Below are 115,343 nucleotides of genomic sequence, written 5' to 3' on the forward strand. Positions count from 1 at the left end.
GCGGTCAATACCATGGTGGCGGCTGGACTATCCAAGGTGGAGTTCATCATTGCCAACACGGATATGCAGTCATTAAGTAAATCCCCGGCCTCGTACAAAATTCAATTAGGACCGGAGCGAACCAAAGGCCTGGGCGCTGGGGCCAAGCCAGAAATTGGTAAGGAATCTGCTATCGAAAGTGAGCAGCAAATTCGGGAAGCCCTTGAAGGTGCAGATATGGTGTTTGTCACTGCCGGGATGGGGGGCGGCACGGGGACCGGAGGTGCGCCGGTTGCGGCGAGTATTGCCCGGGAACTAGGAATCTTAACGGTGGGCGTGGTCACGAAACCTTTTCAATATGAAGGGCATCGACGAATGGGGTATGCAGAAGAAGGTCTTCGGGAACTCCGACGCCATGTGGACTCACTGCTGGTTATTCCCAACCAAAAATTGTTGAATTTGGTGGAAAAAAATACCCCGCTTCTTGAGGCATTTAAAGTCGCCGATGATGTGTTACGCCAAGCCATTAAAGGCATCACTGATGTGATTACTACGCCGGGTCTCGTCAATGTCGACTTTGCGGACGTCCAAACCATTATGAGCTATTCAGGCAGAGCAGTGATGGGTATGGGGATTGCGAAGGGAACGAACCGAGCATTGGAAGCTGCGAAACAGGCCATTTCCAGTCCGCTCCTTGAAGACGGGAGCGTAGAAGGAGCCAAAGGCCTGCTGTTGAACATTACGGGAGGAATGAATCTGTCCTTACATGAAGTGGATGAGGCCTCTCAGGTTGCCAAAGAGGCTGCCGATCCTCAAGCCAATATTATTGTCGGCCAAGTGATTGATCCAGATTTGGAGGATGAGGTGGTGGTAACAGTCATCGCGACCGGGTTTGAGCAACAAGAGCCGAAGGCCAAACCCCAACCGATCGTTAGTCCTGCCATCAAAGAGAGAGAAAACCCTTTTGTCCAGGCAGCTCCACAACCGGCCTTCGCGGCGGTGCGTTCGGCACCGGAGTCCGAAGACTCAGACCTGGATCGTCCGACGTTTATGCGACGAATGGAATCGGGGCGTCGTGGTCCCAATCAAGGAAACATTCTTGTTGATGAAGATTGGGATGTGCCGACTTTCTTGCGACGACGAGGAAATTAGTATTCATCGTGATTCTGTGCATGTTAAATTAAGGAAGGAGGGAACTACGGATGGTTCTCTTGGCGGAACGGTATGGCCCGGAGTTAAAGATGGCACCTCGGTTAACTTTATCGCGGTTTCAAGAGGGAACCCGATCGATTACGCATTTTTTTGGGACGCGCCGGGGTCCTCACTATGGTGGAAATCAGGGAGATGTTGGGACGGTCAAAGCCGCCGATCCGGATTTTCCTGTGGTAGTTTCAGTTCAACAAGTCCATGGCACGGATACTTTGATTTTGGATCGCCGGGTACGAGTCGGAGAGAAGTTTTCCGACGGGTGGGATGCCATTCTCACCAACCAACCCAAGGCCCTCGTAACGGTGAGAACCGCGGATTGCGTCCCGGTGTTGTTGGCCGATCCCAAACAGCGCATCGTTGGTGCGGTACATGCCGGATGGCGGGGCGCGGTGCATGGGATTGTACCGAAGACGGTGCAGCGAATGGTGGAGCACTTTGGGTGTGAGATAGAATCGATTCAAATGGCGATTGGTCCATCGGCTGGGCCTTGTTGTTATGAGGTCGATGGTCCGGTCATTGAACCGCTTCAATCAAATTTTGCAGATTGGGCTTCGGTGCTGACTTTACATGAAGAGCGTCTGGGAAAGATTGATCTTAAGGCCTTAGTTCGCCGACAGGCTCAGGCCCTAGGAATTCCCGAAGATCAGATTTATACCCTCAACATGTGTACGATCTGTCGTTCTGAACAGTTTTTCTCCTATCGGAGGGAGGGCGCAGTGCATGGGACCATGGTGAGTGGGATCATGTTGAGTTAGCAGAGAGCCAAGGTCGTGAAGTGTGATCCATAAGGAGTGAAGGGGAAAGAACCGATTCTCGTTTTACGCTTCATGATTTGTTCATGACCGATATTGCCGCTAACCTCCCATTGGTGTTGCAGACCATCCGACGTGCAGCCGAGGAAGTGGGTCGCAAACCCCAATCCGTTCAGCTCATAGGGGTAACCAAATATGTTGAGGCAGAGCGGGTTCGTCAAGCCCTGGATGCCGGTCTAGCTATTTGCGGGGAAAATCGTCTTCAAGAAGCTCAAGCCAAGATGGAGGCGATTGGCGTGCGACCTGGAGTCACGTGGCATTTCATTGGGCGTCTGCAGCGAAGAAAACTCAAGTCAGTCGTTGGTCAGTTTTCTTTAATTCATTCAATGGAGTCGATTGAACAAGTTGAAGAACTTGATCGTCGGGCCCAAGAACAATCCCTACGACAATCCATTTTATTGCAGGTAAATGTTGGGAACGAATCCACCAAAGGTGGTTTTTCTGCCCTTGAATTGCTGGAGGCCATGCCGGCGGTTGCCAAGTTCGTGCATATCAAGGTTTGCGGCTTGATGGCCATTCCTCCTTGGACCGAAAACCCAGAAGCGATGCGTCCTCATTTCCGTAAGCTCCATGCCCTCGCTCAAGAGGTAAAGACCCTTGGCCTTCCAGGAATTGAGATGACGGAGTTGTCCATGGGGATGTCGAATGATTATCCCATCGCGATCCAAGAAGGGGCGACGATGGTCAGGGTGGGAACGGCGCTATTTGGATCCCGTCCCCAATGAGGGAGTTCAAAAAAAGACGAAAGATTGGATGGAAACCTGCCGATAATAACAGAAACGGCACAGGACATTGTCAAATTATCTCGATCGATAGTGCAGATCGATTGAGATTTACCTAGGGGAATGTATGTTTGCGATTGGAAATATTTTGCAGGGTATTGCGTATGTACTGGACACCGTGCTGTTTCTGTACATGTGGCTCATCATCATTCGGGCCCTTCTTTCGTGGGTCAATCCTGACCCATTCAATCCGATCGTCCAATTTCTTGGGCGTGCGACAGACCCGGTGCTGTATACGATTCGACGTCGGGTTGGCGTATTGGGAGGGATTGATGTATCGCCTATTTTGGCTATTCTTTTGATTATGTTTTTGCAATACGCCGTGGTGGAAACGATACGGGATATAGGAATACGATTGAATTAGCCTCATTGACGTGATGGAGTTGTGATGCGCATTACCCCACTTGATATCCAGCAAAAAGAATTCCCTAAAAAATTTAGGGGGTACGATCCTGAACAAGTAAATGCCTTTCTCGAAACTGTTTCACAGACCGTAGAAAGTCTGGTTCGGGAAAATGCCTCCTACCGAGAAAAAATAGTGACTAGGGAACATGAACTTGCTGAACTTCGAAAGTCTGAGTCTACGCTGACCAACACACTGATCTCGACTCAAAATTTTGCAGATCAACTCAAAGTCAATGCTCAACAGGATGCCGATCGAATTATCAGGGAGGCCGAGTTGCAAGCGGAAGAGCGGTTGGCTGCAGCCCGGGAAGAGTTAGCGGATCTCCATCGGTCCATTGCCGATGTGCGGCGACAACGCATCGTGGCCGTTGAGCAAATCCGGTCCACCATTCATACCATTGAGCGATTGATCGACGTTGAGGTTCATGAGGCTGGTCCTCCCTTGGAACCTATGAATCTCCCTAGGGCTCATGAAGAAACTGCCCCCAGCTCTTACTAATCCATCCATTGTTTGAACCGCGCGACTATGGGACGGGTCAATCCCATTACCACATTACTTCACCAGGCTATCCGTGAAGGGGTCTTCCCCGGGGCCGTTGTGTTTGTCCGCGTGCATGGGGAGGTGGTGTATCATCAGGCCGTCGGACAAATGGGCCAAGCGCCTTTTAACCGTCCTGCCCACACCGAGACTATCTATGATCTGGCTTCCCTGACGAAACCGCTGGCGACCTCCACGGCCATTTTATGTCTTGTGAAAGATGGGACGCTTTCTCTGGATCAACCAGTCAAAGACTGGTTGAGTGAATGGGAATCTACCTCCTATCACGCGACTACCGTTCGCCATCTTCTTCATCACAGTTCAGGCCTTCCCGCATGGCGACGGTATTATGAAAAACTATCGACTACGGGCTTGCCGCCCAAAGATGAAGAAGAGCGACGTGCACGGATTGAGAGGTTGGTCCGCGTCATCTCTCAGGAGCCCATGGAATATGAGCCCGGCAGTCAAAGTGTGTACAGTGATTTGGGATTTATGGCGTTAGGAGTATTGATCGAACGATGTGTGGGTTCCTCCTTGGCTCACTATTGCCGACACCGAATCTATGGCGACCTTAATGTCAATCCATTGTTTTTTATCGATGAGGAAGGAAATCCCACTGGAGGGGATGGCGACCTTACGCAAGTGGCTCCGACGGAACAAGACCCTTGGCGGGGCCGGCTCATCCAGGCAGATGTTCATGATGAAAACGCCTATGCCTTGGGTGGGATTGCGGGGCATGCGGGATTATTTGGCACGGCGTTGAGCGTAAGTTGTTTGTCGGAGGCCTGGCTGCAGTCGGTATTAGGAGGGTCCTTGGTGTTTCCTCAGGATCTGGCCGGACAATTTGTGCGACGCCAGGATTCGTCAGGGAAATCGAGTTGGGCGTTGGGATGGGATACTCCATCTCCTCCGTCTTCATCCGGTCGGTATTTTTCTCCGGAATCGTTTGGGCACTTAGGGTATGCCGGCACATCTCTATGGATTGATCCTGTCCGGGAACTGGAGGTGGTTTTGTTATCAAACCGGGTGCATCCTACGCGCGAAAATAAACAGATCAAAATTTTTCGCCCAGAGTTGCACGACCTAGTGATAAAGGAATGTATTGGAGACCACTAAAATTTAAATAGAGTGGGCGAGGTGAGAGTATGGGAATTCGGCAGGCAGGTTAATTCGAGTATTCTACCCAGGTTTCTTTTTCCGCCAGATATTTTTGTCCTTTAAAATTTAACCGAGTTCGAATTTCGGTGAATCCCAAATCTTGAAATATTTTGACCAGTTCCTTAAGAGCTCCAGAGACTGTGGGATGCACTCCGCTCTCCCGTTCTAGGTCTTCATACATGACTTTGGCCGTATACCCTCGATCGACTCGTTTGACAGAAATAGACCGATTGAAATATCGATCGCTAGGGTCCATGGCCTCCATTTGGTGTCTTTCAACCACGGCATTTCTTAGACGAAACGATAAGGGTAATGTGCTCATGAAAATCAATCCTTCCTCAAAGGTCCTAGAAAACGGAATTATAGGGTAGCTTCCATGCCCCTGCAACTCAGGTTGGGAGATGAAGTGCCAAGGGTATTTTACTTCTTTCCCAGTCTTTGTGGCTTTACCGTTAAAAAATGTCATTTTTAAGCCATACTTCCAATATTGGGGGTGGCTAGAACAAAAATTAATCCCTCTTCTGGCTTTATTCTGAAGCGGAAAATACCGAATAGTTACAAATTCAGAGGATTTTCATCGGATTAATTGTCCACCAGAAAAACAAGGAAGCGCAATGGGTTCATCCGGATTCACAGTCCTGGCGGTTGATGACAAGCAAACTAATCTGGAAATTTTATCGGTGATTCTTCAGTCGGCTGGCCACCAGGTGGTGACCGCCGCGGGGGGTGCTGAGGCCTGGGAAATTCTTCAAACCCAAGGGCATCGCTTTCAAGTGGTATTGCTGGATCGGATCATGCCCAATATGAGTGGCCTGGAAGTGTTAGAAAAAATAAAAGGGGATCCAAGTCTGAAGGCCCTTCCGGTCATTATGCAAACCAGTGCAGACGCGACACATGAAATTTTAGAAGGGATTCAGGCCGGGGCGTATTACTATCTAACCAAGCCCTATGAGAAGAAAATTTTATTAGAGATCGTTCATGCCGCGATTCGAGACTACAATAATTACCAATCGTTGCAAAAAGAAGTGCAGGAAAATGCCCGGACGTGGGGTTTTCTGCAGTCGGGAATTTTTCGATTTCGTACCATGGTTGAGGCACGCGAACTCGCGCCTCTGTTGGCCAATGGTTGTCCCGAACCCGGTCGGGCCGTCTTAGGATTGGTAGAGTTGCTGGCCAATGCCGTTGAGCATGGAAATTTAGGGATTACATACGAAGAAAAATCCATGCTTGATGAGCAAGGTCAGGTTGATGCGGAAATCGAGCGTCGATTAGCCTTGCCAGAAAATTCGAATAAATATGTCGAAGTCGCCTTTTCACGCCGTGAAGGTTCTGTAGAAATTATCGTGACGGATCAGGGCGCTGGCTTTGATTGGGAGTCGTATCTCACGTTGGATGAAACCCGCGCATTCGATAGTCATGGACGTGGGATCGCCATGGCGAAAATCATGAGCTTCGATCGGCTTGAGTATCGAGGTTCAGGCAATCAAGTCGTGTGTACGATCCTTAATACACCACAACCGATCACTTCTCAGGAACTTGTCACCGCTCCCTGTGACAAATAAGTTTTCGTTATTCAATACCTCCTGTTAACCTTCCGGTTCGTTCGGATCTAACCATAGGGAGAGCTGCGCTCGTATTTCCGCCTTTCTGCCTATTCCTCCAATAAACCGTTGAAATTCTCCTTTTACAAAAAGTGCCAAGGCCGGGAGTGAGTGAATTTCCAGGTCTCCAGGGATAAGGTGATTTTCCTCAACATTCATTTTGAAAATCGCCAACCGGTTTCGTGTTTCCTCTTGTAGGCCTTCTAACTCTTTCAGCAATGACTGGCAGTGTGAACACCCGGGTTTCCAAAATTCGATAAGGATCGGAATCCCGAATTGTCCGATTTTATTGTCAAACTCTTTGTCAGAAATCTCGGGTATCATGTGCTGAACATTCTGAGGCGCGATTTGCCCTAATCCTAGGCCGATGATTGATGAGAAGGTACCAGAGTTAGGCAAAGAGATGGAAATTAATTAAAAAAAAGGGAGAAGGTTTTTGACCTCCTCCCCTGAACTCCTTCCTGTTTCTGGTTTGGTGAATAATGTGAATATTGTAAATGGTGTGTTCTTAGCTCCTTGTATGACTGGCTTGACCCTCACCACTTTCACCTCCCGCAATTTTTCCTCCTGAGCTAGGCAAGAAGTATTGCTTAGGGTGATTTTTGGGTTGATGAAGGACATAGGAGTCTTTTCCATTCTCAACCACGAGGGCTTCATTAATGCCTTTCTTAGATTCCTTTGTGGTCATCGTTGCAGGTTTTGCACCACTGTTGTTTGCGGTGTTATCAGCCAAAGCCAAGGTGTTACCAAAAACCAGACTTGCAACTATTGCGATTGCCAAAAGAGTGTTTTTCATGATTTGAATCTCCTTTCCGTTTGATGTTCAGAAACAGGAAGAAAAATCATCACATAATTTACCCTTGCTTAAGGGGCCACCACTCCGCAAGGTCGTATTATGCTGCCATTTTTTCCTTGAGAGCGTGAATGGCATGAGATCGTTCCGGTGAAATCGTTTCATGGCCTGCGGCCATTGGACCAGGCTGATCCAACAGTATGGCTAAGGCAAAAAACCCGGAAGCTAATCCCATGATCGCCAAGAAGGCTTCCATCAGATTTCCCATAGTCATTCACCTCCTTTCCTTGCAAAATTTAGAACGTGGCCTTTGCTCTCCTATTTTACGAGGCTTTGCGAAGTTGGCTAAAGAAGTTTAGGACCTCTTTAGGTTTTTCAATCATACGCGGGGGCACTATCTGTTCGATCAGGTAGGTCACAAAGGCAATGCCCATGCAGCCAGCCAACGTCCATGTTAAGAAATCCAGCCAATTGGTCTTGAAAATATCCATTATGTTCATAGTGACACCTCCTTAGATTAAATGGTGATGTACCATGGGTTAAATTTTCTAATATCCAGGATCCTAAAGCCTGGCCCATCTAAATAGAGGTCCGGCTTGGTTTGTCCACTCGTTAGGAATTTCCAACCTTCTTTTCGCCAGTTAAACCATGGCCGAACGTCGATGCTTGTAGCCGAGCAAGCTCACTGTTGTGCCAGACTATTTTTTCTCGGAGGCCTTTTACTTCTTGCTTCCAGGTTTCAATGAGCCTTGCCCATCCGTCGCGTCGATACCCTTTGGGGTCTCGATAGGGTTTCTGGTCATAGTCTTTAATCCGATTCTCCAATTTCTTGATTTTTTCCTCCAACATTTCAGCTGTTGATTGGTGTTGCTGTAGAGCTGCCATGTGAAAGTCGGCAGGGTATTGCGTTTCGGTATTTCCGAAGGTCCCATGAGGAGCAATCCCGCTCGATGTGCATCCTGCCAACAATAGGCCCAGCCCAAGAATGCCAACAGCCAAGAATACAGTAACTCTTTTCATGATTAACCTCCTTTCCAATTTCATACATCCTGAGCATGAATGAGGTCGCCATTGAATTTGGGTGACCTGCGATTCATGCAAATTTTTTTAAGCATTCTTTTTTTTTCGTCAAGACCCATTTTTATTAAAATTTTCTAATGTTGGTGCCCACAAGAAACCACAAAAAAGATGTGTGGAAAAATGCGGCTTGACTTTTACACGATAGGGATTAGCTCAAAAAGAGAGGAGGAATTTCGATATGCTCCTCCATGGCTTCCTAAATTTGTGATCAGAAAATTTACTTAAGTATTAAGTATGTTGCAAAAATCGGGTAATTCAGTTGATGGCAGGTTGTCTATTTTCACAGGGATATCCCTTAGGCGCGCTACGGGGAGAAAAAATGAATATATAGAAATTTGAATGAGAAGGAGTGAAGGACTGTGGGAGAGTTGTTAATCGTGGGAGTGATCGTTGGGTTGATTATCCTTATCTCGATCTTCATGGCATGGGTGTTTAGGCTTTTTGAATAAACCTCGGCCTTACCCCGTCATGGAAATTGAGGCGAGTGAAATAGAAACAACGAACACAATGTTGCCTTGGAAGAGGAGGAGCCATTATGGAACTGAAACAAATGTTGACACCGTGGAATTGGTTTAAAAAAGAGGAAGAAACGAAACCCGTTCCAGTTCATATCACAAAGGAAGGGAGGGATTATCCTATTGATCGGTTACATCATGAGATGAATCAGCTTTTCGATAGTTTTTTTCGTGGGTTTCCCCTTTCTCCCTTTTCAGGAGGCTTGAAGGAATCCTGGCAGGGTGTGATGCGGCCTAACGTAGACATATCCGAAGGGAGCAAGCACTATACGATCACCGTGGAAGTTCCAGGGGTTCAAGAGAAGGATATGGAACTGACGATTGCTGATGGCACGCTCACTGTTCGTGGAGAAAAGCGGCATGAGCAGGAAACTCATGAAAGCCAATACCATCGAGTCGAACGTTCGTATGGAGCGTTTCAACGAGTCATTTCCTTACCCGACAATGCCAATGAGCAGGAGGTGAAAGCTCAGTTCAAACAGGGAGTGTTGACGATTACCGTGGGGAAGACGAGTCAGGCTAAATCCGGAGGAAGGAAGATTGTCATCAATGAATAAGGAGCCGAGGTGAGAAGAGAGTGGAGTGGAACCCTAACCTATGGAGACACATTTTTCAGGAGCAGATGGAAATTCATTCAAGGTGTTGAACTTTGGGAAAAACCACATTCAAGTTGAGTGAGGAAAGGTCAATGCGAATTCAATCGTCTGTCGCACAAATCATAAAAAAGTTCTCTATTATTGGAATTGTCGGCGCGATTGGTGTCAGTCTAGGTCTGGGTATGAGTCCGATTTTATTCCCCCCAGCTGAAGCAACGCAGGCATCAGAAGTGCAAGCTGGTCCAGCGCCTTTGGTTAAGCCAGCCAGTTTCTCTTTTTCCTCTACAAGCGATAGCATTCTCAGTTTCAACAAGCATCTGATTTCGATTTCGAAAAAAGTGAAGCCGGCTGTTGTCAATATCTCTATCATTGGAACGAAGCCACAAGGTTTTCAGCAATTTCCCTCACCGTTTTTTGATGATCCCCTCTTTCGTCGGTTTTTTGGGGAAAGGTTTAAACAAGAACAACCCCAGGTGCCCAAACGACAACAGCAGGGTATGGGATCGGGTGTGATTGTGAGTCCTGATGGTTACATCGTAACGAACAACCACGTGGTCGAATCTGGTGATGAAATTCAAGTGCTTTTGGGTGATAAACGAAAGTTCGAAGCGAAATTGATTGGCACTGACCCCAAAACCGATCTCGCCATTTTAAAAATTGATGTGGACGATTTGCCTTTTCTCTCTTGGGGCGATTCCAGCAAACTTGAAGTAGGCGAAATGGTTGTGGCTGTGGGCAACCCGTTTGGTTTGAGCCAGACGGTCACGATGGGAATTATTAGTGCGGTGGGACGGGCCAATGTTGGGATCGTAGATTACGAAGATTTTATTCAAACCGATGCCGCCATCAACCCAGGAAATTCAGGGGGAGCTTTGGTGAATTTGCAGGGCGACCTTGTCGGAATCAATACCGCCATATTTAGTCGAAGTGGTGGGTACATGGGAATTGGGTTTGCCATCCCCAGCAACATGGCCAAAAGCGTGACACAAAGTTTGAAAGACCATGGGAAAGTCGTGCGTGGATGGCTGGGTGTGTCGATTCAAGACCTCACGCCGGAACTGGTGGAACAGTTTGAGGCCCCAGATACAAAAGGGGCATTGGTGGCCGATGTTGTTGAAGATGGTCCTGCCAATGAGGCGAAGTTTCAACGCGGAGATATTATTCGAAAATATGATGGAAGAATTGTTGAAAACTCAAATAAATTGCGAACGTTTGTCGCTGAGACCGCTCCAAATACAAAGGTGAAAATTGTTGTTTTCCGTGATGGCGAGGAAAAGACCTTGATCGTGAAAATTGGAGAGTTGCCTAAGGATTTAGCGAATCTTGAATCAGTAGAAACCATGGGCGAAGATCATGCGTTATCTGGATTGTCAGTGGAATCTGTGGGGACTGGACCATTTTCTCGGGAAGAGGGTGTACGTGTGATTAGGGTGGCTCGAGATAGCCGAGCGGCCTACGCTGGCATCCGAAAGGACGATATTATTTTGGAGATCAATCGAAAAATAATTGAAGATGTGGAAGATTTCAATCAAATGGTAAAACAGTTAAAGGGCGACGAGTCGGTCCTGGTGCTTTTGAAAAGAGGGAATGCGACCATCTTCTTGACCATAGGGAAGAGATAAGTTTGGGGCCTTGATGGGATTGATTTTTTCAATAAAAATAAAATTTTAGGCTTCCCAATCTTGACTTTTTTTCAGTGAAACTTATCTCTCATGGTAGGCGGACATGAGGCGCAGGGAAATGGAAAGCCTCATGCAACATTAAAAATCCTTGTATAAATCATAAAGGAGGTCAAATTATGACGACACGAATTTTAACCCCCTTTGAAACGCAAGTTGATCGGCTTTTTAGCGATGCGGTGCGGTCATTAGGTGCCCAGGCAAGAGAATATGCGCCAGCTTGCAATGTCTGGGAAGACATGGATCATTTTGGCGTCGAGCTTGCCCTGCCGGGTTGGAAATCCAATGAAGTCACGATTGAAGCTGAAAACGGCTTTGTGACGGTAGAAGGCAAGAAACAAGAACAGGTGGCGGAAGAAAATAAAGAGGAAAAATCTTACCATGTACGGGAGATACAGTCTGGGTCATTTTCCCGATCTTTTCGGTTGCCCACCAATTTGGAATGGGATCAGGCGAATGCTTCTTTTGCCGACGGAGTGTTGACGATCGCATTCCCCAAGAGAGCAGACGCGAAGCCCCGCCGAATCGCCATTCAATAATCCTGCACCACAGTGTCAGGGAGGCACTTCCAAGTGCCTCCCTCTTCCCTTCTGGTATCCTTCGTTTCTTATAGGGCTTTAGCCGTCCGGCATATTTTTCTCCAAGCTCGGTGAGTGTTTGTGGGAGCGGTTCCGGATAGATGTTCTAATTTCGCATTTAAGTTTCCCCCCTTTTTCAATAACATTTGATTGAAATTTTTTTATACCAATCTTGACAATCTCCGATTAAAGATTATCTCACCGTAATGACATATTTCTTGTGTGGAAGAATGGCGAAGAACCCAAACCCAAAGATTGTGGCGAAGCAATTATGATAATTCAAAATATTCAAGAATGGCCCTTGAACCAAGAAAGGGGAATGCCAATGCAAGTGGATCGCCTGTTGCGTGACTTACATCGTGTGCTCGAAAATTCTTCTGCAGGATCGCATGCCAATCAAACGGCAGGAGTCTATCCGCTCATGAATGTTTCCCAAGATGGAGAGAATTTTTATGTCCGATCTGAAATACCTGGAGTTAAACTAGAAAACTTGGACGTCTCTGTGACGGGACGAAGTTTGACGGTCGCGGGAGAGCGGAAATTCGAGGCAGAAACTTCCAATGCGCGCTTCCATCGGAGGGAAAGGCCGACAGGAAAATTTCGGCGGCAATTCAATCTTCCTACTGATTTGGATACTGAGAAAGTGCAAGCTCAATATCGACATGGAATTTTAATGCTCGTGCTTCCCAAAGCCGAGGGTGCGAAACCTAGAAAAGTATCTATTAGTGGATGAGTGGGTGTTTGAAGAAAACTAATATCTTGGAACCATAAAAGGAGGGAACCGCCGTGACTTTAGATACTCAAGAAATCCAGGCCCGTGAGAAGCAGGCCATCAAGACTCCGTCGGAACCAACCACCACAGGACCCGTTTTTTCCCCTTCCGTGGATATTTTTGAAGACGATCAGGTCCTGACGCTTGTCGCGGATATGCCTGGAGTCCCAAAAGAAAATTTAACCATTGATTTGCGAGATGATGTTTTGACTGTCACAGGGAGCCCTTCTGTCTCCATGCCAAATGAGGAAACTCTTATTTTACAAGAATTTGAAATAGGAAAATATTTTCGGCAATTTACCCTGTCCGAGGTGATTAATCAGGAAAAGATTGAAGCGAAGCTTTCTAATGGGGTGTTGCGGTTGATACTTCCAAAAGTGGGCCCTGCTCAACCCAAGAAAATTCAAGTTAAAGAAGGATAAGATTCAACCTCAAGTCTTTAAAGTTTGACGACGGTAAGGCATGGTGGATTCTAAAGTGGTTAATCCATTCAGGTAGGCCGATTTTTCCATCATTGATCTTAAAGTCCTGTTGAGTCAGAAAATGAAAGCCTGATACGTCTTAAATCAGAGGAACTAATTGAATCCTATCAGGTCCTAGAAATCTTATCCCAATCACCTTCTAGATTTTTCCAGCTGCTGTGTTGGCAAACTTGGATTGGAACCAGGCTAATTTACGACCTTCCCAACAGGAGGATTGGCCGTATCGTTAAATACTTTGGATCGAGACTACCTTTTGGTGGAGGGCGAGAAACGGCCAATGTCTTTAGTGCCGGTAGGGGGAGACATCCCAGCGGGCTTTCCCAACGAGTTCCTAATCCACGGTAAATTTCCCACATTCCTAGATTTGACCGATTCCCTGAAGGTGGCCTTTTTTTGCCTTCCTTCCCCACTTTTGAGTGTAGAATGAAATTGTTGTGGGAAAGGTTCAACATTGATATATAGAGGGCAGCGATGATCGAGCCCGAACCTTCCATGTCTTTTTTCCCTAAGGCGAAAAAACAGGGGGAAAAGTTCATGTCAGGGTATTCTATGGCGTGGCTGGTTGGGAAACCTAAGTGACCAGCAACGGTATTAACCAGTTGAACATTCAGGAAATAAACTCTGAATGCCGGCTGGCTTTTTTTTGGGAAAACCGTGCGTCCTTAAAATTAAAATGTGAGAATCCTATTTAGGATTCACCAGTAAAATTGGTTCTCAAGTAACTGATATTCAATATGGAAATTCCTAAAGGAAATTTTGCAGGGTTTCGAGCCAATCTCAGGTCTGATCTCTTATCAGGCTTTCTCGTGTTTCTCATCGCCCTGCCATTATGTTTAGGGATTTCATTGGCTTGCGGGTATCCGGCGATTTCCGGAATTTTTACGGCCATCATTGGCGGTCTGTTGGCCACGTTCTTTAGTAATTCTGAACTCACCATTAAAGGTCCTGCGGCAGGACTCATTGTGATTGCCCTCGGTTGCGTCACGGAATTTGGTTTTACCGGTGGGAAAGATCCTGCTGCGGATTATCAAGCCTATCGGTTGGCGCTTGGTGTTGGGGTGGCTGCGGGAATTCTTCAAATTTTGCTTGGGGTATTTCGGTCAGGGATCCTCGGTGAGTTTTTCCCGACTACAGCGATTCATGGTTTGTTGGCTGCGATAGGGGTTATCATCATTGCCAAGCAGTTTCCCATCATGCTCGGACTTCATCCCGACGGAAAACCGCTAGAATTACTTGCCAATATACCTACCTTTGTTTTGAGCATGAATCCGAAAATCGGATTGATTGGGATCTTGAGCCTTCTTATCATGTTTGGATATGCGGTCATCCGCAATCCCCGGTTGAAAGTCATTCCGGCCCCCATGATTGTGTTGATCGTCGCGGTTCCCCTAGGTCTGTTTTTGGAAATTGGGAAAGAGGGAACGTACACCTTTCTAGACCATACCTATAGCTTGGGCGAAAAATTTTTTGTGGATGTTCCCTTGAACATGTTTACGGCCATCACCTTCCCTGATTTTTCCGGGTTAACGACGGTGATCGGGATTAAGTATGTGATGATGTTTGCGATCATTGGAAGCCTGGAATCGTTATTGAGTGCGAAGGCGATTGATGGGATCGATCCTTGGGGACGGAAGACAGATATGGATCGGGACCTACTCGCCGTGGGTCTTGGGAATACAGTGGCAGCGTTTATTGGCGGGTTGCCTATGATTTCGGAAATCGTCAGAAGTAAGGCGAATATCGACAATGGGGCACAGACACGATTTGCCAATTTTTTTCATGGGCTGTTTTTATTGGTGTTTGTGGCCTTGATTCCTGGGTTGATTAATCAGATACCCTTGGCAGCCTTAGGGGCATTGCTGGTCTTTACCGGATTCCGGTTGGCTTCTCCCAAAGAGTTTGTTCATATGTATTATTTAGGTAAAGACCAATTCATTATTTTTATGTCGACGGTGATAGGTGTACTTGCGACCGATCTTCTGGTAGGCATCGGAATTGGCATTGGCGTAAAAGTGATAATCCATCTTTACAATGGAACACCTATTCATTCCTTTTTCAAATTGAATGCGGAGGTCACTCGGGAAGATGAACATTCAGCTACCATCGTCATTCGGGGAGCCGCGGTTTTCAGTACCTGGATTCCTTTACGTAAATATCTCCATCGCTATCTTCAAGAAGGGAAAAATGTCACCTTAAATTTTTCCGATACCCGATTGGTCGATCACACGGTCATGTCCAAGCTCTATGAATGGATTATGGAATTCGAGGAAAAAAATTGTGAACTCTTTGTTCGAGGGTTAGCCGAGCATGAAGCCATGGCTGACTCGATTGTAGCTGCTCATGTGAAGCGGAAAACAAGAGAATGATATCATAGCCTTTCCATGCCTCCTGATGGGATTCATCCACTTTTATTCTAATTTTTTCTGTCTACGTTGATCTTCTCCAAAAGCGATATCCACATAGATTTGAGCGAATACGCTCATCGATATTTGTGCGGTTTTGCTCAATTCTTACTGAATCCATAAGAATTTCTTTCATTAATTTTTCAATTCTTTGTTTTTCTTGGCCTTTTTGAGGCATAGAAAAATCGTCCAATTTGGCATTTCAATTGCTTTAAATAAATTGTCGGCGAATTTTCACAAGGAGGAATGGAAATGTCAGAATTTGATATCTTATACAACAACATGCATCGGAATTTCCCCAAACCCACCAAATCATCAGAGACCGTTACCAAAAAAAGTAGTGTGACCCAAGAGGGTGAGGAATCAAAAAAGCCAGAATTTTCAAATAGTCCCTTTAAGACGCTCCTCTCAAAAATTTTCTAATTTTCTTGTTTCTGCAGCGCTCTTCCTAGGCGTTTGCTTCGTCTTTTCCGCCTCTTTGCTCTCCACTGAGAAGTTTGCCTCCATTCTGATTCAATAAATATTTCTTGAGCCTTCCTAATTTCCTTGCTATAAGTGGTATAACCGATTGATTTTAAAGCGATCCATGATAGGTGGCTGCTCCTTTCGTGGGGTGAGAATCTGCAGTAAGGCAGAAGTCTTGAGCTCGAACCTAATTGAAAATAAAGGCTGTGTGGTTGCTGACTTATAAAAAATGGGTCAGTGGCAGTTCAAGCCAACCGTGTTCCATTTTTTTATGGGTGGAACAGTAGCGGTTGGCTTTTTTTTTATGAATTCTAAGTTGCAGCGACGCAATTCATGATAAGGGAACCAATAAAACCCATGATTTCTCATGATGAACGTGATCACCTTCGGGTGGCCATTACCAAAGCGAGCGAATTGATTGCACCCTTTTGGCCCATGAGAACGATGATCGCCCAAAATCCTATACACGGTTTGGAATATCTTCCGTTTGATGAGGCCGTTCGTCAGGGTCAACAATTTCTAGCCGGAAGGGGATATCTGCCGAACGAGGAGTATCGACAGTTTTTTCACAAGGGACGGATTAGGTTCCAGGATCTTCAGCAGGCGTTAGCTCGAGTCAGACCGGAATCGGAAGACCAGGGCATTATTAAGGTTGGGAGTCGTCAAGTGACGGTCTCTGATGTTTGGCTCTCCCACTTGATCTTTGAGTTTGTAGCATTAGAACCTGTGCTCTTACCATGGGAACTCAGTGAGGATGGGTCAACAAAGCGTTTCCGCCAAGACCTTCCAACTGATTCGAGGAAGCGAATCATTGCTCGAACTATCGAGGAATGTGAACATTGTCGCGACTTTCCTGAAAAGGCCTATCTGATCAACCTTTGGAAAAGTATCCTTGCGGTGCTTGGTTTTTCTTCTGCCGCTCCTGGGGAATTGTCTTTCTCAAAGTCCAGTGATTTTCCTGAAGAGATTCATATGGCTCTGCCAGCCCAACAAACCCTCAGTGATTGGGTGGGGAAATTAGCCGGAGTCGGGTTAGTCGAACAGATTAACCAACAAATGATCAAATGGATTGCCGGGTTTCTTGATGAAGGGTTGGCTGGTTGGGAAATGGGCTTGCGAGAATCTGGATTCTATTCTGCATGGAGAGAATTGGCTTCTCGGGATCACACGGGCCGGTTTTTGGGAATCCAAGGTTTTACGAAAAAAGTTCAGGCTCTTCCCCTTGACCCAGAAGAAGCGATCGTGTGGGGTTTACAGCGTTTGGGCATTCACCCAACTCAATGGCAAGCATATATTTCTCGACTGCTCTCTCAATTGCCGGGGTGGACTCGGTATATTCGTTGGCTAGGTGAACATCCAGAATATCCTGCCCAGAAAAAGTATCCCATAGATCCAATACAGTATTTAGCTATGCGGTTATTTTATGAAGTGGAGTGTACTCAGGTTGTCTGTCAGCAAGAATGGGGCATTGACGGAATCCTTCCCGCCGTGAGTGGGTACTGGAACGCTCGACGAGATGACTATGCTATTCGAATGGGAAAAGGATTGTATTCGAGTGATCCCACCAAACAGGCAATTTGTCGCGATGCCTGGCGATTGTTTCATCTCGCCCAGTGCATGGAATGGTCCCCGATCGACGTGCAAGGTTTATCCTTGTTGGAGGGGCAGAAACTCCTCAATTGGCTCGATGCTTTTCCGCCAGATCAACATGGCCCCGTGTGGCTGGAGGCGTATGAGGGGGGTTTCCGGAAAGACCTACTCCAAAAACTCTTCGCACACCAGGGCATAGTTTCTCCATTAGACATTCGGCCCAAGGCCCAACTCGTGTTTTGTATTGACGTGCGATCGGAATCCTTTCGTCGGCATATCGAAGCCCAAGGACCGTATGAAACGTTTGGGTTCGCCGGGTTTTTCGGCATTCCGATTAGCCACCAAGGGTTTGATCATGAGGGATGGTCCGACTTGTGTCCGGTGTTATTATCTCCCAACCATGCCGTGAAAGAACTTCCGAGGTCGGGAGAGGAGCAGTCGCTTCAACAATATCTCACCGGGACTCGATGGCGGCAATTAGGCGATCATGTGTTTCGTGATCTGAAACAAAATCCTCTTGGGTCATTGATGGTAATTGATGTATTTGGGTTATTCTTTAGCCTCGGCCTTGTGGGGAAAACTTTACTGCTCAAGCCCTATCGCGCAGTCAAAGCCAAGATCCATCGATGGTTTACATTTCCCGTATCAACACTGATCGAGGTGGCTTCTTCAAAAGCCAGTAGTGATTGTCAAGAGGAAGAAGTGTCGCTACAGGAGATCCCTTCAGGGCGCGCACGAGGGTTCTCGACAGACGAACGAGCCACCTTCATCGAAAATGGATTGCGGGCCATGGGGCTTACCAAGAATTTTGGCCGATTAGTCGTCCTCTGTGGTCATGGAAGTGAGACCGATAACAACCCGTACTTTGGCGCCTTGGATTGCGGTGCCTGTGGGGGAAATCCAGGGGATGCCAATGCGCGAGTATTTGCCTCTATGGCGAATGACCCCGAAGTTCGGCACATTCTCAAAGAGAAGGGATTACCTATTCCCGATGATACGTGGTTCCTTCCAGGAAAACATAATACGACAACGGATCGAGTGACGTTTTACGACCTAGAGGAACTCCCTCAAAGTCACCAAGCCGATATCGCGGCCTTGCATCAAGATCTAGAATCCGCAGGCGCTCATCAGGCTCTTGAACGATGCCAACGTATTCCCAGCGCTCCGACCAAAATTTCTCCAGAAAAGGCCTTTGCGCATGTGGCCGGGCGAAGTGGCGATTGGGCCAACCCGCGACCGGAATGGGGATTAGCAGGCAATGCGGCTTTTCTCATTGGGAGAAGGAAGCTTACGAAAGGGTTGGACTTAGGTGGTCGGGTCTTTTTGCATTCTTACGATCCCCTTGCTGATCCTGAAGGGGCAATTCTCGAAAAAATCATGACTGCCCCTTTGATCGTTGGTGAATGGATTAATACCGGATATTACTTTTCGGGGGTGGATCCGTGGGCCTATGGTAGTGGAAGTAAGGTCATCCACAATGTCGTGGGTGGAGTGGGAGTCATGTTAGGTAGCCAAAGTGATTTACAAATGGGATTCCCGTTGCAAACAGTCAACAACGGCGATATTCACTACCATGAGCCAATGCGACTCCTCGCCATCATTGAACACCATCCAAGCGTGATCTCGTCGACCATTCAAAAGCATCAGATCCTTCAACAACTGTTCCATAATCAATGGCTCAACCTTATAGCCCTCGATCCTCATACCAGTGAATTTCATCGATATAATCCTGATGCCTCATGGGAGTTTCTTAAAGTAGTGGTTTCTAATTGATCCTTCATTAACAACCATATCTACTAAAACTTGGGTTAAGAGGCCTTTTTTGTCGTGGATGTATTTGGCTTGGGCCATGCCTGGCGTAAATACATCACCGCTTGGTCCAAAGCCTCATTTAGTCCCACCACCCTGAGAGTTTCTAATGCCTGATCTTCCTCAAGACGAAATTGTTGCCCATGAGAGATCCTGTAATTCGGGGAAACCGATTTGAATCCATAGGCACATCCAGCTCCCTCAGAGTGGCAGACGAAGTACCCATGGCTTGTACAAGCCATTTACCAGACTTGGGGGCCAGGATCCCGATCTCCACGGAGGCATGACTGACAGTCTCTTGTCCAAAAACTCTGCTCACTTCCGAAGTGAGGTCATATTGTGCCGGGGATGTCATTTTATTGGTTGAGGGCAGGACGACAAGAATTACTTCAAGTTGGGATTTTTCTGCCATTTCATTTAGATGATCCAACTTTCCTGCCGATGGAAAAATCTCCCAGCGAACAATTTTCTGTAGGGACACGGGAAGGAGTCCCATAATTTTTGCCTTTATCCTTGTGACAAATTGCTGCCGATTATCTTCTGAGAGAACTGTCGTTCCCTGGGTAGGATCGCCATTAAGCGCTATCACCATACCGGCGTGCAAACTGGATGGGTGATGAGTGGATAGTTTGGCTTGAATAACTTCAGAGGAATGTATCTCACTATCAAAATGCGCCTGTAAGCGTGGGGGATTAGGGCTGTTACAACCACACATTCACAAGGTAAGAAATATCAACAGGATCATCGCATTCAGTGACTTGAAACTAGAGCCGGGAATTAAGACGGTAAGTTCTTCGGTTTGTGTGTCTTGTCTCAGGGTTTTTCATGGGCACCCTCTTTCGTAAGTGGCAATCATGTCGAAATCCATCTTACTGACGTTTATTAGAATAATTGGCTCCTTGGATTGTAGTCCATTCCACTATTAAATATGAACTCGCGTGACATAAACAAATACATAAATTTTTTTATGTTGGGCAAATCTGGAAAAACTTTACTTTCATCGGAATTGGAAAGGATTGAGCAGGTATCTTAATTTCAGCTAAGGCAAAGTACATTCCAGAATGTAGTTGGACCTAGAACGACATCAATGGGTTATATAGTGTAGTAGAGTGCCACTAGGTTCCCTTTTTCGAATCCGAATGTTCGACCCTCTGGCACCATTCTCGAATGGTACGCTGGCTGACCTAGTCTTCACGAATAAATCATGCAGAGAAATTGTCGTTTATGAAGAGTTCGCGGAACGATTCTGATAAATCTGGTTAATATTAAGCCGTTTTCGGGTATCGACTCCTACAATGGCAGAGGGGAAACTTTTAGATTGTTTAGAAAAGGTATGTTAGGAAATGGTTAGAGTTTCTCACCTGATGAAAATGGCGGAGTGCAATGAGGGCGGTCATGCCGCTTTCCGAGGGAGTAGGTCAAGATATGGCCGAAGGAGAGGGTCAAAGTAGGGCAAAGATCCCCTGGCTTTGGTTATTTATTTTTCCGAGGCAAAACGCATCCAGCGACAACGTTTCCCTCTTTTTGTGTTTGGGAAGAATTTACTGTAGAGCAAAAGAGTGAGGCTTCTGTCATGAGCGCACCGCTACCTTCTCCACCATTCAGATTGCTGAAATCCTTCAACAACTGTCCCATAATTGATGGCTCAATCTCATAGTTTTCGCTCCTTACACCCTCGAATTCCATCAATTTAGTCCCACAGTCACCTGGGAATTTCTAAGAGGAGTTCTTTTCACATGATTCGGTAAAAATCTCTCGTCACGGTTTCTCTGGAATGAAACGATCTCGACGGCTCACCGCCACATCAGACACAAACATTGCCCCCGAATGTCGATCGAAGAGTGGCCCAAGGCCAGAAAGTATTGGTTCAACTTTCTCTGCCGGTACCACCGTGAAGACCATGACTTGGCTAGCCGTGTCATTAAACATGAGGTGCCCTTCATGAAATCCATGGTGCCCTTTTCCTGAAATAATGTTGATGACCGTGTACCCGGTGGCTTTGACTTTGTCTAGCAAGTCACTCACAAATTTCAGATGCTCTCCCTCAATAATGATTTTGATTTCCTTCATGGGATGAAGAATTAGACCACTCATGGCGCATGCACTCCTTTTTTCTAGAGCGAGTAGATTGTTCTTTGTATTTTTCCGCCGAATGTTTGGGGCGGTGACTTATTCTATAGCATTTGGAGAGGTCGGTTCAGCTATTTTACTCCATCCTTGCCTTGGACGGTATTGGTAAAAAATTCCTTCCTCTGGTTCCAAAGCGATTAAATGAACCCAGCGGCCGTCAAAAAAACGTTGCAGGATCTCATTCTTTTGGATAAGCATGCTAATGCGATCGCGTGGAGCTTCCACAATATAGAGTGGCCGCATGGCTTCATGATAGGGCCGCTCCCCTTCCATGACAGTCTGCCACGCCAGCCCAATTCGTAAATCACTTTGTGTGCCAAACATGACACCGATTCGGCCAGTCACGTTATGATACATTTTGCTCCCGCTCCCATAGATCTCAGGATCCACAGTGGAAAAGTAATGCTCCATACTGATCCATTGGATGACGACTCCGGGTGCGGTTAAGATGATCTGCAGGAACTTGCCGGTAGGATCTCCTTGATAATCGTACGAATGCAAGAACGTCCGTCCTTCCAGATTCAAGCCCATGGTCAGGTCTCGGCGTCCCACGATAAAGGCCGCATTGCCAGATAAACCCCATTCGGGTCGAACTTGGGACCAATCCAGGCTGCGATTTTTCACTTCCCGGGCCGCCATTTCAGCAGATAATAATTTCTGCACATCGGGAAATCGACCGCATCGCTCTAGGCTATTTTGTTGACCGGCCTCTTCAAGGTCGAGAATCAACTGTGACAATTGGTGACGATGGGTCGAAGGCACATCCTCTAAATCAAAAAACTGGACGGCATCGGTGGTCGTATCAACCTGCCCAGCAAGGAAATAGGTATCCTGTGGAATCGTAATTCCTCGCTTCTGGAGAAGTTTTCGGATATCAGACTTGTTGGCCATGAATGCAAACGTGCGGGCGTTGGGCATCCCATGATTGCCTCCGCAGGCTCCACAATCGAGGGCAGATTCGAAGGGATTGTTATCGGAGGTACTTCCATGGCCGCACAACAGGACTAATCGTGCAAAATTTTTGGTGAGACCCATGAGGCGAAGGTTAGTTTCAACATAATTGACTTGCTCTGTTAATGTAAAACCTGTTTGGGTAATGCGATGTAATCGATCTGAGGCGCCGCGCGAATCGATACGGTAGTGGTCGCGGAGGATGCCGATGAAGGCAGTTTCTTGGTCCGGTGTCAACCCAAGGGCCTGGCGATATTTCTCGGGGAGAGGGCCACGGAAATTATTTTCCTCCAATGCATATTGGCGCAAGGTCTCCACGATTTCTTGAGTCACTTTTTTGCCAGACAGATTGAGTTGTTCTCGTAACGCACGGCGGATTGTGGGTCGTTGTTCCGCCGCTAACATTCCAAGGGCCTCCTCCTCGGTCAATTTATTCACGGTAAGGGTCGTGGCAATTGATGGGGCAAAAGACCGCTGAATCCATGATGAAAGTTCCCGATACCACGTGCCGAAAGTAGTTTTCAAAATAAAAGGAATGCCAAAAAACCATCCCAGCGCTTCGACCATGACATAGGGGGTAATCACATTTTCTTTGAGGTTGTGCAGCAAGTGATGGCCGGTCTGAAGGAGCTGTATGCCGGCAAGATGTTTTTCGGCTTCCAAGTTTTGATAAGCTCGCGGAACTTCCCGTATCACATGCTTGGGTTTCAGCAGAACCGGGCATTGGTCAGTTTCATGATGGGTTCCGAAGGCACGAAAGCGGAAGGGAATTGCAAAAAAACCTGCAAAACCCAACGTTTCATATCCCCCGATTTCTTCCAAATGCCGACGAAACCCTTCCGAGCGAACATCAATACACAGGATGACTTGGGTTAATGGACGAACTTCGCCATTCTCGACCTGGTCCAGACCAGTAGTTTTTTGTTTCGCAATAATTTTGGGTCTTAGTTGTTGCAAAAGGGACTTTCGATAGCCCGATTCAAAGGCTTCCAACCAATATGGGGGGTGGAGCTTTTCTGGAAAATCGTCCATCCAAGACAAAATGGTCTGTAGCTCGCTAGGGGCAGTGTTACTGAGGGTCGCCGGGTCTAAATTCAGAATCTCACACAAACCCAAGAGGTTTCTGGCCTTCGTTTGTGTTTCTTTGTGGCGATTTTCAAGTAGCATGTCCGCCCTGTATTGTGTGGCAAGTGTTTTCCATGCCTCATTGTTATTTCCTGAGTACCCGTATCGGAGGCGATCGACTTGATGTATATAATTTCGAGGTAATTCGCCAGTCACGCGGGCTTGGCGCAGGCCGTATACTGATGTTTGGTCTTGCATAAAGGCCAGCAGGTTGTCATAGGTTCCGGCAAATCCTAGTTCCGCTTGGCATGCCTTCCTGACTAGTTCACTTTCATAAAATAGCCGGATGGCCAAATATTTGATCAGGCTGGCGGGGTAGACTTCTTGCCACTCATAGCCTGCCTCTTCGGCACGCCATTTGATAAACCCGGTCCATCCTGGCAAGGCGCCAAGTTGAAGAGAGAGGTAATCCATCCATAAAGCTTTTGGAAGGCCAATGGTTTCAAAAATCATGAGGATGGTATCTTCCGGACGTTCTGGCAAGGCCCGGACCTTGTGTGTCCAGTCTGGGATGCCGAGTAATGAACCGTTAAGATCGTGTTCAGCAAGTCTTTTCCATGCATGGTAAAGCGATGATTCGCGATACGGCATGCCCCAGGCCGCATGACCTTCATCTACAAATGCTCCGCACCACTTGATAAGTTCCCCATTGATTTGTTCAACAATTCTGGTTCCCAGAACGCGATCACACCATGTGCTGAGAGTGACGTCCCGTCCTAGGGCTTGAACGTCGGCTTGAGCTTGGGCGTCCTGATTTGGTGGAGGGAGTATCGTTTCCAATCGATTCATGAGGGTCATCAGGAGAGGGTTCTCTTCGTGAGGACCCTCTTCCTTGTTCCCTTGAATCATGTGAGCCTTGAGTATTTCAAGGTGACTGATGCGTGTGTTGCCTATTGTTACGGTTTTGTCCTGTGCCAATGGCCTAAGTGCCGCTTCGAGTTCCTCCCCGCGAATTCGGCCGGTTAGAAAATATTCCCGAAATTGTTCATTGGAGAGATAGGGCCGACCACCGAGAAAGCGTTGGCCTTGTTGAATGGCTTCATCAAAATCTAAATATTCCAATCCATGGAGAATATTATGGTGAATAAACGTTCGCATTGGCCAGTAATATGCAATCACCTCGGCTGCGAGATTGACCAGCGAGCGCATTTCCATTTGTTGAGATTCGCTGTACTGACGGGTCGTGAGAGTATCCATATTTAAACCTGTGAAATCCCCAAAGATAATTGCACCAAGGAAATTGAAGGGTCGGCAATTCCGAACCAATCCGATGGAGCCATTCCGAGTATGATCAAAAGAGCCAATAGGAGGATGAGTGAAACCTGTTCGTAATGATGAAGATCATGCCCGGACCTAGTCCCCGGTGAAGGATGTCCGAATAGCACTTGTTGCATCAGCCGAGGGAAATACCAAGAAGCCATAAGCCAGGCCAGAAGAATTACCACGAGGCTTTTTACGGGAGGTGAGGCGATGCCCAACATCATCTCCATGAAGGCCGAGAAAATGGTAAAGAAAGGAAGTCCCAAGGCGGCGGTAATGAACAAGACAAAAAGTGTAGAGAACCGAGGCATGATGCGTGCTAAGCCGTGGGATATTTGTAAATCTATATGTCCAAAACGCGTCCATATGCAATGGTTCCCTAAGAGCAGTCCGCACATCACGAGGTTCAGACCGACCAAAAATCCAACCGCCCCTGGAGTTACTGATTGCGTGACTGCGGCGTACCACCATACGATCGCACCAAGTGTCATATGGGCATAAGCTACCAAGGTGTCCATCGAGTCCTGAGCCAATGCAAGGAACGATCCGTATATGGCGCTGCCAATAGCGAGAACCCAAAGGAGATTGAACAGGCTATCGGGTATGACGGGGAGTAGGTTGATGAAGCCATACAATCCCAGACTCGGTAAGAGAACCGCGAGAAACGCGGGAACCATGCCAGGCAATTGGCTCGCAGAGGCTACAAAAACCTTATGAACAGGCAGTAGCGGCCAGACGATGATGAGTGGGACCAATAACGTCAAGGTCCTGATAGAATCTGGAAGCACCAGGGAAAGAAAGAGTGCAAGAATACCCATAACCAAAATGCCTATGGCAAACCAAGGGATTTCTCGGCTTTGCCCCCCATGCCGAATGAACATGAGGATCAGTAATCCAAAAATCCCGGATAACACAATTTGGGTGGAGGGCCCTTGACTGGCCACATAGCCTAAGCCTAAGCCTGTAAATAACAGGATGAGGCAAAAGGAGATCGAGGCTTCTTTGTTGGGAGGTTGGCCGAGAATGGTTAGTAATCCGGTCAATATAATTAAGTGCATGAAGAAGAACGAAAAGTTCCAAGGTAACCCTGACATCCAGAGAGGAACGGTCACGATCAGCCAGGTTGTGGTGATCATCAGCAGCCCACAAATCTTAAAGGCCTGAGGCCTTGACCAAAAGATTGTTCCCAAAGCGGCACCAAGAACGGGGGTTGCCATCATCAACATGGCTTGGACCGACCACCATTCCATCACGGCCTCCTCCAGCCTGCGAGGCTATGGTCGAGGCGTTTTGCGAAGTGAATGATATTCTGCGACACGGTGTTATAGAACTGATCAACATAAAGGCGGTTCATAAAAAGGAGGAAGAGTTGAGGCCTCAGGGCGGAAATCCATCCAGGGAGAAAAATTCTTTGCCCACTTGCCCTGGTATAAAGAACGGCCCAACTTAGGATAATCAGGGCTGTGACTAGGATCACCAATACATCAAACAATCCGCCATGGAGCGCGGCGACTTGGAAATACTGATGGGCGACGCCAGGTTGGGGATATAAAAAGTAGGTGAAGGTTTCTGCTCCCCATAAATAGGTGAAAACGATCATGACCAAGGCCAGCAACATGACCCCGACGACTTTCCAGGACGCCTCATAGAGTCGATATAAGCTAAACATTGCTTGGGAAGCTGTTACCCAAGCGAAGAATAAAAAGATGACTGCTCCTTGGGCGTCTCGCAAGGGAATTTTCAATATCCCATGTGCAGCCAAGAGAATAATCAACGGCAAGAGCAATGTGACACCGACTCCCGTAATCCACGTGGCTCGTGAAAATGGTATTGCGGCTCCACCATGGCTGATCATCGGCTTCTTTGGTTCGTGGCGTGACGCATGGATGACATTTCCTGCATTCAAAAATAGCGTGGCTTTGAACAGCCCGTGGGCCATGAGGTGAAAAATGGCGAGCGCAAATGCCCCCAATCCGCATTCCATAATCATGTAGCCCATTTGGGCCATGGTCGAAAATCCCAATGTTTTTTTGATGTCGTTTTGAACCAGCATCATGCTGGCCCCTAAGATCACTGTAAGCATGCCTATGGCAAAGACCACGTGTAGTGTGGTGGGAGATAGGCCATACAAAGGAGCCAAACGGTTCAACAAAAACCCTCCGGCATTCACGATGCCAGCATGCATGAGGGCAGATACGGGCGTGGGGGTGTCCATGGTGTCTGGCAACCAAACGTGCAAGGGAAATTGGGCGGACTTGGCCATCGCCCCGACAAACAATAACAGTGTAATAACAGTGACGGCGCTGACTGACAGGTCACCTCCAGGCCAAAGAGAAATCATTGTCGCGGTCTCAGCGGCACGGGCAAAGAGTTCTGAGAATTCTAGAGTTCCATATAGGTGATAGGTCAGAAGAATTCCGCCCAAAAATGCCACGTCGCCCACTCTATGGACGATTAATGTCTTAAAAGCGGAGTCTACAGCTGGTGGATGAGAAAAGTTGTAGGCGAGTAGGAGATACAATACCCAACTGAGCAATTGCCAACACACAAACAGCATGAAGAGGTTGGCACTGGAGACCAAACAGAGAATGACAAAAGTCATCAAACCCAGCAGCGCATAAAATCTGGCATACCCTCGTTCTCCCTGGAGATAGTTGATGGAGAAGAGGTGGATAATGGTGCTGACGCCGGTAATAAGTACGATCATCACAGCACTCAGGCGATCGATGAACAAGCCCAAATGAAACCAACCGGGGGCTTCAGAAGAAAGAGATGGCAAGCCGATGCGAATTGGCCCATCCACACTGACGGCATAGACCAGCCAAAGGGATCCAAGAAAAGCCATGACTAAAGCAGGTACTCCTACTTTGTAACTCTGTTCTCCTAATTGTTTTCCGAACAGGCCGATGATAAAGGCTGAGCTAATTGGTAGCAGGGGAATGAGAATGGCGATGAATATCGTCATAATGACATCTCGGATGGGAAATTATTGCCGATCGTGTAGGTGTTTGGGTAAACACCGTGTTGCCAGAGGAGCCTGGAAAAAAGCCGCATGCACCGCCAAGCCCGCCAGTTTGAAGCTCCCTCGTTTGGATGATAGTCCGCTACATGACACTTAAAAAGCAATAGGCAGAAAAAATTCCCTACCTTGGTCTTTGAAAGACGTGGTTTCCAGTATTTTACGTTCAAGTTGACTTGCCAAACTTTCATGCAGAGATTTCCAATGGATCTAATGGCGGGCGAGGGGAGTCCTCTCCTAGTTCAGCATCTGAGAGATTTCCTTTTGGAGAATTTTCAAGCGTGAGACTTTGGAGTAGCACATTGGCCTGATCCAATGCGTCATCCGGATTTTCTGCTGGGAGAAGAAGATGCCCCATTTTTCTTCCCGGCCTTGGCTGGTCTTTTCCATACAGGTGAAGTTGGATGTGGGGATAAGCGAAGAGGCGATCCCACCGTGGGGGGCCGTTTTGCCAAAGATCCCCAAGTAGGTTCACCATAAGTACGGGGTAGAGGAGCGTAGGGTCACCCAACGGTAATCCGCAAATGGCCCGGAGGTGTTGCTCGAACTGAGAGGTGTAACAGGCGCCAAATGTGAAATGTCCACTGTTATGAGGGCGTGGAGCAATTTCATTGATCAGAAGCGTGTTGTCTTCAAGGAGAAAAAATTCAACGGCCATGACCCCGCAGTAGTCAAGAGCCTCGGCGATGGAAACGGCGAGCTCTTCCGCGCGTGTCCGAGCGGATTCTGTGATGCGAGCAGGAACTATTGTGGTATGAAGCTTATTGAGCTGATGAACGTTTTCCGCAAGGGGGTACAGTCGAATTTCCCGTTTGAGATTTCGGGCCAGAACCACCGACAATTCTATCTTGAATGGTGCGATGGCTTCCAGAATGGATGGAACTTTACCTACCTCGTCCCAAGCTGCAAGGAGGTCGTCTCTGCTGCCCACTCGGAATTGTCCCTTGCCGTCATATCCTGATCGGCGTTTTTTTAATATCGAAGGGAAACCCACGCGTTGAGCTGCGTCTGTTAAACAGGACCGATCCTTCACCGAGGCAAAGGAGGTTTGTGGGTAATTCTTATCTTGAAGAAACTGTCGTTGGACCAATCGATCCTGGACAAGTGCGAGGACAAAAGACGAAGGCTGAGTCGTCTTCACTGATTCCAACTGTGCAAGAAGCTTCCATGGCACGAGTTCTGTTTCAATAGTGAGTACATCCACTTGAGCCGCAAATTCCAAAAGGCGTTGCGTGTCGGTCAGTTCTGATTGCACGGAGAAATCCGCAAACTGAGCTGCCGGACAATGTTCCGTCGGATCAAGAATGCCAACCCGATACCCCATTCTTCGACCTTCCATGGCCAGCATGCGCCCCAGTTGTCCTCCACCCAAGATTCCGATGGTTTCCCCAGGAAGAATCATAGTCATGTGAGCTCCTCTGGTAGCTGGCGAGTTGTCTGTACATGGTAAGCCCGGAGCCGTTGGCGGATTTCTTGATCAGAAACCGCCAGAATGGCCACAGCCTGTAAGGCGGCGTTTGCGGCACCATCTTCACCGATGGCATGTGTGCCCACCGGGACCCCCTTCGGCATCTGCACTATGGAGAGAAGCGAGTCCATTCCTTTGAGGGACCGAGACTGTACTGGAACTCCCAGGACCGGAAGAATCGTTTTTGCTGCGGTCATACCTGGCAAATGTGCTGCTCCGCCCGCTCCCGCGATGATCACGCGAAGTCCTCGTGTCTCTGCATTAGTGGCAAAGTCGACCATCCGATCCGGTGTTCGGTGGGCCGACACAATGGAGCATTCATGAGGAATCGAAAGCTCAGTTAATATTTCACTAGCATGACGCATAGTTTCCCAATCGCTTTGGCTTCCCATGATAATCGCAACGAGCGGAGAAGAATGTGATGTTTCAGCGTTCATGAGCCTGGCTCGTTATTTGGGTGGTTCATCATTGTTCATCACAAAAGATATCGAAACAAGGTCATCGCCAATTGGTCAAGTTGTATGGGTTTGACCAGAAAGCTTTGGACACCACGGTCGCATAGACGCCTTGCCAGCGTTGGTGTAAACACCTGACTCATCATCACAATTGGGACCAGCGGAGCAATTTGTCTGATAGTGTTTACGGCGTCTAAGTTCTCCAATCGAGCTAAGTCTACATCCAAGAGCACCAAATCTATCCGGTGTGTGCGAATTGCATCCAAGGCTTCAGGAACAGACTCCACAGGAATTGGAATGCAATGGAGCCGCTTAACCAAATCGCAAGCTATGGTACGGCACTTGGTGTTTTTTTCCGCAACAACGATTCGAAACTTTTTTTGCTTTCCTGCTCTGGGCATCGGTGGTGTGACTTCCAGGGGTCATTGCCGACAAGAATCCTTTTCGCCCTGAGGTGCCAAGCCTCCATGGAATGGGATGCCCCATGATAGTCGGGGGAACAGATCCTCATTCATTATGCCGTTGTAGCCATCCAGGTTTTGAAAAATTTCAGAAGGATGAATGGCCCTTTCCAATTCTAAATGTCTTAGCATAAGCGTTTTTGCATTGAATAATAGATAAATTGGCCGTGACACATCGGAAAATTCGATGTATAACTTCTGGCATGGATTGGCTCAATTATCATCATTTGTATTATTTCTGGACGGTCGCAAGAGAGGGGAGCATTGCAAAGGCTTGCGAAGAGCTTCGGTTGGCACAGCCGACCATCAGTGGCCAGTTGCGCATGCTGGAAGATGATCTCGGAGAGAAATTATTTAGGCGGGCTGGGCGTGGGTTGGTCCTCACCGATGTTGGGCAAATGGTCTATCGCTATGCGGAAGAGATCTTTTCACTGGGAAAAGAAATCAAGGAAGTGGTGAGAGGAGCCAAACCTGAACGCTCTCCCAAATTGGTGGTGGGAATCACGGAAGTCCTGCCCAAGCTGGTGGCCTACCGTCTCCTAGAGCCAGCTGTGAAGGGGACGGATCCCATTGGACTGATTTGCTGGGAAGGAAAGTTGGAAAATTTATTGGCCGAACTCGCTATTCATCGTCTGGATATTGTATTGGCGGATGCGCCGTTGCCGCCCATGTTAGGCATTCGGGCGTATAGCCACCAACTCATTGAATGTGGGGTGTCGATCATGGCTCCTCCTCGAATGGCTCCCAAATATCGCCGGCGATTTCCTCGGTCGCTTCAGGGTGCTCCCTTCTTGCTTCCGACAGATAATACCGTGTTGCGCCGGTCGTTAGAGCATTGGTTTGAAAGCCATGCGATGCATCCAAAAGTGGTGGGAGAATTTGAAGACAGTGCCTTGCTAAAAGCCTTTGGCCAAGCAGGATGCGGAGTCTTTGCCATACCTACGTTGATCGAAGACGAAGTGCAACGTCAGTATCGAGTCCATCTTGTTGGTCGAGTGCCGACAATTCGCGAAAGATTTTATGCCATTTCCATTGAACGCAAGATTAAGCATCCCGCCGTTCGGATGATCTCTCAAGCGGCGCAGGAGACCACCAGGGGAAAAATTAATGGGGGGAACTCCTATGGATGAGAGCTGTTAAGAGTCGGCCATATTCCTCACATCGTTTCATCGAATCTGCATATCATAATGCCTATTTTGTGGCTCAAAGATTTTTACAAATTTTCTTCTTCCGATACGAAATTCCTAAGCACTTTCTTGCTTGGACATGCGGACATCTTAGTGCTCAAAGGACTGAGGAACGAAAATGATTTCTGTTGTTACCGGAGCGTAACGTTGGTATAAGGAAGCCAAGGAAGCTAATGATGGAAAGAATCGGTCGGCGATGTTGGTAAGAACCCTTGTCGAACCGATTGCCCATTTATTTGGCTGGGAGGATCAAAGGCTCTTGGCCTAGGGACTGGGAACAGGACATGCCAACCAGAGGCTGATCGAATATTTGATTCGAAGCACTCGGTTGGCTTTTTTTTAGGAACTCGAATTTAGGTCAATTTTTTGGGATAAGATCCCAGGAAAATATACGGCCAAACATGAGACCAATTTCTTCTCAATTCCTTTTTCTAAAAACCCTTGCCTTATTTGTTGTGTGGATCATGCTGTCGGGATCTTTTGATCCCATCCATTTGGGATTGGGATTTGCCCTATCCTTTTTGGTGGCCTGGCTGAATTCTGGGCATTCTCCGTTCGTTCCTCGGTTTCGCTTATGGGGAAAGATCCTTTGGTATCTCCCCTGGCTCTTCATCCGCATCGTGCAGAGTAGTCTACATGTGACAAGGTTGATCCTTGACCCACGCCTTCCCATTCATCCAAGGCTGATTCAATACACGTCAACCCTCCGAGAACCTCCGGCGGTGGTGTTGTTGGGTAATTCTATTACCTTGACGCCAGGGACGATTACGGCAGAGGTGAATGGCAATGTCCTTTTGGTCCATGCCTTGGATGAATTGTCGGCTCAGGATGTGACGAGCGGACGTATCGAATCAAAAATCGCTGAAGTATTCAAGGAAGAGGTAGGGAGATCATGAGAGATTTCTTTCTTTTTGTCATGGTGGTATTGACTGGACTGATCGGCGTCTATCTCTATCGCGTGCTTCAGGGGCCGACGATTTTCGATCGTGTGTTAGGACTGAATGGCATATCCACCAAGGCAATCATTTTATTGGTCGTCATTGGAATGGTCTATGATCGGGCTGAAATGTTTGTGGATATTTCCACAGGCTATGCCCTTTTGAATTTAGTCGGGGCTCTCGCCGTGGCCAAATTTCTTGAACAAAAGGGATTACCGTAGCATGGAAATACTGTCGATGGTGTTGATCCTGTTAGGATTATTTTTTCTTGTTGTTGCGGCCATTGGGGTAGTGCGATTACCAGATGTGTTTTCTCGCTCGCATGCGGTTTCATTGACAGACTCACTTGGGGCGTTTTTGCTGTTAACCGGTCTGGCATTACATGAAGGATCGACCGTGAATTTTTTCAAAATTCTTGCGGTGTTGGCCCTGCTGTATCTACAAAATCCGGTGATTTCTCATGCGACGCTTCGGGCCGCGGTTCGCGCCGGGTTGAAACCGTGGGATGGAGAAAAACGATGACGTTTAGTTTCGAAATTCCCCTGCTCCTTCTTCTGCTCGTCACCGCGGCTGGTGCGATTTTAGTGAAAGATTTGATGAGTGCTATTTTATTATTAGGCTCCTATGGATTTTGTCTTTCGTTGGTCTGGGCATGGCTGGGAGCCGTGGATGTCGCGTTCGTCGAGGCCGTGGTCGGCGCAGGGTTAGCGACCGTGCTGTTTCTTCTTACGTTGTTTGGGACTGCTCCGAAAGATGGGCGGCTTCGTCGACCACCGCCCCCCATCGCGGTGCTTATCGGCCTACCTCTTCTTGGGGCCCTGATGTTATACGCGGCGAACGATCTGCCAACATTCGGGGATCCCAATTCTCCTTCAAATTCTTATGTGTCGCCAGTTTATTTAGAACGCAGTTACTTAGACACCAAGACTCCGAACGTAGTGACTGCGGTATTAATGGATTATCGGTCTTTGGATACCATGGTGGAAACCGTGGTGATTTTTACGGCGGGACTCGTCTGTGCTTTATTATTGCGGAGAAAATCTCATGGTACGTCCTCATGACAGTATTATTGTTCAATCTTTAGGCCGATTTCTCATTCCGGTCATCCAAATTTTTGGGTTGTATGTGCTGGTGTTTGGTCAATATGGACCAGGTGGCGGATTTGTGGGCGGTGTGATTCTGGGCACGAGCATGATTTTAGCCATTCTTATTTTTGGTCACGATGCCTCACGGAGCCGCATAGCTAAAAAATTGTTGCATGGGGATGGAGTCGGCATGCTGATTTATGCAGGGGTTGGGGGCTTGTGTCTTATTGGAGGAGGGGAATTTTTAAATTATGGCAATTTGGAAATCCCCGGTATGGAAACCGCCACGCGACGTTTTATTGGAATTCTGTTGACCCAAATTGGTGTGGCCGCCGATGTGGCCGTAACCGCCATTTCCATTGTTTTGAGTTTATCCGACCAGGATATCATTGAGGATTCTGCCAATGGCTGAAGTATTGTCGTCGATTTTTTACCGACCAAATTTTCTCACCTTTGTCATTATTTTTCTTTGGGGTTTCTACATTATGGTCACCCGATTCAATTTGGTGAAAAAACTGGTGGGCATGTATCTTGTTCAAACCAGCGTCATTTTTTTTCTCGTCTCCACCAGTGCTAAAAACGGGGGGACGGTTCCCGTCCTTCTTTCCACGACAGAACCCGTTCAGGCGATTCAGTATACCAATCCCCTCCCTCATGTATTGACGCTCACGGCGATTGTCGTGGGTGTGGCGACCTTGGGGGTGTCCTTGGCGTTGGCAGCGGCGATTTACCGAACCTATGGTAGTCTCGACGAAGAAGAAATTTTAAAAAAATTAGAATGATTCACCAACTTCCCGTTCTGCTGTTTCTGCTTCCCCTCTTTGCGGCAATTTCAATGCCGGTGGTGTGTCTGCGGCATAATGAACGATGTGTGCCAATTGCCTTGTCGGTGTCCACCGTCATGGTGCTGTTGTCAATCCTCAATCTAGTCATGGTCTTGAAGTATGGGGAAGTGCGGTATGCGTTCAGCGGGTGGGCCCCGCCCCTGGGGATTGAATGGGTGGCCGATGGTCTCGCGAGTCTGATGTTGGTGGCGTTGTCCTTTCTGGGACTTGTGACGCTGTTGTTTTCTCGTGCAACGGTTCCGACGGACCTGGGCCATGGGGTCGTGTATTTTTATACCCTGATTCTTTTGTTGATCTCGGCGTTAACCGGGATTGTATTTGCGGGCGACCTCTTTAATCTTTTCGTGTTTTTAGAGGTCGCGGCTTTGGCGAGTTATGGTCTGGTGGGCGTGTCCGGCGGACGAGCGTTAGTGGCGGCCTTTCGCTATCTCATTTTAGGAACTTTGGGAGCTTCGTTCTATTTATTGGGCGTAGGTTATTTTTATGCGGCGACTGGAACCCTCAATATGGCGGATATCTCGGAGCAGTTGCCATATTTATTGACCTCCAAAGCCGTAGTGGGTGGCCTCCTATTTATGTTCATTGGCCTGAGCATCAAAATGGCGCTAGTGCCACTCCATGGATGGTTGCCGGATGCGTATACCTATGCGCCGGAATCGGTGTCCCCCATTCTGGCTTCCCTCATGACGAAAGTGGCTCTATTCGGTTGGATTCGAATTATCTTTTGGGTCTTGGGAGCAGATGCCGTCGTCTATCATATCCCCATTCTCTTGATGATCAACACCCTCGGCATCCTGGCCGCGGTCATCGGAGCCTTTCTGGCATTAACCCAAAATGATGTGAAGCGAATGTTTGCCTATGGCGGCATCTCCCATATCGGAATCATTCTTATTGGCGTGAGTCAAGGAAACCGAACCGGATTTGCGGGGGGAGTTTTCTATTTGCTGAATGATGCCATTATGCAAGCTGCGCTGTTTTTTTTGGCTGGGCTGGCCGTGGTGCAATATGGCGTGCGAGGGGTGGACGATTTATGGAAATTGCGCGGTCAGTCGGGCTGGATCACCGGAGGATTTATTATTGCGGCGATGTCGATGATTGGGCTTCCTCCAACCGGCGGATTTTTTGGCAAATGGTACATCATATTGGGATCGCTGGAGGCTAATAATTATCTGGCGGTAGGAGCGGTGCTCCTCTCCACGGTGTTGACCCTAGCCTACTTTGTCAAACTATTTGAGCGATTGTTTCGGGAGCCTCCAGGCGCTTCCGACCTCCCCTGGAAAACGATGCCTCTACCTATTCAATGGAGTTTGGGCGTGGTGTCGGTGGTCATGATTGCGTTGGGCGTGTGGAGTGATCCCATCGTGGGATTCTTACTGAGTAAGACATTGCCGATGGGACTGTAATCTTTCATGTCTGTTTTTGTGTTTATCCCGCTTCTGCCGTTATTGGCCTCGCTTGCCTTGGTGGTGGGGGGACGACGGTGGGGAGACCAGGGCCATCGAATCGCCATTCCTGCGATGGGGTTGTCGTTTGCTCTGTCGGTGGGAGCCTTTCTCGAGATATTGAATCATGGCCCAATCTCCATTCCTCTCTATCAGCTCCTTCAGTCGGGTCCGCTTGCCATTCAGGTTGGGCTGTATCTTGATCAACTGACCGTCTTGCTGTTGTTGTTAGTCACTGGGGTCAGCGGTGTGGTGCACGTCTTCTCTTCACGCTACATGATTGGGGATCCTCGGTACAATCGGTTTTTTGCCGTGATCTCCTTCTTTACCTTTTGCATGTTGATGTTGGTGATGAGCAGTAATCTGCTGATCATGTTCGTGTTTTGGGAGATGATGGGGCTGTGCTCCTATTTGCTGATTTCTCATTGGGCTCAACGGACTCCTGCCGTTCAAGCCGCGACGAAGGCCTACTTGGTGAATGCCATTGCGGATGTGGGGCTGGGTTTTGGCATCATCCTGACCTTTGCCACCTTTGGAACGCTTGATATTCCTACTATTTTGGCGCAGGCGGAAAGTGTGAAAGACCAGACGGTCAATATTTTGGGGTGGATGGGTGGAGACTTTCAGATCCATCCGGTGACTGTCATTCCCTTCTTTTTATTCATGGGGGCGATGGGCAAGTCCGCCCAAATGCCTTTTCATGTCTGGTTACCGTTTGCCATGGAGGCTCCGACACCGGTATCGGCCTTGATTCATGCCGCGACCATGGTCAATGCGGGTCCCTTTCTGTTAGTGCGTCTGAGCCCACTCCTAGTCCTTTCACCATCGGCGATGAACTTTATCGCGGTCGTGGGTGCGGTGACGGCCTTATTTGCGGCGATGGTGTCCATGACCCAATCGGATATCAAAAAGAACCTGGCCTATTCTACGATTAGTCAAATTGGGTTTATGATCATGACGTGTGGGATTGGCGCCTTCGTGGCTGCAATTTTTCATTTATTAGCGCATGGATGTTTAAAAGCGTTTTTGTTTTTGTCTACTGGCAATGCATTGCGAGCTGTGCAGTCCCATCACCATGGTGAGCCGCAATCGGACCTACCTACAAAAGAAAAAACATGGCTTTCCCTTGGCGCGTTGATGCTGGCCTGCCTGCCACCGTTTGTGATTTTCTCTGGGCCGTATGAGGTCTTGTGGGCGGCACAGGGGTTTGCGTCCGCTCGAACGGTATTTTGGGTCATGGGATTGCTGACGGTCTTTTTTACGGCGGTGTATATCTACCGTGGCATTTGGTCTCTGTTCCGGGTTGGTCTAAGCATGCGGGATCGTGAAACAGGAATCGCGAAACCAGCAGGCCCGCGGTTGTTCTCTCCTTCCCATTTGTTGATGGTGTTGGCGAGTGGGGGAGTGATGGGCGCAATTCTCATGGGGATCTGGTCTTGGTTCGTTCAATTTTTGACTCCGGCTCTCGCGTTGCCTCCTTCATCGGTTCCGGGAATTGTTACTCCCACAGAAGGGATGGTGTGGATAGTCGGGCCGTTGGGGGTTGCGGTGCTTGGATGGATTTATGCGTATTCTCGACCGTCCGTGTCATACAAACATGGTGACACCGAGTCTGAGTGGAAAAGAGCGGCGTATGTGCTTTTCCTCAATAAAGGATATTTCGATGAAATATATGAGGCATATCTTGTTCGTCCGACCCTACGATTCTCGCATTGGCTTTGGCGTCGCATTGATGTTCAGGGTGTGGATGGCATCGTGTATGGGCTGGCAACCGTCTCGCTCCGGTTGGCCAGGTGGCTTTGGCAGGTGGTCGACCTCAAGGGCATTGATCGTTTAACGATTAATATCGGCAGGCAAAGTGTCACCCTCGGACAATGGCTTTGGGAACTAATTGATATTCGTGGGTTAGGAAAAACCATGGATCAGGTAGGAGTCAGCGCGGATGCGACGGGGCAGTATTTAGATGAAGTCGGGCCTCGTACGTTGCAACATCATTTGCTCGTGATGATTTTTTGGTTGGTGCTCGCCATTGCCCTGCTCTATATACTGGTGAAATAGCGAATGGAACGGTTGGCGTAAAACCTGGGTGATGTAGAAAAATGGGAATTTCGGTACATTATTTTCGCATAAAATCTGGCTTCTCAAGCAAGTCTGAATAGGCATTCCATGACCGTGTTTGCCGATCACATGATTAGTTGGTTGATAGCTCTTCCCTTTATCGGAATGGGCCTTCTGGCGTTTTTCCGTGATGAAGAGATGATTCGACGTGCGGCGTTGGTTATCACGATGATCGAGTTTGGTCTGGGGGTTGTGTTGTGTCTTCGGTTTGATTACCAAGACTCCGGCATGCAGTTTCTTGAGCGCATGGCATGGATGCCCACGTTCAATATCCACTATGCGGTAGGGGTTGATGGGATCAGTATTCTTTTGGTGTTTCTCACCACCTTGCTTTGTCCCTTGTGTATCTTATGTTCATGGAATTCGATCACGACCAGAGTTCGTGCCTTCATGATGCTCATCCTGTTAGTTGAAGGCGCCATGATTGTGGTGTTTACAGCTCTCGATTTATTTCTATTTTTCATGTTGTGGGAACTCACGATGATTCCCATGTATTTCCTGATCATATTATGGGGGGGACCAAATCGGATCGCCGCAGGGATAAAATTCGTCTTGTATAGCCTTACCGGGAGCCTAATGTTGCTGCTTGGTATTCTCGGGCTTTTCCTGGAAGGGGGGCATACGTTTGATATTCTTGCCCTCGGTCAACATACGTATTCCTCCAAGGTGCAATTCTGGATTTTCTTAGCGCTGTTCTTGGGGTTTGCCATAAAAATGCCCATGGTGCCGTTTCATACTTGGTTGCCGGATGCGCATTCCGAAGCGCCGACGGCCGGCAGTGTGATTCTGGCTGGTGTCTTACTGAAAATGGGAGGGTACGGATTTCTTCGATTTTGCCTCCCAATTTTTCCTGAAGCCTCTGCCCTATTTGCTCCGTACATTTTATGGTTGTCCGTGTTGGCGATTGTGTACGGCGGGTACATGGCCCTGGCGCAAACCGATCTCAAAAAACTGGTTGCGTATTCTTCGGTGTCCCATATGGGGTTTGTGACCCTAGGAATTTTTGTCTTCAATAGCCAGGGCATCCAAGGGGCTATTTTGCAAATGTTTAATCATGGCATTACCACGGGAGCGTTATTTCTTTCCGTGGGACAATTGTATGACCGAACCCATAGCCGCGCGATCGGTGACTACGGTGGCTTGCATAAACCCATGCCAAAATTCGTGGCGTTCTTTTTCTTGTTTTCTGTGGCCTCCTTTGGGCTGCCCGGCACCTGTAATTTTATCGGAGAATTTTTAGTCTTGGTGGGAACGTCTTACACAAGTTTTGCCATGGTTCTCCTGTCCATGGGGGGCATTGTCCTGGCCGCAGCCTACATGCTGTGGATGTTGCAGCGAGTCACGTTAGGTGAGCCGAATACTAAAGCGGCGGGACTTCTTCCGGATCTGAATCGTCGGGAATTGGTGACTGTGACTCCCTTGGCTATTCTAGTGTTGGTGATTGGATTGTATCCTGGTCCTTTGATGGAAATGATGGATGCGAGCGTGACCCAATTGGTGAACCAAGTGGGGGGCGTCCAACTCGCGCTTCATTCTCAAGACTTCCAGCCTTGATTTTTTCAGATAGCCTTCTTTTGCGATGCACCTTGTTTTCTGCCCATTTCCCTTTTTCCCCATGTGGATTCGAATGGGGTGGGGGCATTTCTACTGAACATCATGAAATATTTGTCAAGTGAAAAATAAGGCAGACCTTGACTTGTGAATCTCAGGGCCTTATTAATTTAGTGTATGGATAATAAACAACCACGTGCCTTGAGCCATGACGAGAAAAAAGCTGCGGAAGCTGCCTACCAGGGAAAGCCCTTTCATTCGTCTTGGTCCAAATCTTCCCGCGCTGTGTATGACGGGATTATAAAAGCTCGCGGCCTACCAATTGATGCACTTGAATCAGCAGAAATGGGCGTCGATCCTTTTGAGAACCCCATGGTGGCCGAAGGTATGTTTGAAGAAGCCTTATCCCTTGGAACATCACCGGGGAAAAATGCTGAGAGTGATGGAACGGATTCTCAGACGCCCGCTCATCAGATCACGTCTCGCCAAGAAGCGATTGATGCAGGCTTACTGATCGACGTGACCAACAAGGCCAAGGGCGTTGGGTTTAATTTGTCCGTGGGTATTACGAAGTCGTTATGGAATCGAAGCATTGCTGAAACGTTAGATAGCGCCAACCCCGAAGGAGAGGCCCGTATTCGGGATATGCTGTTAGCCGTCCGTTTACGCCTGGCAAGTTTGGATGCCCCGTCACCCTGGGTCGAGGTCCCTGTCCTGTATCCTTCTCAACAAGAAGAGGGCCATGCCAAGATATTTCCCATTTATGCGTTGTTTCACAAAGACGCAGTGGCCGAGGAATGCTTGACGTTGATTCATCCCAAAGAAATTTCCTCTATTCGCCCTTCCACGCATTCGAATACCGAAGAAGAGCAATCTTCAACAGATTTTCTGTAACACGTTTCTTCCCTGCGAACCGGCCAATTCCCAAAATCCTTTTCTCCTTGTGTTCTAAATTTAGATAGCTTTGGGTAATGCGAGATGCGAAAGTGGGCTATTCTTTCCGCCTCACGGTCCACGTCTCACGATTTTTGTTTCAGCTCTCCCAGAATTGGCATGTCCTCTAGATCTTGAGGCGACAGTTTGGTCCAGTCGATTCCCTTCGGTGGCTGTGGTGGGGCCTTCACCTCAATTATCGTGGAGGGTGTGACAACAAAGGATAGCGGAAGATCTGTCGTCTCCCAAGGAAAATGCTTCACCACTTGAATCGTATGAACGGTGGTGGCTACGGGAATGGGCTTGTGCCCGAGCTCATACAATATGGCATATTCCAAGTCCCCATAGCCCTCTCCCTTTCCACATCGATGCCCATTGGGTGTCACGGCAACCGAGCCGGTGACGATGGCATCGAGTTGTGGGAGTTCTTCCAGGGAAACCAGTTCGCCCCACTGCGTCCCCTTTGATAGACTTGCGGCCTCACGAAGCTTTTCTTGTGGAATTTTATGCGGATCAAATCGTCGGAATCCCCCTTTCAGTCGTGGGGTTGGCACGAAGATCGTGAGACCGCGTTGGAGGGCGAGTTCTCGCACATACCGTTGTGGGGCATCGGGATTTACTTTGATGCGGGTGGCATTCTGAAATATTGGGATCGTAAATAACCGTTCGGCAGCTTCTTTTGCTCCAGAAAAATTTGGGATGCGCCCATGGGGAGGAAACGGGAATCTGGCAATGTGATCGGACGCTAGTTGGTCCCACACGGCTTGGCGGGCAGCCTGTTTGGTCGTGAATTTTCTACATTCCATACGGTGTCTTTTTCTCTATATCTCTTTTGTCATCCTGAATAAAGTGAAGGATCTGTTTTTTCTTTCCTTGGAAATTCTTATGTGAATAAATAGGTCGTGAAGAAGAGATTCTTCGCAATGCTCAGAATGACAAGAGACGTTTTCTCCTTTCGAACCGAGCTCAGCTGAATCCCCGTGCGCGAGCCAAAATGAATATGATAGGGTGACGCTTATGTCGTATACACCATTCTTTTTAGTCAATGCCGTGCTCGGGGCCATTGCCGTCACGGTAGGTCTGTGGTTTCTCCAAGGAGATCTTTCTTCAGCCGTCACCATTATCCTTATCGTTGGCCTGACGATTCTTTATGCCAAAGTCTGCCCGAGTACTGCCCATGTGTGGATGTGGTCTACGTTGCTTCTAGGTTTAGAAAGTTTGGCTTGGCCTTTTCAAATGTTGGGTGAACTTCAACAGTTCGGTCCCGAACCTCCCATTGAAGAAATGAGCAAAGTCTTTACCGCCGTGTTGTTTGGGTTGTTTTCTGGCATTTTTTGGCTGACTTTTGCATACGGTGTCTACCGTCGCACGCAACCCAAAGTTGAAAGCTCTTCATCTGGTGAGCCCCTCACCTCCAATCAAGCCAAAGCCCAACGGAAAAAACGTCGCTAGTCGCTCGTTGCTAGTAAAAATCAGACAAGAAACGACAACCTGCCTTTTTCTTCACTAGCAACGAGCAACCAGCGACGGGTTTCCCTCACCCCATTTCCATCGGGTCGACATTGATGCCAAATTGCAATCCTTTGTGGTGTTTGTCGGCTGCCATGGATTCATACGTGTGGCGAATGAGAGTCTTGGCCTGACCAACATCATCAGCTTTAAAAAGAATGGTTTCCCGAAACAGTCGTCGATGTCGAAGCCCCTGGGTAGCTATGGGCCCCAAAATTTTTGTGTCCATAGCCAGGGAAGATTTGTTGTTGGAAGTCTGGGAGGCCAATTGACTGGCCAAAGTTTGCACCCATCGTCCTGCGGCTTCTTGAACGGTGACCTGATTGGCCCCCGATACTGTCATTTGTATAAAGTGAATGAAGGGGGGATAACCCACTGCTTCACGAAAGGCGAGTTCGTGGTCATAAAAAATTGAGGGCTGTTGTTGGGCGATGGCGTGCATCACATGATGAGAGGCCAGTCGGGTCTGAATGACCACTTGGGGTTCCATGCCGTGGTGCGTCACAAGCTGAATCGCAGATTGGAGATGGTGATACAACCGTTCGGCTGATCGGAAGTCCGGCAGATGGAGCCCAGCGTCTGCATAGGGGATGCCTACGAAACGCACTGGCGACAAAGGCATGCCATGAAACAACATTTCCGTGCCCACGAGTATCTGAATGCTTCCCTTGATGAATTGTTCCCGAATCACCCGCGCATCAGATTCGGTGCGAACATTATTGCGGTCCAAGCGACCAATGTTGGCCTCAGGGAATTCCCGACGGAATTCTTGTTCGAGACGTTCCGTGCCAAAGCCGCCGGGTTCAAGGTGGGAGCCGGAGCATTCCGGGCACACAAGCGGGACTGATTCTTCCTTCCCACAATAGGGACATCGCATATGCGGTGGAGAGGTGAGGAGCCTCATTGGGACTTGGCAGCGGGCACATTGCCCAGTCATTCCGCAATCACGACATACGAGGGAGGATGAAAATCCCTTTCGATTATGGAAGATAATTATCCCGCCTCCTGCCGCGAGTGCTTGGTTTACTCCCTGGCGCATTTCTTCAGAAATCGTGACGCCATAGGGCATTTGAAGATGATCCACGACTTGAATGGTACTCTGTTGGCCTATCGGCTGTGATAGTTCGAAATTCGGGGCGGAGGTGAAAGAACAACGATGCACCGTCTCTAAGGAAGGGTGCGGGGAATGCAAGAGCAAGGTGGCGTGACTGAGACGAGTTCGTTCTCGTGCCACTTCTCGTGCGTGATAGTATGGCGCTTGCTCATCTTTGTAGGTGGAGTCTTCCTCATAACTGAGGCAGATGAGGCCTAGGTAAGGAACCGGAGCAAACACAGACATTCGCGTTCCGACCACAACCTGATAGCGGCCTCGTTGGATGGCCTGCCATTCCTTCATGCGAAGAGGGTCAGGCATCCCGCTATGATACAGCCCAATATTGATACCCAGTTTTTCTTGCAAGGTGTGGGCGCAAGCCCTTGCCTGAAAAATATCAGGCAAGATGACTAGCACTGTTCGTTGTTGCTTGAGGGTTTCTTGGATAGAGTGCACGAGAAGAGAAGTGAAGCCCTGGCCTTTGGTGTTTGTAAAGAATTCTCCAAACGATGGCTGAGACAAGTGACGTTGGAAATTCTTCCACCACGGTGGATGATCAATGGGTTCAGTGCCTTTGGCCGAATCTTTTTTGTCTAAATCTGAGGGTGTTCTCTCGGATAGGGCAGTGGGGGGTTCACTACGAGAAGGGACGGAATAAAGGTGAACTTCTTCCACCCACTTCTGACGCTTCAGTTGGGTAAGGGTTGAGGAGCCTGTAGGGATATTTTTTTTAAGAGTCTGGAGAGTCAATCCTTTTGGTTTTTTGTTCAAAATGCCCAAGAGGTTTTTGGCAGCGTTCGCAAGGCGTCCTCTTTCAAGAGCTTGTTGCCCTAACTCTGTGATCCGTAGGCGCGATGTGGTTTTAAAAGGTGGTTGAGGAGGTTGGATCAATTGAAAACAGACCCCAACGGGTGCAATGTAATAGTCGGCAATCCATTCGGCCAGGGCGATCATTTTGGGATCAAGATCAAACTCTGGTGTCGGGGTCAGGTGGTCTTTTAACTCACGAATTTTGCTTAAGGGTATGGCAGGGTTCAAAGAGTCTTCGTAAAAGGAGACGACAAAGCCGGGACGGGCTGTGCGTCCAAAGGGAGCCAAGATCCAGTGGCCGACCTTTAAGGTGTCCTGCCAAGTCGATGGAACGCGGTAGGTGAAGGATTGAGTGGAACGTTGGGGAAAAATGACATCGGCAAAGGTTGGTGGCATAGGGAGGGGTATTGTGCCAGACCCACGGCGGCCTCACAATGTGAGACTGACTTTGGGCCAGCGAATGTTAACCTGCAAACTCGTAAGATCATTTGGTAAGATACAAAGGGTTCCATAACAATGGTTCTGAAGGAAAGCAAAGGGAGGATGAACACCATTGAAATCTAGAATATTTTCTTTAAGGGCATGGGTCGGACTGGTTCTCTTGTTCACCGTTTTCCCGGGTGCCTTGGTCTTTTCTGGTGAAGATCCTTCATCTTTAACACCAGTGGGGGTCGGGTCTGAATCACCTCTTGATCTTGAACAAGGCAGCCAGTTACGGGACTATTCTCCCATTCCGATAGAACCCGAGGAATTTGATAATCGAGAGGTCAAGGCCTATTACGATTGGCGCAACGACCTATTCTTTCGAGAATTCGACATGAAAGGAGTGGGTCATGTGGATTACATGACCGCCCGGCGCACTTACAAAGTCTGGCTTGATGAATTTGGTACGCCCGTGGTGATTACCGTGGGCTCACCCTTATTTTATTGGGTGGATCGCAATGGGAATGGAAAGTTCGAAACGTCCAAAGGCGAAATGTGGTCAGATCCCAATGAGGATGGCATTACCGGCGAGGAACGTATCTACGATACCAGCCATTTAGAAAACCAACCTTCTCGTATTCCGATGTGGGAAGCACCTACCCCAAATCAATAATTCCATTTTTTAATAGCGGGCTTTCGCGCCCGCGCGACGAAGTTCTTTTGTTTCGCCAAAAGAACTCAAAAGCGTTCTTGCCTGTGCGCGTCCCTTCCAACCCTGCTCTGAGAAGGGTTTCCAGGGTCCCTCCACCTCCGCCCCGAATCAAGATGGCTCAGGAACTCGCTTCGAGGTAAAAGACACCTCGCCGCTCAAACAGCCTTCGCCAAGAAGCCGATTCGGGCCTCCAGCTCCGCCGCACCCAACGCAGGGGAAAAATTGTACAAATTCCTTAATTTCCCTTCCTGTTATGCCCGACTTCCTTTTTCGGGGATCCAGGTTTTCTATGGCTTGAGATCAGTTTGGTGAGTTTAGTATAGGAAAATTTTATCTCTTGCCATATCCTCTTTTCTGTATATATATTATTAAGTATAATTTATGTGGATCGTTTTAGAAAAGAAGTCTGTGTTGAAAATCATCGATAGGTTGCCTGCCGATGTGGTGTTAAAATATGAGGCATGGAAACGCATTGTTGAATTGGAAGGGCCAGCTGGTCTTCGTCAAATCAAAGGGTTTCATGATGAAGCACTGAAGGGAGACTGGAAGGGGTTTCGCTCTTCCCGGTTGGGTAGGAAATGGCGGGTTATTTATGTTATTGCGAAAGAACAATTTGAAGTTTTTGTAGTTGAAGTAAATCCTCATGACTATTAACTAAGATAGGTGAACAAATGAAGGTAAACAAGAAAGATTTTGTCCGGGCTAAGGTGAATCGTAAGATTTCTCCTGGTGAGATGCTTAAAACACTCAGAGAATTACAGGAATTGACTCAAAAGGACTTAGCTGACCAAACTGGCATTTCCCAATCCAACATCTCCGCAATGGAAAATAATGTCAGTCAAATAGGTCGAGACAGGGCATTAGCCCTAGCCAAAGTGCTGAAAGTACATCCTGCCGTTATTCTGTTTCCAGACTTTGATATTGCCCACGTCGCGTAGGTGAGGGATTATATGCTAGGTTTCGTCCCCGCGCGACGAAGTTCTTTTGTTTCGGCAAAAGGACCTCGTCATGCAGGGGCGAAACCCTGCTATAAAAATAAACCTGTATTCCCAAAAAAATGTCGGGAACGACGGTTAGGAACACTTTCAGGCCGTATCCAGTTCGGTCGAATCCCGACATAAAATCATTGAGAACGGATGTTTCTGTTGAGCCCCCCACCCCCCTTTGCTAGAATGACCTTGTTGTGTATTCCTAAATAATTCAGGAGGTTTCGAACGTCTCACGTGCGGAAAGTTAAACTTCGCGAAGGTGTGGATCTGGCTAATCTCTATGGGCCGCGGGATATGCATCTGCGGTTAATTGAGGATGGCCTGCGGGTTCGGGTATCGGCCAGGGGTGATGAAGTTACGCTCGAAGGCTTGCCGGAGGCGGTCGGTCGTGCCGAGCATCTGTTATGTGAGTTGGCGGAACGCACAATCGGTCGGCGTCAATTAAAGTCCGAAGATATTACGCGGGCGCTTCGTGCAACCGAAGAGGATTCCTCATCCAAGCCTGACTTTCCCAACCCTGCCCCTCTCTTTACGCCTAAAGGGTCCGTGGTTCCCAAGACCCCTTCTCAGCATGTGTATGTGGAGGCCATTCAAAAACATGATTTGGTCATCGGAATTGGTCCGGCTGGAACCGGCAAGACGTATTTAGCCATGGCCATGGCATTGGGCGCATTGATGCGGAAAGAAGTGTGTCGGATTGTGCTGGCGCGACCGGCGGTTGAAGCTGGGGAGCGATTGGGGTTTTTGCCTGGTGATATGTTTGCCAAGGTACATCCCTATTTACGCCCGCTGTATGACGCTTTGTATGGCATGATGGAGATGGATCGGGCTAATCGCCTGATTGAGCGGGGGGATATTGAGATGGCCCCTTTGGCATTCATGCGGGGACGCACACTCAATGATGCCTTCGTGATTTTAGATGAAGCGCAAAATGCCACAGCAGAACAAATGAAAATGTTTTTGACGCGCCTTGGATTTAATTCAAAAGCCGTGATTACTGGTGATATTACCCAAGTAGATTTGCCACCGGATCGGACCTCGGGATTAATCCAGGTCACCGAAATTCTCCGGGCGGTGGAGGGTATAAAATTTGTGTATTTTCATGAACGCGATATCGTGCGGCATCGGTTAGTGCAGGATATTATTAAAGCCTATAATCAATATGGAAATGGGGCTGGGGATAGTCAGACACGATCCGACGGTCCGAAGTAATCGTCTTTTCCTTCCTCACTGTTCGCGACCATTTTCTCAACAGCCTTTCAATCACTGACTTGCAGAATGGTGGGTCCCATGCCAGTCTTCGTTCATAGCCAAGTGCGTCGAGTTGTGATTCAAACGGCTGTTGTAAGTCGAGTGGTTCAGAAGCTACTTACCCTGTTAGGGGAGACGGCCTCCGAAGTGAGTATCGATTTTGTGGGAGATGCCCGCATGCGACATTTGAATCGTGCATATCGGCGAAAAGACAGAACAACGGATGTTCTCGCGTTTGCGAGTCGAGAGGCGGGTGGTCCTCATTCCCCAATGCTTGGGGATGTCGTGGTGTCAGTCCCGGCGGCTATGCGTCAGGCCAAAGAATTGGGTCACGCATTAAATCAAGAGCTGGCTCGTTTGTTAATTCATGGTTTATTGCATTTAGTGGGCTATGACCATGAACTTGGAGCCAAGGAAGCGCAACGGATGCGACGCAAAGAAGAGAAACTTTTTGCCGCCCTCAAACCCTTACCGAAATTGGTGACTTGTTAATGGGGTGGATTGATCGTCTCAAAGAAGGGTTGACGAAAACCCGGAAGAACGTTCATCGGTCGATGCTTGAGTTGGTCGGCCAGGGCCATGATCCGGCCGTATTAGAGGATGTTGAAGCCTCGCTGTTGGGAGCCGATGTTGGGGTGCGGGCCGTCGATCGGTTGATGACCCGTCTACGGGATGAAGTGGGAAGTGATCCCATTCAGACTTTAAAAGATACCTTGGTGGAAATTCTGAATCCGGCTCAATCCGATTCCTTGGAAACAGTGATTCGTTCAGGGCCCAAGCCGTTTGTCATTTTGGCGGTTGGCGTGAATGGGGTCGGGAAAACCACGAGTATGGCCAAACTGGCGAGTCGATTGAAGCGTCAAGGATTAACACCCTTACTGGTGGCCGCTGATACGTTTCGCGCTGCAGCGACGGAGCAATTGGAAATCTGGGGCACGCGGATTGGCGTGGATGTGATTAAACATCGGCAAGGCGCCGATCCTTCTGCCGTTGTCTTTGATGGGCTCGCGGCGGCCAAGGCTCGTGGGGTAGATGTTGTGTTAATCGATACGGCCGGTCGGTTGCATACCAAAGTGAATTTAATGGATGAGCTAAAAAAGATGAAGCGGGTGCTTGATCGCGAAATGCCCGGGGCCCCGCATGAAGTGCTGCTCACCTTGGATGGAACAATTGGACAAAACGCCCTTGCGCAAGCGAAACAATTTCATGAAGCCGTAGGTGTCACGGGCTTGGCGTTGACCAAGCTCGATGGTACGTCCAAGGGCGGAGTCGTGGTTGCCATTGCCGAAGAATTGGCAATCCCTGTGCGTCTCATTGGCGTCGGCGAACAGGAAGAAGATTTGCAAGATTTTCATGCTCGAGAGTTTGCGGACGCCCTGCTTGGAGTTCAAGCCTAAATGAGCCGATTGATTGTGGCAGTGGCCTGTAGTGTACTGATATGGCTAGGTCTTGGTGTATCGAGTGCCGCTGCCGAGTTGATAATTCAACATCATGAATTAGTAGTAGAGCTGAATCCAACGAATCATACGATTACGGGCCAGGACACCATTCAATTGGTTGGAGTGCCCGGTGATCATCCGGTTGTTCATTTGAATTTGCATCCGGATCTGGAAATTCAAGAGGTGTTGGTGGGTGGGAAGGCCTTAGATTTCTGGGAAGAAGCTCTTCAAGCTTCCAAGAACGGTCCAGGTGTCGAACCCTCTATGGTGACGCGAACAGTTGAAATTCCTATTCCTTCTCTCTCTGATACTCAAAAGAGAATATCTCTAAAAATATCATATCGTGGAGAAATTAATGATCCCCCTCGTGCTGCGCCCGGTTTGCGTTTTGTGCGACCCGATAAAACCAACGGACATATTGGTGAGGAGGGCGTGTATCTCACGTCTGAAACTTCTTGGTATCCGGACATTCTTGGATCGCTGGCGACTTTTCATGTCACAATCACTCTCCCTAAAGAGTGGAGGGCTGTCACCCATGGCCGTGAAACGTCGTATGTCGTTGAAGGGGATGCCTCAACCGCTGAATGGCATATTGAGGCGAACACTGAAGCCTTAACATTGGCGGCCAATCGATTTGTGAAACATCAACGGCTATGGCAAGGCATTGAACTGTCAACCTATTTGTTGGAGGAGAATGGTCATTTAGCTGAGCAGTATTTAGAGGCCAGCGCTGGGTACCTGGCATTCTACTCTGAGATGTTAGGACCATATCCCTTTCCTAAATTTTCCGTGGTGGAAAATTTTTTCCCAAGCGGGCTAGGTCTGCCCTCGTTTACATTATTGGGGAGCGGCGTGATAAGGCGCGGGTATACGCAGCCCTATTCACTGGGTCATGAAGTAGTGCATTCCTGGCTGGGGAATTCCGTGTTGAACCAATTTGAAACGGGTAATTGGGTGGAAGGCCTGACCACCTATCTCTCGAATTACTATTACGAGGAACGTTTCGAGGGCCCTGAAACTGCTGTGGCGCATCGCCAGAGGATGATGGTGGAGTATAGTTTGTACAGCTCACCGAAAAATGATTATCCGGTAGTGAAATTTCACCACAAGGAAAATCGCTTGGATAATGCTATTGGGTACCAGAAGACCGCGATGGTGTTTCATATGTTGCGACGGCGGATTGGTGACTATGCCTTTTTTCGAGGGGTTCGTCAGTTGGTGGCGGATTATACCGGTCGCTATGCCGGGTGGAATCAAGTGCAACGCCAGTTCGAATTGGCTGCAAGAGAAGATCTTTCATGGTTTTTTACCCAATGGGTTGAACGGCCTGGGGCTCCGAAACTGGCGATTCGAGAGGCACAGATCGAACCTGGAGATGGATCGGGGTTTTGGATTCGTCTTCGAGTCTCTCAGGGAAAAGAGCGGTTCCGCTTGCAAGTACCAGTTGTCATTCAATTGGGTCAGGGTAAAGATTTTCGTGTGCTCCTTGACCTTCGAGAGAAGGAGCAACTGATGTCGGTATGGGTGCCAGCCAAACCAGTCCGCCTCACGCTTGACCCAGAATTTCAAGCCTTTCGTCGTTTGGCAAGAAACCAAATTCCTCCCATGCTGAACCTTTGGGCCACGGATGAGCATCGAGCCGTGTCTTCCCCGCCATCTGAAGCGGATCAAGAAGCGTATCGAGCTGCCCTTGATCGCATTCACTCTCAAGAGGAGGAAGTCGTGTGGTTAAAAACGGGGGCTCGGTTTAAAAATTCGCAATCAGTGTTGGCATTTGGCGGGCCTGAGCAGAATGCAACGACGGCCGAGGTGATTGGCTGGTGTGGTTCGCGCATAAAAGTGGACGGACAGGGGGTTACGATTGAGGGCACAACCTATTCCGGAGAACAGACGGCGATACTGGTGAGCTGTGCGAACCCCAAACAGCCTTCTCATGTTGGGACGGCGTTTTTTGGGTTATCCCCAGGGGCCGTTAGGCATGTGGCCCGGCTTCTCTTTTTTTATGGATGGGATAGTTATTTGGTGTATCAACATGGAAAAGTGGTGGCCCGCGGTTCATTTGCTCCTCAGGTCAAAGAGTTTACCGTGAAATTGCAAGCTGCCTAAGGAGAATGTGGCATATGAAAAAAGCGAAAATCGCTGTCGGAGTGGTCGCGTTAGGTGTGGTGAGCTTAGGTTCGTGGGCCTATGAAAGCGGGGCAGGGGAATCACCGGTAGTTGAATCCGCTGCCCCTTCGGGAACCGAACGCCACTTGGCAAATATTCGACAACTGACTCATGGTGGGAAAAATGCGGAGGCGTATTTTTCGTTCGATGGGGACCGTTTAATTTTTCAGTCGACGAAAGATCCGGCAAGTCAAACTCTCCAAGACTGTTATCAAATGTATGTTATGGATCTAAACGGGAAACACACGTATCGGGTGAGCACGGGGTATGGCAGCACCACCTGTGGCTATTTTTTCCCCGGAGGTCGACGGGTGCTTTTTTCATCCACACATGCAGCGGATTTGAAATGCCCCCCTAAGCCTGAGCGTACGGCGAAGTATCGGTGGGCGCTGGACGACTATGATATTTATTCGTCCCGACTTGATGGGCGGGAAATGCAACGTATGACGATGACCCCGGGATATGATGCCGAGGCGACGATTTCGCCTGATGGACGCTCTATTGTGTTTACTTCGGTCAGAGATGGCGATATCGATCTCTATTCCATGAAGACAGATGGTACGGGTGTGAAGCGTTTGACTACCGAAGTGGGTTATGATGGCGGGGCCTTCTTTTCCCCGGATAGCAAGCGAATTGTGTACCGGGCTCAGCATCCTCAAACTCCAGAAGAGCTTCAAGCCTACAAAGACCTGTTGGCTAAAAATTTGGTAGAGCCTGGCAATCTTGAAATTTTCATCATGAATGCGGACGGGTCAGATAAGCGGCAAATTACCTCGAATGGCGCATCAAATTTTGCCCCCTATTTTCATTTTGATGGGCACCGCATTATTTTTTCTTCAAATTTGTCGAATCCTCCAGATGCCAAGGGGCGGCCATCGTTTCAATTGCATCTTGTGAATGAAGATGGCACTGGCACGGAACAGATCACCTTCATCGGCCATTTTAACAGCTTTCCCATGTTCTCTCCCGATGGGAAAAAACTCGCCTGGGTATCGGATCGCAACACCAAGGCCCGCGGTGAATTTAACGTCTTCCTTGCGGACTGGGTTCCGTAAGGAAGGACAGCTTTTTACCTCTTTGTGTTCTGATGTTCCCATGAGGGTATATTGAGTCGATTCAAACCCTTCGTCATTGTTTTTCTTTCCTGCCTGGTTTTTTTTCTGTCCCTCTATGCCGTGTCTCAGCTGGATTATCGAGCAATTTTGTTTGTGCGCTCGTTAAATGAGCCAGTCATCGTCGAATTAGGAAATCTGGGGAATCGTCTTGGGGATGGCGTCACGTTGGTCCTGCTGAGCCTAGGCTTTTTTCTTGTGGGATACGTGTGGAAAAAGGACGCGTTTCGCCAAACTGGTATCGATAGCCTGGTGGCCCATGCCTTAGCTGGCATTGCGGTGCAAATTCCTAAGCACCTGATTGGACGTCCCCGACCTCGATTTGCGCACCAAGATGCATTTGACTATGGACCGTCGTTTCAAGGCGGTCTCGATGCGTTTCCTTCGGGGCATTCCGCGGCATCCTTTGCCGTGGCCGCGGTATTGGCCCGGTACTTTCCTCAGATGTCCTGGCTCTGGTACGGCGCGGCTTTCTTTGTAGCCTTGAGTCGCTTTCTGCGGGGTTCTCACTTCCCGACAGACGTGCTCGCTGGTGCAGCACTTGGATATTTGGTCGGATACGTTTGCGCACGACCTTATAAGGAATGGCGACAGTCGTTGTGCCAGGCGCTTCCGCCGGGATTGCCTCTCCTGGTTGGCGGGCTTGCTCTTTTCTGGATTACCTTCCGTCAGCCTCTTTCCGGAGGATTGGCGGTAGCGATGGATTGGGTCGGCCTGCTAATGCTGTTTGGTGGGATTGCGGCGCGCTGGAATTTTGTCTGGAAAAATCTTTATGCGCCAGTATCCTCACAAGGTATCATGTTTCAAGGTTCGTTATGTATTGGATTGGGATTGGCGTTGACCACGCACTCTCTCTTGGTAGTGCTGTTGGCTGGCTTTGCCAGTGTGGTGTGGTGGATTCAGTTTTTTGGGGAAGAAGAAACCCTTGATCAACCTTCGATGGCCCGAGAAATTTTCCTGGGTGTGTTTCTGGTTGGGGCGATGATTACTTTGCGAGGGCTCAACGGCCTAATTCCCTTGCAATAGGGGAAACGTGAACCGTAAATCGGGATGCGTAATCCGTGAATCCCAAAGTAATCTTTTAATTAATCGATCCTTTTGTGACCTGCCTACCTTGTTTCCTCCGCTTCAGACGTAACGTCTTACGTTTTACAACATTTAATGAATCAATGCTTCACTCGAGAGCAGAATCCAACCATAGCGTTGCAGCACTGGGGTAAATTGAGAAACCGGATGGGGGAGTCGGGGGTGGTGATTGGATTGGAGAATTACCATCAGGCGGCCCTTTTTTTCTAAATGCGGTTGAAACAGTTCATCCTCCCCAGGACTTATGAAGTGGACCTTGCGTTTTGAGTAAAACACTAAGGATGGACGTTTTCGTCCAAATTGAATGAGCGTATCTTCTGGTCCAAGATTGAGCCCGGCGATGGTGGCCAACTCTTGGGGAGGATTAATGAAATATTTACCATAGTGAGGCAAGGCAAAGGCGACGATCATAAGGAGCATTATTCCTATGGCACTGGAAAGAAACCAAAATGCATTCGGTCGTTTCGTGTCGTGCCCTACCAAATGACGAAAGATGACCACGGTAAGAAAGACTCCTGCGCCTAAGACCAGTGGCGTATATCCCACTCCGACTTTTTCAGCCACCGGAAATTCCTGGGCGATTTTGGATTGAAAGGTTTCGTAAATCGCCGGGAGCGAGACCAAGGCAATGCTGAGCAGGTAGCCCGTGCCTAGGATAATGCGAACGGAAAGTTTGAGCCCGGAAGGGGATTCTTCTGTGAGACAACGGGACCACAATACGGCGACCATCAATGAAGCCGCCGGAAAAAGCGGTAGAATATAATGAGGGAGTCGCGTTGCTGAAATGGTAAAAAATATTAAAACGCCAATGATCCAGAGCGCCGCAAACAATAGCAGGCCATCTTCTCCTTTGGCGAGTTTCTGTCCCGATCGGAATAATTTCCAGTCCTTCAGCGATTGATAGAGCGCCACAGGAAGAAAACCACTCCAGGGGAAAAATCCCACCAATAACACGGGGAAGTAAAATAGCAAGGTTCCGCCATGGCCTTCCATGGGATTTGCGAAACGTCCCGTCGTGTTCGCATGAGCGGCAGCGGCGTAGTCTGCGCCGTGGATTACAAACATGGCGATGTACCAGGGCGTCGCGATCATGAGAAACAGCACCCAGCCGACAATGGGGTGGCCTTGGGAAAAATAGGACTTCCACTGACGGGTCAGCGTGAGATAGGGGATGACGGCAAGCAAGGGGATAATGAGGCCAACCGGGCCTTTCGCGAGCATCGCCATGGCCATGCCAATGTAAAACAGCCAGAGAAAATGGCGTTGGCGACCTTCGCCATGAAAGCCCAGCCAAAAACTATATGTGCTCAAGGTTGTAAAAAATACGAGTTCGGGGTCGGTCATGACCATGCGATGCAGACCGACGAATTCTGCATTCAGCAAAAGAATGAATGATCCGCAAAGGGCAATGGTCGATCCTAATACTCGATTCAGAAACCAATACTGGAGAAAAAGTAAGCCGAGTCCGAATAGGGCCGATGGCAAGCGCGCAGTAAATTCATTGATGCCGAGCAAGGCATAGGTGCTACTGATGACCCAATACACAAACGCTGGTTTAGCATACCGGGGCTCGTAATTGAGGGTAGGAGAAATCCAATCTCCAGTTTCGAGCATTTCGCGTGCGGCTTCGGCATTGCTGCCTTCGTCGCGGTCGGTGAGGCCGATGTCGCCAAGCCCGATCAATAAAAGCAAGACTCCGAAGATGAGAAGAAAAACAACATGGAGCGTTTGTGTGGAAAACGGGAGGGAATGGGATTCGGTTGGAGTGGGGTGATCAACCACTGGCGATTCGCTTTCCTTTGCCATGAATCAACATCAAATTGCGAAGGTACACAAAGGACCCGATGCCCTGCCCGACCATAAATACCGGATCGCGGCGATGGACAGCATAGGCAAAGACAATGAGGCCGCCTATGAGACTCATGTACCAAAAGGCTAACGGCATTTGGCTTTCGGCTTTACGCTCGGAAGAAATCCATTGGATAATCCATCGAGAAAAGAACAGGCTTTGCCCGAAAAATCCAATACCAAGCCAAACGGTTTCCACAAAGGTCAATCCGGCAAAGTAGGCGTTGATATCAGAGAGAAATTCGCTCATTCCTTGAATCCTAATCAGTACACAAAAAGAAGAAGGCGGTAGATGTACCTCACTCGGGAGTGGTTTGTCGAGGAACGAATGGGATTGAGGCCGAAGAGGTCATTGAAGTTGTGAGGGCGGAGGGTCGGCGGATTTTGTCTGGTGGTTCACAATTTCATAACGAAAACACCGTTTTTGCATCCATCGGACAGCGATGAGATCGTACAGACCGGCAAAGAGGCGATTGCCAATGCCGTATTTGGATGTTCCATGGGCTCGCGGAAAATGTTGCACCGGAACTTCGGTAACAGAAAAACCATACATTTTGGCGAGTGCAGGAAAGAATCGATGCATGTTGTGAAAAAGAGCAATGCGCTTAATCACGGATTGTCGAAATATTTTTAGGGAGCACCCGGTGTCATGAATGCCATCATGGATGACGGCGTTTCGAATCAAATAGGCGGTCCGTGAAGAAATTTGTCGAATGAGATTGTCCAGTCGTTTTTGGCGCCGGCCACAGACCAGATCGTAATCTTTGGTGAGGGGCAGGAGCTTGGTAAGGTCTGCTGGATCGTATTGAAGATCTCCATCCAACGTGGCAATCAGTTCGCCCTTGGCATGGCGAAATCCTGCATCGAACGCAGCTGTTTGCCCGTGATTTCGATCGAGATGCAAGACCCGTACTTCTGGGGTCTGTTGGCTGATTTCATCTAATAATACCGAACTCCCGTCCGTGCTCCCATCGTCGATATAGACAATTTCAAAAGGGGCGCTCTGCGACTGCTCCAGTTCTCCTAATACTTTTGTGAGTTGATTGGTTAAGGGATGGAGGTTGTCCCGTTCATCTTTAATGGGAATGACGATAGAGATCCAGGGTGGAGGGGATGTCATGAGCGGCTGGTATCTTTCAATGGCAAGTCGGGATTGTTTCTTTAAGAATGAAACGTTCGGAAATGTGTTTGCGCTGGGAGGAAATCTATTTGATCAATTAGTTGAAGTATTCTACTCAAATTGCAAAAGAAGGGTCAATTAAGGTGTATTAAGGATATAACTAAGAATTCTGGGTGACACGGAATCGCATAGTGCCCATTTTTGTGACCGCATTGGCTTCATATCCCACATAAATATCAATGCGATATTGCCCGGCTTTCCATCCAGTTTCTGGGGGAGGGAAAAATTTAAGATACCCGCTCTCATCTTCCAATGACAGGTACACTACATCTTCATCGAGCATTTCTTCATTGGGCCACTCCGCAATCGTATCAGGAAACATCTGCCCAATGACTTGATATGCCGCGAAATGCTTGAACACACGAAAGACGACATAGACTGCTGGAGAATTGATGGAAAATTCTTCCGTGGGCCTAACGGGGTAATAGAGATTTCCACGACGAAATTCTAGGTCTTCATCAAAATCCTCTGCCAGCGTGATATCTAAAAACAATCCTTCGGGTTTTTGGTCCAAGGATGGCTGATTTTTGGAATCCGAATCTTCGTGCTTTTTATAATAGGGCAGTGGTGTGGGAAGGGTTTCAGTTGGGTTGGAAGGGAGAGTCTCGAATTCAGAAAACCCATGTCGCGTTTCTTTTGGATCGAAGGGTGCCGGCAATTGGGGCGCCACGGTGTTTTGTTCCTGGGTCTGGGCTAAACCTGGTTTGATCACAAGGGGAGTGAGACTGAATATTATGAATAGAAAACTAATCAGCCTTTGGTGGCCAGGAGGAAATATAAAATAGGCGCGGAAAGATTTTTTGTTCAAGGGGTTCATGAAGTGTAGGTAAATGCAGAACCTAAATTCGAGAAAATGTTCACGGACCATCCTCTCTACCCAGCATGCTTTCATTCTGTCAAGAGGAAGTCACTTGCTTGCGGGCCCAAAAACCGGTTTGTTAGAATCCGGTCCCCTTGACCTGATTGTTCATAACTAGACTTCTCCGAGGTGTATTATATGGCAGCTGAAGCAGCCGCAACCGATGATGCTCTTCCCCAACTTCTAGGCGATTTTTCGCCTGTTGATGTGTGGCAAGTTCACATGAATCAGTTGTTCTATGCTCTACGGGGTGGGCAGCTTCGTGATCTCTATCAAACCTTTGCCGCTGCCGATTACCGTTTGGGCTTTGCCCTCGCGGCGGATTATGTGGCGCGGGTGCAACAACGCGAGAAATCCAATCCTTCGGCAGCTTCCCGGGCTCTCATCATTATGGAGTGGGGAGCTGGCAATGGAAATCTGGCGGCCTGCTTTTTAGACCATGTCCAGGCCTTGGATGCTGCAGGTACTTTGTATCCTCGTGTCGAATATATTCTCGTCGATTCATCGGAGGTGGTACTCGAAAGCGCCAAAGCCAACCCCGATTTGTCCAAACATCAAGCGAAAATTAGGTTTGAGCAAGCGCAAGTGCCAGATTTGAAGGCCTTTGCCGATGGGTCGCTGGACCGAATTATTTGTAATGAATTTTGGAATGAATCTCCCACCAAGTTGTTATTACGAAAAGCCGGGGACATCATGGAGGAGCATGTACGTCCCAATCTGAAAGAAACGCGGTTAAAAGATTTTCCCGATTGGCCCGGGTTTATTCATGCATTCGAAAACATTGATGTGCCAACGCTCAAAGGGTTGCCAGTTTTTTTGGAAGACATTGTTTGGGAGAGGGAATATCACAAAATCGAAGCCAAAGACGTGCCGTTTCGTCGTCTCATCACCGATTTTTTAAAGGGAATTGATGAAGAAGTTTTAGTGCCCGCCAATATTGGTGCGGCATTATCGCTGAACGAAGCGAAACGGCTCTTGGCGTCCGATGCGATAGGGCTAAGTGCCTTCGACGCAGGGACCGCAGATCTCTCTGTATTAAATGATCCTGAAAAGCCGTGCTATAACCTCCTTGGTGGGCAATTTAGCTTCATGGTGAATTTTGCCCTCCTTGAAGATGTGGCCAATCAGGTAGGTGGTGGAAAGGTCAACATCGAGGCGCAAAAAGAATTTGTCGGGAGGAATCTTCGAACCAATGTGATGAGTTTGATGGATGTCCTGGCCTCACACCCGCGGTTGCCGGAAGGCGATCAATGGGAGGTAGATCGGTTTATCTTGAAAACGATTGGGGCGATTAACAGTGCCTACCAGAGTCCCTATGAGCGGAAAATCGAATTTCCGATTCCACCGAGTTTGTCCGAGGGACATCGAAAAGAGCTCCAACAACTTCTCGACAGTTTTCAATCAACAGGCGTGCCGGATACCATTGCGTATTTAACGGAAGAAGAAGTGATGGGGGTAGCAGGAAAATTAGAAGAGTTAGGTTATGATCGGGAGACTCTGCGGGCCGTTCTCAAGGCTCCGGCGCAACCCGTAGATTATTTCCATTTCTTTTTTGTCCCAACGGCATAATAAGGAACACGAAGGGTTAAAAAGGTTTGGTTGTTTTGAACGAACCCTTGTAGCTGCCCCATCTCATGGCACTTCGATTGAGAACGTCATTGGCGGGATTGATAAGTAGGTAGTTAGTTTAGCAGAGGCAGCACGAGATGCTGCAGCTACATTACAAGATTATTTGAATAAAAAGCGTACTATCACCTAGGTCAATTTAGCTTGAACTGGAAGAATTAAGTTTCGGGACACAAAAAGTAGGGATGTTTTGAATATCCGTTGATAAATTTTTCTTTCTGTTTTGTGAATTTTTTGTAGATTTCTTGAAATTGAACGAGTATACTGCGCCCGTTTGGTATGGTGCCAATTTGGCGCGTAAGTAAAGTATTACCACGAATGAGGCTGTGAATGATTGGTTCGTTTGGTTGGATGGAACTCCTTCTCATTTTGTTTATCGTGCTCATTATTTTTGGGGCGGGTAAAATTCCGCAACTTGGAGAAGGATTAGGAAAAGCCATCAAAGGGTTCAAGAAATCTGTGAATGAACCAGACGCCATGGATGTCACGCCGCAACCTGGGCAAGAAGGTTTTGAGCAGGGGGCTCCTATGTCTACCCAACAGGTTGCCGACCAAACTGCGGAGCAAGCAAACGTGCCACCTCCTCAGCCTGCGCAACCTGCGCAACAGCCACCAGCGGCGGAACCTCAGGAAACCAGGCAAGGGTAAGACGACCGCCATCAATAGTGAAAGCAGGATTTCTTACGGGAGAAATAGGGCGTGGAGGGAAATGTCCAGCAAACACGGTCCTCTCGATACACGGCAAACATTCAACAATTAGTGGGTGAGACATATGTTTGGGCTTGGGGCAATGGAAATCTTGATCATTTTGGTCATTGCGTTTCTATTGTTCGGTCCCAAAGAACTTCCTGAAATTGGGAAGCAAGTTGGAAAGGCCGTCAAAGGATTCAAAGAGACGGCTGATGATCTTCGGCAGTCGGTTGAACCAGAGATCAACATGATTCAGCAAGAAGTGAAAATGGTTGAGCAAGATTTTGAGTCCTCAATTAAAGAGGCAGAGGAAACCGTCAAAGGCGCGGGAGATTCGGCAACATCAGGAATCAACGACGGACCAAAAATGGGGTAAAGGTTGTTGTTTGTAGCGGCAGCATCTAACGCTGCCAAAATTAGAACATTAAATCGCATTTATCGTAGAGAAAATTCATCAATAAATAGTGAAATGTTGTGTTTTTCACACAGTAATTGTGAATTTAGAAAGAATAGAAAAAATTAAACAATAATACAATCAAAGGGTTGCAATAAAAAACAATTTGGCATAAATTTGGCATTAAGAATTGTCACTAGTGGGCATTATCTAGGATGTTTTACCCGAGTGCCCTAAGGCAACCCATTTAAACCAAAGGAGGGAGGGGACACGAAAAAATTAGAAAGGCATTGCAGGAAAATGGATGTTTTCCTAAAGATTTCAAAGTCCCGTGCCGAACGTGAAGGGACACTAAGGGAAAGAAAGTAAGTAGAATCAACCTTGATTGTCATTTATTAGCTGCAGTCAACACATTAAACATTGGGGTAGTAACGTTGAAAACCAACAACAATTTAGCGAAGAACTATCCCGCGGGGGAACTAACCTACAGGAGGAGTGCAATGAAAGGATTTAGCAACGGTCTCAAGTGGACCACGGCTGCTGTCTTGTTCGTATCGATGACAGCCGCTCCAGCTTTTGCCGCAAAAACCACACCGGCCACGGACAAAAAGACTGATGTCCCGGCCGTCCCACGTGCCATTCCGGATTTAATTCCGTATCACAAGTTCGATCCACCCACAAGCAAGATGTTCGACATCAACAACCTGAACATCACCGGGGATATTCGGGTACGCCCTGAGTTCAGGAATAATACCGCATTTGGTACGGGTGGTTCTATTGCGGTTGGGGCCAATCCGTCGAGTACCTCGCAAAACAATGATTTCTTTGTCCAGCAATGGGTTCGCCTTGGATTTCATTACACTATATCCCCGGATGTCGTATTTTTCTTTCAGCCCCAATATTCTAAAAACTGGGGAGATGCCTCTCCCGCGGCTGGTGCTGGGGACCCAAATGCTAGCAATGGTGAGGGTAACGACATTTTTGCGCGTCAAGCTTTCATGTTGATCCGAAACTTTGGTGTAAAAAATTTAACAGCCAAAATTGGTCGCCAATTAGTTGTATGGGGTAACCACCGCATGTTTGGTCATTTCGACTGGAACAATGTTGGTTGGGCCTTCGATGGTGCTTCATTGCACTATACCGTGAATCCAAACATTTCAGTCGAAACTGCGTGGTTGAGAGTGAGGGAAGGTGAGTGCGCTGGTTCCGGTGCCGGTTCTTGTACTGGTTCGGCTGTTACTACAGGAGGTGGTGTGCCTACCGGTAGTGGTACCGCTGGAGATGCCAACATCATTTTTGTTCGCGCTCCAATGAAGTTTGCAGGTGTGGTGTTGGAACCAACCTGGATTTGGCATGATAGTGGAACGGGTGGTGCTTTGTCAGGTGCCCGTCCGTCCAATCAATCTCGTCATACTATCGGTGGTCGGGTGACTACCACTCAAGCCATTTCGAAAGTCCGTGTCGATGTGACCGGTGAAGGGTACTACCAATTTGGAGAGATTGGCGCCCCTGGCTTAGCACGGTTACAAGACATTGAAGCTTATGCCCTGCATTTCGATGGAGGGATCACCCTTCCTGTGCCTATGCAACCGAGAATCGGTGGTGAATTTAACATCGCCTCAGGTTCTTCTGATGCAAATTCTTGTAGTACCGGTACTGGCACTGTGGCTAATGGTGGTTGTAATTCCGATTGGAGAGGTTTTGATCAATTGTTCCCGACGAACCATATTCACTTCGGGTACATGGACCGCATGGCCTGGAAGAATATGATTCATTTTGCGGCAGGCTTGCAGTTGCGACCGACTGCGGATAGCCACCTGGAAATCACCGGACACAAGTTCTATCTGAATGAAACCAATGACAACTGGTACCAGGCGACTCAGACTGTCTATATTACATCACCAGCCGGAAACCAAGAGGATGACCTTGGTAGTGAAATCGATGTGGTCTATACCATGTTCTTCACACCAGGAAACCATGTGGCTTGGCAAATTGGTGGTGGTGTGTTTTTCCCAGGTGACTTTATTGACGATAATCCCCAATCTGGATTTAACAATGTCGGGGTTGGCAATGAATCCTGGGGTTACACACAACTCTGGATTAACTGGTAATTTCATGTAAGGAGGGGATTTTAACTTCCTTCCCGTTATCCTAAATCCCCGCTGAGGTTAACCCCTCAGCGGGGGTTTTTTTTGTGGGATGTAACCGCATTCCCTCACATGGAACACGCCCTACCCATCATGCTACCAAGCGTTTACAAAAAAACTATGGCCTACTCCTGTAGCTGCGGCTTCTTCCTGTCCTGAGCCATGCCGAAGGGATGCCTCCTCTTATCCCCTTTAAAAACAATGGGCGCCGTAAGACGGCGCAGCTACAGAAAACTGGTTGTGGTATCTCGCTGTGCTTTCCCAATTACCAATAACAATGTATGACGCGTAGCGGCGTAGCTACAGAAGAATGTTTTGTAGCCGCAGCGTCTCACGCTGCCTCTTCCTGACAGCATTGGTTGTACGGGAAAGAAGAGGCACGATGAGATCGTGCGGCTACAAAAGAAAAAATTAACGTTGGTTGGGAGAAAAGAACCTTAGACTGAAGTGAGTTTTTTACGGGAACACAGGTGGGAAATTACTGTGCTAATGGGATTAACGCTTCTGGTGATTGTTTTGGTGGAGGTGATGTGATTTCGGACTTGGATTTCACATCATCAAGAAATTCTGCAAGGGTAATAGTTCCATTGCCATTGGCATCGGCTCTTCCTAAAAGACCAGCGAGAATCTCGGCTGGTCCGTCGTTTCGCCCCCGTGGATTGTGACGAATCTGAATGACCTTCGTTCCCTCCTGAGATGAGAGGGGAAGGCCACTTGCCCATTTAATGGGGATCGATCCATTGGGGCCAACGCTTCCAGCCTGGCGAAGTAGAGAGGTAACCGGAGTATCGAGGATGAGTAAGGTCAGGCGATTCTCCATTTTGCCTAACACTCGTTGGAGTGTTCTGAGAGAGATCAGACGCTTGGCAGAAGCGGTGGGAGATCCTTCAAAAGGGACAAGATACACTTCGCCAGTCGTGGGATGGCTAAGGGCTTGTCCGGAAAAATGAAAAATTAAAACGGAGTCTTTCCCTAAACGCTGGCGGCCCCAGGAAAGCAAGGCTTCTTCAATGTCTGTCCGGGTGGCATGAGATCCTTGAAGCACACGAATATTGTCATCGGAAAATAATCCCGTAGTTCGTAAGGTATCCTTCAAGCCTTGCAGTTGCCTCTTCTGAACTTTATACGCCTTTGGCCATTTTTCACGATACTGGTCCAACCCTATGAGGAGGGCCACATATTTATTGGATGAAGATTTTGGGGCAGGTGTAGTCGCGCCCTGTACCGGAGGGACTTGTCCGCCAGAAGGGTTAGCGGATTGAAGAGCGGTGACAATACGGTGTGACCCGACAATTGAGCCATTGCTGGGCTTTAACGTCACTATCAGTTCACCCTTAGTTTCTGAAATTTGAAAGGGCATTCGTCCGCGGATCTCGGTGGTTTTCGTTTCCCCAGATTGAAAGTCACCAAATAAAATTGGAGATGGCGTCAATTCTGAAAATGCTTTGAGGAGGGTAGGGCTTCCCTCGAGTTCAATATTGACTCCAGAAAGTGTTTGAGCTCCGGAGTTTGTCGCTTCAATTTGCAGGGCCAATGCTTCCCCACCTTCTAAAATAAGATTGTTATTCCCATCCTTGAGCATGGTGCGAAACTTCAAAGCGGGAAGGGTCTGTGTGCGAATGGAGTTTTGTCCCGGAGTAGTCGCCTGAGCCGTCACCGGTTGAGGTGCGTTCTGTCCCATAGCCTGTGGGACCACTGCCACCAGCTGTCTGGCCAATTCTCCAGCCCCTCTGCTGATTTCGTCGTCAAAAGACGATGTGACGCAGGACACGGAGGAGCTGGTAAGGGCAGGGGTCCAAAGTGACGCTTGCGCGCTGTAATTTAACGGCGTTTGAGCCACCTGGTTTCCAGTGGAGTCCATGAAAATCGCCAGCATCTGTAAGTTAACAAAAGCAATATAGGTGTCTTCCTGAGCCATTTTGGTGGCTGGCTGAAAAGATTGATTGATGAGTTGCAAGTGAATGGTCAAATCATTTTGTTGGGAGGCTTGCACCGCCTGTCCTGACCCTGAAAAGGCTGCAACAGAGGCAAACTTTTCCTTCCCGATGGCTAAGAAAGCTTGAGGAATGATTTCTCCCGAGTTGATGGTATAAGGCAATCCGCAGGCATCCACTTCCAAAGTTGCCTGGGTCACGCTGGGATCGAAGGCATAGGCCACAGAAATTTGGAGTGGGGGCTCGGCTTTTTCGCCAAACCCAATGTTGGGCATGTTGAGTTCAGGTATGGCCAGTTCGGGCATGTTTACGCTATTACAACCAAAAAGGGTGTAAATCGCCGTCAATCCTAGTATGGTTCTCAATACTACGGAGTGTCTACTCATGACGGTAACCTACCTGATGGATTCGGGCGATGCAACATCCGTTTATCTCACAACACAATCATCTTTTTTGATTAAAAATGTAGTTATCAGAAAGGAGAAAATGTGGTTGATTCTTGCCAAAATTCCGGCCTCCTAGGAGGTACCGTACCCTTTTAAGTACTGTATTGCAGAGTGTAAAAATTGCATACCCCTCTGGAGGTTTTAGTGATTACTTCCGGATTGAGTATGGGATCCTGAAAATAATTTCAAAAAACAGGCAACCAAAATCCTGTGAGGAACGACTTACCAGAAAAGGGAAGGAAGTGGCCCTCTTGACGGACCTGACCACTCCCCGCGAAGATATTTTATCACCTTAATGATGTTTTCGAAGAAAGGTGTCACAAAGGAGGTTCCCATGGGTATCTATCGCATGTTAACGGCAGCGGTTGTTTTGAGTATTTTCTCGGTGGGATGTTCCTCGACTTGGCCTCAGGCGCGTTTGGCCAATTTCCTTGGTCCTATTTCTTCTTCAACCGAGATCGCCAAGCAGGGAAAGGTCTCGACTGGACTTGTGGTCATCAATGATACTTCCGCGCCTCGTTCCGCACCGCAATTGTCGGAGGAGTCCCTTAAAGCCATAACACAACATGTGCAAGCTCGGTTGTCGAAGGAAGTGTTTTTGAACTTAGTCGCATTAGATGTTCCCAACCCAACAGCACTACCAGGGGACATGGCATCCTTCCTTCGCCATGCACAAGAGCATCAGATGGAATACCTTGTTCTGGCTGTGGTGTCCAGTTCGGAAATAGAAGTCCCGGACCGATTGCCATTACAAGGTGCCCTCGTTGGTGGAATCGGACGAGGGTTGTTGAATGGATATCGAGCGGAAAATTACGCCTTGGCGGAGTTGGCACTACTCGACGTCAAGACTGGTCAGGGACTGATGTTCGCTGATGGCCAATCCTGGGCCTCTCTAGAACGATTGGCTGTTCCGCTCAAATCAAATGTGTATCCTGTCGTTCGGCGCAATCTGGAAGTCCCACCCATTTACCCGACGAGTGAAGAGGTCGCTCATGACGTGATGCGGGCGGTGGCAAGCAGCGAGGCCATCGATCAAGCCGTCATGCATTTTCGAGAGTCGTGGAAGCAAACCAAAAGCTAGATTCTCTTGGAAGGGAGAAGGGCCATGGATCGAAAAGTTATTCTGTTAGGATTTTTGGCATTGCTCGTGAGCATGGTCTTGGTCTCTGGATGCCAAACCAAATCTTTACGATTGCCAGCCTATGTGGGCCAGATTGAAGGGTTCGGAGAGGCTGATGGACATCGTCCCCAGTCCCTGCCAACTGCGATGCATCGAGTCGGTGTCATGATCATCACCGATTCGTCATTCCCCCGTGCTGCCCCGGCCTTGAGCCCTGATATGCTGGCGATTTTAGAAAATCGGCTGGTCAAAAAAATGGATGAATACTTTTCGATCCCGGTCACGCGTATGCGGACTGAGACTCCGATTCAACCAACAGGAGCGACGCGTCCATTTACTGAATTGGCGAAAACTCACCAGCTCGATTTTTTGTTATTGGCCGTGCTGTCCAGCACGGAGGTGGAAAGTCATATTGAAATTGGAGAGGAAACCATGATGACGCGGATGTCGGGTGTGGAAATTGAGAACGGGGCACAAGCTGAACTGGCTCTCCTCCATACGGATTCTGAAAAAATCTCTCTCCATGCCGTTGGGGAAGGATCAGAAAGCATGGAACAACTCGCAGCGCCTATTGGCGGGGATTACCCAAGAAAAGAAGATGCGAAAGATATTTTACGGGCGAACGCTGCCGAAAAAGCCCTGGATCAGGCTCTGCTTTCGATGCAACGGCAGTGGGGACGAAGTTTAGTGACCGGGAAAATATAGGGCTCTTCCGGAAATTGCGCAGGATATCAACTTACCTTCATTGAACATTGGCGAGAAGGCCTGATGAGGGATGGCGCATGATTCCTGGGGTGTAGCTGCGCCATCTCATGGCGCCTCTGACACGCATGGGAGGCAGCATGAGATGCTGCGGCTACAAAATCACGGTTGTTCATGAACCGGTATTCGCCTTTCCGCCCATATTCAATGGTGATCACAACGGCCACCATCTGATGCTCTTACGATTTCATGATGAGCGAAAATTATGAGGTCTTCAATTATCGAAAATTTTCGAATTGCAGGTCGAGGCCAAAATCCTGTTGTTTGAGAAAGGCGATGACGGCCTGCAGTTCGTCCTTGCTTTTACTTTGGACTCGAACCTGGTCGCCTTGAATTTGCGCCTGGGCTTTAAACTTTTTCTCTTTAATGCTTTTGGCAATTGCCTTGGCTTTGTCATCAGGGATGCCGCTTTGAATGGTAATGTGTTGCCGCACCGTCCCACCTAAAGCTTGCTCAATTTTTCCATAGTCCAAAGCTTTAAGGGAAACATTTCGTTTCACGCATTTGGCTTTCAAGATTTCTAGCACGGCTTTGAGTTTATAATCGTCATCCGAGACCACGTCCAAGACTTTTTCCTTCTCCTTCAGGGTCAATTCCGATTTTGTCCCTTTAAAATCGAACCGCTGTCCCAGTTCCTTTAAGGTCTGGTCAACGGCGTTTTTTACTTCCTGCATATCCACAGTGGAAACTACATCAAACGAAGAAGTATCTGCCATGGTTCTAGCTCCTTATGGGTCTATTAGAAAATTTTCCTCGCCGTGGTTGCAGCATCTTAGGCTTCCTCCCCTGTGTGCTAGAATTGGCATGAGATGATGCGGCTACAAAAAGATTTCTTATGTTGCATGAGTGAAAATCAGAGGGCTATGGAAAACCCTTTAAGATAAAAAGGGCGTTAACAGCAAGGCCCTGCCGGAATCCGAATGCCATCACCGTCAACAACCTCTGTGCTGGTATAGGGACGTTTCATAACGAGGTATCCATACCATTTTATCAAGCTCTCTGTCAGGACAATTAGCGCAAGGATGGCTACCAGGCCTACGAGGCCCGCATTCACATACATGGTGATGGCTTCCGCGGAGTCAGTCGCATTTGCCGCGCGGTCCCAAAAAATCCACCACAATTCATAACATCCAGTCAGGGTGATAAGGCCGACAAAGACCATAGGAATGGCCGTGACCCATAGGAAGCGCGCTTTCCCCATTTTGATTAACAATGTAGTGCCAATGCAGAGTGCCAGGGTTCCCAGGAGTTGATTCGCAGTACCGAACATGGGCCAGATCGTGGATATACTTCCAGTGGCAATCAGGTATCCCCAGGCTCCCACGACGAGGGCACTACAGGAAAGGACCCCAGGCCACCAATTGATTTGACGAAGCGGCTGGTATAGCCGTCCTCCCAATTCCTGCACGAGATACCGGGCGACTCGAGTGCCGGCATCGATCGTGGTTAATATAAATAAGGCTTCAAACAAGAGGGCAAATTGATACCAATAGGCCATCAGTCCAGCCATGCCGGGCAACGCAGAAAAAATCCAGGCCATGCCCACGGCCAACGAAACCGCACCACCGGGACGCCCACTCACATCGACTTCGACGAGTTGGGAGAGTTCCTGGATCTTGCTGATGGGGTATCCTAACGCCGCTAGAGCCTCGGCGGAGAGTCGTGTGTTGATGGCCAAATAATCACCGGGGATAAGGATACATGCGGAGATGAGGGCGATGACCCCAACAAAACTTTCTAAGAGCATGGCCCCATATCCCACCATGGCTTGGGATTCGCGAGCAATCATTTTTGGGGTGGTGCCTGAGGAAACCAAGGAATGAAATCCAGAAATGGCCCCGCAGGCAATCGTGATAAACAAGAATGGAAAAATGGGTCCAGGAATGATGGGCCCGCCTCCGTGAATGAATTCTGTTACCCTTGGCATCTGAATATCCGGAGCCATGAGAATGATGCCTACCGCCAGTAGGGCAATCACGCCGAGTTTCATAAAGGTAGAAAGATAATCTCTGGGAACGAGAAGCATCCACACGGGGAGTACCGATGCCAAAAACCCGTATCCCGCTAGGAGCCAGACTAACGTAGTTCGATCAAAACTAAACCAGTCGCCGATCGATGATTGAACAATACTCTTTCCAGCCACGATGGTGATGATCAGCAATACCAGGCCGATCATCGACATTTCTCCCACTTGTCCTGGGCGAATGTTGTGATGATAAAATCCCATCAAAAAGGCGATGGGGATGGTCATGGCAATGGTAAAGGTCCCCCATGGGTTGTGGAAAATGGCATTCACGACGGCGAGGCCGAGTCCAGCCAAGGCCACTACGACGATGAAGAGTACTGCGACGGCCGTGGCTGTGCCGGTGATCCATCCGATTTCTGCACGAGCAATTTCTGGCAACGACTGACCATTCCGACGAAGAGAACCTACAAGAATGACAAAATCCTGCACGGCACCTGCCAGGACAGCACCGATCACAATCCAGAGAAAACCGGGTAAGAATCCGAATTGTGCGGCGAGGACCGGGCCGAGCAGCGGTCCGGCGCCGGCAATCGCGGCGAAATGATGTCCAAAAAGCACGTATTTATTGGCAGGATAATAATTGGTGCCGTCGTTCAATCGAAAAGCGGGGGTGGTCCGTTGGTCATTCAGTTCCATGACCCGGTCTCTGAGAAACCTTCCATAAAATCGGTAGGCCAATATGTAAGAACATCCCGCGGCTGTAACCAACCATAATCCGTTGACTTTTTCCTCGGGGCGGAGGATTCCCGTGACGAAGGCCATTGCCACCGCACAAAGCAATGAAATGGCAATCCATACTATTGGGGCAAACAGGGCCATAGGGTGCCTATGCTAACGGGCGTCATGTCTGATGTAAAGTATTTGGCCAAACGAATAGTGCCGGGACGTTTGATCATGAGAAACGCCAAAGCCAAGGTTCGTGGCTGGTTCAATTTGAGCTTGTGGAGGCAGGGGCGGTTGGAGGATCAAACGGGGGCTTGCCGCATTTGGCGCGAATTGCATTCATTGCTTGGAACACTGTTGGCTGAGTCAGCAGTTTATGTTCCAACTTCCGTTTACCCGGGAAATCTAAGAGGGAAAGGCCAATGACCATCGTTAAAATTCCTTGACCAGGAAGCAGCAGCATGGCGAGACCGGCCATAAGAAAAATTATACCTACAGTGTTTTTTACAATCAGTCCCATAGTTCTCAAGAGGGGAGGGTATCCTTCCATCCAAAGATGTTCGAGGTCATGTTGAAAATAATTGGTCGGCAATCGGCTTAAAATGATTGGAATGGCCACGAGGGTCCCCACAAACATGATGGTGGACAAGATCCCAATTACAATGAGGGTTTCTTCTGAAATCACCGCCGTCAGGCTGGCGTAGGAACTTTGGAGGGTGGCAATCAACGAATCCATAAATGTGGTGGGAGAGATACCATGTTCATATCATGGGGCACAAATATTCTTGGGCGCTGGGGAAGAATCTTAGAGGGGAGGTTCGTAGTGTATTGCTGCCAAAGGAAGACAGCCATTGAAGGTCGGAGAGATGAAAGAGTAGGATTATGACCTCTCTGCATTAGGTAAACGGAGGTTGGAAATTCATGCCCAATTATTGGCTCCTAAAATCCGAACCCTCGGTTTTTTCCATTGACGACTTGTCTCAATCTCCGCGACAGACGACCTGTTGGGAAGGCGTGCGAAATTATCAGGCCAGAAATTTTCTGCGAACCATGGCCGTTGGGGATCTTGCGTTTTTTTATCATAGCAATGCAGACCCTCCTTCGATTATTGGCATCGTCGAAATTGTGAAGGCGGCGTATCCGGATCATTTTGCCTGGGACGCTAAAAGCAAATATTTCGACAAGAAAAGTTCTCCCGAGAATCCATCCTGGTCCATGATTGATGTCAAATTTTTGGAAAAATTTTCCACCCCGTTATCCCTTGAGAGGCTAAGAAGCATCAAAGCTTTGGAGCATATGGAGTTGTTGCGCAAGGGAACGCGCCTATCGGTCCAGCCGGTTCGAGAACGTGAATGGAAAGCGATTTTGAAACTAGCTCAATCGGGACCAGTAGAAAAAAAGACAACATGAGAAAAAGGTTGATGAAATTTGATCCTTCGGAATGGACAACCCATCGTGGGGTGGGGTTCAGGAGGGAGGTAGCAGCAACACGCCTGTTATCAACCGGGTTCTTCAGGAAGCACTTGTGTAAATGGATGGACCTCCACTCGTTTAAAAATTCCCTCCTTCACGTATGGATCACCCTGAGAAAAGGCTTCAGCTTCGTCTAAGGACTCGGCTTCGATAATAATCAGGCTGCCTGCCTGGTCCGAAAAAGGACCGGCGCAAATGAGTTGCCCTTTTTCCTGGAGTGCTTTGAGACGTTCCAGATGTGCTGGTCTATGCAACGGTCGTTTGGACTGGCCTTCAGGCCCATCCCATCCAATGATGACAAATTTCATGAAAATTAAGTTCTCTCATGGTCAAGGGTTGGCCCTGAAAAATACTGATATAATGAACATGGGCTAACGGGCATCTTTGGGGATCGCCTGGCGTCCCGAAAAGCCTGTGGTAATTTCGTGCCACCACTCAATTTTGTCTTCGCCTAATTTCCAGCACAAATAGACAATACGACCGTCGAGCAGGTAGGGAAAATCACAAAGCCCCATTTCTAGGTCTTTGACGATAACTCCCAACTCTTGAATCTTTTGAAGGTTTTCGTGCAGGTCCTCCAACGCCGAAATATATCGAGGCCCCACCACACTGCCTCCGCCGAATTGGGCCTTTGCGCAGGCTTTGGTGATTTCCTCTTTGGTGTGCAGAAGAACGGTGCGCCCATTTTTGGCTTTAGTCAGAAAGGTTTCGAGTTGAGGAAGGAGGGCCGTCGCTTCGGCGATGGTAAAGAGACGATCATGAGAAATGTCTTCGTCGTGTGAGGCCATGAGAAATTTTAAAATCTATCTCAAGAGTTGTTTGAAGAGGGGGACTTTATTTTCTTCCTTTATCATAAAGGGTTCGCTCCCGCAAATAAGGGGGTGGCATGAAGGGAAATGTTGTGGGGGGCCGCATGGAGTGATTCATGTCCTTAGTTTTGCTAGGGAAACTTGGCAAGGGCTTTGGTCAAATGCCGGATAAGATTTTTCTGCACCAATCTCCACCATCTTTCCTAAAGTTCAAAAAACAATTGTCCGAAAGAAACTATTGACATTAAGGAGAGTCATGGTATACAAAATATTTATACCTTCCACGAGCTTAAAGGAATCCACTTCTCCCTACATGACTTTCCGTTTCTTCTAAATCTAAATTTTAGATCTAATTTTTTATCGCCACCTACACTTCTTGATCAATGACTATTGCGTTACCGTTTAATTCTTATACTCGTTGTTTTGGTGAATTGTTGAATGCCCGGGGCAAGTGTTCCCGCATCTCAATGTGGGATTTCCCCCCTATTTAATCTGGTTTTAGTTTACGACACATCTGGAAACGACTTCATAATCCCTTGAATCAGTCGTCATGAGAAGACGACGAATTTTGTTCGTAATCCTGAAGTAACAGCATGAATGGGAATTTTCATTGACAACACATGGATGCCTTTTTATGACAAAAATTAAACATAGACCGAAGAATCATTTAATAAAATTCCAACCGGGACGGCCGTGACAATAACAACCATCCCACGTAACCCCCACCCTAGGAGACGGATATGCACCTCGCCGAATTAAAACAAAAATCAATTAGTGACCTGGCCGACCTGGCGCGCACCCTCAAAATTGAAGGCGCGGCCAATCTGCGAAAGCAAGAACTTATTTTTGCCATACTCCAAGGACAGTCTGAGAAAAACGGTGTGATTTTTGGAGAGGGTGTCTTGGAAACATTGTCCGATGGGTTTGGGTTTCTGCGAGCCCCCGATTCAAATTACTTACCAGGGCCCGACGATATTTACATCTCCCCTTCCCAAATTCGCCGGTTTAGCCTTCGGACCGGGGACATCGTGTCTGGACAAATTCGCCCTCCAAAAGACGGGGAGCGATATTTTGCTTTACTCAAGGTGGAGAAAATCAATTTTGACGAACCGGAAATTCAACGCGATAAAATACTCTTTGATAATCTTACTCCACTGTATCCCGAGGAACGGATTGAGTTGGAGTTCGATCAAGAAGAGTACTGCACGCGGGTCATGGATCTTACGACGCCGATAGGCAAGGGCCAACGGGGACTTATTGTCGCAGCCCCACGAACTGGGAAAACCATGTTGTTGCAAGCCATCGCGCGGTCAATTTTGGTCAATCATCCGGAAACCATATTGATTGTTCTGCTCATTGATGAGCGTCCTGAAGAGGTGACGGATTGGCAGCGCCAGGTGAAAAGTGCTGAAGTCATTAGTTCCACATTTGATGAGCCGCCCCAACGCCATGCGCAGGTAGCGGAAATCGTCATGGAAAAAGCCAAGCGATTGGTTGAGCATAAACGAGACGTGGTGATTCTTTTGGACAGTATTACCCGACTCGCCAGGGCCTATAACACGATTGCCCCGCCAAGTGGAAAGGTTTTGTCTGGAGGTCTAGATTCTAACGCGTTGCAGCGTCCCAAACGGTTTTTTGGGGCAGCTCGGAATATTGAGCATGGTGGCAGTCTAACCATATTGGCCACTGCCTTGGTGGACACCGGTAGCCGGATGGATGATGTCATTTTTGAAGAATTCAAAGGGACTGGCAATATGGAAGTCCATTTGGATCGTCGATTGGCTGACAAACGCATTTTCCCAGCCATTGATATTAGTCAATCAGGGACTCGGAAAGAAGAGCTGCTGGTGGATCGTGACCGGTTAAATAAAATGTGGATTCTCCGAAAGGTGTTGAGTCCTCTCGGGACGATGGAGGCGATGGAGTTTCTCATGGATAAAATCGCCGGGACCAAAAACAATCAGGAATTTTTGCAGTCCATGAATCGTTAGTTGCCCCCCTCTATAGGTTTTGCCAACCACTCGTCATTCATGGTACACATACTGGGTAAACCCCCAGGTTCGGACATTCGTGTAAGGGAGACCTATTGTCATGAAAGCAGGTATTCATCCGGATTATCGTGAGGCGACAGTGAGTTGTGCATGTGGATCAAAATTTCAGACCCGTTCCACGGTCGGAGATTTGAAAGTCGATATTTGCTCCAGTTGCCATCCCTTCTTTACCGGGACCCAAAAGCTTATGGATACAGAAGGACGGGTGGAGCGATTCAAGAAGAAGTACGCGAAAAAGGCCAAGGCGTAATTCCCTCAGGTACTTCGAGGCTTTGGCCTCTCGTCCAACGTTTGCGCAACCGCATCGTATTTCCACTCAACTAATCCTATGTCCGGAAATCAGAAGGATGATGTTCGTGTCGAGGGATGGCTGTCCCAATGGGAGGCTGTGGCTAATCGCTATGAAAACCTCACCCATCAATTGGCCGATCCGGTCGTATTGAGTCAACCGACGGTCTTAGTGGCGGTCAATAAAGAGCGGGCCGAGCTCGAAGAGACGAGCGAACTATTCTTTCGACACCAAGCCTTGCTCAAAGAGGTTCAGAATACCACTCGCATGTTGGGCGATCCCCAACTCGACCCCGAACTTCGAAAGATGGGAGAGGAGGAGCTTCTTTCCCTCCAAACTCAATGCCAGCAGTTAGAGCAGCAAGCGTTAGAATTACTCCATCCTAAAAATGCGGAAGATGATAAAAACTCATTTATCGAAATTCGTGCGGGGACTGGAGGAGAAGAGGCGGCGTTGTTTGCAGGGGCGTTGTTGCGGATGTATACGAGGTATGCGGAGAAAAAAGGGCTGCGCATCGAAATGGTTGATTCCAGCGAGACGGGGATCGGCGGATTTAAGGAAGCGGTCTTCCTTGTTGAGGGAAAAGGTGCCTACGGATGTTTTCGGTATGAAAGCGGCGTGCATCGGGTGCAACGTGTTCCGACAACCGAAGCCAGCGGGCGTATTCATACCTCCACAGCGACAGTGGCCGTTATGCCTGAAGTCGAAGAAGTCGATGTCCACATTGATCCCAAAGATTTGCGCATCGATACCTTTTGCTCATCGGGCGCTGGTGGTCAGAGTGTCAATACTACGTATTCGGCAGTGCGAATTACGCACATTCCTACGGGCGTCGTGGTCTCTTGCCAAGATGAGCGATCACAATTAAAGAACCGGGAAAAAGCCATGCGCACGTTACGTTCTAGAATCGCGGATGCTGAACGCGCAAAACAGGAAGCCTCGATCGCCGAACATCGACGGTCTCAAGTGGGCACCGGAGAGCGGAGTGAAAAAATACGCACCTATAACTATCCGCAAAATCGAATCACTGATCATCGAATCGGTGTAAGCCTTCATAAATTAGAAGCGATTCTTGATGGCGACCTTGATGAATTGGTCGAAGCCTTAAAAGCGGCAAGCGAAGTGGAATCACTTCGCGCAGACAGCGTGACAAAATCCTAAGCGCATGATCACTTCCAATACCATGAACATTTCAAGGCCTCCAGTCATTTCTAAGGAAAGCCCAATGACCTATGCCTCTGCATTTCGAGAAGGTGTGGCCTGTTTATCCACGGCTGGAGTGGCCAATGCCGCAAATGAAACGGTGTGGTTGCTGGAAGCCACCTTGGGAATTTCGAGATTAGATATTCACGTCAAACCTCATACCTTGTTGAATGATTCGTCCTGGACGGAGGCCACGCACGTATTAAGCAGGAGGGCGGAGGGAGAGCCCCTTCAATACATACTCGGCACTCAAGAATTTCGAGGGTTGGATATGTCTGTGCGACCGGGGGGACTCATTCCACGGCCAGAAACGGAACTTATTCTAGACGAGGTTCATTCCCTTCCGTTGAATCGGGATCATCTTCAAATAGCTGATATTGGGACAGGATCTGGCTGCCTTGCTGTTGCTCTGGCCAAAGAGATTCCTGGAGCGATGATTTACGCTACGGATTGTTCCGAAGTGGCGTTGGAATTGGCAAAACACAATGCCAGTCGCCACAAGGTTCAAGATCGTATCACGTTTCTACATGGGGATTTGCTTGAACCTTTTAATGCCATGCCGGAGCGTGCCGCGGAAATTTCCGTTTTAGTGGCAAATCCTCCGTATATCCCGACTGGACAACTAGACTGCCTGCCCAGTGAGGTTCGAGACTATGAGCCCCACTTGGCTCTTGATGGAGGGTCCGATGGGTTGATGTTTTACCGACGACTCCTCCGTGAAGCGTTGCTCATGTTACCACCTGGAGGATGGTTGGTGTTGGAATTTGGGGAAGGGCAGGCCTCGTCTATCTGTGAAGATGTCAAACATCTATCGACTTGGAACATCCGAAACATTCGTCCCGACAATGCGGGTATTGAACGGGTCATTTCTCTGGAGCGGAAGGGTTAACCCTTCTCGAACGTCTTGACGCAAATCACCATCACAGGAAGGCGCCCTTTACGGGGTCAGGTCCGAGCGGCCGGAGCGAAAAACGCGGCCTTGCCAATTTTGGCATCCACGCTTCTTGGGGGTGGTGATTGTCAGGTGACCAACCTCCCCTTGGTTCGTGATGTTGCCACCATGAACACCTTGCTTGGGCTATTGGGAGCGACGGTTAAGCAAGATAGAAACCAGGTGGTGATTAATACGGATACGGTTCAGTCCCTCGAAGCACCGTATGATCTTGTCAAAACCATGCGTGCCTCCGTGCTGGTTTTGGGACCCTTGTTGGCACGTTTTGGGGAGGCCGTGGTTTCCCTTCCAGGAGGATGTGCTATTGGTCAAAGACCGGTGAATCTACATTTGGATGGACTCAAAAAACTCGGTGCGACGATTGAACTTGAACACGGATATATCCGTGCGCATGCCTCGGGGCTTAAAGGTGAACGGATCGATTTGGAAACCCCGACAGTGACTGGAACGGAAAACCTCATGATGGCAGCCTGTTTGGCAAAGGGAACGACAATTATTAATAATGCGGCGATGGAACCGGAAATCGAAGATTTGGCCAAATTTCTGAATAGACGAGGAGCGAATGTTTCAGGTGCTGGCTCGAGCCATATTGTCATCGAAGGGGTCACGAAGCTCCAGGAAACGGAATATTCCGTGATGCCTGATCGCATAGAAACGGGAACCTATTTGATCGCAGGAATGGTGACGGGCGGTGATGTCGAGGTGAGTGATTGTATTCCCGGACATTTGGATTTACTGACTTCCAAGCTGCGAGAGTCGGGAGCCGAAGTGTTGGAGACGCCAAATTCCGTGAGAGTCAAAGCTCCAAAAAGGATCCAGGCGTTGGATGTGCAAACCTTTCCCTATCCTGGGTTCCCCACGGATTTGCAAGCCCAGATGATGGCCATGATGTGCGTGGCTGATGGGACGAGTGTGATAACGGAAAATGTGTTCGAGGGGCGATTCCTTCATGTGTCCGAACTTCAACGAATGGGCGCGTCTATTACCGTGGATGGGTCCAGAGCGGTGGTGAAAGGCGTGTCACAATTAACCGGCGCACCAGTCATGGCTTCAGATCTTCGGGCTAGTGCTGGCTTGATCTTGGCCGGGTTGGCTGCGGAGGGTGACACTCATATTACGAGAGTGTATCACCTCGAACGTGGGTATGAACGCATGGAAGATAAGCTGCAAGGGTTAGGCGCCCTGGTGAAACGGGAGCCCTCATCCGTATGAGTGAAACGGTCATTGTGGCGCTATCCAAAGGAAAGTTGCTTGATCCAACGATCGAACTTTTTCGCCAAGCGGGATATGCTGGCCCTGATTTGGATGCAGATCCCAGGCGGTTGATTTTTGAAGTCCCGCAATCGGGTCTCACCTTTCTCATCGTTCGTCCAACGGATGTGCCGACATACGTGGAGTATGGGGCAGCCGATGTTGGGATTGCCGGAAAAGATTTGCTCCTGGAACAGCGGAGCGACGTCCATGAACCGTTGGACCTACGGATTGGTGGATGCCGTATTGCCGTGGCGGGGCTTCAGGATTGTGAAGGTTCGACTCGCTTATCGTCCAAGCTGCGTGTGGCTACTAAATATCCCAATATTACCGAACGGTATTTTAACCAAAAGGGTATCCCTGTAGAAATCATTAAATTGTACGGGTCAATGGAATTGGCGCCGCTCGTGGGGTTAGCTGATCGCATCGTAGATTTGGTCTCCAGCGGTCAAACATTGAAAGCAAATAACTTGAAGGAGACTGAGGTAATTGAATGGTCTACCGCACGGTTGATTGTGAATCGGGCCAGCCTCAAGATGAAACATCGAGTAATTTCTCAAATGATTGAACGGTTGAAGAAATGCCGTCCCAAAACCATGCAATGTTAGGCAGTTGATGAAAATTATTTCCTCTAAAGATCGTGAGTTTAAAAAAACCCTCGATCAGGTATGCCGTCGTGGCTCCCAACAAAATGCCAAGATTGAGGGGCGGGTCAAGCAGATTCTTCAGGCGGTCGAGCGTGGAGGCGATGCCGCAGTCTGTCGATATGTAAAGCAGTTTGACGGTCTTCGCCTCACCCCTCGTGGAATTAAGGTACGCAGAGAGGAGATCGTGCATGCCTATAAATACCTTTCTATATCCGAGAGAAACTCACTTCGATTCGCCGCGAAACGTATTCGGTCGTTTCACGAACGTCAGCGCACGAAAACTTGGGTGCATACGGACAAAGGCGTCAAACTTGGGCAAATGATCACCCCACTGGATGTGGTCGGGCTCTATGTGCCAGGAGGAAAGGCCCTGTATCCATCGACCGTCTTGATGAATGCCATTCCCGCCAAGGTTGCGGGTGTTGGTCGAGTGATCATGTGTACGCCGACGACCAGTGGTGAAATTCATCCTTATCTTCTCGCTGCCGCCGATATCGCTGGGGTTGATGAAATTTATCGTATCGGTGGTGTCCAGGCTGTAGGGGCGATGGCCTATGGAACTCGGACAATCCCCAAAACCGACAAAATTGTTGGGCCAGGCAATATGTATGTGGCTGCCGCCAAACGGGTGGTTTATGGAACAGTCGATATCGACATGATCGCGGGGCCTAGCGAATTATTGGTGGTTGCGGATGAAACCGCCAACCCGTTGCATTGTGCCGCTGATTTGCTCTGCGAAGCCGAACATGATGAAGAGGCACGCGTCTATCTTGTGACGACTTCGCTGAGAGTTGCCAAAGCTGTGGTCAGGGAGGTCGCCAAGCAATTACCCAAGCTCAGTCGTAAACAGATTGCCACCCATTCCGTAAGGCAGTATGCTATAGCGTTTGTGACCTCAACCATGGAGCAGGCATTCGACGTGGCCAATGCCATTGCCGCCGAACATCTCGAGTTGTTGGTGAAGCGTCCCTTGGAGGCTGTAAAAAAAGTCCGACATGCCGGGGCAATTTTTGTTGGTCCTCATACTCCTCCTGCCGTGGCGGATTATGTGGCCGGTCCCAACCACGTGCTTCCAACAGGAGGGTCAGCCCGATTTTTCTCCGCGTTGTCCTTGGATGATTTCGTGAAGAAGACCAATATTGTGATGTATAACCAAAAGCAGCTCAAAGAGGTTCAGGCGCATGTGACTTGCCTGGCAGGCATGGAAGGTCTGCAAGCCCATGCCCGTTCCATTGAAAGTCGGAGTGAGTGACCATGTCAAAAAATTCTCGGAGTGCCAAAGTTAATCGAACGACTTCCGAATCGTCTGTGCATGTGGAATGGAGTTTGGATGGGACGGGGACAGGGAAGGTCAATACCACCATTCCCTTTGTGGATCACATGCTGAACCTGTTGGCCAAGCATGGGTTGTTCGATTTGGTCGTGGAAGCCAAGGGCGATACCGAGATCGATCATCATCATACGGTGGAGGATATCGGGATCGTGTTAGGTTCGGCCCTCAAAGAGGCTTTAGGGGAAAAAACAAAAATCCGTCGTTTTGGTTGGGCTATTGTCCCGCTTGATGAGACGCTGGCGGAAGTGGTGGTTGATCTGAGTGGTCGGCCGTTTCTCGTCTACAACGTAGAATTTCCCCACCGACAGGTAAAAGACTTTGATTTGGGATTATTTGAAGATTTTTTCCAAGCCTTGGTTAGCACCGGAGCCTTAAATCTTCATGTGAACGTGAAATATGGACGCAACTCGCACCATATTATCGAGGCGGTGTTTAAGGCGTTTGCTAAGGCCCTCGACCAAGCGACCATGATAGATGATAGGGTATCAGGTGTTCTGTCCACGAAAGGCTCGTTGTAGAAGAAAGTATCTCGTATTTCGTCTCTTGAGTCTCGTGAAACAATAAGAAATCCCCATAGATACTATACGTTAGGCAAGATTATTCCTGAGATTCTTTCTTTAACGAGATACGAGATTCGTTTCACGAGTTCTGACTTATGATTGCCATCGTTGATTATGAAATGGGAAACCTCCGGAGTGTGCATAAGGCCTTCGAAGCCGTTGGGTGTGATGCTGTGGTGACACGAGACCCCACCGTCTTAGATCGGGCTTCGCATATGGTCTTACCTGGGGTCGGGGCGTTTGGTGATTGCGTGAATAATTTGAAACGGTTCGGACTTGTAGAGCCGATCCGTCGTTCCATTTCCCAAGGAAAACCATTTTTGGGAATTTGTTTGGGACTTCAAGTGTTATTTACAGAAAGTGATGAGTTTGGCTCACACCAGGGATTGGATATTTTGAAGGGAAGGGTGAAACGTTTTTACTTTTCGGAAGGCCAAGGGAAAGGGCTGAAAATTCCTCATATGGGATGGAACACTGTCCAGGCTCGTATTCCTAGTCCCCTCTTAAAGGAAATTCCTCAAGATTCGTTTGTATATTTCGTGCATTCGTATTATGTCGAACCGGTCGAGGCTGAAATTATCTGTACAGAAACAACTTATGGCATTCCCTTTGTTTCTAGCATTGCCAGAGATAATATTTTCGCTTGCCAATTCCATCCGGAAAAAAGCCAACGTATTGGGCTTCAACTTCTTCGTAACTTTGGAGCATGGAATTGATGAAGGTGTTCTCAAAAATTACAAGAGATGAACGGAAGAGAGGAGTCGGTTTAGGCCGACAGGTGGCATGGGTTATGGTGCTAGGCCTCATCGGCTGTGCGCCTGATACGGTTTCGGTAAAAACCCATCCCACGTTTTCTCCAACCTCCATAACCGTTATCGGGGTGGTTCCCTTTACGGCGGCAGAAGGGGCTCCAGGCGTTTCTCAAGCGGTGGGGAAACTTCCGCCACCGGATGTGGGAAATTCCGATATTCAACCTTCATTTTCTACGTCACCTGGTCCCATTCCTCATCGGTCCGAGGTCTCGAAAATTTCCGTTCCTTCTGGAGCCGAAGAAAAAGTGACCGACATGGTATTCGCCAATTTGAGACTTCGACCTGGGGTAAAAGTTATTTCTCCCAATGAAATAACTCAGTTCTTTCAAAGATCCAACCTGAAGTATTCACGAATGAAGGCCCAACAGCTGGCACAGGAATTAGGGAAAGCTTTATCCCTGGACGTGGTCCTGGTTGGTCAAGTGCGGGTCTATCGTGAGCGTGCCGGGAAGACATTTGCAGCTATTCCCGCAGCGGTCGGCTTCGATGTGCAAGTGATCAATGCCAAAGATGGGACCGTGGTCTGGATGGGCGATTACTTCGAAGAACAAAAACCCTTCACCGAAGATTTTCAAGGAATGGTGGAGCGTGGCGGAAAATGGGTCACCGCTGAAGAATTAGCCCGGTCAGGAGTCAAGCGAGTCATGCAACGTCTGCCGATAGGGAAGTCCTAAAGAGCCTCATGAGTATGGTTGTCATTCCAGCTATCGACTTAAAAGACGGACGGTGTGTTCGTTTGCGACAAGGTGATATGAATCAGGAGACCTCCTATTCTCAAGACCCTCCGGCAATGGCCCAACACTGGGAAGGTTTGGGTGCGCAACGACTTCATGTGGTAGATTTGAATGGCGCGGTGGATGGCAAACCAAAAAATTTTGATCATGTTTTGGCTATTACTCAAGCCATTTCCATCCCGGTGCAAGTAGGCGGTGGAATCCGTTCCTTAGATACCATTCGGGAGTATTTGTCACATGGCGTCAGCAAGGTTGTGCTGGGAACCGCGGTCTTAGAAGATCCATCGTTACTAGAAGAGGCGAGTCGAGAATTTCCCGACCGTATTTTGATTGGTGTGGATGTGAAAGATGGGATGGTGGCCGTCCATGGTTGGACGAACGTGTCTGACTCTACCCCTGAAGATGTGTTTCAATCTCTGAAACCCTATGCGCTGTCCGGGGTGATTTTTACGGAGATCAGTCGAGATGGTATGCTCGACGGTCCCAATTTACCGGCGTTGGAGCATGCGGCGCGGAATTCGCCATTTCCCGTAATTGCGTCAGGTGGAGTGACGAGGGTGGAAGATATTCACGCCGTGAAAAAATTAGGTCCAAATATTTGCGGTGTGATCGTTGGGAAAGCGCTTTACGAGGGAACATTGACCTTGTCGGCCGCCATGGAAGCTGCGTCCTCAGTTCCATGTTGACCAAGCGAATCATTCCATGTCTGGATGTCAAAGATGGTCGAGTCGTCAAAGGCGTGTCTTTTGTCAATCTTCGTGACGCGGGCGATCCCGTTGAAGTCGCAAAACTGTATGATCAAGCGGGGGCTGACGAACTCTGTTTCTTGGATATTACGGCCTCGCATGAAGATCGAGGGATTCTCCTTGATGTTGTATCTCGCACTGCCGAACAAGCGTTCATGCCTTTGACGGTAGGTGGAGGCGTTCGAACCATCGATGACATTCGGCAATTGCTCAATGCCGGAGCAGATAAAGTCAGTATCAATACCGCGGCAGTTCGAAGTCCCGAGTTTGTCACCGAGGCAGCCAATCGATTCGGGACCCAATGTATTGTCGTGGCCGTAGATGCCAAACAGGTTTCTTCTGCAACAGCGTCCCAACCGCGATGGGAAATCTTTACCCATGGCGGACGAAATCCAACTGGTCTCGATGCGATTGAATGGGCCAGGCAAATGGAAGCTAAAGGTGCGGGAGAAATTTTGCTCACAAGTATGGATCAAGACGGTCAGCAGGGTGGGTATGATCTTCCGCTCACGGCGACGGTGTCCGATGCAGTGTCAATTCCCGTGATTGCTTCTGGTGGCGCAGGGACATTGGAGCATCTCTATGATGCCCTTGCCATTGGGAAGGCTGATGCGGTGCTTGCTGCCTCAATTTTTCATTTCCGAACGTATACCGTGTCTGAAGCAAAAATCTATCTTAGGCATCGGGGGGTTCCCATTCGACAAGTGAGTGGTAATGCCTAGCATTTCCAGTGAGGCAAAAAAGCAAATCGTGGACCAGCTCAAGTTTGATAGCCAGGGACTCATTCCTGCCGTGGTTCAAGATTGGAGAACGGGAACGGTTCTCATGATGGGGTTTATGAATCAGGAAGCATTGGATCGTACCCTGGAAACCAAATTTGTCCATTTTTGGAGTCGCAAGCGTGAACGGTTATGGCAAAAGGGAGAGGAGTCCGGGAATCATCTGCAGTTGAAACGACTTTTTGTTGATTGCGATGGTGATACTTTGCTAGTGAAAGCCGAACCCATGGGACCGACTTGTCATACAGGAAGCCGGTCTTGCTTTTTTTCTGAAATATCGGAAACAGGTATACGCACGGAGCCAAAAACCGAAGATGCCAATGGGACGATACTCGACTTGCTGTATGAGATGGTGTTGACCAGAAAACTCGACCCAAAAGCTGAGTCTTATGTCGCGTCGCTATTGCAAGGGGGTGACGATCGGGTATTGAAAAAAGTTACCGAAGAGGCAGGCGAAGTCTTGTTGGCAGTTAAAAATCATAACCAAGAAGAAATTGTCTATGAAGTGGCAGATCTTTTGTTTCATACCATGGTGACTCTCGGGCATTGCGGTGTACCATTTACAGATGTTCAGGCCGAGTTGGGCCGGCGGTTTGGTCGGTCTGGCTTCAAGAAGAAGTCAGAGTCATAGGCAGTGGCATGAAATCCATGATGGCTAAGTTTGGGCGTGATGCCCCTGTGGATGATTCCAAATCATTTTTCCTTCAAGCGAGCAGTTGACTTGTTTTTCGCCCCTTGTTATAGTTCGATAAATTGTCTTTATTTTACAATCACTTACAAAGAATCTGCCCTTCACAAAGCTGGTTAGCGGAGAGGCCTTAGGGAAGAGCCTTGGCAACCGATCGGGGTGGAATTCCACCTACCACGCTCCAACAAATCCGTGACACGGTTGATATCGTGGATGTCGTATCCCGCTATGTCACCTTGTCCAAAGTCGGCCAGAACCATCGGGGCCTTTGCCCCTTTCACAACGAAAAGACCCCCTCCTTTAATGTGAACCCTGGAAAGCAGATGTTTTACTGCTTTGGTTGCGGTACAGGGGGCGATGTCTTTTCCTTCCTCATGAATAGAGAGCGATTCAGTTTTGTGGAAGCTGTGAATGAGCTGGCTCAACAAGCAGGCATCGAACTCCCTACGACTTCCATCCAGCGCACCTCGGGATTCGACCGTGATCAACGAAAAACCCTAGAGCATCTCCATCGTCTTGCCCATGCCTGGTTTCAACAAAATCTTCATGAATCCACTCAAGGGCAAGGAGCATTAACGTATCTCCAAGACCGTGGTTTGGCATTGGACACGGTAAAGGATTTTGGAGTTGGGTATGCACTCCCTTCCTGGGATGGATTGTTGCACTACCTTTGTAAAAATGGAGCAAAGGCCGCCGATCTGCTTCAGGCTGGTTTGGTCGTGGCTAAACAGCCAAGTACATCAGGAGAATCAAAACGAGATGGATATTATGATCGGTTTCGTTCACGCGTGATGGTTCCAATTATGGATTTACGCGGAAACGTGATAGCCTTTGGCGGGAGGATTCTCGAAGAGGGAACCCCGAAATATTTGAATTCCCCGGAAACGCCACTTTTTAACAAAGGGCGAAATTTGTTCGGTATGGATCGCGCGCGTGAGGCGGCAAGCCAACTCAATAACTTGTTAATTGTCGAAGGATACTTTGACGTGATGGTGCTGCATCAGCATGGCATTCGTCATGCGGTGGCTCCGTTGGGGACAGCACTGACCGCGGAGCATGTGTCGTTGCTCCGTCGCTTTGTGAAAAATGTGGTCTTAATGTTTGATGGCGATGCCGCTGGACTCGGGGCGACTTTGCGAACCATGGATGTGTTCATCAATACCGGCGTCACGGTCAAAGTCGTCCGTTTGCCGGCAGGAGAAGATCCAGATTCGTATGTGAGAGCGCATGGGGGTGATCAGGTGTTGGCCCTCCAACAGCAAGCCCGCCCTTTAGTCGAATTTGCCGTGGAACAATGCCTCGAAGGGGCGACGAAAGCTTCGGTGGAAGAACGGACGAGACGGGTTGATGACGTGCTCCGTATTTTGGCCAAAGTATCTCACCCGATAGAAAAAGAAGAATATTTTAAACAGGTGGCCGAGCGATTAGGGATCTCACAGTCCCTTCTCATGCAACGTTCTCCTGTGCTGCTAGCGCGGCAGGTCTCTCGTGACTCTCGGCAACAATCGTCGCCGAATCTTCCGGCCAGGGGCCGGGTTCAAGACCAAAAAGGAAGCAGGGAAGAACGTGACTTAGTCACGCTATTGATACAAGGCATGATTGAGCCTGATCAAATTTTGGCGTTGCGCCCTGAGGATTTTCTCAATCCTGAGTATCGCCGTCTTGTGACCATGAGTTTGGCCCATGTCAATCAGGATGGAGTTTTTGACTCGGAAGCCCTTCTGGCCGAAGCCGCAATGAATCAAGACTTTTCGGCCTTGGTGGCTCAATTATCGGTGTCTGAACAACATTTCGATGATTGTCGGGATTACGTAAAAGGTTGCCTGAACGTCTTGGAACGACGACGTCTTAAAACCACCTTGGATGAATTGATTGCGCGGCTCCGCATCGCGGAACGTGAACATCATGTCGAACAAATTGCTGAAATTAATGCAGAGATAGATTCCTTGCGCGAGCAAAAGGCCGGGCTCGCTATTTCTCCTCAAGCCTAACCTAACGAGAGGACGGTTTATGGCGAAAACCAAACTGTCGAGGACATCGAAAGTGGTTCTAGCTTTTGAGAAAAAGAAAAAACGGACTCCATCGAAGCCGATGAAGTCCGCAGTTCAGGCCATTGTATCATCCGCTACCCATTTTACGAATTTGGTCATGGCGATGGAAGCACAGGATCAAGAGAGTCCTGAAGTTGGCTCTCGGAAGGCTTCGTCTCAATCCTCTCCCTCTAATGATTTGGCAAGAGATGACGAACGTCCTGATGAGCGAGAAGGGTCTTCGGATGACAACGAACGAGAGATCGATCTTACCCCTGGTGATTTAAGTCGGACCGATGATCCGGTGCGACTCTATTTGCGCGAAATGGGCAGTGTTTCGTTGTTGAGTCGCGAAGGGGAAATCGAGTTAGCCAAACGGATCGAAGAGGGCAAGCATGAATTAGCCTTGGCTGTGGCCGGGATGCCCATGACCCTGACCTATCTGGATGCGCTGCGACTGGCCATGAAGAAAGGCGAATTGCGCGTTCGGGACTTGGTCTTTGTCCAAGAGGCGACGGAAGAGGAAGAGCTTGACGAAGAAGAGGTTGAAGACGATCAAGATGAAGAAGAATTAAAGGTGCGTACCTTGGCAGAGCTTGAAAAAACCCGACGGTTGGGTAAAAGCTTGCTGACCCTCTATGCCAAGCGACGGAAAGCGCCCCAAGCTCAGCAGGCCCGTCTGGCTAAGCAGCTCCAGAGCATTCAATTACAGATTGTCGAACGGCTGGAAGCATTGAACTTGCAACCTGAAGTGCGGGAAGAGTTGTTGCGTCGGATTAAAGAGAAGGGGATTTCGCTACGGAGTGCCGAGCGGGTCGTGGAGGATTGTTGCCGGCGGATTGGAAAGCCTAGGCCTGAAGCCATAAAAATTATCCGACGGATGGGACGAGAGCGTTCGGTCTACGCCACTGTACGACGTAAGACTGGTTACAGTGATGAAGCCTTAGAAAAGTTGAGGGTGGCTTTTCAGGAAGCCCTCGGAACGATGCGGCGAATCGAACAAGAAGAAGTCTTACTGCCTGCCGTGGAATTCAAAGGTGCGTTTCTGATCCTTGAGCGTGCGGAAGAGAAGATGAAGCGGGGAAAGGCGGAATTGATTGAAGCCAATCTGCGGCTGGTGGTGAGTATTGCCAAGAAATACACGAATCGGGGGCTCCAATTTTTGGACTTGATTCAAGAAGGCAATGTCGGGTTGATGAAGGCGGTGGATAAGTTTGAGTATCAGCGGGGATATAAATTCAGTACGTATGCGACGTGGTGGATTCGGCAGGCGATCACGCGTGCGATTGCCGATCAAGCCAGAACAATTCGTGTACCAGTGCACATGATCGAGACAATCAATAAGCTCGTCCGAACCTCACGGCACCTGGTGCAGCAGTTAGGGCGGGAGCCGACGCCAGAGGAGATTGGGGAGCGGATGGAAATGCCGCTGGAGAAGGTGCGGAAGATCTTAAAGATTGCGAAGGAGCCGATCTCACTGGAGACGCCGATTGGAGAGGAAGAGGATAGTCATTTGGGAGATTTCATCGAAGATAAGAAGGCCGTCTCTCCCTTAGAGGCGGCGACCCGCTATGATTTGCAGCGACAAATTTCAACATCTCTCAGCACATTGACTCCACGAGAGGAAAAAGTACTTCGCAAGCGGTTTGGGATCGGCGAGGCCACGGACCATACGCTCGAGGAAGTGGGGCAGGACTTTGATGTCACGCGTGAACGGATTCGGCAGATTGAAGCCAAGGCGTTGCGCAAGCTGCGCCATCCTACACGGAGCAAAAAATTACGGAGTTTTGCCGAAGGTTTTTAATCCGCAAATTGTGTTGCCTGACGTGAATACGATCATGGGCAGGGGACGCTTGGCATTGACCAGATTCTTTCCTTGACCAGTGGCCCACCACACTTTATTCTGCATGGGTTTTTGCCGGGCCCATAGCTCAGTTGGTTAGAGCGGCGGACTCATAATCCGTTGGTCCCAGGTTCAAGTCCTGGTGGGCCCACCATCTTTGATCTTTTATAGTGAGATTCGGTAAGGTAGACTTTAATTGAAATAGGCCTTCTCTCGACCCAATAGAGGTGTTCTTGAACCCGCAACTGTCCCTCCTTGTCCAGCTTCAACAGTTCGATTTGAAAATTCATCAATTAGATGTAGAACGGCAACAGATTCCAGTCCTCCTGACTGAGGCGCGTCTCCCCTTGGACCAAGCCAATTCACGTTTGGAGGAACTTAATGCCGTGATTGCCAAAGCGACGGCTGACCGTCGGAGTGGAGAGCAAGATCTGGAAGAGCATGAAAGCCATGTGCAAAAACTTCGTACTCGACTCATGGAGCTCAAGTCGAATAAGGAATACCAGGCACATTTATTTGAAATCGACTTGGCCAAAAAAAAGAAGGATTCTCTTGAAGAGAGGGTTCTGATGGCTATGGAGCGAATCGAAGAAAAACAAAAGGAACTACAGGAAGTGCAACAACTGGTGGAGGAAGCATCCCAATCGTATCACCAGGAAAATGCACAATTGGAAGCCAAAGCTCTTGAACTCGATAAGGAACTCGGCGAGTTAAAGACAGAAAAAGAAAAAGTGTTGCCCCTTTTGGAAAAACCTGTGTACAAACGATATACCGCTCTCAAAACCACGCTCAAAATTCGCGTGGTGGCACCCATTCGTGGGGGGACTTGTGGCGGGTGTCAATTACAGGTTCCTCCTCAATTGGTGGCCGATGTCAAACGAGCCGACCAATTGTTGACTTGCCCCTATTGTTTTAGGATTCTGTATTCCGAAGACCTCCTAGAAGAAGTGCCAGAGTTTTCCAATGCTCAGGGAGGCGCCGATACCTAGCCCCACAGTTCCTGCCCCTTTTGCTCTCCATTAAATGATATTGCTTGTTTCCTCTCAATCGGCATAGGATAAATTTAAAGGATCCATGGAGTGGGTTAGGTGATCGCTTATTCCTGCGTGGGCCAGGGAATGGGAGGAAAGTCCGGACTCCACAGGGCAGGGTGCTGGGTAACGCCCAGGCGGAGCAATCCGACATGAGCGCCACAGAAAACATACCGCCAGTGACTGGGTCTTTCGAGATCCTCTCAGGTAAGGGTGAAATGGTGGGGTAAGAGCCCACCGCATTCATGGCGACATGAATGGCAGGGCAAGCATCACCCGGAGCAAGACCAAATAGGGGAACGAACCGAACGGGGTATTCTTCATCCTCATGCTTGAGGCCCTTCTGGGTGAAGAATTTACCATCATGTTCGAGAGAGGTCGGCCCGGCCGAAGTTCCCGGGTAGGTTGCTAGAAGCCTACGGTAACGTGGGTTCCAGAGACATGATCACCCTCATGTATTGATACATGGGACAGAATCCGGCTTATCGACCCACTCCATGCCTTTTTTTGTGAACATTGAGAGATTGGCTCAAATAAGCTGTCTGAGGCCAAAAACTTTATCGTTTGTTTGACGAGGAAAGACCCCTTTGTTACCATGACCCCTTCATTTCTGAGGAAGTCCATACTGTCCCCATCGTCTAGTCTGGCCTAGGACGCCGCCCTTTCAAGGCGGCAACGCGGGTTCAAATCCCGCTGGGGACGCCACTATACAAAGCCGCTGGACTGAGTTTCAGCGGCTCTTTTTTTGTCTAATGGGTTTTGAGCCATAGAATTGGAGGGCTGGGATGGCCCGCTTGGTTGTGATCCAAAATTTTGATTTGTACAATGGGGAAGATCCTGATTTTGAGGGTAAGCCGAGAAGTCCCCGTTCAATAACCGTTCTAAACATTCATCATTTCCCTGGGTTTTGTGAGGTAAGGAGGAATCCATGCAGAGGGTATCATCAATAAAAACAGGGGTGTGGGTAACCCTGACCATGGGAAGTTTGATTTTGGCGTTTGGAGGATTGCCGGTTGCGGCTGAATGGAAGTATGAGTCCGATGAACCGCCGATCGAATCTCAATTTGAAATGATCAATGGAAAAGATGGTGCACCCATGATTAAAATTCCCGAAGGTGAATTTTTGATGGGCGCGAATGATGGCCCAAGAAATGAACGGCCGGAACATATGGTGTATTTAGATAGCTATTTTATCGATCAATTTGAAGTGACGATGGAACGATATCAAGCGTTTTTAGATGAAACGTATCATGACCTGCCTCCTCTCTGGGATGATGGCGCCGCGTTAGAGGAAGCCAAGGATCGACCTGCAGTGGGCATGGCGTGGTCCAGTGCCAAGGCCTATTGCGAATGGGCTGGCAAGCGCTTACCAACGGAAGCTGAATGGGAAAAAGCTGCTCGAGGAACTGATGGGCGTCGCTATCCCTGGGGGCACATGCAGCCTTTTGTGGATATTGCACGGTACAATCTAGGTACGACAGGGTGGGTAAGTTATAAAACGACGCTTGCCTCGGTGACGAGCGGAACGTCCGGGATGAGTATTCGCCATGGATTGAAACAGGGCACCAAAAGTCCTTACGGGTTGTATCATATGGCGGGAAATGCCTCTGAATGGGTTGCTGATTGGTATGACCGAAGCTATTACGAAGAGAGCCCCAAGAAAAATCCTCAGGGGCCAGCAGAAGGGGACCGGAAAGTCTATCGTGGAGGTTCGTGGGAAGATCCCCCGGCGCGTCTTCGGGTGACATCTCGGGCGAGTGCCGAACCCAAATTTCCCATTGAGGCGAATGATCTGACCATAGGGTTTCGATGTGTGCAGGATGGAACTAGTGAAAAAAAAGATGGAGAAGTTGTGGAGAAAGTGAAAGCTGATATGGTCCCAGGTTCAATAAAGAAAAACTAGATTGCTGTCTTGAGACCATAGAGCCAGCGTGCAGTTTTCTTTCCGACGTTTTTGACCGTATGAGGGACGCGGGCTGGAATCAACACTTCTTCCCCAATCTGAGGTCGAATACATTGGCCTTCCATTTCAATTTCCAATTCCCCCGCGATGGCCATGAATAATTCATCGGAATCGTGCCTATCGTCTTGCCAGACCCGGCCAGCATGATCAATCCAAATGCCGCAACTGAATCCGCGAGCATGCCACTCGCGTTCGATGTCTGATTTCTCGACTCGTGCTGTGTTCACTCTTCGGTCCTTTCGCAGCTAGTTATGCAGGCACAATATTTATGAGCACCCGGTAGTTGCGCCACAATTTCTACAGACTAAACACATTCCGTTTCGTACCAATTTAAATTGCTTGCACTCCAGACAAGGATCCCCTTCATATCCGGTTTGATAAGCCGTATTCATCTCTGCTGTGTATGTGACAGATTCTCGTTTCATTTCGATTTTTTGAGAAACCTTGCCATGCCCTTTGCCATTGCCATGTTGGCCATTTTTATTTCCACGTCTTGATGGAAACAGTTCGGGGCTGATGGTAGCCGAAGTAATGGTTCTTGGGTCCGCAGGTTCGTCATCCGTGCATTCGGGATCTTTTTTGACGGAGTCTCCCCGAAGGTCTTCGGGTCTTACCTGTTGCAGGTCGGTCCGATCGAGATAGGTGATGGCGAGTTCGCGGAAAATATAATCGATGATTGAGGTCGACATTTTGATGCGGTCATTGAGCTTGACTGGTCCATTGGGTTCAAACCGCGTGAACAGGAAGGCTTCGACAAATTCTTCGAGGGGAACCCCATGTTGGAGTCCCAAGGAAATGGCAATGGCAAAGCAATTCATTAAGCTACGGAAGGCTGCTCCTTCCTTGTGCATGTCGAGGAAAATCTCTCCCAACGTGCCATCTTCATATTCCCCGGTCCGAAGATAGATCTTGTGTCCCCCAAGATTTGCTTTTTGCGTATAACCGCCTCGCCGAGTCGGTAGTGGCCGACGTTTGGCCAGATAGCGAACCATTATCCGCTCCGTCACCTGTTGGGCTTTATTTAAGATGTCGTCGGAATATTCTTCAGTTTCCCCGGCATCACTTGAGGCATTCAGCGGCTGGCTCAGTTTAGACCCGTCACGATAGAGGGCCACCGCTTTCAGCATGTTTTTCCAGCCTACATAATAGGCGTTTTCAACATCATGGACGGTGGATTCTCCAGGCATATTGATGGTTTTGCTAATGGCGCCGCTAATAAATGGTTGCGCCGCAGCCATGGTATAAATATGGGCATCTGTGGAGATGCTTCGTTTGCCGATTCGTCCACAGCGATTTGCGCAATCGAACACAGGCAAGTGCTCTGGTTGAAGATGTGGCGCACCTTCCACGGTCATGGTTCCACAACAAAAGTCATTGGCTGCAAGAATCTCTTCTTGAGTAAACCCAAGTTCTTTGAGCATATTGAACTTCGGGTCGTTGAGTTGGTCATCGGTCAGCCCGAGCCGGTTTCGGCAAAAATCTTCGCCTAATGTCCATTTATTGAAGGCAAACTGAATTTCGAAGGCTCCATCAAGGGTCGCTTCGATGCGCTCCAAGGCTTCTGGGTTAAACCCTTTGGCCATCAGGGATTCATGATTGATAAACGGAGATTGTTTTAATGTGCGAGTGCCTGTGGCATAGGTAATGATGTCGTGAATCTGTTCTTGAGTGTACCCGAGCTTTTTTAAGGCGGGCGGAAGACTTTGGTTGATGATCTTAAAGTATCCACCGCCCGCAAGTTTCTTGAACTTGACTAAGGCAAAGTCGGGTTCAATACCCGTGGTATCGCAATCCATAACTAATCCGATGGTGCCAGTGGGAGCAATGACAGTGGATTGAGCATTTCGATATCCATGTGCCTCTCCCAAAGTCACGGCTCGATCCCATGTTTCTCGAGCGGCGGCTAGTAGATCGGCAGGCGCTTCGATTTCATCGATACTCATGGGGGTGATCGTTAACCCTTCGTAATCTTCTTTTGGGGCGGCATAGGCGGCTCGTCTATGATTTCGCATGACCCGCAACATGGATTCACGGTTTTTGGCATAGCCTGGGAATGGTCCAAGCTCTGCAGCCATTTCCGCGGAGGTCGCATAAGATTCTCCGGTGAGAATAGCTGTGAGTGCACCACAAATGGCCAAGGCTTTGGGTGAGCCATAGGGAATGCCTTGACGCATGAGGAGCGAACCTAAGTTGGCATAGCCCAACCCCAAGGTTCGAAAGATAAAACTTTTTTCCGCAATGGCCTTGCTCGGGAATCCAGCCATGAGCACGCTAATTTCTAACACGATCGTCCACAATCGAATCGCATGCTGGTAGGCCGGAATGTCAAATTCCCCTTGGGGAGTCATGAAGGTTCCCAGATTGAGCGACGCTAAATTGCAGGCCGTGTCATCCAGAAACATGTACTCGCTGCAAGGGTTAGAGGCATTGATGCGTCCATCTTCCGGACAGGTATGCCATTCGTTGATGGTGGTGTCGTATTGAATCCCGGGATCGGCACAAATCCAGGCGGCCCAAGAAATTTGTTTCCACAATTCTTTGGCTTTGATCGTTTTGATGGGTTTGCCATCCGTTCGTTGCGTTAAAATCCAGTCGGCATCCTGATCCAATGCGTCAAAAAACGCATTGGGCACACGAATGCTGTTATTGGAGTTTTGTCCGGATACGGTCTGGTAGGCTTTGCTATCCCAATTTGTGTTGTATTCGTGAAAGACAAAATGGGTAAACCCTTCTTGGGCGTAAGCAAACATCCGTTGAATATAGGGTTCGGGGACCGTCGATTCACGAGCTGCTTTGATAGCTTGCTTGAGACCGGGATTACGTTGGGGGTCAAGTTCCAGCGACGAGACCGAATCCCCGGGTCGAATGTGGCAGGCTTGAAGCACGGCATTAAGCCGCTGAGCGCAGACCTTTGATCCGGTGACCATGGCCGCGACCTTCTGCTCTTCGATGACCTTCCAGTTGATGAATTCTTCAATGTCAGGATGATCAAGATCCAGGCAGACCATTTTGGCGGCACGGCGAGTCGTGCCCCCGGATTTGATTGCGCCAGCAGCACGGTCCCCAATACGAAGGAAGGACATCAGTCCAGAGGACTTTCCACCGCCGGATAAAGGTTCGGCATCCCCTCTGAGTTTAGAGAAATTGGTGCCGGTTCCCGAACCGTATTTGAAGAGCCTGGCTTCCCGAACCCATAAGTCCATAATGCCGCCTTCATTGACGAGATCGTCGGATACGGATTGGATAAAGCACGCATGGACTTGAGGACGTTCATAGGCGTTTTTCGAACGGTTCACCCGTTTGGTGTGAGGATCGACATAAAAATGCCCCTGGGAAGGTCCCGAAAGTCCATAAGCGAAATGAAGGCCGGTATTAAACCATTGCGGCGAATTGGGAGCGGCCATTTGCTTGGCTAACATAAAGCATAACTCATCATAAAACGCTTGGCCGTCCTCCTCGGTATCGAAATAGCCATGGGTTTTCCCCCATTGGGTCCAGCAGCCGGCCAGTCGATGGAATACCTGACGAGCATCCCGTTCACAACCCGTCACCGGCTTTCCAGCTGTATCCAGTTGCGGTGCTCCATCTTCGTCAACCTGGGGAATCCCAGCCTTCCTGAAATACTTTTGCGCTAAAATATCTACGGCTAACTGAGACCATTGTTCCGGGGCCTGGATATCCTCAAGCTGAAACACCACAGAGCCATCGGGGTTGCGAATTTCTGAGGACCGGGTCGAAAAAGGAATGTTTTGATAAGGGCTGTGACCCCGCTGAGTAAAACGGCGCTCGATTTTCAAGCCAATCCTCCTTGTTCCGTGGTGAAAAAACGGTCAAACCGTAACTGATGGAAGGCCTTGGATTTCAATAACATTCGAGTATACCTTCTGATTGAATCCGGAAGGAAGCTAACGATGAGGAGGCACAATCTATAGCGGCTAAAATAAATTGTCAATACTAAATATTGTGTTTTTTGGAACTATGGTGGGGATAACGGTGAATAGGCTGTGAACAAAAAAACACAAAAAATCTCAATGCGTTGTGAATGAAAATTTACAGTTATCCACAGGAATAAGGTGGGTGATTTTTTCTATCCACAGCTGTGATCTTATGAATGAAAAATTATTTTTTCGAGTGGACTTTTCCGTAAGGAAAAATGTGGGGAAATCCAATTTAATCTCTAAAGGGAACCCTAAATCCCAAAACCTTTTTGTGGGCAAAAACCCACGTTCCCCAAAACAGGAGTGTTAAGGCAAACCCATGAGGTTTTGAGTTCGTGGCTGACACCCCTCATCACCAAAAATGACGGTTTTAGATGTGCTTGTAACTTTATTAGGAGTTGGAAGGACTAGACCACCATTTGTTGGACAAGAACCGTGGGGAGCCGTTCTCGATTTTTTTCACCAGTTCAGACTATGCTAGTGGAATAATAAAGGGGAAGTCCTATTCCTCTATCTTGGTGGGGCGGGCTCGCGATAAAACATTGTAAGGAGAGAAACCATGTATGTTTGGAGTAAGCGCATCGTTATTTCATTATTGGTGTTATTTGGAATATTAGAGGTGGTCTTTTGGGTGACCTCCTCTGGTGGAGAAGCCAGCCTGTTGGCAACCCGAACCACACACTGGATGGCGTTGAACTATTTTTTGTTGCTCGTGTGGGTGTTTGTGTGGATGTTTGATCAAGCGCGGGTTCGCGGGAAAAATATCTGGGTGTGGATGGTTCCATTTTTTGTGGCCCCCTTGCCCACCTTGATGGCCTTTGTTTTAGTGCTGCAGCGCCGGGCGAAGTAGGGAGGGCGTGTTACTAGAATACCTGAATTTCCTGAAGAGTGGGGGGATGGGTTAACCAATCAGGACTTTGGACTCGGGATAGCGGTAACGGACAGGAGTGGATGTTTTGACGGCGAACAGTCCAATAAGCAAGGGGCCAAATCGGCCAAGCAGCATAGACATGATAATTACGACTTTTCCAAAATCTGTCAGTAGTGCCGAGAGACTCCGGCTACCTCCATCACCAAAGGACATGCCGACAATCCCCATCGCGGAGGTCACTTCAAACATAATCCTTAAAAACGGCCGTTCTTCGGAAAAATCTAAAAGGAGCGTGAACAGGGTAATGGCCGTAAAGGCAAGAATGCACAGAACAAAAGCTCTAATGATCAAGTCCGGGGGAATTCGACGGTGAAATACTTCCACGTCAACTTTTCTCCAGAGTACCGCCCATATCGTCAACCAAATAATGGCAAATGTGGTGGTTTTGATGCCACCGGACATACTGCCGGGTGACCCACCAACCGTCATGAGTAATATGAGGAAATAAAGGGTCGCATCTTCCATATCCCCAATATTTATCGTAGTAAATCCTGCCGTGCGAGAAACCGTATGGAAATGAGCGACCGCGAACCGTTCACCCAGGCTCAAGGGGCCAAAGGTCCGAGGATTATTCCATTCCAGAATCATTATCCCTAAGGTGCCGGATACGAGTAGGACGAGCGTAACTACGACGACGAGTTTGGTATGCGTTTGAAAGCGGAATCGTCTGGCTGTGAAATTATCCCAAAGATCTTGAAAAACTATAAATCCAATACTTCCGAAAATCACTAAAATGGTAACAATCATATTGATAGAAAAGTCGGATTGATAGGAAATAAGACTATTGGAAAATAAGGCAAATCCAGCATTATTAAAGGCCGAAATGGAATGAAAGATTCCAGCATATAACGCTTGGCCCCAGCTCATATCCTGAGAAAACCGTAATGTGAGGAGAATGGCTCCAAATCCCTCAAGAAATACCGTGACAATGGCCACGATTTTGACGTATCTCACGGATTCTCCAATGTCAGTGACGCTTAAGGTTTCTGCAAGCATCATCCGATCCCGAAGCCCAATCCGATGCCCCAGAGCTAGGAGGATCATGGTAGCCATAAGGGCATAGCCCAACCCTCCAATTTGAATTAGCATCAGAATGACTAACTGCCCGAAAACGGTAAACTCCGTGGGTGTATCCAAAACGACGAGTCCGGTGACACATACGGCCGAGGTTGCAGTAAATAATGCATCAATAAATCGAATATTCACGGTAGGTGGGGTTGCTGCCGGAAGCATTAATAGGAGAGATCCAAGAAGAATAAGAGCCGCAGCGGCCAGTGCCACGATTTGACCCGGAAGCAGTCTCAGGGTCAACAAGCGGGTCAGGATGGAGGGGGTCTGTTTTCCCGTTTGGTCAATCAAGGCCATAATGGAGTGACAGGGCTCTGGGGCTGATAAGGGTTTTAGTGGAGCATAAAAGGTTGGAGGTTATTAAACACGGATTACAAACTCATGTCACCTTTTCCTTAGTGTGTTGATGAAAAATCCTGAGGAAATTCGAAATGCCTTACGTGGGACCGCAGGGTTTCTAAGGTAAAAAATCAAGAAACAAAATGGCAATTTGGGAATGTGTCTAGGGTGAGGGAACACTATCGAATTGTGTTGGCCTAACAAGGCTGACCGTTGAATAGGCAAGGTTTGTATCGACTGGAATCAAAATCTACTTCTTCTTTATACACCAGCTCATTTCCATTGACCCCGTCCTGTTCTGGGTCGTTATACATGGTATGATTCCACCAATAAAATAACGGATAGTTTTCAAGGTAATAAACCGGATTTCCATAGACGCTGCGCTGATGATCCCAGACCTTCCGTCCGACCACATAATCCACCTTATCTGTGCCTTCCAAGGAATAAAGGAATAGGACCATGCGTGCCTCATGATCGTAGATTTCTTCGAGGCGGGTCTCTTCGTCGGGTTCACTCGGAAGGCGCGGTTGGGACAAGGCGAGTGAGGAAAGGCTCAGAATGAAGGTCAAGAAGGCAACGGAGATGCTCCAGGTTTTCTTCATAATCGTTCTCCCAAATCTCAAGATGGAGTCACGAGGAACCTATTGAGGTCATTTCACCCAGTGTAACCTATGGACGTTCTTCCGGCAATTATTTTTGAGGGTATTGACAATCAAGGTTGTCCATTCCTTAGGGGGTTTTCTATAATGGCTTCCGATTATTTGTTTTGGTTCGTCCCATGAAAAAAGTGACCTTTCATACTATTGGATGTCGGTTGAACCAATCGGAAACCGCTGTTCTTGTGGACCGCTTTCAACGCCTCGGTTACGAGCAGGTAAAGTTTGGAGAGCCGACAGATTTGCTCGTACTCAACACCTGTTCCGTTACGGAGGGTGCGGAGGTGGATTGCCGACGGGCCGTGCGACGGACCTTACGCCAATCTCCGCAAGCATTTGTCGCGGTCACCGGGTGTTATGCCCAGACTGGCGTGCAAGCGTTGCAAGCCATACCAGGAGTCGATTTGGTGTTGGGGAATCAGTTTAAAATGAACTTGCCGGATTACGTAAGGCCTGAGGCACTCACCGGAAAGTCCGCTTCTCCGGCTGTGGTGCATTCTGGGACGATTGATCGAGATGACTTTGAACAGGAAGGGGTGGGTGAGTATTCGACCACGCGCGCGAATCTTAAGATTCAGGACGGATGTAATTTCATGTGCTCGTTTTGCCTCATTCCCTTTGCACGTGGTCGGGAACGAAGCCGGCAGATTGATGATGCCATTCGGGAGGCGGAACAACTTGTAGCTCGTGGCCATAAGGAAGTTGTGTTAACAGGGGTCAATGTTGGGCAATTTGCTAGTGGAAGCTCGGGAATTATTGACCTTCTCCAACGATTGGAATTGATTCAGGGTTTGGCTCGAATTCGCATTTCCTCCATCGAGCCGACGACGATTCCTGAGGCGTTGCTCGAGTACATGGCATCCTCCTCCAAGCTATGTCGATTTTTACACGTGCCTCTTCAAAGTGGAGATAATGGGATTTTACAAGCCATGAATCGTCGGTACACGGTGAAAGATTATAGCGATTGGGTTCACCATGCCGCCCAAAAAATACCTGATGTATGCATTGGTACGGACCTTATGGTGGGATTTCCAGGGGAGAGTGAAGAGCAATTTGCCAATACTCGTGCGGTTGTGGTTGATCTTCCTTTGGCCTATTTTCATGTCTTCAGTTATTCAGCTCGCCCTGGAACGGCTGCTACTCGTTTGGAGAACACAGTGGCTTCCAAAACGATAAAGTCGCGGAGTAAAAATCTTTCCGAACTTTCTCGGGAAAAGCGAGCCGAATTTTATCATCGGTTTGTTGATCAACGGGTATCTGTGTTATTCGAATCTGCTGAAGGACCAGGCTGGTGGTCGGGTCTTACGGATAACTTTATTCGCGTTCGTGTACCCAGTACCACAGTATCCGCGAATGAGATTCATGCCGTTCATCTCACCGGAACGATAGGGGAAGCCGCGTTGGGACATATAGTGCGGGATCAAAATCACATAATTTCCAAGGATGTCATCCCCATGGTTCACAATAAAGGCTTGGCCTCAGTTTCTGTTCCCCGGAAGTCAATCCAAGTTGGGCAGTAAAAAGGTTATTTCGCAGTATTTGAGGGTTTGTGAGCATGCCTTATCAAGTCTATATTGAAACCTTCGGTTGCCAGATGAACGAATATGATACGGAATTGGTCCGGTCGCTTCTCACGAAAACCGGATTCACGTTCACGGGAGATCAAAATCAGGCAGACGTGGTTCTCATGAATACCTGCGCCATTCGAGAAAATGCCCACAATCGAGTGTATGGGCATTTGGGTGACTGCCGGGTGATGAAGCGAGAGCGCAAGGTGGTTGTGGGAGTCCTTGGGTGTATGGCGCAGAATTTAAAAAAAGAATTGATGGAGACGGATCCGGTGATTGATGTTCTGGTGGGGCCTGATGCCTATCGACAATTGCCAGAGTTGTTGACTCGGGCCCTGGTGCAACAGGAAAAAAGTCTAGCGGTCGATCTTTCCGAATATGAAACATATGAATATATCCTGCCAGAACGCCGGCCGGGGGTGAATGGCTGGATTGCGGTGATGCGGGGTTGCGATAATTTTTGTTCGTTTTGTGTGGTGCCCTATACTCGCGGCCGTGAACGGTCTCGAATCCCAGAGGGTATTCTCGAAGAAGCCCGAGGGCTAGTCTCACAGGGGTATAAACAAATTACCCTTCTTGGGCAGAACGTGAATTCGTATGCCTCTGCTGGCTGGGATTTTGCCAGGTTGCTCACGGCGGTGGCGGATATTCCAGGCATTGAACGTGTTCGTTTTACGTCACCTCATCCCAAAGATTTTCCTCCGTCTCTATTGGAGGCCGTGGCGCAACACCCACGCGTGTGTCGACATATTCATTTGCCGCTACAAGCCGGGAATGATCGAATTCTTGAATTAATGGGACGATGCTACACGCGAAAAGACTTTCTGGCCCTTGTCGATGATATCCGACGGCATGGGGATATTTCCTTGAGTACCGATGTGATTTGTGGGTTTTGTTCGGAAACCGATGCTGAGTATCAGGAAACGTATGACTTGGTGAAAGAAGTAGAGTTTCAGGCCGCCTATATATTTAAGTATTCCGAGCGAAAACACACGATTGCCAGCCGCAAATACCCGGATGATGTCCCCGATCAAGTCAAAACCGACAGAGTCAAGGAACTCATCGAGTTTCAGAAGTCCGTTTCCACTAAACTAAATCAATGTCTCATTGGAAAGACCGTTGAGGTGCTCATTGAAGGACCCGCCAAGAAATCAGCAGGACAATGGATGGGCCATACGGAAAGCAATGTCACGGTTGTGTGGCAAAAGCCGGATTTTCCCACAAAACCCGGGGACTTGGTGCCGGTCACGGTAGCCGAAGCTTCGGCCTCTACCCTCTTTGGTCAACGAGTCCCTACTCCTCCCTCTCTTGTGTGTTCTGAATAGGTATCCCCTAGGATCATAGCGTTCTTGGGTGGGAAAGGCATCCTCCCCAAATTTTGGTGGATGTACGTAATTCCTCCTGAGGGAGCACCCATGACAGTCTCTGTTCATTATGCTTAAGTCGTGTTGGATTTGGGCCGACAATTTAAGAAGAATCATAGCGGTTAGGGTTCTAGGCAAGTACCAATGCTGGGTTCCCCAATACCAAATAATCCAAGCGCAAGCGACAGAAAGGGTGAGGACGGGATGACACCAGAACTTATTCAACGAATCAAAAATTGCAAAACCCTTCCGGCGATTCCGGCCTTACCGTTGCAAGTATTGCAGATGTGCCGCAGTGAAGATGCGGATATCAAAAAAATGGGTGATTTAATCAGCAATGATCCTACTTTTGTCGCTAAAGTCTTAAATGTGGCCAATTCCAGTTTTTACGGAGGCTCACGCCATAAAGTCACCACGGTAACGCAGGCGATAACTCTGTTAGGTATGAATTCCATTGCGACCCTAGCCTTTTGTTTTTCGTTATATCGGGACCTTCGTCGACATGGGGCCTCGGGGTTTGATCATAATCAATATTGGCGACGTTCCCTGCTCTCTAGTGTGGCAGGCCGGGTGATTGGAACCTGGGCTAAAATCATAGATTGCGAAGAAATTTTCCTTGCCGCGCTTCTACAGGACATTGGGGTGTTGGTGCTGAGCGAAACGCATACCGATTTATATGGTTCGATCATCACTCAGGCGGAGAGGAATCACATTCGCTTGCAGGAATTAGAAAGGGAAAAATTAGGAGCGGATCATAGCGAGGTTGGCGCATGGTTGGCAGAAAACTGGCAATTGCCCGAGTTGTTACAAGCAGCAGTGCGGTGTAGTCATGATCCTTTGCAAATGGATATCCCCGAAGAATTTTTACCGGTTGTAAAGACCGTCGCATTTTCAGGAAGATTAGCAGATATTTGGTGCGATCCCGAAACTGAACAAGCCACGCAGCAGGCGGCTCTCGCAGCCCAAGCCATGCTTGGCATGGAGTATCAAGAGTTAGAAACTTGTCTCGACAGCATTGCTAATGGGTTTTTGGAAATGTCCGGCATTTTCCAAATTGATTTAGGCAATCCTCAAGAAATAGCCGAAATTTTGGAAAAAGCGAAAGAGACGCTTCGCAATCTTTCAGCCGAAGCTCCACAACCCGCCGGGGTATCCTAATCCCTTACTTTCCCTGTACTAAATTTGCACCCCAGGACTTTTCAGCACGTCCACCATCCTCAATCATCATAGGCCGTTTTTCCTTAATCAGCAGGAAACCAAAAATTTTTGCACTTTGGTGCCAAGGGTTATAACGTCTTTCGTTTTTCCCTGAGGAAAAGAACTGGCGCAGGAACTGTTTGCGAAAGGTGGAGATTTGAGGTAATGAGGTCTCTCGGTGGAGGGCAAAAAGCGAAAATCACCACTGAAAATGAATTAACCTGAGGGAAAATGGAGTCTTATGTCCTAGGGCATTAAGCGATTGAAGGGGCCAGAGCTTCTTCAATGGAGTTGTAACTGGGGATAAGTTTTGGAATCGCCACCATATCCAGGATAAGACGAACTTCGGGTTGAGGATTAATCAAACTCAACCGGCCGCCTTTTTCCTTAAACTTATGATGGTTGACCGCGAGAAGCCCAAGTCCCGCGCTGTCGACAATGGGGACTCCTGCCAAATTGAGGATAAGGTGAAGAGTGCCGGTATCAATCGCTTGATCGATGGCGCGCTGAACGTCTTGCTTCGCTGTCGCGTCAAAACGGCCAGATAGATCTAATACCACCGCATCCTCAAGGTTTCTTACCGATACCGCCATATACCCACCTCCCTGTCAATTCATGATTAAATGAATAAGTGTGTATCGGTCGAATGGCGCTCTGGCTAAAACCCTCTGTAGGGCACTTAAAAATGAAGTCCGTTGGGACACGTTGAATGGTATTCTGGTAAAAAAAGGGGGTTTTGGATGACGGCACTGTCGTTTTTCCAGGCAAAGGTAGGGGAATTCTAAGGGACCTCGCAAAAGACGCCTCTCAGTTGACGATTCCACGCGAAGACCGGTATAACGACCGCGATTAGTTTTCACGAAACCGTGGGTTCCCTTCCTATTTCCGTTTTAAATCTTTGGCGCCCGTAGCTCAATGGATAGAGCACTTGACTACGGATCAAGAGGTTACAGGTTCGACTCCTGTCGGGCGCGCCAATACTGGGCTTTCTAGTTTTTCATGGAAAGCCTCTCCTTTACAAATTTCTCCTTTTTGGGAAATTCTCCCCAATATAATAATAAGTATAATTACCAGCAGTAGGATGGGTATTCTCGGAAAGTCCTGTGTGTCTTAGTTCCGTGCCTGTCGATTCGGGCAGACCCTATCGGACGTTTGAATTTGCACATCCCCCTAAGCTCCCTGAACTGGGCGTCTTCGGCGTTTCACTTCCATTCTGCATCTTCTTTTTGCTTCCTCTCACTTTTTCTTCATTTCCCTTCAAAGTTGTCCGAAAAAAGAGATACGACTTGGACTATATAGTCAAAAGTCATTGAGGGTGTAATTGCCCTACCGTTGTCATGTAGGAGTGAGAGTTTCATTGATGGAAGAGGTTTTGCCAAACGATGCAACCTGGCTGTTGATTTGCACGGCTTTCGTCCTGTTAATGCAGGCAGGATTTGTCTGTCTGGAAAGCGGGTTGGTCCGTGCCAAAAACAGCATCAATGTGGCCATCAAAAACGTGGTGGATTTTTGTATCGCCTCGATCATGTTTTGGGGTGTGGGATTTGGGCTGATGTTTGGAGCGAGTTGGGCGGGTGTGGTTGGCACCGATGGCTTTGTATTTCAGGATGTCACGAACCACTGGTTGACCGCTTTTTTTATTTTTCAACTCGTTTTCTGCGGCACGGCAACCACGATTGTGTCTGGAGCGATCGCCGAACGAATGCGGTTTTCTGGATATCTCGTCGTCGTTTTCATAATTGCCACCCTGATTTATCCCATTTTTGGTCATTGGGCTTGGGCAACGGGGCCCAACGTCGGATGGTTACAACAAATTGGGTTCATCGATTTTGCAGGGTCTACAGTAGTGCATTCCACTGGTGGATGGGTGGCGCTGGCCGCGGTCCTTCTGATTGGTCCACGGCTTGGACGGTTTGATGAACACTCCATTCCTATTCATGGCCATAACCTTCCCTTGGCGACCCTTGGAATGTTTTTATTGTGGTTTGGATGGTTTGGATTCAATGGCGGAAGTGCTTTGCGGATGACCGGGGAAGTCCCCTTGATATTTCTCAATACGATATTGGCTGGTGTGTCAGGCGGCTTGGCCGCGTTGGGAGCCAGTTGGCATTTATTGGGGAGACCAGTGGTTCCCTTTGTGTTGAACGGGGTCATTGCGGGTCTTGTGGGGATTACCGCGTCTGCCAATTTCATGGGTCCGCTTTCATCCCTTGCCATAGGCGCGATCGCTGGGGCGATTTGTGTTGTGGCTCACCAATGGATGGAGCGTCGGAAGATTGATGATGTGATTGGTGCGGTTCCAGCCCACGCCTGTGCTGGGGTGTGGGGCACTATAGCGGTCGCCATATTTGGCGATCCCCAAGCCTGGGGAACTGGACTAGGGCGATGGGAACAATTTGGCATTCAATTGATTGGTGTTGGGAGTTGCTTTGTTTGGTCATTTGGGCTTGGCGGGGGGTTGCTGTGGTGTGCCAATCGTATCCTGCCGTTTCGAGTGACGGCTGAGGAAGAACGTATCGGATTAAATATGATCGAGCATGGAGCAACCACGGCCTTGCACGATTTGGTGAGCGAAATGGAAGCCCAACGTCAGAGGGGGGATTTTTCCGAACCCGTGACGATTGAGCCCCATACTGAGGTTGGACAAATCGCCACCGAATATAATCGGGTCTTAATCAGCGTCAATGATGAAACGAGAAAGCGAGAATCTGCGCTGGAATTGTTACGAATCGAAACCGGATATGTGGAATTGTTGCAAGGGGTTGCGGTGGCCGCGAATGAAGCGAAATCGGTAGAGGAATCTCTGCAGACCACCCTTGATTTAGTATGCAACTTTACGCAATGGCCGGTGGGGCATGTGTATCTGCGACCGGATGATTTGTCAGACATATTAATCCCCACCACGATCTGGCATTTTGATCATCGGGACACCTTTGAGACCTTTCGGGAGGTGACCGAACAGACACAGTTTCTTCCGGGCGTGGGATTACCAGGTCGTGTGTTGTCGACCTTTCAAGCGACCTGGATTGCTGACGTGACTCAGGATTCGAATTTTCCTCGAGCCATCATGGCCAAGGGCATCGGAGTTAAGGGAGCCTTTGCCTTTCCCATTATTGTAGGGAATACGGTTATGGCAGTATTGGAATTTTTTTCAGAACGAGCAGAGAAACCCAACAGTCGATTGTTGGAAGTCATGGTTGCGATTGGCACCCAACTTGGTCGTGTGATCGAGCGAAAAAAAGGAGAGGAGCGGTTCCGCAATATTTTTGTCAATTCCAACGATGGCATTTTTGTGTTTGATTTATTGGCAGACCAAATCGTGGAAGCCAATGTCAAAGCCGCAGATATATTGGGGTATTCAGAGGTTGATCTTTCGGAACAGCGACCTTCCACGATTTTTGCCAATGAACTGGAAAGCTTTCGAGCTTTCCTTCGAGATATCAAAGTCGAAGGTCGGGGCTGGACGGATAAACTGAAATTCACCACCAAGTCTGGCGAGAAAATTCCCACGGAGATTTCTGCTTCAAAAATGGTGGTGGATGGCCGTCAATGTGTCATTGCCATGGTGCGAGACATTTCAGACCGAATCAATACATGGGCCTTGTTAACCGAAGCTGCCGAACGACTCGAAGAGCAAAACAAAGAATTGGTCGAGGCGCGAGATCGGGCTTTGGAGTTAGCCAGGCTCAAATCCGAATTTCTTGCGACCATGAGTCATGAGATTCGGACCCCCATGAATGGCGTCATTGGCATGACGGGGCTGTTGTTGGAAACTGAGCTCACCGTAGAACAACGGCGGTTTGCCGAGACGGTTCGCCAATCAGGCGAAGGCCTTTTGGCTGTCATCAATGACATTTTAGACTTCTCCAAAATTGAAGCTGGCAAAATGGATTTTGAATGTATTGATTTCGATCTCCGTGTGGCGGTGGAAGAAACGTTAGAACTCATTGCAGAGAAGGCTTCCAAAAAGAAACTCGAGTTGGTGGCGTTGGTCTTTGCGGATGTGCCCACGGCGGTTCAGGGCGATCCTGGAAGACTTCGCCAGGTGTTACTCAATTTGATTGGCAATGCCATCAAATTTACGGAAGCCGGCGATGTAACCATCCAAGTGTTATGCCTGGAAGATAACGACCAGGATGTGCTGGTGCGCATTCAAATTGCCGATACGGGTGTGGGAATTTCGTCGGAAGCCCAGAGCCGTCTATTTCAAGCCTTTAGTCAAGCCGACAGTTCCACGACGAGGAAATTTGGTGGCACTGGATTGGGGTTGGCCATATGCAAGCAATTAGTCGAGCGCATGGGGGGGGAGATTGGCGTAGAAAGTACGCCCGGAGAGGGGAGTCTGTTTTGGTTCACGGCCCGCTTTACTAAACAATCGAAAGAACATCAGAGCTTGTCTCGTGCGCTTAAGGATTTATCAGGGATTCGTGTCTGTGGAGTCGATGATCACCCGACCAATCGAGTTTTACTTGCTCAATATTGCGAGGACTGGGGTATGGAAAGCGTGAACGTCGCTACTCCTGGAGAAGCGTTACGCGTTATGCAGGGAGCGGCGTTGCGAGGGGATTCCTATGATGTGGCGATTTTAGATATGGAAATGCCCGAGATGAATGGTCTGACGTTAGCCCAAACCCTCAAAGCCGATCCCATGACGGCGAGTGTGAAATTGATATTGCTGACGTCCCTGGGACGTCGAGGAGATGGAGCTTCGGCGAGGGAAGTCGGATTCGAGGCCTATTTAAACAAACCAATTCGGAAGGCCCAATTGCGTCAATGTATCGAAATGGTGTTAGGCAGGGCCGACTTCAATTCCAAAGAGTCTCCATCGGTATTGATTACACAGCATACCCTTCGCGAAATGGAATCCCTGGAGAGTGCTCGAATCTTGGTGGCAGATGACCACACGGTCAATCAGCAGCTTGCCGTGCTGATGCTCGAACGATTGGGCCATCGGGTGGACGTTGTGGGCAATGGCCTAGAAGCCGTGGAGGTGTTGGAACATAAAACCTACGACCTGGTGTTCATGGATTGCCAGATGCCGGAAATGGATGGTTATGAAGCGACACAGCATATTCGAAGACGGGAAGCGTTAAGTGTGAAACGTGAAGGGAAAAATAAAGAGGTAGGTGACCTACCTTCCCATCCACAAGATACGCAAAACGAACGACGAGATACGACCCACATTCCCATCATTGCCCTGACAGCGAATGCCATGGATGGAGATCAAGACAAGTGCCTCGCAGTAGGGATGGATGATTATCTGTCCAAACCTATCAAGATCGAAGAATTGAAAATGGTTTTGCAGCGGTGGCTTTTGAAAAAAGAGAAAGAGAGGACCCTGATGGATGATCAAACGAACTACATCCGACCACCCTATAAAGAAAATCAAGAGGGTAAAACTCAATCAAGTGGTGATTCCTCTCTTGATGCCGCGGTCTTAGCCGAATGGCAAGACATGACCGGAGTTGGGTACCCGAAATTTCTTGGCCGAATGGTTCACCAATTTGTGCGGGATGCCGGGATCTGTATTGAAAACGTTAAAAAAGCCGTGGGGGATGGAAATCTGGATGCCCTGCGAGAAGCGGCTCATGGTTTGAAGGGTATCTCCGGAAATGTTGGGGCGAAACGGTTGGCACATGCGGCCAGAGAAATAGAAGAGATGTGTCGCCAACCATCGTGTGATGTCTCGACAATTGGCATTGTTGGTCTTCAATCAGAGTTTGAGAAGGTTCGGGGAGTTCTGGATCATGAACTTGCCCAAGCTGCAGAAGGAAAATAAAATGTGATGTGACTTAAATATAGTAAGAACGCCCTCAGCATTTGGATGTTTCTTCATTTCATGCCCTCGTTCTTTCTAGGTGCTGATCCCGCCAGTTGATCCACATTTCTATTTATTGTTGTTCAGAATTTACCCGTCGGAAAATTTTCCGGTACTCCTCTGTCCTCCTTCCTGTGTCTTTGTTCCTGTTGTTGAGTAAATTGATGGGATGTCACGATTTTATCAGGGGACCACTGTCTTGAATTTTTACAGGAAGAAGAAAAAGGCTAAACCTGGGGAGCCCCTGGATTCTTTTTTGTCTTTGTTATCGGGAAGTTGGATAGGAGCATGCTCATGGCATGATCTTTGTAGAAGCATACTGGTGACAGGGAATAAGTGACTGATACTTTAAGCCAAGGAGGATGCCATGATGAAACTTTTCCTAGGAATGATTGTAGGATCCCTCATCACCATCTACGCCGCTGGTGGGGCTGCAGTAGCTGATCTCATTATGCATAACATGATGACTCTGGTCCAAGATTCTTCCAATCATCCTCAATCACTCATGGTTGGGTTGAGTGTGTGGAGTGCCACGGCCTTTTCCATGGTGTGGATGAAACGACGACAACAACGACCGAAAACTTCTCAATATGCCTTTTTATTACGCTAGCTCTGGATTGGGTGTCTGCCACAATTGCGATCCTTCTCCTGGAGGATGGCAAGGCCCTGGGAATTGTCGTGATGCCCGAACCATTGTTTTGGATCCTATACGTCATTTCGGTACCTAGGCTCTCTTTCTCCTTTTCCCAAGCGTATTTATTTTTCTGTTAGACTCTTTCCTTGGGTTGCCCCCTCCTTCGAGGAATTTACTTTTTTCCTTCACAACGTTTACGGTAGAACACAATCTCCGTCAGGAGAGCCATTGTGTATTAAAGGATATGGAAGGAAGTATCTTAAGTGTCTGATGAAGGGAGCATGTCGTTGCTGACAAGGAAAAAAAGGTGGTGCCTGAATCAATGGCACGTTTTTGGAGTCCTACTGGTACTGAATATGTTGATGGGAATGTTTCCATCTGGTGTGCATAGCCGAGTGCCACCCTCTCTTGCTGATGGGCAGATTGTTGGAGAACGACACGGTGCTCCCCCACCTCATCGATCATGGTCGGCTTTTCGAAGCGATGACGCCAAAAATGTGTGTGTCACCGTGGTGAATTATGGAGGTGGTGAGATTTTAGTACATCTTTTTCATAAGCGTTCTTTGGCAGGCGCGTTTACCGTTCAATCCCAAGAAGCATCTGCGATGTGCTCCGATGTGACCGTGATTGAGTTGGAATGCGAAAGTGATACATGCCAGCCAGAATGGTATATTTCAGAATTTCATTAGATTTTCTCTGGACATGTCCTTATGAGTTTTCGGTTTCTTATTTTCCTATCCACAACATAGCGTTTCTCGGAATTTCCCAGACTAGTTTCAGAAAGAAGTAGTCGATTCAAAAAAAGACTGGCACTTTACATTTTCTGGAAGTGGGGTTTTTATGGTAGTCTTTTGACCAGAGTGAGCTCTTGGCTGATTGTGGTGAAAAGGCGAGGTTCTTGGAACGAAGGGGATTGGGATACATGCAAAGAGAATTTCCAGAAAACGGCGTGTGCCACTCAGGTGTGCAAAATGGTGGGAGAGGTATCGTTGTGGGGAACTGGTGTTTGCCGCTGCTCTTCTTGTTTGGCCTCTTGACCGGCTGTGAAACAACAGGACAAGTCAGAAGCATAACTGACGAAGACATTCCTGCAACGAGGATTATCCCTCCGGTTGTGAAAGAAGAACCTGTTCTCGAAAATGTGGTTGATGAACCTAAGGATCTTCCTACATTAGCCGAATCCGTCACTCCATCAGAAACTATACAACAAGAGCTCATTGAGGCGGCTTCTCCAGAGCAGTTACCAGAGGCCATGGAAACGGCGCCTGTCAAGCCTTTGAGTCCTCCTAAAGACCTCCCATTGGCAACTCCTCACACTCCAGAATCTTTAGAATCTACTGTGGCTCCTCCCTCCGAACCTATTCAACCCAAAACTCTTCAGGATGTCTATTTTGATTTTGATCAGGCGACGATCTTGAGTTCGGCCAAGATTGTTCTCCAGACCAATGCTAGGCTTCTGCAAACGCATTTCCAACATTTGAATATTCTCATTGAAGGACATTGTGATGAACGAGGGTCGGTGGAATATAATTTGGTGTTGGGAGTCAGGCGGGCCCAGGCGGTACAGACATATTTGAGAGACTTAGGAATTCCACAATCACGGATTCGTATTGTGAGTTATGGGAAAGAACGTCCGGTGTGCTCAGAGCAACACGAGCGGTGTTGGCAGAAGAATCGGCGAGCGCATTTTGTTCTTCGATAGCAGGTTTCGCTTTGTTGCCCCTGCCAGTCCAAGTTGGTCTTCATGAGCCTTTATCTTCAAGGGACTAGTAGGAATGTGTTTGGCCTTCTTAGCTGGCTAGAAACTCTTGTGAAATCGTCAATGTATCAAAACGCCAAGGTGAAAGGTATCAATCTCGTGCCTTCATTTACCGCAAAGAGCCAAAACAGAAAACTGACCATGGCCACGCCCGATAACACAAGGGCAATGAGTTTCCACGCTCCAGTTTGTTGTTGATACGTGATCTCTCGTTCAGATCCAAACTGCCCACGACGTTCCGGGCCGGAGAATACAGAATTCCCGTTGCTTGGCTGTGTGCGACGGTTCATTACCGCAGTGCCTGCCATTTGAGCCTTCCGCAGTTCTCGTCGTTCCTCCAGTAAGCAGGCTGTTTGATACCAGTACTGTTCCTCAAGTTTTAAAAGCGCGTCACGATTTTCGAAAGCGACGGCTTTTTCCAACAGTGGCTGGTAGGTTCGGTCCAATTGTTTAAATTTCCACCAAAGTGAAATTTTTTTTGTCATGATTTGTAGCACAGTAACACCTCCTTACAATGGCGACATAATATGACAAATTAATGACAGATTCGCAGCAATATCAAAATACGTGTTCTACCGCATCGAAAGATTGGGAAACATGAAAGAAGGGGATGTGTACAATGCCAAAGGAAATTAACTGTGTGAGATTCGAGCTGGGTATTGTAAGTGAGATAAAAAGGTGGGAACCCAAAATCTATTCGTGGTGAATAGATTTTGGATACAGGACCAGTCTTTTGGTATTGACTGGCAAACGGGGATATTAGGAATGATGGGAGATAGGGTTGGACAAGTGGTGATTTACTCTTGCCGTTCTTACTTCTCGACTGTGCTGAATCATTTCCAGAAACTGTACGACGGCGGCAGTCCGTGATTCGACTCCGAGTTTTGTATAAATATGCTCTAAGTGTTTTGACGCAGTTCGTGGACTAATTGAAAGGATGAGACCAATTTCGTTGTTGGTTTTTCCACGAGCGACCCATTCAAGTACTTCTACCTCGCGCCGAGTCAATCCTTTTTCTTCAAGGGCGACGAGAGCATCTGTTTCAATTGATGATCCATTTGACTCCATGATATCCATGATAAATCCTTCCTCTCCCTGGGGATTCCCAGATGATTGCGTGAATCTCTCGTGGTTGCCGTTCTGATGAAGGTATATGGCAACTTGCGGGCCAAAACGGGAGGAGAGGGAAATCGGTGGATGTAAGGTACGAAACCCGTTGTTTTTATTGATTATATCTAGGTCATCAGAGAGGGAAGTCGTAACGCTGAAGGTTTTTCTGACACAAGGGATCGTAAAATCTTTTTACGAGGCCTGAGTGAATCCAACATGTCTTTGTGAAAACTGTAATGAATTCACACTGTTGGAGATCGAGGTGGAAACGTAAAACTTTCCGACATTCGTGAGATGACTGATATGAAGTTTCGGAGACGTACGGTGAAAAACGCACAGTAAAATAACCCGTTTTGCACTGCATAAAAGATAAACTCCAGTACGATCAATTTTCTGACATACCTCTTGAGAGGGGTATTTTATTGTTGGGAGATCGTGGGTAACAGATTCCTTGACGTCTTGTCACTTTGGAATATCAATTTTACCTATCGAGCGGTTCTCTATGGACTGTTTTCCTTCTGACTTTTATTCTTGCCAAAGAATGTGTTTTCTCTAATCCAGTCAAAAACCTTTTGCAAAAACGCTGACTCCTTTTCTCCAGAGATTGCCCCAAATATAATGTTGCATTCCCCGTGTTGTTTTCCTTGGACTTTATCTGCTGTCTTCCTTCGTAGAAAGTGCAGGCAGTTTTCCACCTTTAAATATTTTGTCCTATAAAAGATTTAAGTCTTCTAATTACAACGCCTCTACGCCTGCGTGGAACATCCCTCCACAACCTTCAACCAAATGTTGACTGCCAGATAGCCTCAGCTAAATGACGTATTGTCCAAAATGGTTGTTCCCAGTTAACTACCGTTAGGGAGTATTTCCTTTTCGTTCCTGCGCAGGAAAAGTCCCTTGTGAACAATTGTAAGTGCGACGAACCCGCGGGTTTGTCCTCGGGAATCCCACTTTATTGGAAAAGGAAAAAATTCTACCCCCTGCACAAGAGATGGTCATCATCAAATGAAACGATTTTCTCCAGCATTGGCATCGGTCTTGGAAGACGAACGGGCGAATCTTCAATCTTCATCCATCTTCGTTGACTTGGCGGTGAGCAATACTGTAGCCAGGGCAGCCTTTGAGTCCGTGATCAAGGAATGCACGGACTTTCGAATTTTAAAATTGTCAGAACAAGTAGCTCCTCAGGTGACGATCTTAGAAGTGAATTCCGATCCTCAACGAGCTCTCGCTACAATTCAATCTTTGGACCAGAGCCCACATGCGAGCGAATATTTTTTAACTGGAGAGTCCCCAGATTCGGCAGTGTTATTAGAGGCCCTTCGGGTTGGAGTCAAAGAATTTTTCCCATTACCAGTTGATCGTGATGCAGTGCGTCAGGCCTTGAAACGATATGGCGAGGCCAGGGCTTCCGCGCCGTGTCATGACCTGCAACGTTCTGGGCAATTGGTGAGTGTGATGGGCAGCAGTGGAGGGCTTGGCACCACAAGTTTGGCTGTCAATCTAGCGGTGTCTTTAAAAGCTCGCGAAACAGGAAAATCCGTAGTGTTGGTCGAAGTGGACCAGCAGAACGGTAACCTTCCAGCCTACTTAGATCTTACACCATCCTACAGCTTTCAAGATATTAATAGTGACCTTCTTCGCTTGGATGATGCATTGGTGCGGAAATTCCTCTTGGATCATTCATCAGGAATTCAAGTGCTTCCCTCCGGGTACAACAATCTTCGCAGTGGCCAGCTTAATCCTGTTGGAGTCAAACACACCATGGAATTGCTTGCGCTGTTGTTTGATTACGTGATCGTGGATATCGGTCATACGCTGGATGCTCCAGCTCGAGAAGCCTTGTCCTTGTCAAATCTCATCCTGCTCGTTTCTACACTTCAAGTTCCCGTGGTTCATCGCACTCAAGGACTTCTCCAAGAATTTGTACGCCAAGGAATTGAAGGGGCCGTGGAATTGGTGATGAGTCGGTACTGCAATGAGGAAGAGGACCTGATTGAAGAGACAGAGTCCGTCCTTGGGCATGGCATAGATTGGCGTATTCCAGAAAATAGCATGCCTTCTCGTCATTCGATTAATCAGGGGACTCCCTGCGTTTCTTTGTTTCCAAAGACACCGATCGCCAAAAGCTATGCTGAATTAGCAAGCCGAATAGCTGGCCGAGCTATTTCGAATCTACCGGCGCAAGGCCCGTCTTACGGACATTTCCAAAAACTTCTTCAATTTGGACGGGCCAAATTGAATTTAGCGAAGGCGTCTTGACTATGTTTTCACTCCTTTCAGACCACAATGGCCACGATGAAGGACTGCCTCCTCTCGGTGTGGCATTAGGGAATCTCAAAACCCGGCTCCATCGACAAGTCGTGGAAACATTGGATCTGTCAGTCATTTCTCGAATGGATGCCACATTGGCCAAATTTGAAGTGAGTCAGGTGGTCGAGAGGATTCTCGACCGCGAACGAATTCCGTTGAATCGTAAAGAGCGAGAGCAACTCATCGTGGATATTCACCACGAAGTCATGGGTCTAGGTCCATTGGAGCCGCTTCTCCATGACCCCACGGTCAATGACATTTTGGTGAATGGGGCTCACCAGGTGTATGTGGAGCGGCGGGGAAGGTTGGAATTGAGCGACGTCCAGTTTCGAAGCGAAGCGCATCTACGAAAAATTATCGAACGGATTGTGTCGGCGGTAGGGCGACGTATCGATGAGTCCTCCCCGATGGTCGATGCCCGGTTGGCAGATGGGTCACGTATCAACGCCATTATCCCGCCCTTGGCGTTGGATGGTGCCTGTCTGTCCATTCGGCGATTCATGAAAGACAAGTTGCAAGTGGAAGACCTGATTGCGCATCGAGCCCTAACTCCAGAAATGGTCCATGTGTTGGAAGGAGCGGTGAAGGCTCGACTGAATATTCTGGTCTCAGGGGGCACGGGTTCGGGAAAGACGACGTTGTTGAATGTGCTATCGGGCTATATTCCCGCAGAGGAACGCATCGTCACGATCGAGGACTCGGCGGAACTTCAGTTACGACAAAAACACGTGGTTCGATTGGAGACTCGGCCAGGAAATATTGAAGGAAAGGGAGAAGTCACCCAGCGTGAATTAGTGAAAAATTGTTTGCGCATGAGACCAGATCGGATCGTGCTTGGTGAAGTCAGAGGGAATGAAACCCTGGACATGTTGCAGGCGATGAACACAGGTCATGATGGGTCATTGACTACGATTCATGCGAATTCGCCACGAGATGCCTTGGCCCGTGTGGAAACGTTAGTGTCCTTAGCCGGGTTGAATATCTCGACGAAAGCCCTTCGGCAATATATCAGCTCGGCGTTGGATGTCGTGGTTCAAATGACAAGATTTTCAGATGGTACGCGGCGGGTGACCAGTCTCCAGGAGATTACTGGGATGGAAGGTGAAACCGTGACCATGCAGGAAATTTTCAGATTTGAACAAACTGGTCTTGATTCGGCCCATCGCACACAAGGACGGTTTGTGTCCACAGGAGTGCGACCACGATTCATGGATCAATTGAAAATAATTGGGATGGATGAGCCAATGGGTCTCTTTAATCCAAATCATATTTCCACCGTGTGAGCCATTGGAAGACTGCATGAATGTTGGAAGTCGAACAGCAGGCAGGGATGTAACGTTAAAAAAATAATTAACAAAGGAGAGAATCATGTTGAATTTCGTAAAACAATTCATTGAAGACGAAGAGGGAGCCTCGGCCGTGGAATATGGTCTATTAGTCGCATTGATGGCAGCTGCGGTGACAGCCGCAGTGGGAATTCTTGGCCCTGGACTTTCGACCACCTTTCAAGGTGTTGTTGATTCGATGACTTCTGCAACCACTCCTGCTCCTGCTCCCCCCACTACTCCTACTTCGTAGTGTGAAATGGTTGCTTGAGCGAGGAACACGTCAGGAATGAAAAAACCGAAGATTAGACGGTTTCGGGTTTGGTGTCGCGAATTTCGGTAGGGTGCCCGAAGTCAGGAGCGGGAATAAAATTTCCTATCTTTTATCGAGAAGTGGAGCGAAAGCTTAATGGGTCGTCAAGGAAACAGTAGGTTCGATGGTGGTCAATCCACCATAGAGATGGCTTTGTTGCTCTTGCCGTTTTTGCTCATGGTGTTAGCCGTGATTGAGTTTGGTTGGTACTTTCTGCATCAACATACCCTGCAGTTTGCCACACGAGAGGGGATGAGGCTGGCGCTGGTCGGTGAGCAGCTCCAAGACAGCCAAGGGAAACTGCTGACTCGAGAGGCATCCATCATTCAGACCGTGAAGGATTACGCATCAGGAGTGATGGAAGGTGAACACCTTCAGGTGTGGATCTTTCAGGTGACGAGTACCTACGATGATCCCCATGGGTGGGAGACACAGGCGCCAGTGGCTGGGGAACCTGGACAATATATGCGAGTCAAAGTGCGGCATGAACATCGTTTTGTGACCGAATTGATTGCCGGATTTTTCCCCAATAAGTCCACCTTCCCGATGTGGGCTGAGGGTACCTTTCGCAATGAATTGTTCGATCCAGTGTCATGAAAATTTCTCGACTACAGCAACAGGAAGGATTGGCCACTTTGGAGTTTTCCATGATGGCCACCGTGTTGCTGACCTTGGCCTGGGCGGTAATCGAATTTGGTTCTTTGCTTCAGGCTCAGGCGGTGGTGACAAACGTGACCAGGGAAGGGGGCTCTCTGGCATCAAGGGATCTGAAGACTGGGCCTGAATTGTTTTTGTTGCTCGAACGGTCAAGTTCCCCATTGGAGTTTGAACAACATCCTCATCAATTCAAAATGTTCCTCGCACGTGTCCAAGCGGGTATTTCATCAGAATCTCCAGATCCCACATGTACCGTGTATGAGCACGGAGCTTTAAACAGTCCTAACGTCGTGTCCCCAGCGACTCACCCGCATTGCGGTCTCACTCCGGCATTATATGAGTGGTTGCAATTTAAAGAGCAGGCACAGGCTTCCGCGGTTCCTCAGTTAACCGTCGTCAGTGTGTATTATGCGCATCAGCCCTTGACGCCTCTCGATGGGTTCCTCTCGCTGAAAGAAAATGGTGGTCTGTTAACTGTGGATCTCGACCAAGATTCAGTGAAGGATTCTATCCTTATCCAGAGTCAGGCTATTTTTTAGTCGGTAGGTTTCCTCTATGTCTAGCCGAATTCCCTTTACTCAGTCAGCTCTCACGAACCAACGAGGAAATTTTCTTGTGATGGCGTCTCTGACTCTGACCATGGTCATTGGGTTTGTCGTGT

Annotated in this window: 107 protein-coding genes, 3 tRNA genes and 1 other RNA gene (2 of these 111 cut by a window edge); 77 read left to right on the top strand and 34 right to left on the bottom strand. The window is 48.5% G+C overall.

Going from position 1 to position 115,343, the window contains the following annotated elements; translation table 11 throughout:
• The 6 genes from ftsZ to PPG34_RS13425 form a co-directional block, all read left to right on the top strand.
• Positions 1–1,131: the 3' portion of a cell division protein FtsZ gene (gene ftsZ / locus PPG34_RS13400; protein WP_313833916.1), read on the top strand. 75 nt of this gene lie to the left of the window's left edge; only the last 1,131 of its 1,206 coding nucleotides appear in the window; the start codon falls outside the window, past its left edge; it ends in the stop codon at positions 1,129–1,131.
• Positions 1,132–1,181: 50 nt separating this feature from the next.
• Positions 1,182–1,943: a peptidoglycan editing factor PgeF gene (gene pgeF, locus PPG34_RS13405; protein WP_313833917.1), complete on the top strand. Its 762-nt coding sequence runs from the start codon at positions 1,182–1,184 to the stop codon at positions 1,941–1,943.
• An 83-nt stretch (positions 1,944–2,026) separates the two neighbouring features.
• On the top strand, positions 2,027–2,725 hold the full coding sequence (locus PPG34_RS13410) for a YggS family pyridoxal phosphate-dependent enzyme (protein WP_313833918.1): 699 nt from the start codon (positions 2,027–2,029) through the stop codon (positions 2,723–2,725).
• Between the two features lie 124 nt (positions 2,726–2,849).
• On the top strand, positions 2,850–3,146 hold the full coding sequence (locus PPG34_RS13415) for a YggT family protein (protein WP_313833919.1): 297 nt from the start codon (positions 2,850–2,852) through the stop codon (positions 3,144–3,146).
• A gap of 24 nt (positions 3,147–3,170) precedes the next feature.
• Positions 3,171–3,686 carry a DivIVA domain-containing protein gene (locus PPG34_RS13420; RefSeq protein ID WP_313833920.1) on the top strand — a complete coding sequence of 172 codons (516 nt, stop codon included), beginning with the start codon at positions 3,171–3,173 and terminating at the stop codon, positions 3,684–3,686.
• A 27-nt stretch (positions 3,687–3,713) separates the two neighbouring features.
• Positions 3,714–4,841 (top strand): serine hydrolase domain-containing protein, encoded by a 1,128-nt coding sequence (locus PPG34_RS13425; protein WP_313833921.1) that lies wholly within the window; start codon positions 3,714–3,716, stop codon positions 4,839–4,841.
• A 49-nt stretch (positions 4,842–4,890) separates the two neighbouring features.
• Here the strand turns inward: PPG34_RS13425 and PPG34_RS13430 are convergent, their stop codons facing one another.
• Positions 4,891–5,205, bottom strand: a complete 315-nt coding sequence (locus tag PPG34_RS13430; protein ID WP_313833922.1) for a hypothetical protein — start codon at positions 5,203–5,205, stop codon at positions 4,891–4,893.
• Positions 5,206–5,497: 292 nt separating this feature from the next.
• Here PPG34_RS13430 and PPG34_RS13435 point away from each other — a divergent pair, with 292 nt between their 5' ends.
• Positions 5,498–6,445 carry a response regulator gene (locus PPG34_RS13435; RefSeq protein ID WP_313833923.1) on the top strand — a complete coding sequence of 316 codons (948 nt, stop codon included), beginning with the start codon at positions 5,498–5,500 and terminating at the stop codon, positions 6,443–6,445.
• Between the two features lie 24 nt (positions 6,446–6,469).
• Here the strand turns inward: PPG34_RS13435 and PPG34_RS13440 are convergent, their stop codons facing one another.
• The 5 genes from PPG34_RS13440 to PPG34_RS13460 all read right to left on the bottom strand — a co-directional run bounded on the left by PPG34_RS13440 (position 6,470) and on the right by PPG34_RS13460 (position 8,297).
• Positions 6,470–6,808: a thioredoxin family protein gene (locus PPG34_RS13440; protein ID WP_313833924.1), complete on the bottom strand. Its 339-nt coding sequence runs from the start codon at positions 6,806–6,808 to the stop codon at positions 6,470–6,472.
• A gap of 184 nt (positions 6,809–6,992) precedes the next feature.
• Positions 6,993–7,280, bottom strand: coding sequence for a hypothetical protein (locus tag PPG34_RS13445; RefSeq protein ID WP_313833925.1), 288 nt, complete (start codon positions 7,278–7,280; stop codon positions 6,993–6,995).
• A 97-nt stretch (positions 7,281–7,377) separates the two neighbouring features.
• Positions 7,378–7,545, bottom strand: coding sequence for a hypothetical protein (locus PPG34_RS13450; protein ID WP_313833926.1), 168 nt, complete (start codon positions 7,543–7,545; stop codon positions 7,378–7,380).
• A gap of 55 nt (positions 7,546–7,600) precedes the next feature.
• On the bottom strand, positions 7,601–7,777 hold the full coding sequence (locus tag PPG34_RS13455; RefSeq protein WP_313833927.1) for a hypothetical protein: 177 nt from the start codon (positions 7,775–7,777) through the stop codon (positions 7,601–7,603).
• A 112-nt stretch (positions 7,778–7,889) separates the two neighbouring features.
• The gene (locus PPG34_RS13460) at positions 7,890–8,297 is read right to left on the bottom strand and encodes a hypothetical protein (protein WP_313833928.1); all 408 of its coding nucleotides are present in this window, start codon (positions 8,295–8,297) and stop codon (positions 7,890–7,892) included.
• A 595-nt stretch (positions 8,298–8,892) separates the two neighbouring features.
• On the opposite strand from PPG34_RS13460, the gene PPG34_RS13465 reads away from it, so the two are divergent.
• From PPG34_RS13465 to PPG34_RS13490, 6 genes are all read left to right on the top strand, one after another.
• Positions 8,893–9,429: an Hsp20/alpha crystallin family protein gene (locus PPG34_RS13465; protein WP_313833929.1), complete on the top strand. Its 537-nt coding sequence runs from the start codon at positions 8,893–8,895 to the stop codon at positions 9,427–9,429.
• A 131-nt stretch (positions 9,430–9,560) separates the two neighbouring features.
• A complete protein-coding gene (locus PPG34_RS13470; protein WP_313833930.1) occupies positions 9,561–11,090 on the top strand; it encodes a DegQ family serine endoprotease in 1,530 nt (509 codons plus the stop codon).
• Positions 11,091–11,266: 176 nt separating this feature from the next.
• On the top strand, positions 11,267–11,686 hold the full coding sequence (locus PPG34_RS13475) for an Hsp20/alpha crystallin family protein (RefSeq protein WP_313833931.1): 420 nt from the start codon (positions 11,267–11,269) through the stop codon (positions 11,684–11,686).
• 358 nt (positions 11,687–12,044) lie between these two features.
• A complete protein-coding gene (locus PPG34_RS13480) occupies positions 12,045–12,458 on the top strand; it encodes an Hsp20/alpha crystallin family protein (RefSeq protein ID WP_313833932.1) in 414 nt (137 codons plus the stop codon).
• A gap of 53 nt (positions 12,459–12,511) precedes the next feature.
• A complete protein-coding gene (locus PPG34_RS13485) occupies positions 12,512–12,919 on the top strand; it encodes an Hsp20/alpha crystallin family protein (RefSeq protein WP_313833933.1) in 408 nt (135 codons plus the stop codon).
• Positions 12,920–13,713: 794 nt separating this feature from the next.
• Positions 13,714–15,345 (top strand): SulP family inorganic anion transporter, encoded by a 1,632-nt coding sequence (locus PPG34_RS13490; protein ID WP_313833934.1) that lies wholly within the window; start codon positions 13,714–13,716, stop codon positions 15,343–15,345.
• Between the two features lie 61 nt (positions 15,346–15,406).
• On the opposite strand, the gene PPG34_RS13495 is transcribed toward PPG34_RS13490, so the two are convergent.
• Positions 15,407–15,559: a hypothetical protein gene (locus tag PPG34_RS13495; protein WP_313833935.1), complete on the bottom strand. Its 153-nt coding sequence runs from the start codon at positions 15,557–15,559 to the stop codon at positions 15,407–15,409.
• A 644-nt stretch (positions 15,560–16,203) separates the two neighbouring features.
• Between PPG34_RS13495 and PPG34_RS13500 the strand changes: the two genes are divergently transcribed.
• Positions 16,204–19,209 carry a DUF2309 domain-containing protein gene (locus tag PPG34_RS13500; RefSeq protein ID WP_313833936.1) on the top strand — a complete coding sequence of 1,002 codons (3,006 nt, stop codon included), beginning with the start codon at positions 16,204–16,206 and terminating at the stop codon, positions 19,207–19,209.
• Positions 19,210–19,351: 142 nt separating this feature from the next.
• On the opposite strand, the gene PPG34_RS13505 is transcribed toward PPG34_RS13500, so the two are convergent.
• The 8 genes from PPG34_RS13505 to PPG34_RS13540 all read right to left on the bottom strand — a co-directional run bounded on the left by PPG34_RS13505 (position 19,352) and on the right by PPG34_RS13540 (position 30,054).
• Entirely contained in the window at positions 19,352–19,741 is a 390-nt protein-coding gene (locus tag PPG34_RS13505; protein WP_313833937.1) for a hypothetical protein, read from the bottom strand.
• Between the two features lie 1,262 nt (positions 19,742–21,003).
• Positions 21,004–21,339 carry a P-II family nitrogen regulator gene (locus PPG34_RS13510; RefSeq protein ID WP_313833938.1) on the bottom strand — a complete coding sequence of 112 codons (336 nt, stop codon included), beginning with the start codon at positions 21,337–21,339 and terminating at the stop codon, positions 21,004–21,006.
• 75 nt (positions 21,340–21,414) lie between these two features.
• Positions 21,415–24,648: a DUF2309 domain-containing protein gene (locus PPG34_RS13515; protein WP_313833939.1), complete on the bottom strand. Its 3,234-nt coding sequence runs from the start codon at positions 24,646–24,648 to the stop codon at positions 21,415–21,417.
• Between the two features lie 2 nt (positions 24,649–24,650).
• Entirely contained in the window at positions 24,651–25,961 is a 1,311-nt protein-coding gene (locus PPG34_RS13520; RefSeq protein WP_313833940.1) for a proton-conducting transporter transmembrane domain-containing protein, read from the bottom strand.
• Complete coding sequence (locus PPG34_RS13525) at positions 25,961–27,676, bottom strand: NADH-quinone oxidoreductase subunit 5 family protein (protein WP_313833941.1); 1,716 nt, start codon at positions 27,674–27,676, stop codon at positions 25,961–25,963. Before PPG34_RS13525 ends, PPG34_RS13520 begins: the two co-directional genes overlap by 1 nt.
• Positions 27,677–27,917: 241 nt before the next feature.
• Entirely contained in the window at positions 27,918–29,138 is a 1,221-nt protein-coding gene (locus tag PPG34_RS13530; RefSeq protein WP_313833942.1) for a 5-(carboxyamino)imidazole ribonucleotide synthase, read from the bottom strand.
• On the bottom strand, positions 29,135–29,635 hold the full coding sequence (purE, locus tag PPG34_RS13535; RefSeq protein ID WP_313833943.1) for a 5-(carboxyamino)imidazole ribonucleotide mutase: 501 nt from the start codon (positions 29,633–29,635) through the stop codon (positions 29,135–29,137). Before purE ends, PPG34_RS13530 begins: the two co-directional genes overlap by 4 nt.
• A gap of 38 nt (positions 29,636–29,673) precedes the next feature.
• A complete protein-coding gene (locus PPG34_RS13540) occupies positions 29,674–30,054 on the bottom strand; it encodes a response regulator (RefSeq protein ID WP_313833944.1) in 381 nt (126 codons plus the stop codon).
• A 227-nt stretch (positions 30,055–30,281) separates the two neighbouring features.
• Between PPG34_RS13540 and nhaR the strand changes: the two genes are divergently transcribed.
• The 11 genes from nhaR (at position 30,282) to PPG34_RS13595 (ending at position 40,174) form a co-directional block, all read left to right on the top strand.
• Entirely contained in the window at positions 30,282–31,244 is a 963-nt protein-coding gene (gene nhaR / locus PPG34_RS13545) for a transcriptional activator NhaR (protein WP_313833945.1), read from the top strand.
• Positions 31,245–31,702: 458 nt separating this feature from the next.
• Positions 31,703–32,197 (top strand): Na+/H+ antiporter subunit E, encoded by a 495-nt coding sequence (locus PPG34_RS13550; RefSeq protein ID WP_313833946.1) that lies wholly within the window; start codon positions 31,703–31,705, stop codon positions 32,195–32,197.
• Positions 32,194–32,460 (top strand): MrpF/PhaF family protein, encoded by a 267-nt coding sequence (locus PPG34_RS13555; protein WP_313833947.1) that lies wholly within the window; start codon positions 32,194–32,196, stop codon positions 32,458–32,460. The genes PPG34_RS13550 and PPG34_RS13555 overlap by 4 nt, the downstream gene beginning before the upstream one ends.
• A 1-nt stretch (position 32,461) precedes the next feature.
• Positions 32,462–32,761 carry a monovalent cation/H(+) antiporter subunit G gene (gene mnhG / locus PPG34_RS13560; protein WP_313833948.1) on the top strand — a complete coding sequence of 100 codons (300 nt, stop codon included), beginning with the start codon at positions 32,462–32,464 and terminating at the stop codon, positions 32,759–32,761.
• Positions 32,758–33,300: a DUF4040 domain-containing protein gene (locus tag PPG34_RS13565; protein ID WP_313833949.1), complete on the top strand. Its 543-nt coding sequence runs from the start codon at positions 32,758–32,760 to the stop codon at positions 33,298–33,300. Before mnhG ends, PPG34_RS13565 begins: the two co-directional genes overlap by 4 nt.
• Positions 33,284–33,736, top strand: coding sequence for an MnhB domain-containing protein (locus PPG34_RS13570; protein WP_313833950.1), 453 nt, complete (start codon positions 33,284–33,286; stop codon positions 33,734–33,736). The genes PPG34_RS13565 and PPG34_RS13570 overlap by 17 nt, the downstream gene beginning before the upstream one ends.
• Entirely contained in the window at positions 33,729–34,106 is a 378-nt protein-coding gene (locus tag PPG34_RS13575; protein ID WP_313833951.1) for a sodium:proton antiporter, read from the top strand. Before PPG34_RS13570 ends, PPG34_RS13575 begins: the two co-directional genes overlap by 8 nt.
• Positions 34,103–35,572, top strand: coding sequence for a complex I subunit 5 family protein (locus PPG34_RS13580; protein ID WP_313833952.1), 1,470 nt, complete (start codon positions 34,103–34,105; stop codon positions 35,570–35,572). Before PPG34_RS13575 ends, PPG34_RS13580 begins: the two co-directional genes overlap by 4 nt.
• 6 nt (positions 35,573–35,578) lie before the next feature.
• The gene (locus PPG34_RS13585; protein ID WP_313833953.1) at positions 35,579–37,669 is read left to right on the top strand and encodes an NADH-quinone oxidoreductase subunit L; all 2,091 of its coding nucleotides are present in this window, start codon (positions 35,579–35,581) and stop codon (positions 37,667–37,669) included.
• A 108-nt stretch (positions 37,670–37,777) separates the two neighbouring features.
• On the top strand, positions 37,778–39,283 hold the full coding sequence (locus tag PPG34_RS13590; RefSeq protein WP_313833954.1) for a complex I subunit 4 family protein: 1,506 nt from the start codon (positions 37,778–37,780) through the stop codon (positions 39,281–39,283).
• Between the two features lie 174 nt (positions 39,284–39,457).
• A complete protein-coding gene (locus PPG34_RS13595; RefSeq protein ID WP_313833955.1) occupies positions 39,458–40,174 on the top strand; it encodes a hypothetical protein in 717 nt (238 codons plus the stop codon).
• A 125-nt stretch (positions 40,175–40,299) separates the two neighbouring features.
• Here PPG34_RS13595 and PPG34_RS13600 read toward each other — a convergent pair whose 3' ends face one another.
• The gene (locus tag PPG34_RS13600; RefSeq protein WP_313833956.1) at positions 40,300–41,019 is read right to left on the bottom strand and encodes a 5-formyltetrahydrofolate cyclo-ligase; all 720 of its coding nucleotides are present in this window, start codon (positions 41,017–41,019) and stop codon (positions 40,300–40,302) included.
• A gap of 211 nt (positions 41,020–41,230) precedes the next feature.
• On the opposite strand from PPG34_RS13600, the gene PPG34_RS13605 reads away from it, so the two are divergent.
• Positions 41,231–41,665, top strand: a complete 435-nt coding sequence (locus PPG34_RS13605; protein ID WP_313833957.1) for a hypothetical protein — start codon at positions 41,231–41,233, stop codon at positions 41,663–41,665.
• An 85-nt stretch (positions 41,666–41,750) separates the two neighbouring features.
• On the opposite strand, the gene priA is transcribed toward PPG34_RS13605, so the two are convergent.
• Entirely contained in the window at positions 41,751–44,021 is a 2,271-nt protein-coding gene (priA, locus tag PPG34_RS13610; protein ID WP_313833958.1) for a replication restart helicase PriA, read from the bottom strand.
• Positions 44,022–44,178: 157 nt separating this feature from the next.
• Here priA and PPG34_RS13615 point away from each other — a divergent pair, with 157 nt between their 5' ends.
• The 9 genes from PPG34_RS13615 to PPG34_RS13655 all read left to right on the top strand — a co-directional run bounded on the left by PPG34_RS13615 (position 44,179) and on the right by PPG34_RS13655 (position 52,743).
• Positions 44,179–44,721 (top strand): hypothetical protein, encoded by a 543-nt coding sequence (locus PPG34_RS13615; RefSeq protein WP_313833959.1) that lies wholly within the window; start codon positions 44,179–44,181, stop codon positions 44,719–44,721.
• A gap of 420 nt (positions 44,722–45,141) precedes the next feature.
• Positions 45,142–45,414 carry a type II toxin-antitoxin system mRNA interferase toxin, RelE/StbE family gene (locus tag PPG34_RS13620; protein WP_313833960.1) on the top strand — a complete coding sequence of 91 codons (273 nt, stop codon included), beginning with the start codon at positions 45,142–45,144 and terminating at the stop codon, positions 45,412–45,414.
• A gap of 17 nt (positions 45,415–45,431) precedes the next feature.
• The gene (locus tag PPG34_RS13625) at positions 45,432–45,698 is read left to right on the top strand and encodes a helix-turn-helix domain-containing protein (protein WP_313833961.1); all 267 of its coding nucleotides are present in this window, start codon (positions 45,432–45,434) and stop codon (positions 45,696–45,698) included.
• A 285-nt stretch (positions 45,699–45,983) separates the two neighbouring features.
• Entirely contained in the window at positions 45,984–46,961 is a 978-nt protein-coding gene (locus tag PPG34_RS13630) for a PhoH family protein (RefSeq protein WP_313833962.1), read from the top strand.
• 78 nt (positions 46,962–47,039) lie between these two features.
• On the top strand, positions 47,040–47,492 hold the full coding sequence (gene ybeY, locus PPG34_RS13635) for an rRNA maturation RNase YbeY (protein ID WP_313833963.1): 453 nt from the start codon (positions 47,040–47,042) through the stop codon (positions 47,490–47,492).
• Positions 47,492–48,397: a signal recognition particle-docking protein FtsY gene (gene ftsY / locus PPG34_RS13640; protein ID WP_313833964.1), complete on the top strand. Its 906-nt coding sequence runs from the start codon at positions 47,492–47,494 to the stop codon at positions 48,395–48,397. Before ybeY ends, ftsY begins: the two co-directional genes overlap by 1 nt.
• The gene (locus PPG34_RS13645) at positions 48,398–50,545 is read left to right on the top strand and encodes a M1 family metallopeptidase (protein WP_313833965.1); all 2,148 of its coding nucleotides are present in this window, start codon (positions 48,398–48,400) and stop codon (positions 50,543–50,545) included.
• 14 nt (positions 50,546–50,559) lie between these two features.
• Positions 50,560–51,660 (top strand): TolB family protein, encoded by a 1,101-nt coding sequence (locus PPG34_RS13650; RefSeq protein ID WP_313833966.1) that lies wholly within the window; start codon positions 50,560–50,562, stop codon positions 51,658–51,660.
• Positions 51,661–51,711: 51 nt separating this feature from the next.
• Positions 51,712–52,743, top strand: coding sequence for a phosphatase PAP2 family protein (locus PPG34_RS13655; RefSeq protein WP_313833967.1), 1,032 nt, complete (start codon positions 51,712–51,714; stop codon positions 52,741–52,743).
• Positions 52,744–52,875: 132 nt separating this feature from the next.
• Here the strand turns inward: PPG34_RS13655 and PPG34_RS13660 are convergent, their stop codons facing one another.
• The 4 genes from PPG34_RS13660 to PPG34_RS13675 all read right to left on the bottom strand — a co-directional run bounded on the left by PPG34_RS13660 (position 52,876) and on the right by PPG34_RS13675 (position 56,501).
• The gene (locus PPG34_RS13660; protein ID WP_313833968.1) at positions 52,876–54,609 is read right to left on the bottom strand and encodes an ArnT family glycosyltransferase; all 1,734 of its coding nucleotides are present in this window, start codon (positions 54,607–54,609) and stop codon (positions 52,876–52,878) included.
• Complete coding sequence (locus PPG34_RS13665) at positions 54,578–54,901, bottom strand: lipid-A-disaccharide synthase N-terminal domain-containing protein (protein ID WP_313833969.1); 324 nt, start codon at positions 54,899–54,901, stop codon at positions 54,578–54,580. The genes PPG34_RS13660 and PPG34_RS13665 overlap by 32 nt, the downstream gene beginning before the upstream one ends.
• Before the next feature lie 99 nt (positions 54,902–55,000).
• On the bottom strand, positions 55,001–55,771 hold the full coding sequence (locus PPG34_RS13670) for a glycosyltransferase family 2 protein (protein WP_313833970.1): 771 nt from the start codon (positions 55,769–55,771) through the stop codon (positions 55,001–55,003).
• A gap of 160 nt (positions 55,772–55,931) precedes the next feature.
• Positions 55,932–56,501 carry a hypothetical protein gene (locus PPG34_RS13675; RefSeq protein ID WP_313833971.1) on the bottom strand — a complete coding sequence of 190 codons (570 nt, stop codon included), beginning with the start codon at positions 56,499–56,501 and terminating at the stop codon, positions 55,932–55,934.
• A 327-nt stretch (positions 56,502–56,828) separates the two neighbouring features.
• Between PPG34_RS13675 and PPG34_RS13680 the strand changes: the two genes are divergently transcribed.
• The 4 genes from PPG34_RS13680 to PPG34_RS13695 all read left to right on the top strand — a co-directional run bounded on the left by PPG34_RS13680 (position 56,829) and on the right by PPG34_RS13695 (position 61,511).
• The gene (locus tag PPG34_RS13680) at positions 56,829–58,259 is read left to right on the top strand and encodes a class I SAM-dependent methyltransferase (RefSeq protein WP_313833972.1); all 1,431 of its coding nucleotides are present in this window, start codon (positions 56,829–56,831) and stop codon (positions 58,257–58,259) included.
• A 387-nt stretch (positions 58,260–58,646) separates the two neighbouring features.
• Entirely contained in the window at positions 58,647–58,964 is a 318-nt protein-coding gene (gene tatA, locus PPG34_RS13685) for a twin-arginine translocase TatA/TatE family subunit (protein ID WP_313833973.1), read from the top strand.
• A 124-nt stretch (positions 58,965–59,088) separates the two neighbouring features.
• Positions 59,089–59,382 (top strand): twin-arginine translocase TatA/TatE family subunit, encoded by a 294-nt coding sequence (gene tatA / locus PPG34_RS13690; RefSeq protein WP_478219264.1) that lies wholly within the window; start codon positions 59,089–59,091, stop codon positions 59,380–59,382.
• Positions 59,383–59,900: 518 nt separating this feature from the next.
• Positions 59,901–61,511, top strand: coding sequence for an alginate export family protein (locus tag PPG34_RS13695; RefSeq protein WP_313833975.1), 1,611 nt, complete (start codon positions 59,901–59,903; stop codon positions 61,509–61,511).
• A 514-nt stretch (positions 61,512–62,025) separates the two neighbouring features.
• Here the strand turns inward: PPG34_RS13695 and PPG34_RS13700 are convergent.
• The gene (locus PPG34_RS13700) at positions 62,026–63,867 is read right to left on the bottom strand and encodes a caspase family protein (RefSeq protein WP_313833976.1); all 1,842 of its coding nucleotides are present in this window, start codon (positions 63,865–63,867) and stop codon (positions 62,026–62,028) included.
• 394 nt (positions 63,868–64,261) lie between these two features.
• On the opposite strand from PPG34_RS13700, the gene PPG34_RS13705 reads away from it, so the two are divergent.
• A complete protein-coding gene (locus tag PPG34_RS13705) occupies positions 64,262–65,008 on the top strand; it encodes a hypothetical protein (RefSeq protein ID WP_313833977.1) in 747 nt (248 codons plus the stop codon).
• 24 nt (positions 65,009–65,032) lie between these two features.
• A complete protein-coding gene (locus PPG34_RS13710) occupies positions 65,033–65,752 on the top strand; it encodes a hypothetical protein (RefSeq protein WP_313833978.1) in 720 nt (239 codons plus the stop codon).
• A 275-nt stretch (positions 65,753–66,027) separates the two neighbouring features.
• Here the strand turns inward: PPG34_RS13710 and PPG34_RS13715 are convergent, their stop codons facing one another.
• From PPG34_RS13715 to PPG34_RS13725, 3 genes are all read right to left on the bottom strand, one after another.
• A complete protein-coding gene (locus tag PPG34_RS13715; protein WP_313833979.1) occupies positions 66,028–66,525 on the bottom strand; it encodes a YajQ family cyclic di-GMP-binding protein in 498 nt (165 codons plus the stop codon).
• A 176-nt stretch (positions 66,526–66,701) separates the two neighbouring features.
• Positions 66,702–68,597 carry a carbon starvation CstA family protein gene (locus PPG34_RS13720; protein ID WP_420888101.1) on the bottom strand — a complete coding sequence of 632 codons (1,896 nt, stop codon included), beginning with the start codon at positions 68,595–68,597 and terminating at the stop codon, positions 66,702–66,704.
• A 166-nt stretch (positions 68,598–68,763) separates the two neighbouring features.
• Entirely contained in the window at positions 68,764–69,225 is a 462-nt protein-coding gene (locus PPG34_RS13725) for a PGPGW domain-containing protein (protein ID WP_313833981.1), read from the bottom strand.
• 194 nt (positions 69,226–69,419) lie between these two features.
• Here PPG34_RS13725 and PPG34_RS13730 point away from each other — a divergent pair, with 194 nt between their 5' ends.
• On the top strand, positions 69,420–69,908 hold the full coding sequence (locus PPG34_RS13730) for an EVE domain-containing protein (RefSeq protein ID WP_313833982.1): 489 nt from the start codon (positions 69,420–69,422) through the stop codon (positions 69,906–69,908).
• 89 nt (positions 69,909–69,997) lie between these two features.
• On the opposite strand, the gene PPG34_RS13735 is transcribed toward PPG34_RS13730, so the two are convergent.
• Both PPG34_RS13735 and PPG34_RS13740 read right to left on the bottom strand, forming a co-directional pair.
• On the bottom strand, positions 69,998–70,279 hold the full coding sequence (locus PPG34_RS13735) for a YciI family protein (RefSeq protein ID WP_313833983.1): 282 nt from the start codon (positions 70,277–70,279) through the stop codon (positions 69,998–70,000).
• Between the two features lie 63 nt (positions 70,280–70,342).
• Positions 70,343–70,759: a DUF2203 domain-containing protein gene (locus PPG34_RS13740; RefSeq protein ID WP_313833984.1), complete on the bottom strand. Its 417-nt coding sequence runs from the start codon at positions 70,757–70,759 to the stop codon at positions 70,343–70,345.
• A 761-nt stretch (positions 70,760–71,520) separates the two neighbouring features.
• Between PPG34_RS13740 and rho the strand changes: the two genes are divergently transcribed.
• The 20 genes from rho (at position 71,521) to PPG34_RS13840 (ending at position 89,632) form a co-directional block, all read left to right on the top strand.
• Positions 71,521–72,771, top strand: coding sequence for a transcription termination factor Rho (rho, locus tag PPG34_RS13745; protein WP_313833985.1), 1,251 nt, complete (start codon positions 71,521–71,523; stop codon positions 72,769–72,771).
• Between the two features lie 100 nt (positions 72,772–72,871).
• A complete protein-coding gene (gene rpmE / locus PPG34_RS13750; RefSeq protein ID WP_313833986.1) occupies positions 72,872–73,081 on the top strand; it encodes a 50S ribosomal protein L31 in 210 nt (69 codons plus the stop codon).
• A gap of 78 nt (positions 73,082–73,159) precedes the next feature.
• Positions 73,160–74,281 carry a peptide chain release factor 1 gene (prfA, locus tag PPG34_RS13755; RefSeq protein ID WP_313833987.1) on the top strand — a complete coding sequence of 374 codons (1,122 nt, stop codon included), beginning with the start codon at positions 73,160–73,162 and terminating at the stop codon, positions 74,279–74,281.
• A 64-nt stretch (positions 74,282–74,345) separates the two neighbouring features.
• Complete coding sequence (prmC, locus tag PPG34_RS13760; RefSeq protein ID WP_313833988.1) at positions 74,346–75,212, top strand: peptide chain release factor N(5)-glutamine methyltransferase; 867 nt, start codon at positions 74,346–74,348, stop codon at positions 75,210–75,212.
• A gap of 15 nt (positions 75,213–75,227) precedes the next feature.
• Positions 75,228–76,487 (top strand): UDP-N-acetylglucosamine 1-carboxyvinyltransferase, encoded by a 1,260-nt coding sequence (murA, locus tag PPG34_RS13765; RefSeq protein ID WP_313833989.1) that lies wholly within the window; start codon positions 75,228–75,230, stop codon positions 76,485–76,487.
• Positions 76,484–77,134 carry an ATP phosphoribosyltransferase gene (gene hisG, locus PPG34_RS13770; RefSeq protein ID WP_313833990.1) on the top strand — a complete coding sequence of 217 codons (651 nt, stop codon included), beginning with the start codon at positions 76,484–76,486 and terminating at the stop codon, positions 77,132–77,134. Before murA ends, hisG begins: the two co-directional genes overlap by 4 nt.
• A gap of 7 nt (positions 77,135–77,141) precedes the next feature.
• Positions 77,142–78,425, top strand: a complete 1,284-nt coding sequence (gene hisD / locus PPG34_RS13775; RefSeq protein WP_313833991.1) for a histidinol dehydrogenase — start codon at positions 77,142–77,144, stop codon at positions 78,423–78,425.
• A 2-nt stretch (positions 78,426–78,427) separates the two neighbouring features.
• The gene (gene hisB / locus PPG34_RS13780; protein WP_313833992.1) at positions 78,428–79,024 is read left to right on the top strand and encodes an imidazoleglycerol-phosphate dehydratase HisB; all 597 of its coding nucleotides are present in this window, start codon (positions 78,428–78,430) and stop codon (positions 79,022–79,024) included.
• A gap of 137 nt (positions 79,025–79,161) precedes the next feature.
• Complete coding sequence (gene hisH / locus PPG34_RS13785; RefSeq protein WP_313833993.1) at positions 79,162–79,782, top strand: imidazole glycerol phosphate synthase subunit HisH; 621 nt, start codon at positions 79,162–79,164, stop codon at positions 79,780–79,782.
• A complete protein-coding gene (locus PPG34_RS13790) occupies positions 79,782–80,552 on the top strand; it encodes a hypothetical protein (RefSeq protein WP_313833994.1) in 771 nt (256 codons plus the stop codon). Before hisH ends, PPG34_RS13790 begins: the two co-directional genes overlap by 1 nt.
• 8 nt (positions 80,553–80,560) lie before the next feature.
• Positions 80,561–81,298: a 1-(5-phosphoribosyl)-5-[(5-phosphoribosylamino)methylideneamino]imidazole-4-carboxamide isomerase gene (hisA, locus tag PPG34_RS13795; protein ID WP_313833995.1), complete on the top strand. Its 738-nt coding sequence runs from the start codon at positions 80,561–80,563 to the stop codon at positions 81,296–81,298.
• Positions 81,292–82,080, top strand: coding sequence for an imidazole glycerol phosphate synthase subunit HisF (gene hisF / locus PPG34_RS13800; RefSeq protein WP_313833996.1), 789 nt, complete (start codon positions 81,292–81,294; stop codon positions 82,078–82,080). Before hisA ends, hisF begins: the two co-directional genes overlap by 7 nt.
• A complete protein-coding gene (gene hisIE, locus PPG34_RS13805; protein WP_313833997.1) occupies positions 82,073–82,768 on the top strand; it encodes a bifunctional phosphoribosyl-AMP cyclohydrolase/phosphoribosyl-ATP diphosphatase HisIE in 696 nt (231 codons plus the stop codon). Before hisF ends, hisIE begins: the two co-directional genes overlap by 8 nt.
• Before the next feature lie 200 nt (positions 82,769–82,968).
• Positions 82,969–84,816 (top strand): DNA primase, encoded by a 1,848-nt coding sequence (gene dnaG / locus PPG34_RS13810; RefSeq protein WP_313833998.1) that lies wholly within the window; start codon positions 82,969–82,971, stop codon positions 84,814–84,816.
• 19 nt (positions 84,817–84,835) lie between these two features.
• The gene (rpoD, locus tag PPG34_RS13815; protein ID WP_313833999.1) at positions 84,836–86,659 is read left to right on the top strand and encodes an RNA polymerase sigma factor RpoD; all 1,824 of its coding nucleotides are present in this window, start codon (positions 84,836–84,838) and stop codon (positions 86,657–86,659) included.
• 116 nt (positions 86,660–86,775) lie between these two features.
• Positions 86,776–86,852, top strand: a tRNA-Ile gene (locus tag PPG34_RS13820).
• A gap of 79 nt (positions 86,853–86,931) precedes the next feature.
• Positions 86,932–87,687 carry a zinc ribbon domain-containing protein gene (locus tag PPG34_RS13825; RefSeq protein WP_313834000.1) on the top strand — a complete coding sequence of 252 codons (756 nt, stop codon included), beginning with the start codon at positions 86,932–86,934 and terminating at the stop codon, positions 87,685–87,687.
• Positions 87,688–87,774: 87 nt separating this feature from the next.
• Positions 87,775–88,230, top strand: an RNA gene (gene rnpB / locus PPG34_RS13830) — RNase P RNA component class A.
• 126 nt (positions 88,231–88,356) lie between these two features.
• A tRNA-Glu gene (locus PPG34_RS13835) sits at positions 88,357–88,434 on the top strand.
• Positions 88,435–88,657: 223 nt separating this feature from the next.
• Positions 88,658–89,632, top strand: a complete 975-nt coding sequence (locus tag PPG34_RS13840; RefSeq protein WP_313834001.1) for a formylglycine-generating enzyme family protein — start codon at positions 88,658–88,660, stop codon at positions 89,630–89,632.
• Here the strand turns inward: PPG34_RS13840 and PPG34_RS13845 are convergent.
• Together PPG34_RS13845 and PPG34_RS13850 are read right to left on the bottom strand one after the other, a co-directional pair.
• The gene (locus tag PPG34_RS13845) at positions 89,629–89,919 is read right to left on the bottom strand and encodes a cupin domain-containing protein (RefSeq protein WP_313834002.1); all 291 of its coding nucleotides are present in this window, start codon (positions 89,917–89,919) and stop codon (positions 89,629–89,631) included. The two genes, PPG34_RS13840 and PPG34_RS13845, sit on opposite strands and share 4 nt — an antisense overlap.
• 39 nt (positions 89,920–89,958) lie before the next feature.
• Positions 89,959–93,489, bottom strand: a complete 3,531-nt coding sequence (locus PPG34_RS13850) for a vitamin B12-dependent ribonucleotide reductase (protein WP_313834003.1) — start codon at positions 93,487–93,489, stop codon at positions 89,959–89,961.
• 700 nt (positions 93,490–94,189) lie between these two features.
• Here PPG34_RS13850 and PPG34_RS13855 point away from each other — a divergent pair.
• Positions 94,190–94,480 (top strand): hypothetical protein, encoded by a 291-nt coding sequence (locus PPG34_RS13855; protein WP_313834004.1) that lies wholly within the window; start codon positions 94,190–94,192, stop codon positions 94,478–94,480.
• Between the two features lie 51 nt (positions 94,481–94,531).
• Here PPG34_RS13855 and PPG34_RS13860 read toward each other — a convergent pair whose 3' ends face one another.
• Both PPG34_RS13860 and PPG34_RS13865 read right to left on the bottom strand, forming a co-directional pair.
• Complete coding sequence (locus PPG34_RS13860; protein WP_313834005.1) at positions 94,532–95,926, bottom strand: TrkH family potassium uptake protein; 1,395 nt, start codon at positions 95,924–95,926, stop codon at positions 94,532–94,534.
• Positions 95,927–96,165: 239 nt separating this feature from the next.
• Positions 96,166–96,570: a hypothetical protein gene (locus PPG34_RS13865; RefSeq protein ID WP_313834006.1), complete on the bottom strand. Its 405-nt coding sequence runs from the start codon at positions 96,568–96,570 to the stop codon at positions 96,166–96,168.
• A 176-nt stretch (positions 96,571–96,746) separates the two neighbouring features.
• On the opposite strand from PPG34_RS13865, the gene mtaB reads away from it, so the two are divergent.
• From mtaB to PPG34_RS13880, 3 genes are all read left to right on the top strand, one after another.
• On the top strand, positions 96,747–98,144 hold the full coding sequence (gene mtaB / locus PPG34_RS13870) for a tRNA (N(6)-L-threonylcarbamoyladenosine(37)-C(2))-methylthiotransferase MtaB (RefSeq protein ID WP_313834007.1): 1,398 nt from the start codon (positions 96,747–96,749) through the stop codon (positions 98,142–98,144).
• A gap of 35 nt (positions 98,145–98,179) precedes the next feature.
• Positions 98,180–99,517, top strand: a complete 1,338-nt coding sequence (gene miaB / locus PPG34_RS13875) for a tRNA (N6-isopentenyl adenosine(37)-C2)-methylthiotransferase MiaB (RefSeq protein WP_313834008.1) — start codon at positions 98,180–98,182, stop codon at positions 99,515–99,517.
• 243 nt (positions 99,518–99,760) lie between these two features.
• The gene (locus tag PPG34_RS13880; protein ID WP_313834009.1) at positions 99,761–100,714 is read left to right on the top strand and encodes an HDOD domain-containing protein; all 954 of its coding nucleotides are present in this window, start codon (positions 99,761–99,763) and stop codon (positions 100,712–100,714) included.
• Between the two features lie 293 nt (positions 100,715–101,007).
• Here PPG34_RS13880 and PPG34_RS13885 read toward each other — a convergent pair whose 3' ends face one another.
• A complete protein-coding gene (locus PPG34_RS13885) occupies positions 101,008–101,346 on the bottom strand; it encodes an STAS domain-containing protein (protein ID WP_313834010.1) in 339 nt (112 codons plus the stop codon).
• A gap of 308 nt (positions 101,347–101,654) precedes the next feature.
• On the opposite strand from PPG34_RS13885, the gene PPG34_RS13890 reads away from it, so the two are divergent.
• The 5 genes from PPG34_RS13890 to pal all read left to right on the top strand — a co-directional run bounded on the left by PPG34_RS13890 (position 101,655) and on the right by pal (position 108,907).
• Positions 101,655–101,730 (top strand) — tRNA-Arg (locus PPG34_RS13890).
• A gap of 383 nt (positions 101,731–102,113) precedes the next feature.
• Complete coding sequence (gene amt / locus PPG34_RS13895) at positions 102,114–106,532, top strand: ammonium transporter (RefSeq protein ID WP_313834011.1); 4,419 nt, start codon at positions 102,114–102,116, stop codon at positions 106,530–106,532.
• Between the two features lie 406 nt (positions 106,533–106,938).
• The gene (locus tag PPG34_RS13900) at positions 106,939–107,181 is read left to right on the top strand and encodes a hypothetical protein (protein ID WP_313834012.1); all 243 of its coding nucleotides are present in this window, start codon (positions 106,939–106,941) and stop codon (positions 107,179–107,181) included.
• A 386-nt stretch (positions 107,182–107,567) separates the two neighbouring features.
• A complete protein-coding gene (locus PPG34_RS13905; protein ID WP_313834013.1) occupies positions 107,568–107,894 on the top strand; it encodes a hypothetical protein in 327 nt (108 codons plus the stop codon).
• 233 nt (positions 107,895–108,127) lie between these two features.
• Complete coding sequence (pal, locus tag PPG34_RS13910; protein WP_313834014.1) at positions 108,128–108,907, top strand: peptidoglycan-associated lipoprotein Pal; 780 nt, start codon at positions 108,128–108,130, stop codon at positions 108,905–108,907.
• A gap of 125 nt (positions 108,908–109,032) precedes the next feature.
• Here the strand turns inward: pal and PPG34_RS13915 are convergent, their stop codons facing one another.
• Both PPG34_RS13915 and PPG34_RS13920 read right to left on the bottom strand, forming a co-directional pair.
• Complete coding sequence (locus tag PPG34_RS13915; protein ID WP_313834015.1) at positions 109,033–109,461, bottom strand: hypothetical protein; 429 nt, start codon at positions 109,459–109,461, stop codon at positions 109,033–109,035.
• A 262-nt stretch (positions 109,462–109,723) separates the two neighbouring features.
• On the bottom strand, positions 109,724–110,041 hold the full coding sequence (locus PPG34_RS13920) for a response regulator transcription factor (RefSeq protein WP_313834016.1): 318 nt from the start codon (positions 110,039–110,041) through the stop codon (positions 109,724–109,726).
• Positions 110,042–111,079: 1,038 nt separating this feature from the next.
• On the opposite strand from PPG34_RS13920, the gene PPG34_RS13925 reads away from it, so the two are divergent.
• From PPG34_RS13925 to PPG34_RS13950, 6 genes are all read left to right on the top strand, one after another.
• On the top strand, positions 111,080–112,336 hold the full coding sequence (locus PPG34_RS13925; protein ID WP_313834017.1) for a CpaE/TadZ family protein: 1,257 nt from the start codon (positions 111,080–111,082) through the stop codon (positions 112,334–112,336).
• Between the two features lie 2 nt (positions 112,337–112,338).
• On the top strand, positions 112,339–113,670 hold the full coding sequence (locus PPG34_RS13930) for a TadA family conjugal transfer-associated ATPase (protein WP_313834018.1): 1,332 nt from the start codon (positions 112,339–112,341) through the stop codon (positions 113,668–113,670).
• Between the two features lie 85 nt (positions 113,671–113,755).
• Positions 113,756–113,965: a Flp family type IVb pilin gene (locus PPG34_RS13935; protein WP_313834019.1), complete on the top strand. Its 210-nt coding sequence runs from the start codon at positions 113,756–113,758 to the stop codon at positions 113,963–113,965.
• Positions 113,966–114,121: 156 nt separating this feature from the next.
• Positions 114,122–114,622: a TadE family protein gene (locus PPG34_RS13940; protein ID WP_313834020.1), complete on the top strand. Its 501-nt coding sequence runs from the start codon at positions 114,122–114,124 to the stop codon at positions 114,620–114,622.
• Entirely contained in the window at positions 114,619–115,221 is a 603-nt protein-coding gene (locus PPG34_RS13945; RefSeq protein WP_313834021.1) for a TadE/TadG family type IV pilus assembly protein, read from the top strand. The genes PPG34_RS13940 and PPG34_RS13945 overlap by 4 nt, the downstream gene beginning before the upstream one ends.
• Positions 115,222–115,237: 16 nt before the next feature.
• Positions 115,238–115,343, top strand: partial view of a VWA domain-containing protein gene (locus PPG34_RS13950; protein WP_313834022.1) — the 5' end (the start) only. Its footprint extends 1,268 nt past the window's final position; the window shows 106 of its 1,374 coding nt (coding positions 1–106); the start codon lies at positions 115,238–115,240; its stop codon lies beyond the right edge, outside the window.

The organism is Candidatus Nitronereus thalassa (assembly GCF_032191465.1).
Taxonomy (GTDB): domain Bacteria; phylum Nitrospirota; class Nitrospiria; order Nitrospirales; family UBA8639; genus Nitronereus; species Nitronereus thalassa.

Bases quoted from the DNA above. Each gene is read 5' to 3' on its own strand.
- PPG34_RS13880 (WP_313834009.1), top strand. From the start codon at position 99,761: ATGACACCAGAACTTATTCAACGAATCAAAAATTGCAAAACCCTTCCG.
- PPG34_RS13480 (WP_313833932.1), top strand. From the start codon at position 12,045: ATGCCAATGCAAGTGGATCGCCTGTTGCGTGACTTACATCGTGTGCTC.
- PPG34_RS13935 (WP_313834019.1), top strand. From the start codon at position 113,756: ATGTTGAATTTCGTAAAACAATTCATTGAAGACGAAGAGGGAGCCTCG.
- tatA (WP_313833973.1), top strand. From the start codon at position 58,647: ATGATTGGTTCGTTTGGTTGGATGGAACTCCTTCTCATTTTGTTTATC.
- PPG34_RS13705 (WP_313833977.1), top strand. From the start codon at position 64,262: ATGGGTATCTATCGCATGTTAACGGCAGCGGTTGTTTTGAGTATTTTC.
- PPG34_RS13900 (WP_313834012.1), top strand. From the start codon at position 106,939: ATGATGAAACTTTTCCTAGGAATGATTGTAGGATCCCTCATCACCATC.
- PPG34_RS13490 (WP_313833934.1), top strand. From the start codon at position 13,714: ATGGAAATTCCTAAAGGAAATTTTGCAGGGTTTCGAGCCAATCTCAGG.
- pal (WP_313834014.1), top strand. From the start codon at position 108,128: ATGCAAAGAGAATTTCCAGAAAACGGCGTGTGCCACTCAGGTGTGCAA.
- PPG34_RS13840 (WP_313834001.1), top strand. From the start codon at position 88,658: ATGCAGAGGGTATCATCAATAAAAACAGGGGTGTGGGTAACCCTGACC.
- PPG34_RS13500 (WP_313833936.1), top strand. From the start codon at position 16,204: ATGATTTCTCATGATGAACGTGATCACCTTCGGGTGGCCATTACCAAA.
- PPG34_RS13430 (WP_313833922.1), bottom strand. From the start codon at position 5,205: ATGAGCACATTACCCTTATCGTTTCGTCTAAGAAATGCCGTGGTTGAA.
- PPG34_RS13930 (WP_313834018.1), top strand. From the start codon at position 112,339: ATGTTTTCACTCCTTTCAGACCACAATGGCCACGATGAAGGACTGCCT.
- PPG34_RS13920 (WP_313834016.1), bottom strand. From the start codon at position 110,041: ATGGATATCATGGAGTCAAATGGATCATCAATTGAAACAGATGCTCTC.
- PPG34_RS13740 (WP_313833984.1), bottom strand. From the start codon at position 70,759: ATGGCCTCACACGACGAAGACATTTCTCATGATCGTCTCTTTACCATC.
- hisG (WP_313833990.1), top strand. From the start codon at position 76,484: ATGAGTGAAACGGTCATTGTGGCGCTATCCAAAGGAAAGTTGCTTGAT.
- PPG34_RS13555 (WP_313833947.1), top strand. From the start codon at position 32,194: ATGAGAGATTTCTTTCTTTTTGTCATGGTGGTATTGACTGGACTGATC.
- PPG34_RS13415 (WP_313833919.1), top strand. From the start codon at position 2,850: ATGTTTGCGATTGGAAATATTTTGCAGGGTATTGCGTATGTACTGGAC.
- PPG34_RS13720 (WP_420888101.1), bottom strand. From the start codon at position 68,597: ATGGCCTTCGTCACGGGAATCCTCCGCCCCGAGGAAAAAGTCAACGGA.
- PPG34_RS13525 (WP_313833941.1), bottom strand. From the start codon at position 27,676: ATGACGATATTCATCGCCATTCTCATTCCCCTGCTACCAATTAGCTCA.
- PPG34_RS13695 (WP_313833975.1), top strand. From the start codon at position 59,901: ATGAAAGGATTTAGCAACGGTCTCAAGTGGACCACGGCTGCTGTCTTG.
- PPG34_RS13595 (WP_313833955.1), top strand. From the start codon at position 39,458: ATGGATAATAAACAACCACGTGCCTTGAGCCATGACGAGAAAAAAGCT.
- tatA (WP_478219264.1), top strand. From the start codon at position 59,089: ATGTTTGGGCTTGGGGCAATGGAAATCTTGATCATTTTGGTCATTGCG.
- PPG34_RS13670 (WP_313833970.1), bottom strand. From the start codon at position 55,771: ATGACATCCCCTCCACCCTGGATCTCTATCGTCATTCCCATTAAAGAT.
- PPG34_RS13590 (WP_313833954.1), top strand. From the start codon at position 37,778: ATGACCGTGTTTGCCGATCACATGATTAGTTGGTTGATAGCTCTTCCC.
- rpmE (WP_313833986.1), top strand. From the start codon at position 72,872: ATGAAAGCAGGTATTCATCCGGATTATCGTGAGGCGACAGTGAGTTGT.
- ybeY (WP_313833963.1), top strand. From the start codon at position 47,040: ATGCCAGTCTTCGTTCATAGCCAAGTGCGTCGAGTTGTGATTCAAACG.
- rho (WP_313833985.1), top strand. From the start codon at position 71,521: ATGCACCTCGCCGAATTAAAACAAAAATCAATTAGTGACCTGGCCGAC.
- PPG34_RS13735 (WP_313833983.1), bottom strand. From the start codon at position 70,279: ATGAAATTTGTCATCATTGGATGGGATGGGCCTGAAGGCCAGTCCAAA.
- PPG34_RS13905 (WP_313834013.1), top strand. From the start codon at position 107,568: ATGGGAATGTTTCCATCTGGTGTGCATAGCCGAGTGCCACCCTCTCTT.
- PPG34_RS13860 (WP_313834005.1), bottom strand. From the start codon at position 95,926: ATGGCCTTGATTGACCAAACGGGAAAACAGACCCCCTCCATCCTGACC.
- amt (WP_313834011.1), top strand. From the start codon at position 102,114: ATGGAAGAGGTTTTGCCAAACGATGCAACCTGGCTGTTGATTTGCACG.
- PPG34_RS13680 (WP_313833972.1), top strand. From the start codon at position 56,829: ATGGCAGCTGAAGCAGCCGCAACCGATGATGCTCTTCCCCAACTTCTA.
- PPG34_RS13460 (WP_313833928.1), bottom strand. From the start codon at position 8,297: ATGAAAAGAGTTACTGTATTCTTGGCTGTTGGCATTCTTGGGCTGGGC.
- PPG34_RS13510 (WP_313833938.1), bottom strand. From the start codon at position 21,339: ATGAGTGGTCTAATTCTTCATCCCATGAAGGAAATCAAAATCATTATT.
- PPG34_RS13790 (WP_313833994.1), top strand. From the start codon at position 79,782: ATGAAGGTGTTCTCAAAAATTACAAGAGATGAACGGAAGAGAGGAGTC.
- PPG34_RS13645 (WP_313833965.1), top strand. From the start codon at position 48,398: ATGAGCCGATTGATTGTGGCAGTGGCCTGTAGTGTACTGATATGGCTA.
- hisH (WP_313833993.1), top strand. From the start codon at position 79,162: ATGATTGCCATCGTTGATTATGAAATGGGAAACCTCCGGAGTGTGCAT.
- PPG34_RS13885 (WP_313834010.1), bottom strand. From the start codon at position 101,346: ATGGCGGTATCGGTAAGAAACCTTGAGGATGCGGTGGTATTAGATCTA.
- PPG34_RS13665 (WP_313833969.1), bottom strand. From the start codon at position 54,901: ATGAGCGAATTTCTCTCTGATATCAACGCCTACTTTGCCGGATTGACC.
- PPG34_RS13650 (WP_313833966.1), top strand. From the start codon at position 50,560: ATGAAAAAAGCGAAAATCGCTGTCGGAGTGGTCGCGTTAGGTGTGGTG.
- PPG34_RS13580 (WP_313833952.1), top strand. From the start codon at position 34,103: ATGATTCACCAACTTCCCGTTCTGCTGTTTCTGCTTCCCCTCTTTGCG.
- PPG34_RS13710 (WP_313833978.1), top strand. From the start codon at position 65,033: ATGGATCGAAAAGTTATTCTGTTAGGATTTTTGGCATTGCTCGTGAGC.
- PPG34_RS13530 (WP_313833942.1), bottom strand. From the start codon at position 29,138: ATGACTATGATTCTTCCTGGGGAAACCATCGGAATCTTGGGTGGAGGA.
- hisIE (WP_313833997.1), top strand. From the start codon at position 82,073: ATGCCTAGCATTTCCAGTGAGGCAAAAAAGCAAATCGTGGACCAGCTC.
- PPG34_RS13565 (WP_313833949.1), top strand. From the start codon at position 32,758: ATGACGTTTAGTTTCGAAATTCCCCTGCTCCTTCTTCTGCTCGTCACC.
- PPG34_RS13585 (WP_313833953.1), top strand. From the start codon at position 35,579: ATGTCTGTTTTTGTGTTTATCCCGCTTCTGCCGTTATTGGCCTCGCTT.
- ftsY (WP_313833964.1), top strand. From the start codon at position 47,492: ATGGGGTGGATTGATCGTCTCAAAGAAGGGTTGACGAAAACCCGGAAG.
- hisB (WP_313833992.1), top strand. From the start codon at position 78,428: ATGTCAAAAAATTCTCGGAGTGCCAAAGTTAATCGAACGACTTCCGAA.
- PPG34_RS13445 (WP_313833925.1), bottom strand. From the start codon at position 7,280: ATGAAAAACACTCTTTTGGCAATCGCAATAGTTGCAAGTCTGGTTTTT.
- rpoD (WP_313833999.1), top strand. From the start codon at position 84,836: ATGGCGAAAACCAAACTGTCGAGGACATCGAAAGTGGTTCTAGCTTTT.
- PPG34_RS13550 (WP_313833946.1), top strand. From the start codon at position 31,703: ATGAGACCAATTTCTTCTCAATTCCTTTTTCTAAAAACCCTTGCCTTA.
- miaB (WP_313834008.1), top strand. From the start codon at position 98,180: ATGCCTTATCAAGTCTATATTGAAACCTTCGGTTGCCAGATGAACGAA.
- PPG34_RS13505 (WP_313833937.1), bottom strand. From the start codon at position 19,741: ATGGGACTCCTTCCCGTGTCCCTACAGAAAATTGTTCGCTGGGAGATT.
- PPG34_RS13420 (WP_313833920.1), top strand. From the start codon at position 3,171: ATGCGCATTACCCCACTTGATATCCAGCAAAAAGAATTCCCTAAAAAA.
- PPG34_RS13620 (WP_313833960.1), top strand. From the start codon at position 45,142: ATGTGGATCGTTTTAGAAAAGAAGTCTGTGTTGAAAATCATCGATAGG.
- PPG34_RS13455 (WP_313833927.1), bottom strand. From the start codon at position 7,777: ATGAACATAATGGATATTTTCAAGACCAATTGGCTGGATTTCTTAACA.
- PPG34_RS13515 (WP_313833939.1), bottom strand. From the start codon at position 24,648: ATGGATACTCTCACGACCCGTCAGTACAGCGAATCTCAACAAATGGAA.
- purE (WP_313833943.1), bottom strand. From the start codon at position 29,635: ATGAACGCTGAAACATCACATTCTTCTCCGCTCGTTGCGATTATCATG.
- PPG34_RS13570 (WP_313833950.1), top strand. From the start codon at position 33,284: ATGGTACGTCCTCATGACAGTATTATTGTTCAATCTTTAGGCCGATTT.
- pgeF (WP_313833917.1), top strand. From the start codon at position 1,182: ATGGTTCTCTTGGCGGAACGGTATGGCCCGGAGTTAAAGATGGCACCT.
- prmC (WP_313833988.1), top strand. From the start codon at position 74,346: ATGACCTATGCCTCTGCATTTCGAGAAGGTGTGGCCTGTTTATCCACG.
- PPG34_RS13600 (WP_313833956.1), bottom strand. From the start codon at position 41,019: ATGGAATGTAGAAAATTCACGACCAAACAGGCTGCCCGCCAAGCCGTG.
- PPG34_RS13865 (WP_313834006.1), bottom strand. From the start codon at position 96,570: ATGAAGAAAACCTGGAGCATCTCCGTTGCCTTCTTGACCTTCATTCTG.
- mnhG (WP_313833948.1), top strand. From the start codon at position 32,462: ATGGAAATACTGTCGATGGTGTTGATCCTGTTAGGATTATTTTTTCTT.
- priA (WP_313833958.1), bottom strand. From the start codon at position 44,021: ATGCCACCAACCTTTGCCGATGTCATTTTTCCCCAACGTTCCACTCAA.
- PPG34_RS13715 (WP_313833979.1), bottom strand. From the start codon at position 66,525: ATGGCAGATACTTCTTCGTTTGATGTAGTTTCCACTGTGGATATGCAG.
- PPG34_RS13465 (WP_313833929.1), top strand. From the start codon at position 8,893: ATGGAACTGAAACAAATGTTGACACCGTGGAATTGGTTTAAAAAAGAG.
- PPG34_RS13475 (WP_313833931.1), top strand. From the start codon at position 11,267: ATGACGACACGAATTTTAACCCCCTTTGAAACGCAAGTTGATCGGCTT.
- PPG34_RS13700 (WP_313833976.1), bottom strand. From the start codon at position 63,867: ATGAGTAGACACTCCGTAGTATTGAGAACCATACTAGGATTGACGGCG.
- hisA (WP_313833995.1), top strand. From the start codon at position 80,561: ATGAGTATGGTTGTCATTCCAGCTATCGACTTAAAAGACGGACGGTGT.
- PPG34_RS13625 (WP_313833961.1), top strand. From the start codon at position 45,432: ATGAAGGTAAACAAGAAAGATTTTGTCCGGGCTAAGGTGAATCGTAAG.
- prfA (WP_313833987.1), top strand. From the start codon at position 73,160: ATGTCCGGAAATCAGAAGGATGATGTTCGTGTCGAGGGATGGCTGTCC.
- PPG34_RS13495 (WP_313833935.1), bottom strand. From the start codon at position 15,559: ATGCCTCAAAAAGGCCAAGAAAAACAAAGAATTGAAAAATTAATGAAA.
- PPG34_RS13660 (WP_313833968.1), bottom strand. From the start codon at position 54,609: ATGGCAAAGGAAAGCGAATCGCCAGTGGTTGATCACCCCACTCCAACC.
- PPG34_RS13440 (WP_313833924.1), bottom strand. From the start codon at position 6,808: ATGATACCCGAGATTTCTGACAAAGAGTTTGACAATAAAATCGGACAA.
- PPG34_RS13730 (WP_313833982.1), top strand. From the start codon at position 69,420: ATGCCCAATTATTGGCTCCTAAAATCCGAACCCTCGGTTTTTTCCATT.
- hisD (WP_313833991.1), top strand. From the start codon at position 77,142: ATGAAAATTATTTCCTCTAAAGATCGTGAGTTTAAAAAAACCCTCGAT.
- PPG34_RS13470 (WP_313833930.1), top strand. From the start codon at position 9,561: ATGCGAATTCAATCGTCTGTCGCACAAATCATAAAAAAGTTCTCTATT.
- PPG34_RS13450 (WP_313833926.1), bottom strand. From the start codon at position 7,545: ATGGGAAATCTGATGGAAGCCTTCTTGGCGATCATGGGATTAGCTTCC.
- PPG34_RS13575 (WP_313833951.1), top strand. From the start codon at position 33,729: ATGGCTGAAGTATTGTCGTCGATTTTTTACCGACCAAATTTTCTCACC.
- PPG34_RS13605 (WP_313833957.1), top strand. From the start codon at position 41,231: ATGTCGTATACACCATTCTTTTTAGTCAATGCCGTGCTCGGGGCCATT.
- PPG34_RS13520 (WP_313833940.1), bottom strand. From the start codon at position 25,961: ATGGAATGGTGGTCGGTCCAAGCCATGTTGATGATGGCAACCCCCGTT.
- PPG34_RS13435 (WP_313833923.1), top strand. From the start codon at position 5,498: ATGGGTTCATCCGGATTCACAGTCCTGGCGGTTGATGACAAGCAAACT.
- hisF (WP_313833996.1), top strand. From the start codon at position 81,292: ATGTTGACCAAGCGAATCATTCCATGTCTGGATGTCAAAGATGGTCGA.
- PPG34_RS13425 (WP_313833921.1), top strand. From the start codon at position 3,714: ATGGGACGGGTCAATCCCATTACCACATTACTTCACCAGGCTATCCGT.
- PPG34_RS13410 (WP_313833918.1), top strand. From the start codon at position 2,027: ATGACCGATATTGCCGCTAACCTCCCATTGGTGTTGCAGACCATCCGA.
- PPG34_RS13855 (WP_313834004.1), top strand. From the start codon at position 94,190: ATGTATGTTTGGAGTAAGCGCATCGTTATTTCATTATTGGTGTTATTT.
- PPG34_RS13945 (WP_313834021.1), top strand. From the start codon at position 114,619: ATGAAAATTTCTCGACTACAGCAACAGGAAGGATTGGCCACTTTGGAG.
- mtaB (WP_313834007.1), top strand. From the start codon at position 96,747: ATGAAAAAAGTGACCTTTCATACTATTGGATGTCGGTTGAACCAATCG.
- PPG34_RS13925 (WP_313834017.1), top strand. From the start codon at position 111,080: ATGAAACGATTTTCTCCAGCATTGGCATCGGTCTTGGAAGACGAACGG.
- PPG34_RS13540 (WP_313833944.1), bottom strand. From the start codon at position 30,054: ATGCCCAGAGCAGGAAAGCAAAAAAAGTTTCGAATCGTTGTTGCGGAA.
- PPG34_RS13940 (WP_313834020.1), top strand. From the start codon at position 114,122: ATGGGTCGTCAAGGAAACAGTAGGTTCGATGGTGGTCAATCCACCATA.